This window comes from Sphingobacterium sp. UGAL515B_05 (assembly GCF_033097525.1).
In the GTDB taxonomy this organism is placed as follows: Bacteria; Bacteroidota; Bacteroidia; order Sphingobacteriales; family Sphingobacteriaceae; genus Sphingobacterium.
Map to the genome: position 1 here is coordinate 4670336 of NZ_CP109907.1, position 115343 is coordinate 4785678.

Below are 115343 nucleotides of genomic sequence, written 5' to 3' on the forward strand. Positions count from 1 at the left end.
GGAGACACAAATTGCAGGCGTCATCGCAACAAATACAACAATTTCAAGAGAAGGCTTAAAGAGTCAACAGGAACTGATTAATGAAGCGGGCGGGGTAAGTGGACGTCCTTTGACCAAGCGTTCAACAGAAGTTATTCGCTACTTAAGCGAAAAGTCCAACAAGGCATTTCCTATCATTGGTGTAGGGGGGATTCATTCGGCGAAAGATGCCATAGAGAAGTTAGATGCAGGAGCCAGTCTCATTCAAGTTTATACCGGTTTTATCTACGAAGGTCCAGGCTTGATTGCAAAGATTTGTAAAGGCATATTGCAGACAGGAAGATAAGGATTAGCATGGCAGTTGATTTTGATCTGAAAGATTTCTTGGATAAGAAAGTTGATGAATATAATCAACCTGGTTTTATTCCAAATGATCCCATATCGATTCCGCATCAATTTTCAACGAAGCAGGACATTGAAATCATGGGATTCTTGGCTTCGATTATGGCCTGGGGCCAACGGAAGACAATTATCAATAAATGCAAAGAGCTCATCGTTCGAATGGATGGCGAGCCATACGATTATATCATGAATCATCAAGAACAGGATCTAAAAAGTTTATTGGGATTTAAGCATCGTACGTTTAATGATACAGATATTCTTTATTTTGTTTCTTTTTTTAGGCATCACTATCAGCATTTCGAATCTTTGGAAGATGCTTTTCTCGTAGGGCAGGAGAGCAGGCAAGAGGTCGACTTAGAAATGGCGCTGAATGCCTTTAAAACCTATTTCTTTTCGTTGCCTGATTATCCTGTTCGCACACGGAAACACATTAGTAGTCCAGCACAGAAGTCAACCGTCAAGCGGATCAATATGTTTTTACGCTGGATGGTCAGAAAAGATACAAATGGGGTAGACTTTGGAATTTGGCACCGTCTGTCCCCAAAAGATCTAATCTGTCCGTGCGATGTCCATGTTGAGCGCGTTGCCCGTAAATTTGGTCTAATTACATTGGATAAAGTGAATTGGAAAACAGCCCAGGAATTAACGGCCAATCTACGCCTACTAGATCCGTTGGATCCGGTCAAATATGATTTTGCGTTGTTTGGCTTAGGCGTAGAAGGGGAAATGTAAAATTAAGACGTGAAGAAAAAAGCGTCCTTGTCAACTATAGCTGGCAAGGACGCTTTTTTTTATACCGGAACCAATGGTAAGATGCTGCAGGGGTAGCTAGATTATACAAGCTTGTCGATCTTGATCAGGAGGTCAACCAAACGATTAGAATAACCAAATTCATTGTCATACCAGCCCACAACCTTGACTAGACCACCCACTACCGAGGTTAACTGGGCATCAAATACACATGAATAGGGGTTATTGATGATATCTACCGAAACTATGGGGTCTTCTGTATAAAATAATACATTTTTTAAGTCGTTTTCTGCTGCAGCTTTGAACGCTTTATTAATTTCTTCTACCGTGGTTTCTTTCTCAAGTGTACAGGTAAAGTCCGTCAATGAGCCATTGAGTACAGGTACACGTATGCCTGCGCCCCCTAATTTATGCTGCAAATGTGGAAAGACATTGGTTATCGCCTTAGCAGCACCAGTGGTTGTTGGAATGATCGCCGACGATGCTGCTCGCGCTCTCCTTAAATCTTTATGTGGTGCGTCGTGAAGATTCTGGTCTCCAGTCATGGAGTGAACCGTGGTAATATAGCCATCTTTGATGCCCCAATTTTCATCCAATATTTTAACTAGGGGAGCAACATTGTTTGTTGTACAGGAGGCATTGGATAAAATCGAAGCAGATAGATCAATGACACAATCATTAATGCCCAATACCACTGTTGGAATGTCTTTATCTTGTGCCGGTGCGGAAATAATCACTTTTTTTGCACCAGCTTCCAAGTGCAGCGACGCTTTGTCACGACTGGTAAAGTAACCCGTAGATTCTATGACGACATCAATTTGAAGCGCCCTCCAAGGCAATGCCGCAGGATCTTTTTCATTGGTGACCAAGATGGAAAGATCATTGACAATAATATGTTTGTCATCGTGGGTCACAGTACCAGGAAAAGGACCATGTACAGAATCATATTTAAATAGATGGGCCAACGTCTTGGTGTCTGTCAGATCATTGATAGCGATGACATTCAATTCATCGAAAGCCCCTCTTAAAAAGATATTACGTAGTGTATTTCTACCGATACGTCCGAATCCATTGATTGCTATGTTTAGCATTTCAGATTATTTATGAAATTGGCTTATTGCATCGTTAATATTTTTTTCACCTTCCCAATGTGCTTTTAGCTTTCCATCCGCACCATACACATAATTTGCCGGAAATTGTGAAGGCACATGGATTGTTTGTATAAACGTTTGGTCTTTATCAATCAATACCTCTACGTTAGATGCTTTGGATAGTTTAGGAGCGAATGTGTCAAAAAAACCTAATACTAATGCCGGGTCATTCATTGAAATATAATAGATATTGACGTCTTTTAGACGATCAATATTCTTTTCTAGCTCCGTAGCTTCATGTTGACAATGACTACATCCTGGATCAAATAGAATAAAAACGGTATTCTTGTCTTTGGCAACGTTTTCCTGCGTAACTCTGATGCCCGAACGAAGCTGATAAAATGTGAAATTAGGGAGAATGGCTGCAGGGTCGGAAGATTGCGTTGGTGCAGCTTGACTATGGTCGTGGCCTGCATGATCGTGACCTGCATGATCGTGACCTGCATGATCATGGCTTTCAGCGCTGGCTTCCTGGGTCGTATTTGAAGTATGATCTGTTTTCGGTTTGTTGTTATTGTTACATGAGTAAAGGATGCTGGCTGTCAATACCGCTGTAACTCCTAAGATTATTTTTTTATTCATAAACTACCTGTGCTTTTAAATCAGTGTTAGTGATTTGTTATTTTTATTATTCATTCAAATAGATTACTTCATTTTTCAAAGAAATATGAAGTAATCGATTGCATTAATGGGTCAAAACTATGAAAAAAATGGGATTCTCTACCTTTCAATTTCATTTATGACAGTTTACTGGATATCGATGCTTTTTATAGTTCAGTAGTTTAAAAGCCATGAACTATATTTAATCAATGATATCTAGTTTATCACGAGATGATTCCGGGTCTATTAATGAGGTCGATTGGATGATTTCCGGTGTGCTTCTTCCGAATTCGATGCTATAAACTTTAAGTAGAACGCCAACGCAAGATAGAATTAGAGGTCCAAATATCAGTCCCAACATACCAAACAGATTTAGTCCCAGTAAAACGCCAAATACGGTGATTAAGGGGTGGACATCCCCCAATTTTTTCAATATGGTAAAACGAAGCACATTATCTATACTTCCAATAATAATGATCCCGTATAAAGCAAGACCTATGGCGTTTCCGGACTGACCATTTGCAAGAAGAAAGAGAGCCGCAGGTAAATAGACTACCATCGTTCCCAAAATAGGTATTATTGTGGAAACTGCCGTGAGGATACCAAGGAAAATAGGACTTTCTAACCCAAAAAACCAATAGCCGAGGCCCGCAACGATACCCTGACACATGGCCAAAATGGGAATACCAATTGCATTGGATTTGACCATCATGTCAAATTCTTTCCATAACTCCGCTTTACTTGCTTTGGTGAAAGGAATCGCTTGATAGATCGTTTCTTCTAGTTTTTTGCTGCTTACGAGCATAAAATAGAGGACAAATAATGCAACGAGTACATTGACACCTACCTCCGCAACGGAATTCAGAATATTGGGAATAAATTTAGCTGCTCGCTGGAGGGCTTGCATTAATGCTGTATCTGAAAGGTCTATATTACTTAAGTACGGACTATCTTTTAAATAGGTCTTAACAGAGTCAAACTTCTGCATTAGTTCATCTTTGTTACTAACAACTTCCGTTACCTGAGGTACCATATAGTTGATTAAAAGATAGAGTGGGCCAACTAAAAAAATAATTGTCAGTAAGATCAACAAGATACTGGCTAATGATTTATTCCATTTTTTTTCTTCGGTAAGTTTATGATTGATCTTTCTAAAGAGAATGTAAAGTGTTATCGCCCCCAAAAAACCAGGTAAATAATAAAATAGGCTTGTAAAGATCAATATGCATATCGCTACAATAATGAGGATAAGCATAATTTGATTAATGGAATTATTGTTGATTTGTTTATATTTCATATAGCTGACAAATGTACTGTCTTTTGATGTGTGTTTATCGTATGACAATATTTTTTTGGAAAAGTTTTATAAAGTTAAATTAAACTTCCTTTTTTATAATTTCAATGATTTTTTAAATTTCTTTTCTGATTTTGCCGCTGGGATCAAATCTGTACCATTAGACCTAATGTGGGTTTACTTTCAAAGAAGAATTATTCACCGAGCTGAGCATCGAACAACTGACCTTCTTTATTGCCTGGACCATGTTTTCCAAAACAATGCACCCCCATGTTGGCGATCGGTGATTTTTGTGGTTTATACCTGTATTGAAACCCAATTGTTCTGCCTTCGTCTTTTATTGCGGGAAAGAGGATTAAGCGCTGCTCGAAAATCTTAGTTTTGGTTCTGAGGCATAAGAATTTCTTTTAAAATAGTCAGGATATCATACTGCTTGATAAAGAGCATGGAATGTGTAGGCCGGGATACATCGGATCCGCTGTCAGATTGCGTATTCCTGCTATTGGTTTTAATTCCCTTATGAAAAAAAGGATGAGACCCTTTTCCTTTTTTATTGTTTGAAAATAAGCCCATAATCTTTTGTGTTTTGGTTATTGCGGCTATCCTGTGAAGAATGTGACCGCAATAACTAATATACAAAATAACTTTGGATCTTAATTAATAAATATTTGACTACCATGCTCCTCGTCTTTTTCAATTGAAAGAGATACAGGAATACGTTCTTTGAGCTCTTCAACATGAGAAATAATGCCTACGATCCGGTTTTCTTTATGCAGATCCAATAGTGTTTCAAAAACGATATTCACGGAAGTGATGTCTTGGGTTCCAAAACCTTCATCAATGAAGAAAAAGTTTTTAGCTGCTTTTGTATTTGATTGTACACTTTCTGCGAGTGCCAAGGCTAAGCTTAAGGACACTTGAAAAGCCTGTCCTCCCGATAGGGTTTTTACACTTCGGCTTTTCCCTTCATTTAAATAATCTATAATCTCAAATTCATTGTTTTCATTTATCTGCAAGCTAAGTTGATTCCGAGTCATGCGATGAAAACGTATATTGGCATGATCGCATAATTGGCGGAGATAAATTGAAGAAATGTATTGCACAAACCCCGCACCTTTAAATAGATTGACGAGCTGTTTTAAATTGTCATTGCGCAAATTTAACTTCACATGTTGTTGCAGAAGGGCCTCTTTTTTAGTATATGATACCATCAATTGATCAAGTTCTTGTCTAAGCTTGGCAACATTTTCAGTACTTTTTTTCAATTCTCGGGCACTTTCTTCCAAAGCCTTTGCCTGTTCGTTAAAAATCGATTCATCATACACTTGATCAACAAGCTTATTTTCCAGTTGGGCAATCTGCACCTTGACAGATTCAAACTGAATTTGAAATTGTTCAAGTTCGAGCCGGATCTGCTGCACAGGTAAGTTTTGGGATAGTATCTGTTTAATCTCTTCTATACTGCTAAAAGATGAAGTTACGACAAGTCTCTGTAGCGTTGTTTCAACGTCTAGATTTTCATGTTTGATTGTTTCAAGTCGCTCAATGATCGTGTCAACAAGGCTATTTTGTGCTGCGAATTGATTGTTTAACTCGTTTAGTTTCTCGTTTATCGCAAGATAGTCTCTCTCTATTCTTATATTTGAAATCTTTATGGTGTTATATTCCTGTTCGACAGTTTCGGGTTCTTTCGATTGGTAATCGAACCAGCTCAGCTGTTTTAAGTTTCCAATATTTTGATTGATCTGCGCTTGCTTACTTACCTCGTCGCGTTCAAATTGGCTCAGGGCTTTATGGTACTTATCCAGTTTTTCCTCGACCGATGCTAATGTTACCTGATCGTTTGTAAGCTGTTGTTCTAGGATCAGGATTTGGGCTTCAATTTGGGAAAGCTCGTTTTTTTTGGAGACATAGATAGACTCATCTGTGCTGCTGTAACCTGGCCATATAAATTCAGTTAAATGTGCCATTTTGTTGGACTTGTTCAACTGAATTTTTGTGTTCAACTCATGCTGCTGATCTGTCAATGATTGCAAACGAAGGACGAGTTTCTCCACTTGAAATTTCTGATCCTGCTTTTGTTTAAGGAGTTCATTTGTCTCTTTGATCAGTTTTTCATGCGCAAGGATCTCTAGTGAAATATCTTGCCCATGGTTGACCATCGGGTGTTCCAATGCGCCACATAGGGGGCACGGTGATCCTTCTCTCAGATTTTCCGCATATTGAGTTAATCGTTGCTGCAAGAGCAGATGGGACTTTTCATCCTGTAACGTGTGGAGCTTTTGCTCCATTTCCTGTAGTGCAATAGAATGACCTGAGTGAAACTCTTCCAGGTCACTATGGAAGTTGTGTAATTGTTGTCTGATTTGGCTCGCATTGTCTTCTAATTCAAGCGACTGTTTATTAAGGTCTTGCTCTTGTTGTTGTATCCCCTGTTGTTTGGTATACCATTGACCTAATTCCATTAATTCTTGAGCCGAAGGTTTAGATCGCTTTAAACCTGCAATTTCACGCTCAGTTTCATGGATTTTTGCTTTATAGTGTATTTGTTCCTCTTTTGCGTTCTCAACAAAATTACGTCCTTTCTGGGCACGGTCTTGTAGGCCTTTAATTTCATTGGAAAAAACGATCAATTGCCGTATCAGTTCAAGATCCAACTCCTGAATATGACGTTGCGGTAGTAGTTGATATTCAGGTTTAAGTACATTTAGACGAGCTTGATGCTCCTGTACGAGTTGTTGAATTTCGCGCTTCTTTACTTTTTCGTTTTCTAATTTCCTTTGTGTTGATTCATTCTCCAAATCTAATTTTTCTTTGGACTTGAGGCTCAGCATAAATGTTGATTGGGCTTCTTCGAATCGGTTTAACTGTAGCCTTAAAGCCTCTTTTTGCGGTTCCTGTGCAAGTAATTGCTTGTACTGCGAATTCATTTTGTTTAATTCAAGAAAATCTGCCTTGAGTTTTTGAAGGCTCAAGAATTTCTCATGCTGCAGCTTATGTGACGATTCTATCGCGGCGAAAGAGTGAATTTCTGTATGTAGATTTTCGCTGGTTGTTTTGATAAGTTCTGCAGTGATCTCCTCAAATCCTAGTAATTGGCCATTTAAGTGATCCAATTCCGACTGATTTCTCTTATATAGATTGGAAACTTTGTCCTGTAGGTCAAATCGATGTAACTGAAAGATCTCCTTCATCATATCCGTGCGTTCCTTGGCACCAAGTTCTATAAACTCCTTGAACTGTCCTTGTGGAATGATGATCGTTCTCTTGAAGTTCTCATAGCTTAACCCTATTATCTGCTGTGTATTACTGCTCTCTAATGGAACCCATGCTTCATTTATTTTCTCGTAGAGTACGACGGTAGGCGATTTGACATCATCGAAGTTTTTGGAGTTACGTTTAAATTCACGGGTGACTTTGAATGTACGGTCTTCAAAGTTGACGAAATCAAGTTCAATATACGATCGGTTTGACTTGAGATTCATCATGTTGTATGCCCGTTTGTCACGCGCATTTAGACGTTCTGTTTCTCCAAATAGGGCGTACGTAATGGCTTCCAATATGGACGATTTACCCGAGCCAACGGCACCAAAAATACCAAAAAGCCCCGCTTCAGAAAGCACGGTAAAATCAATAGTTTGACGATCCTGATAGGAATAGATACCTTCTAATATTAGCTTTAATGGAATCATGGAATTAAGAATTTAGTATTTCGCGAAAAAGAGTAATGATATCGTCGTTGGGTGCTTGATTGGCGTTTTTGGATTTGAAATAATCTTGAAATAATGCAGACATGTCTTGTGTGAGATTGATTTCTTTGGTGTCAAGAGATTCGCCATTGCTTTGTTTAATTACAGGAATTAGGTAGATAATTCCTGTATGGGCTTGGTAGATCCGCTTGCGATCTTCGGCTTTTAGGAATGTGTCTGATTTCAATGTAAGCTCTACCAAGGCATTGGGATTTTCTGACAACCAGGAAATGCAGCGTTCAATATCGTCGAAAGTTTTTCTGAGCAATGGTTTACCTTGCGTTAAAGGGATTCTATCCACAACGGCTTGATTACCTGCAGACACGTCGACTAGTGCTACGTATTTGGTCTGTCCGGCTTCCGAAAAGCTGTAGCATAGGGGAGATGAAGCATAAATAGCTGGTTTTTCAGAAGAACCGATGTTTTTATAGGCATGGAGATGCCCTAAGGCTGTATATTGTACCTGAGCCGGAATAGCCTGCGAATAGATCAAGTCTGCATTTCCGATTCTGACCGGCTTTTCGCCATCCGGTTCTTCTAAAAGCGGACTGCCGAATTTATTCATGTAAAGATGCGCGGTTAATATATTAACGCCATTTTCATCGCAGTATCTGTCGGCAAGCTTTTCCCAATTTGCGGCTAAAACCTCATTTAACTTACTTTCTTTTTCTTCGCCTAAATATTGTTTTAGACGGATCTCATTTGCGTACGCGGTGTGAAGAATACGAATCGGGTAATCATATTGAGGCAAGTTTAGTTCGATAAAGCCGTTGTCTGCCCGTAAAACAGAGAATCCCTCCGTAGCAAAGGGAGTCACAAGAGCATTGGGATGACCGATTAAGATAATGCCAGATGCCCTTGCCAATGGGTCAGGAGCATCAATCAAATGTGGTGAATCATGATTGCCCGCGATTGCTATTACTGGGCGTATGCCATTCTTGGTAAGACGCTTGATTGTTCGGTAGAATAGCTCGATGGCTTCCACACCGGGATTGAAGGCATCGAACAGATCTCCTGCGATGATTACGAGATCCACGTTTTCCCGGTCTGCGATATCAACGATTTCATCCATGACCAGTACTTGTTCATCTATCCGGGAGAAACTGTCCAATCGTTTTCCTAAATGCCAATCGGCGGTATGCAATATTTTCATGTGAGAGCTTGGATATTTTGCGCAATGTTACAAACTAAGATAAATTTGGCATGAAATGCAATTATAATTGGATGGAATCGCATAAATTATTGCTGCATAGATTTAACTGTGTAGGGTTAGCCCCAGCCTAATGCGGTTTTAATGAAATGTTAAAACATGTTAAATACACCTTCTAAAAGTCATTTAATTGTATTTTTAGTGCTCCAAAATTAAGCTAGATCATCATAGACGAGAAGTATGCGAAAAGTTTTTCTATATATGTTTTTTTTCTTTATGCTATTGATGCGTGTAAATGCGCAGGAGATACAAGCGATTAAAGGAGAAACTGCTTATCCTTTTTTATTGAAAGATGCCGCACCGGATTCGTTGGAATCTGAAAAACAGCCTGTATTTGTGTTTCTGCATGGAAGAAGTTTGTCGGGGACAAACTTAGATCGTGTAAAGCGTTACGGTGTTTTGTATGCAATTAACAAAGGTCAGGAGGTGCCTGGGATAATTGTTGCGCCACAGTCCCGGGGAGGATGGGATCCGGACAAAGTAATCGAAATTATTGACTATGTTATTGAACATTACAATGCTGACCCCGACCGTATTTACGTTTGCGGCATGAGTATGGGGGGCTATGGCACCATGGATGTGGCTGGTAAATATCCCGAAAGGGTGGCTGCTGCAGTAGCAATATGTGGCGGTGGGTCAAGTCAGTATGCCTCCAACCTGACGCAGGTGCCGATATGGCTTCATCATGGTACCGCTGATCGTGCAGTGCCAATTTCGGAGTCCAGAAAAATTATGAATGCGATCAAAAGAGAAGATCCGGATGCAAATGTGAGCTTAAATGTGATAAAAGGGGGGACCCATGGAAGTGTGGAGCGATTGTTCCATGATGATGCAATTTACAATTGGATGTTGAAGTTTAAGAAAAAGCATAAATCTTAGGGGCGTGTTGGTCCGGTAGCGGTGTATCGAAAGACAATTTATAAATAAAAAAGCCTGATGAAGTATTTCCATCAGGCTTTTTTTATTTATTAGCCTTCGTGATCAAATGCAGTCGGTCTTTTTTGAAATTGCGCCATCAATATATTAGGTTGATGAATCAAGTGTGTCTTTGCGAGATATTCGGAGTTGTCGGCATAAATAAACAACAAGGTTCCATCTTTGATGGTGTTAATAATCGGGCCTGCAAACTCCCTTGGTACTGCGGGGCAGCCGTAGCTTTTACCGAGTCTGCCTAAACTTGCTATTGTTCCTGTGCTACAGTAATCGGCGCCATGCATCACAACGTATCTTGCTTTTGCATTGTCATTTATACCTTCTTCAAGACCATTTAATACCAAGGAGTAGCCATTCTCGCCGTTGTACGTGTTTTCTGTTGTGAAGAACCCTAAAGAACTTTTAAGTGACTCCTGTTGATTTGAAAAATTGACGGCATAGTTTTCTCCGCTATTTTTTCCATGCGCAACCAGTGTGTTGAAAAGTACTTTTTTGTGCGCAAGGTCGAGTACAACAAGCCTTTTTTCCGTTGATGCCAATGAAAAGTCAATGACCGTCATGATGTCCTTGTTATGGATCGGAAGTTCTTTTCTGCCTTCCATTGCTTGGCGAAATGCTTCGTATTTTAATACTTTGCCTAGATTCATTTCATCATACAACGAGTCAACTTCGGTGCGTTGACGTTCGACATTGATACGATGAGTGCTGGTGGTTTGTTGATCTGTTGTTTTTAATTCTTCTTGTGAGGACAATGCTGTATTAAGTGCCATCAAAAGAAACATAAACGTATTTCCCATTCTTCTCCCTTTTCTGTGTAGATGTTTACAAAATTAATTATTAAAGTTAATACATATTTGATTTACAGAATGTTAAATATTGTTAATCAATAACAACGACCAGCGAAGCGAGGTCTTTTGACCGTTTATAGACAAATTGAGCGTGAGATGACGCATTTCTGACGCACATATGTGACTTGGGTGTTGTGCCTAGGCTCTCACTATATTCGATAATGCTGCCATTGGGATTGTTGACTGGAACTCCATGTATATAGGCTCCGGCGGTAAATCGGGTGGCATAAGGCGCGAATCCGGCGTAAGTTTTGGTGCCGTCTTCATAATAAAACATCTTGGATTTGTGTTCCTGGACAACAAAAAGGCCTGTTGGAGTTTCCTGGGCATGGGGAGGTTTGTGCCGACCACTCGTCACAGGATTCATGCTTCGGATAAGCCATTCGTTTCCGACTTTTTCCAAGGTGCAGATATTTTGGTTTCTCACATCGACGATATTGATGATCTTGAACTGCACGGTGTCGCTAATAATACGGAGATATCTTTTGGGAACCGTATATTTTCCTTCGAATGAAATACCTTCAATCGGGATTCGAGCGATGCTGTCGGGGCCTTGTATGCGGACGAGCCAGCCGTCCCGACCGTAACGAACAGCTTTAGTGCTGGTAAGATCGTAGAGTGGTGCCGCTTGATAGCGTTCGACGTTGAAACTGTCGGATACGCGTTTATAAGAGTCCCGTTTATAGTCCTGTATTGTTGGGGCTTCGCCTTTTTCATTTTGATAATTCTGTAGAACCCCATATAGCGATGGCGTCTGTTGAAAATTTTCGATAAAGGCCAGGCGTTCTTTGATCTTTTCCCATTGAAAACTGCGTGTGGTGTCTTTGTAAGGATAGCTGTCTTCCAGGGTGTATTTGTTGTAAAGCAGCTCTTTTTTTAAGATAATATCCTTAGCGGTAAATATTTTTTTCTGCTCAACCTGCTCTTTAGGTGGAGTAGGTTTTTGCTGCTCAGTTTGCTGATTGGTTTTTCCTGTGTTTTTCTTGTCCTGCTGGCATCCCGGCAATAGAAACAATATGCTTAGTATTAAACAGGTTAATCTTCGATTCATATATGGAAGTATAGATTATCGTTTTATACCTTAAACTTAGATAATTAGTTTATTATTTGCAATTTTATTGCAGTTGAAGGAAATAGATTTGCTGTTAAACCTTACTATTCGTTTTGTGAACTGTAACAGATTTTCAATGATGAGGTGTTTATTGGAGTAAAATTTTATTTTAAGGAGCTGTCTTGGACGCGGGGGAGATATTTCTTCGATGATGGATAAAAAGTTAGTTTTGTGATCTGAAATAAATGATATGGACAAAATTGTTATTTGCTCGGCGGTGATGCTTGCTCCGGAAGGAGATTTGCTAATGGTTCGTAAAAAAGGGTCTAGCTATTTTCAGCTACCTGGAGGGAAGGTGGGGCTGGAAGAAAGCCGTGAGCAGACCTTAATTCGTGAACTGAAAGAGGAGCTTCGGTATGATGTGAGCAGCATGGAAATAAGCTTTATCGGTAGTCACAGTACACAGGCTGTAAATGAGGTAAATACGGTGGTCGTGGGCTATATCTATTTAATTAAACTGGCAGAGCGTCATGCATTTGAGCCTTATGAAGAACTGGAAGAAGTGCTGTGGATCAGTAGAGCTGATTGGCAAAGTTACCAATGGGCACATCTGGCATCCGAGTTTGTTCTACCAAAATGGCTTTCGGGTGATTTTGATCGTTAAATCGTGTAGGGTAAACAAATTAAACCTTTGTTTGTTAGAGTTTTATATAAACTATAAATAAACAAAGATTATGGAAAATCAGCTTTTAAAAGGGGCGAAGGACTTTTTTGACGAAGAGGCGGTCGCTCAGATAGGGCAAGTTTTAAATCAGGATAAAGAGGGGGTAAAGCAAGGTTTGAATGTAACAATTCCCGCCTTGTTTTTAGGTTTAAGCCAACATTCCGATTCCGGTAGTGGGTTTTCGGCGCTACTTGAAAGGGCTAAGCAGCACTTTGCGAATTTTGATTTCCACGAGCTTCTCGGTAGTGTGACCAAAGCAGATGAGCCCGCGGGGGATCCTGCTGTGAAAGGCGAGAATGCTCAGGGTTTATTGGGATCAATATTTGGTGGGGGCTTGGATACTGTTTTGAGTACTGTTGCCGGTTATTTGGGGTATGATGGTAGGTCCATTGGGAAATTAATGAATTTTTCTTTGCCCGCGATATTCTCCAGTTTAACAAATAAGGGTCAAAATTGGGATTTTGATCGTATCGGTCATGTTTTGGAGGAAAATAAGACCGCTTTTGCTGCTGCTGTTCCCGCTGGGTTAGGCTTGGGCGCCTTTGGGAAGCTTTTTGATGGTGCACATTTTTCTGCACCGGCGGAATCCGCGACTGAACATGCAATTCCTGCTGATGTTGCTAAGGAGGTGGATAGTCATAAGTCAATATCCATTAATCCGGCAAATGAACTGGAAGCACATAAAGAGCCCTTGTCATTGCCAAGAGCGGAAGAGTCCAGGGCAGCAATCGCTGAAACCGGTTCTGGAAGCGGTTCCGGTGGCGGTTGGTGGAAGATTTTAATCGCCCTGGTCGTATTGGCTGCGCTTTGGTTTTTATTTGGAAAAGGCTGTAGTGGAAGCAAGCAAGACGGTGCTACCGACACCAGTGTAAATAAGACAACGGTAGAGTCAGATTCTATGAAGAAGGGTTCCAGTATGGTCGAGCGCGAGCAGACAGAGGTTATCCTACCTAACGGCGTCAAACTTGCTGCTTTTAAAGGCGGGATAGAGGATCACTTGGTCCAATTTTTAAAATCCGATTATAAATCGATTGGTGAAGATTCCCTGAAAAATACCTGGTTTGATTTCGATAACCTGAATTTCAAAACAGGTACAGCCGAGGTACTGCCTGAAAGTCAGGTGCAACTAAGTAATCTTGCAGCGATATTAAAGGCTTTTTCTGCAGCTAATATTAAGATCGGTGGCTATACAGACAAAACGGGCAATGAGGATTTCAATAAAAAGTTATCGCTTGAGCGGGCAACGGCTGTAAAGGATTACCTGAGTAAAGAGCAGCTTTCCAAACAGGTGATAGGTGCGGAAGGATACGGCTCACAGTTTGCCAAGTATAAGGCCGATGCGCCAGAATCTGATCGTATTATGGATCGGCATGTTTCGATAAGTGTTCGATAATTGTTTTGTGCAGCATAACTAGACCGCTGCGATAATAAAAAAGAGCAGATTCCACCGGAACCTGCTCTTTCCTTTTATGTGTAATGCAATGTTGTTTAGAAACTGTAGACACAGGCCAACAGAAATTGTCCTGCAGATTTGGTTGGGCTTAGATCGTTTTTGATGAATCGTTCGGTATTTCCTTTGTCAATTCTGATTTCGGGAATAAATTTGAATCCATGGTAATTATATTCTGCGGTCAAGGTGGTTGCGAGGATGTTGGAACTAGGGATTCCATTTTCTTCCTCTTTATGCGTTTGGAAAAACTCTTCGCGTAATCCTAGGCCGAAATGTTCTGAAAAATGAATTCTTGGGTAAAGTGCTACTCCAGAGTAACCCCCACCATCTCTCTTTTTATAATTTGTAGCATTTAAACCAAGGAAAAATTTGGAGGTGAAGTCATAATTAGCAACGAGATCGACCAAGGTTCCAGAGCTGTAATTGGTTTTACCGCCAGCAGAGGATCCTGTCAGGAAATTGAGATAAAAGCTGCTTTTATCATTGGGAGTATAGGCCAGTTGGGAGCCGACATGGGAAACTCCGTTCATATCTTGATAGACATTCCAGTCGTTAAATAGTCCGACCATTAAAGCCACTTTGTCTGAGAAACTATACGTAGCTTTTAAACCAGCGTCTTGAAATGGGCCCGCGCCGAATAAATAAGAAGTTGAATAATGGAAGTTGTAGGTTGGTGATATCACTTCAAAACCCACAAATGTTCCCATGAATCCTGCGGTAAGATTGAGTTTCTCGGTTAGATCATAGCCTACATATAGATTTTGGATATGGAAACTGTTTTTGTCGTCGCCAGCCTGGCCATCGCCATTCATAATGGATCGATATTGCCCTCTGGGGCCAAAAGATAATTCTCCGACAAATGATGCTTTTTTAAACTTCTTTTTTACAGCCAAATCCACCATCCCAATAGAGACGGAGTTGTTGTCTTCGGTAAAATAGGTGTTGATATTAGGTTTGTTTTGAAAATCATATTTCCAATAAGTATCCACTGATCCGGATATTTCTATCCCTTTTTCTTTGGTTTCCTCTTGTGCTGTGGTTATTTTTATTAGAAATACTGATAAAATGATGGTTGTTAGAAGTTTTTTCATGTTTTTTTTGGTTTAAGTTTGATTTGTTTGATTTTTTAAGGCTTAATTTGTTTGTTCTGTCTGTTTTGTATTGGTTTTTGTTTAAAAATTTATTGGTAATTATGGTTTTTGTGTTTGTTTTTGTGAAATTATGTAAAAAAAATCATAAAAAATAAAATAACATAGTATTTTTTTAACAAAAAGACTTTATATTTGAAAAAATTATAAGGGAAAGTAGGTTTTTGTTTTGTTCTTGTATTTTTTTAACAATTTTATTAATATATTGAAAACACTAATCAGTTTAAACAAATGAAAAAAATTATTCCACTCATTGTTCTAGTTCTTTTGGGAGTATTGGGACTTGTATTTCCGTCCATCGACTTGTCTGATTTAAACAAGGCAGAATTTGATACGGGAGATACGGCCTGGTTGTTAACTTCTTCTGCATTGGTGTTGATTATGACACCTGGACTTGCTTTTTTTTATGGCGGTATGGTTAGCAAGAAGAATGTAATTTCAACGATGATGCAAAGCTTTATATGTATGTGTTTAATGACAATCCTCTGGGTCATTGTTGGCTTCAGTCTGGCTTTCGGCGATGATATCGGTGGTATTGTCGGTGATCCGCGTACATTTTTTATGATGAAAGGTACATTAGGGAATGTTGCTTGGGGAGCGCTTCCCACTATACCTTTGGTTTTGTTTGCGATGTTTCAATTGAAGTTTGCGATTATCACACCAGCATTGATTACGGGGGCTTTTGCGGAACGTATTCGTTTTAATTCATTTATGCTATTCATTATTCTGTTCAGTATTTTTATTTATATGCCATTGGCACATGCTACTTGGCACCCTGAAGGTATATTAGCAAAATTTGGTGTTCTTGATTTTGCAGGTGGTACCGTTGTTCATATGTCGGCAGGCTGGGCAGCATTAGCGGCAGCAATCTACTTAAAAGGACGTAAAACCCAGATTCATAACCCTGCACGTATCAGTTATGTCATATTGGGTACTGCTTTATTGTGGTTTGGTTGGTTTGGATTCAATGCGGGTTCTGCCGGTGGGGCAAATTCATTGGCGGCTTATGCTTTTGCGACAACAACGACAGCATCGGCAATGGCTGCAATGGCATGGATATTTGTTGATATCATCCGTGGAAAAAAACCTTCTGCAATGGGGGCATGTATTGGGGCTGTTGTTGGTCTGGTGGCAATTACACCTGCCGCTGGTTTTGTAAGCATTCCACATGCGATGATTATCGGTTTGGTGGGAGCATTGGTCAGCAACCTTGTGGTTTATCTCCGAAGTAAAACGAGTATCGATGATACATTGGATGTATTCCCTTGTCACGGTGTCGGTGGTATGGTCGGTATGGTACTTACCGGTGTGTTTGCTCATCATAACATCAACCCTGTTGTAGCGGACAATGGTCTGTTTTTTGGCGAAACTAAATTGTTTTTTGTCCATATGGTCGCGCTGTTTGCGGTGTCATTTTTCGCCTTCGTAGGATCATTGGTTCTGTTAAAAATCACCGATCTAATTGCTCCATTACGCGTTGAAGAAACGGATGAAGAGCTTGGTCTGGATGTTTCTCAGCATGCCGAGGCATTGTAAACTGTCTATAGTATAGTTTCTATCTTATATTTTATCCCAAACAATCCTTTGCTTCGCAATTGTATTGTTTGGGATATTTTTTGCATTTTTGCCAAGGTTAGGAGCTTCGGTAAGCCATGCCTGGCAAAGATTTTTTACATGTGAATTTATGAATACTGCGATTAAAGATACATTGCGTTCTGATTTTGAAAAAATGATGCGTTATTGCCTGCAGAAAAACGGTGATTTTGGTTTTAATCTGTTTGGCGACTATGCCGTATCGGCCTTAAACTTCTACGTTGGGAGTTCGATTTTGCCACCTAATGAAAAGCGTGAGGCAGCTTTATTTTTGGCAGATCTTTACAATGCCGGTATCAGAAATGCAATAAGCCCGGAAGATCTTCAGGAGATCGCAGACGTACTCACACAGGACGCGACGTTAAACTATCAGTTGCTGGCTCCAATTTTCGATTAATGTTTTGTCCATACAAGCTCACCGGTTTCATAGCCGCATTGAAGGGCATACGTTAAAAATTCGTTTCTAATTCGATCTGGAATTTCTGTCTCACGGCCCAATATCCACATATAGTCGAGGTTGTCACCAAAGATAAGTGCATATTTATAATCCGGCGTTATTTTCACTATATTATATCCATTGTAAAATGGACCAAAGAAGGATACTTTAAGCGCGCCTTCCTTGGGGCTGTTGACAAATTTAGCTTTTCCGATAGATTGTTTCCACCGTTCTTTTTCCTCAGAATAACCTTGGTTATTTACGCTTATGCTACCATCTTTATTTTTACTGTACTCGGCGGATACCTGACTTAATCCTCTTTCCCAACGAAAGTCGAGCCGGGCTATTTCATACCATTTTCCAAGATATTTATCCAGATCAAAAGGGTCTACGACATCAGGACGCGAAATGACCGGTTTCAGCGCATTGTATGCGACTGTTCCTAAGGCTACTGTGGCTAAAAGAAGGAGTGATTTTTTCTTATCCATATTCATCTTTTGAAATTATTTGTTAGTAAAACAACAATTTTGATACCAATAAGGTTTAGACAAACCGGGCTATTTTATTAATTTTGTTGACTTAAAAATTGTATTGGTGTATTCAAGGGAAGAGATTAAACAATTAAAACAGTTGTTCTGGACAAAGTTCGGTCAGTTTATGGCATTACATTTATCTGCGGATGATGAAAAGACAAATTGGATTAACTATAAAACAGGTGTTAAACACCTGTACTTTAAAATGGATGCAGATAAAAAGGAAGCGAAAATTGCAATACAATGGTCGCAACCGGATGCTGGCGTCAGAGCCCTAATGGCCGAGCAATTTCTGGAATTTAGAGGTTTGTTGCACGATCTTCTTGGGGAAGAGTGGATTTGGGATATGGACGGAAGAGATGAATATGACAAGCCAATTTGTGAGATCTATACATCGTTGGTGGGGTATAGTGTTTATAGGGAAGCGGATTGGGCCGAACTTATTTCCTTTTTTAAGCCGCGGATGATTGCGCTGGATGAGTTTTGGTCTTCGGCAAAGTATGCATTCGATATGTTCAAATAATTTTATTCAACTATACAGAGATGGGTTTGGTACAGATTTAAATCAGCTTTTTAAAAACCGGCTAATTAAAGGCTGGCAGTTGATTTTGAGTTGGAAAAACAGCATCATTTAAAACAACTATTCAATGAAAAAAATGATTAAGGGTTTGCTCGCGGTAGCTTTGTGCTTTCAGCTTTCATCGGTATTTGCCTGGGGAACAATTGGACATCGCGTTGTTGCTGAAATTGCAGAACGTCATTTGACTAAAAAAGCAAAAAAGAATATTGGAAAAATCATTGGTCAGCAAAAGCTTGCGTATTGGGCCAACTGGGGTGATTTCATTAAATCAGACCCAAATCCCGAGTTTAAAAAATTAGGTAATTCACATTTTATCAATTTAAATTCAAATTTACCTTGGGCAGAGTTTCAGTTGGGGCTTGAAAATTCAGCGGATGAAAATTTGTATAAAACAGCTATCCGAATCGAAAAATCTTTTGCTGATAAGACTATCCCTATGGATCAGCAAAAACAAAATCTTTATTTTTTGATCCATATCTTAGGGGATGCGCATCAACCTATGCATGTAAGCCGTGCTGAGGACCAAGGGGGGAATAAGATCGAAGTAAGTTGGTTTGGGAAGAAATCCAATATTCACCGGGTTTGGGACAGCGATTTGGTGGATAACGAAAAATATAGCTACACCGAGTATGCGACTGTACTGGATGTGAATAGTAAGCAACAGAATGTGCAATTGGCAGCTGGAGAACTTTCAAATTGGCTTTATGAATCCAATCAATTGGCAGAGAAGATATATGCTGATGTAGCGAATAACGCCAATTTATCGTATTCATATGTCTATCAAAATAAGGACGTGATGGAGCAATGTATGTTGAAAGGTGGCTTGCGTTTGGCTAAAGTTTTAAATCGGATCTTTGGTTAAGATATCGGTTACAAGTTCTATAGAAAAGTAGTATCACAGGCCGTGATGCTACTTTTTTTATGAGTATATGTTATTCTTAGTTGCGATAACATGGTTTTTATACTTAGATTTAAACAATGCCCCCAGATCATTTGTTTTGTTCGTATTAAATCAAATTTCAATGACTATTCCCCAATTGTTTAAAAAAATTGTTCCATTTGCCAAACCCTATAAACGTCTGATAGTTTACACCTTGCTTTTGACTGTCGTGGGGTCTTTTGCGGCGCAGATTAATGCTTTTATCTTACGTTATACTGTCGATCAAATTAACGATTTGATGGTCGCTAAAGAACCTTTGTCCAAGGGGATGTATATCGTCGGAATGATCAGTATCATTTTGCTTGTTAAGGAGATTGTTTACGCGATTGTCCAGTTCGGCCAGAAATTTTATGGGGAGAAACTTCGGATTTATATTGCGCGGGATTTTTCCCAATCTATCGTCAATCGTATTTTGACCTATAAATTAGCATTCTATACCTCTTCTGACAACGAAAGTGGAAAATTAGCCACTCGGATAGATGCGGGAATTAGTTCGTTGACGCGATTGGTGCAGAATTTTTTCATTGATATTCTACCTTTATTTGCAAATGCGATTATTGCGTTGGTCTGTATGTTTTATGCGAATGTATATGTCGGTTTGGTTGGGGTGGCTGTCATTCCTTTATACCTTTACATTAGTCAGACCCAAGCGTCAAAATTGACGGGGTTTAGAAGGCAAATGCGCAAATATCGTGAATCCAAAAATAACCGAATTATCAGTTTGATTGATTCAATTTTAGTAATCAAATCATTCGTTCGCGAGCCAGAGGAAGCAAAACGCCATGAGAAGATTCAATATGAGATGACTGAAAATCAAATGGAAACCCGGAAAACCAGTTTCCTGTATGATAGCATTAAAAATTTTGTCGAACAGATAGCAGTAGTTATTATTATTGTTTTAACGGCTTACCTGGTGCTTTCCGGTCAGATTACCATAGGGGCGATCATGTTTCATATTATGTTGTTTAACAATGTTTCGGCACCCATACGCCAACTGCACCGTATTTATGATGAGGTCAATGATGCACTGATCTATTCGGAGTCTTTTTTTGAAATTCTGGAGTCCGATGAGCAGATTGAATCTAAAGGTGATTATAAGCCAGCCCACATCAAAGGACATTTGGAATTGAAGAATGTATTTTTTGAATATCCTAACGGTACACTTGCGTTGAAAGATGTAAATTTCGATATCAGACCGAATGAAATTACAGCTTTGGTTGGTCTAAGTGGGGCCGGCAAGAGTACGATAATCAATTTATTGGATAAATTTTACGAACCCACCCGAGGGCAAATTTTTTTGGATGGGGTCGACTTAGCGAATTATGATACCGCTTTCCTGCGTCAGCATATTGGAATGGTACTGCAGCGAAATCACATTTTTAAAGGAACAATATTGGAGAATATTGAATACGGAAAAATGGGGATTTCTAGGGATGAGATTATCGAAGCAGCCAAAAAGGCTTATATTCATCAGCAGATCATCGAGCTACCCAAAGGTTATGATTCAGATGCCCAATCTTTATCTGGTGGTCAACAGCAACGGATAGCTATTGCGCGCCTGTTCTTAAAAAATCCGCCGATTATCTTTTTGGACGAACCAACGGCTAATTTGGATGCAATTGCTACCGAACAGATTAAAAATAGCCTGGATGCTATAAAAAAGGATCGTACGGTAATTATTGTTTCACACAGTATCTCCCAGATTATTGACTCCAATGCGATTGTTGTGATGGAAAAGGGGCGTGTTGTCGAAAAGGGACGGCACGAAGATCTTTATGCACATAAAGGTACTTATTATGATATTTTTTCCGCAATGGCCAATAGTTTGAATCTGAGTAAAATAAGCAAGACATTGCAGGCCGATGAAAGATAAACGATGATGGTCAGGCCGATCGGCTGTGTAGTGCCATGCCGATAACGACCATGGCGATTCCAATACAGGAAAAGCTATTAGGAAGTGCCGCATGTAAGATAAGAATTTCGCCAATTAGCGTAAAAATAACTTCCATCGCCTGTGTTGCTTCCACGGCAGCAAGTGCCTTATGGTCCTGATGGACAAGATCGGTTGCTGTAAAAAACAAAAGTGTTGCTATCACCCCCGAACATAACGCAACCAGGAATGTTTGCAAAAGCTGACTATCTGTTGGCAATCCATTTTCTAAGTAACCAAATAGACTAAGAACGATCCAAAATGGCATGCTACAGATGGTCATGCCGAGCGTGCGCTGAAACGCATCCAGCCTATTGCCTGAGATTTTCATCATTTTGCGGTTGCCTAGAGGGTAGGCGATTGCACCGACCAACACTGGAATGGTTCCCAATAACATGCCCTTTAGCGAGGTTGATCGAGCCTCTGCAATCTGCATGAGAAGGATACCGATAAAAATAATAATAGAAAACAGGAGGGAGGCTTTTGATACTCCTTTTCTACGACCTTTTTTTTCGAGCAGTGGACCAATGAACATCCCAGCAATGATGGTAAATTCGAAGGTGCTTGCAACAAGCCAGGAAGGACCGTAATTGGCGCCATAAGTAAGAGTAGCATAAAACACGCCGAATCCGATTGTACTCCACAATAGCCATTGTAATAGATTGGATCTGATTTCTTTCAGTAAGCTTAGGAGGTTTCCTCGAATAGCGACAATAATAAGCAAGATTGGTAGCATCCAAATAAAACGTAGAGAAGCTGTCCATTGCCAGCTTCCGCCGGCGACTGCCATAATACGATTGAGAACAAAGGTACTTGCAAAGAATAGAGCTGCTAAAGTCCCTAGAAGAATTGCATTATTTTTACTCTTTTTTATTGTAAATTGGAATGGCATAAATAAAATGAATAGGATGTATGCTTAACAGTGTGAAAGTAAGCAAATGTCCGTTTAATTGAAAATGAAACAAAAACTAATTGATTTTTATCACGATTTTCTCATTTAAAATTCCTTATTTTGCCTAATCAATAAAACAAGTAGTAAGAAAATTAATCAAGATGATTATACAACCAAGAACTAGAGGTTTTATTTGTTTAACCTCGCATCCACAAGGGGCTGCGCAAAACATTAAAAATCAAATTGAATACGTGAAATCCAAAGGTGAGATCGCGAATGGTCCGAAGAAAGTATTGGTAATCGGTGCTTCTACTGGATTTGGTATTGCATCTCGGATTTCAGCAGCATTTGGTTCTGGAGCTGCTACAATCGGTGTATTTTTCGAAAAACCTGCCGCCGAAGGCAAACCAGGGACTGCTGGATGGTACAATTCTGCAGCTTTTGAGAAAGAGGCCCATGAAGCGGGATTATATGCCAAAAGTATTAATGGTGATGCTTTTTCTGATGAAGTGAAAAGACAAACCATTGAACTTATTAAAAAAGATTTAGGACAGGTTGATTTAGTGGTTTACAGTTTGGCTTCACCACGTCGCACACATCCAAAGACTGGCGTTGCACATGCTTCTGTTTTGAAACCAATACAAGAGCCTTTTACCAATAAAACGGTAGATTTTCATACAGGTATAATTTCTGATATTACCATTCAACCAGTTGAAAATGAAGAAGACATTGCTAATACAGTAGCAGTAATGGGAGGAGAGGACTGGAAATTCTGGATCGAAGATCTTAAAGCTGCTGGGGTATTGGCCGAGGGAGCAAAAACAGTCGCTTATTCTTATATAGGCCCTGAACTTACGTATCCGATCTACCGTAATGGTACCATTGGTCGTGCAAAAGATGATTTAGAAGGAACAGTGCCTGCAATAAACGCTATTTTGAGCGATATTCACGGTGTATCTTATGTATCGGTGAATAAGGCATTAGTTACGCAATCAAGTTCGGCTATCCCTGTTGTTCCGCTATACATTTCTCTTTTGTATAAAGTGATGAAAGAAAAAGGTATCCACGAAGGCACAATTGAGCAAATGCAACGTTTATTCGCGGAGCGTCTTTATACAGCTGACGGAAAGGTTTTACTTGATGAAAAAGGCCGTATCCGTGTTGACGACTTAGAAATGCGTGCAGATGTTCAAGCCGAAGTTGCAGCATTGTGGGAAAAAGCAACTACCGAAAACTTATCGGAAATTTCAGATATTGAAGGCTATCGGAACGAGTTTTTTAATTTGTTCGGTTTCAATTTTGATGGTATAGATTACAACGCAGATACAAATGAAGTTGTTGCAGTACCTAGTATTGAAGGTTAAATTATACGAACTAGCATACAAAATAGAGCGACTGATATACCATCAGTCGCTCTATTTATTTGTGAAATTTTTCCTAAACAAATTGTCTCTAAGAGATCATGCAGTTACTAAGCAAGCGCTTTTCTTTTATTGTAAATGAGGTTTCCAACAACTGCGAAACCGATAGAAACCATGATCGCACTAAAAGGATAAATGGCACCCATGCCCATATTGTTGGCAACAAAACCGATCAAAGGTCCGGTGATTCCTAAAGAAATATCTATAAATAGGCCGTAAGCAGCTAAAGCGGAGCCCTGTTGACTTTGGTCTACCCGTTTGATCGCTTCGACACCAAGTGCAGGGAAGACAAGTGAGAAGCCAAAACCGGTTAATGCTGCTCCTAGTAGGGTCCAAATGGGGTCGATGACCGTAGCAATAAGCAATAATCCTAAAGATTCAACAAAAAGGCTAAGTAGAGCAACTTTTAAACCACCGTATTGGTCAATAACTTTATTGAACACAAGTCTGGTTAAGATGAAGAAAATCCCAAATACCGTTAAACAAGATGCGCCGTTTTGCCAGTTGAAATGCTCATAATAAAGTGTCATGAAAGTTGATATACTTCCAAAACCAAGACCACCCAAAGCAAGGCAGATTCCAAAGGGTGCCACTAAGAGCAATACACGTTTGAAGCTGATTGTTTCGGTTTTTTTTCGGATAACCTGATAGGGTGTTTTGGAGCGGCAATATATATACCCAAGTACACCAACAATAGATGTGAGCATGCCTAAAGCTTCATAGCTGATATGGTCTACCATAAGCACACCTAAGGGAGCGCCAATAGCCAATGCCCCATAGCTCGCTATGCCATTGAACGAGATCGCTTTGGCTGCATGTTCATCGCCAAGTTCCATCAGCGCCCAATTTATGGGGCTGGCACCTACCAAACCCTCACCGATTCCGGTCAATAGTCTGGTGATCAACAGAAGTCCTAAACTGATAAAGGGCTGTGATTTAAATAGGAAAACAAGTAGGAGTAGGAGACCCGACAAGGCAAAAAATAGCATACTGCGTAAAACAGAAACTTTTGGTCCTTTCGTGTCAACAATTTTTCCGGCATAACCTCGAAGCAGAAAAGTAGCAATATATTGAATACTAATGACCAAACCCGCAACAATTGTGTTAAATCCTAAAGTTTGATGAATAAAAATGGGTAGGGTTGCAAGCGATAGGCCGATGGTGAAATAACCGAGGAAAGTTAAAGAGACATAGCCTAAAATCTTTTGATTGACCTCCCGAAGAGAAACTGTCATTTTAAAAAATTTTAGGCAAAAATACGTCTTTGGGCTTATTTTTAGAAATTAAATCAATAAACAACTGTCTCTTTAATATCACAATTCTTTTCGAGCCATTGCTGATCAAATTGTTTTGGAGAAACTCTTTTGCCCTGATAGATGTAATAAATTTTTTCTGCCTCACCTTTCACTGGCGGACCGGGTATTTTGTTTACGATTTTTTCTTCAGGGCAGTCTTGTATTAATGCCTGCTCCTTATTTTGGCGGGTTTTACATGAAGTGAACGCAGCTACAACGATAAAAAGATACAATAGTTTATTCATGAGTTTAGTTTTAATAAAATAATTAACGTATTACCTGCGTGGAATGCGACATTAATTTGTGAAATAACATACAACTTTTTGAACGACTATTTGTTCTATAAAGGATATCTGAAAGGCTAGAAGCCTGATAGGAAAAGTTGACATAAGAAAAGTTAAATTGAATAATTGATTGTAGAAAACATGAGAAGAAAAGCAACAGCCCAATGGAATGGCAATCTTAAAGAAGGAAAAGGTAGTCTGACTACAGACAGTACAGCATTGGATCATACACAGTATTCGTTTTCAACCCGGTTTGAAAATGGAGTTGGAACAAATCCTGAGGAATTATTGGCAGCTGCACATGCCGGATGTTTTACGATGCAATTGAGTGCTTATCTTTCTGAAGCTGGTTTTGTTCCCGAAGAATTAACAACTGTATCGACAATCGTTTTCGAAAATGGTTCAATTGTGCGGTCCGAACTTGAGTTAACAGGGAATGTTCCGACTATAAGCGAATCTGAGTTTCAGACAATAGCGCAAAAGGCTAAAGAAAACTGTCCCGTGAGTAAGGCATTCAGTTTCGAAAAAACCTTAAATGCAAAACTACTGTGAAAAATGGGCTATAATGAATAAAAACTTGGTCTTTTTTCGTAAAAAGGAGAAAAAGCTGTTATTTTGAATATATAACAAATAATTAGCAATATTGAGTTTTATTCAATTTAGTTTTGGTTCAGAAAAAGAAAAACAAGTTAAATTCAACTGCCCTTGCAGAAAAAAATCTGGAGGCTGGAAAGATATTTTTGGAAAAGTATGCAGATCAACAAGGTGTCGTTATATGTGCATCAGGTTTACATTATAAGGTATTAACAAGAGGGGCAGGGCAAATACCGAAAAAATCTGCGAAGGTCATCTGTCATTATAAGGGTGAGCTCTTAGACGGAACGGTGTTCGATAGTTCCTATAAACGGAAACGTCCCGAAACGTTCTACATCAATGAGCTTATCGTGGGTTGGCAGGAAGCGATTTCCATGATGTCTGTTGGATCAATCTGGGAGGTTTGTCTTCCACCCAATTTGGCTTATGGAAAAGAAGAGTTGACGCCCAGAAAAGGAGGGCAATGCACCTTGATATTTCAAATTGAATTAATTGCAATTTTGGCTTAATTCCAGTAAAGTACATAAAATAAAGCCCGCATCACGTGATGCGGGCTTTTTATTTTATTGAAGTATTTTTATTCTACTTCTTTTATTTTCGCATTGATTTCAGTTGTTTTAGCTTCGTCTTGCATAAAAATATAGTAGTTCTTTAAATTTGTTAAAGCATCTACATTCTTTGGTTGCAAAGAAACTGCTTTCTCCAAGTAAGGAAGTACTGGCTTTAATTCTGCTTTAATCTTATTTAATTCGGCATCATATTGGGCTTGCGTCAATTTTCTGTTGTTATTAACAACATTTAATTTTTCGCGTGTTTTGTTCATCAAAGTGATAGCTAAATTGGTATTTGCTTCAAAAAAGTTTGGATCGATTTCTAATGCTTTTTTGTACGCCGCAACCGCTGCTTCATCATTTTTTGCTGAAGATTGAGCGATGCCTAAGTAATAATTTAGGCTTTTATTGTTCGGGTCTTTTGCTAGTTGTGCCGTAATTGCATCAATAGTTTCTTTCTCGTGGCCTGTAATCAGATTTAGCTCGATATTTTGAGTCATTGCTGCATTGTCATCCGGATAGGCTTCAGCCGCTTTTTTTGCATATTCAAGCGCAGAGGTCGTATCTTGCATAGATAGGTACAATTTAGGTAGGTCTACCATGATTGTTTTATGCGAAGAGAAATCTTTTCTTGGAATTAATTCTTTGTACCTTTCGATGGCATTTTTATAATCTTTATTAGATAATGCTGCAACACCACTGTAATAAGTTACTAATGTATCTCCAGGAAGGTAAGTCAGTGCTTTTGTAAAAGAACTATAGGAATCAGCATATTTTTGAGCCTGATATTCTTCTGCTCCCAAATTGAAGTTATATTGTCCTAATATTTGTTCTGCAACATTAATATTTGCTTTATTAGCACCATCTGCATCCAATTGTTTTGCTTTTGCAATGCCATCCTCAGCCAATTTTGCCAATTCAGAAGATTTATCTATTGTTGATAGATTTGCGTTTACTAACGCATATACTGTCCATGCTTCAGCATTGTCTTTTGTTTTGTCATTGACAACAGCTGCGTCAATAGCTTCTTTTGCAGATTTCAGATTGGGGATACCCAATTGAACCGTGCCAGCATCTTTCAATTCCTGAAATTTTGCCAGGCCAGTTTTTGCCTTTTTAATATTACCGGTTTGCGCAAAAGAAACTGAGGTCGATACAGTACCTATTGCTGCTAATAATAATAGAGATTTTAAATTCATATCTATTTAACTGTTAATTGATTCAATAATAAATTCACTCTGTCCAGTTGAGATGCGTCATCAATAAGCTTATAATATTTAGCCAAAGCTTTAAGTGCATTGATATCATATGGCTTTATCTCATTTGCTTTCAACAGATATTCGATAGTCAGTTCTTGTATATCTTGGTTCGAAGGTTCCTTTAACAAAGTCTCCAGATTGATTAAACCCAATGCAAGGTTAGATTCGTAATTATTGGGATCCAATCGCAATACATTGTTATAATATTCTTTCGCTCGTTTAATATCATTGGCATTTTCATAGGAATAGCCAGCGATATAGTTCAGCTCAACATTTTCGGGCTCCAAACGGATTGCATCGGCAATGACATTAAGGATAGCATCATAGGAATGATTAGCTGAATAAACATCAATTAATCTAAAAAGTATCTGTTTATTTTCAGGAAATATTGCATGTCCTTTTTCAAGAACGTTTAAGACATCCTGTTTAGTACCTCCAAGCGAATAAATATGTGCTAATTCAAGAAAGTAATTTGGCTTGGGATGCTCACCCTTGATCAGTTCCTCATAATATTTGATCGAGTTCATGTAATCTTTATTCTTGCCTGAAAGTACAGCAAGATTATATTTCAGATCACTATTTTTGAACCCAAGTGAATCAATGCGAAGATAAGCTTTATAAGCTTTGTCAAATTTGCCATCTTTTAAAGCCAAAGCTCCCTGATAGGAGATGGCTCCAGCAAGATTTTGACGAATATAGTCCATCTCTGCAGGAAAGTTTCGACGTGCTTTTTTTTGATCCAGAAGCTTAAGTGATTTGATGGATACGTCGATAGGATCCATTTTATAGGGCTGCTTCCTTGTTGAATCTGCAACTGCCAAGGAGCTATATACCAATGCTCTTAAAAGGTTATTGTTGACGGAAGCCGAATCTTTCTTCGATTGGAAGGCAGCGTCTGCAAACTTTCGCGCATTTTCAAGATTTTTAAATTCGCCAGTTTTGGTATATAAAGCAAAACTGTTGCTGCCCTCTTTCAGATTGGATTGGGCAACAACAGTTAAACTACTTGCAGATATTAACAATGATATCAGTAAGTTTTTCATTAGACTATTTATTCTTCGTTTGAGTCCGTGTTTTCTTCAGAAGTCGAATCGCCATTTTCCGTTGACTCTTCGGTCAGTTCAGACTCTTCTTCAGATTCTTCTTCACGATCGACTTTCGTAATAGAAGCGATCTCGTCGTTATCTTTTAAATTAATGAGTCTTACACCTTGCGTTGCACGTCCCATTACTCTTAATTCTTCAACAGCAATACGGATAACGATACCAGATTTATTGATGATCATTAAATCTTCGTTGTCTGTAACGCCTTTTATTGCAACGAGTTCGCCTGTCTTATCTGTGACGTTGATTGTTTTCACACCTTTACCACCACGATTCGTTACGCGATAATCTTCGATATCTGTCCGTTTTCCGTATCCTTTTTCAGAAACGACCAACACGGTAGTTTCCGAATCATTCACACTAATCATGCCAATCACTTCATCACTTTCAGTCGCCAATGTGATCCCGCGTACGCCCGTTGCTGTTCTTCCCATTGGACGTACAGTAGATTCATTGAATCGAATTGCTCGACCAGAACGGAGTGCCATGACAATTTCACTGCTTCCAGTAGTCAAACAAGCCTCAATTAATTGATCGCCTTCATTAATATTGATGGCATTGATACCGTTTGCTCTTGGACGAGAATAGGCTTCCAAAGACGTCTTCTTAATGGTACCTTTTTTGGTACACATAATGATGAAGTTGTTTTCGAGATACTCCTGATCTTTTAGGTTCTTCACAAGGATAAAGGCCTTTATTTTTTCTTCTTTTGGAACGTTGATGATATTTTGAAGAGCACGACCTCTCGAGGTACGACTTCCTTCAGGAATCTCAAATGCACGTAACCAGAAACAACGGCCCGCTTCCGTAAATAGCAGCATATAGTTGTGTGCTGAAGCAGTAATGATATGCTCTGTGAAATCCTCTTCACGTGTATTTGTGCCAATTGATCCTCGACCACCGCGGCCCTGGCGTTTGTATTCGGATAATGGTGTACGTTTTACGTAACTATTGTGGGAGATTGTGATCACGATTTCTTCATCATCAATAAAATCTTCCATGCGCATATCTTCAGCAGAGTGTACAATCTGAGATCTACGTTCATCACCATATTTTTCCTTGATCTCAATTAACTCATCTTTGATGATTTTCATACGAAGTTCTTCGTCTTCCAATACAGATTTCAAGTAGTCAATTGTTTTCATCAATTCGGCATATTCCTCTTTAATCTTATCGCGTTCCAGTCCTGTTAAACGACGTAATGTCATGTCAAGGATAGCGCGAGCCTGAAGGTCGGACAGTCCAAATTTTTCCATTAATCCAACGCGTGCATCTTCTGGTGTATCCGAGTTACGGATCAATTTGATGACTTCATCCAAATGATCTAAGGCAATTAAATACCCTTCTAGAATATGAGCACGTTTTTCAGCTTCTGCCAGTTCATAGCGTGTACGTCTAACGATGACATCATGTCTATGCTCCACAAACTCATGAATCATATCTTTCAGATTCAACAGCATTGGCCTTCCTTTAACTAAAGCAATGTTGTTTACTGAAAATGAAGTTTGTAGCGCTGTGTATTTAAACAAATTGTTTAAAACTACATTTGCATTTGCATCACGTTTGATGTCATATACAATACGCATACCCGTACGGTCAGATTCATCACGGATGGCAGAGATACCTTCCAATTTCTTTTCGTTGACCAGTTCGGCTGTACGCTCGATCATATTGGCCTTGTTCACCTGATAGGGAATTTCGGTTACGATAATCTGCTCTCTTCCAGATTTAGTTGCTTCAATCTCCGCTTTTGCACGCATGACAATACGGCCACGTCCTGTATTACAAGCATCTTGAACCCCGGCATAGCCGTAGATCAATGCACCTGTAGGGAAGTCTGGGCCTTTGATGTGCTGCATCAATTCGGGTACCTCAATATCACGATTATCAATAAAAGCAATTGTACCATCGATAACCTCAGAAAGGTTATGTGGAGCCATATTTGTAGCCATACCCACAGCAATACCCGAAGCCCCATTTACCAAAAGGTTTGGAATACGCGTAGGAAGGACTGTTGGTTCTTGTAGGGAATCGTCAAAGTTATTTTGGAAATCAACAGTATCTTTGTTGATATCGGATAGCATTTCCTCGGCAATTTTCTTTAATCTCGCCTCAGTATAACGCATCGCCGCAGGTGGATCGCCGTCAATGGAACCGTAGTTACCTTGACCATCTACCAAAGGGTAGCGTAAACTCCAATCTTGAGCCATACGAACCATGGTGTCATAAACGGATGAATCACCATGTGGGTGATACTTTCCTAATACATCACCAACGATACGGGCAGACTTTTTGTAAGGCTTGCCACTGGTAACCCCTAAGTCCAGCATGCCATAAAGAACACGTCTGTGTACTGGTTTCATGCCATCACGGGCATCAGGAAGTGCTCTTGATACAATGACAGACATGGAATAGTCAATGTAGGCAGACTTCATCTGATCCTCGATGTTGATTGGGATAATCCGGTCGTTTGCCGGAACAAGATTGTTGTCGTTTTCTGTTTCTTCAGCCATATGAATTTGGTTTCAATAAAACTAGTAAGCAAGCCCTGTAAACTGGCTTGCTACGCATGCGAAGTTACAAAAATTTAACCTCAAAAGCGAATGATTTAAGCCCTAATATACACAAAAAAGACAATCTTTTATGGATTGTCTTGGTACTTATGGGGTATCGTTTTTATTTGATTTTTTTAAAGCGGAGTCGAATCGAATTGCCTATGACAATTAAGTCTGAAAAGGCCATGCTTAAGGCTGCAAGCATAGGTCCGAGAAAGCCCACAGCGGCAAGCGGTATGGCCACAATATTGTACGCGAAGGCCCAAAATAGATTTTGTTTTATTGTCAATAGGGTATGGTGACCAATCTTTAGCAGCTTTTCAATGGATTTAAGATCATTGTTTAATAAAACCACCTTGGCCGATTGAATAGCAATATGTGTCGAATCACCGAGCGATATGCCAACATCGGCAGCAGCTAATGCCGGTGCGTCATTGATGCCGTCGCCGACCATTGCTGTAGGACCATTCTTTTTGAGTTTGGACAAGATTGCTAACTTTTCTTCGGGAGATTTATCCCAGTATACGTCTGCAATACCGAGCTTCTGTGCAGTACGTTCACATTTGCTTTGACGGTCACCACTTAACAGAACAGGACGTATTCCTCTATCCTTGAGGTATTGTATAAGTTCTTTTGCATAAGGTTTTATTTGATCCTCAAGAATGATACCTGCAATAACGACCTCATTGATAGTTAATGTCAGGTCGTAACGGTTTGAGTAATCTTTTTGCCCAAGTTTGGCATTGCAAATGGAATAGTTGTTTCCATTGGTATCTGTCGCAAATATGCCTTTTCCCCGTATTTCATTGACCTCCTTGAAGATAATACGGTAGGATTTAATTTCCTTCAGTTGTTTTCGGATCGATTTGGCAATAGGGTGGCTGGAATAGCTTTCGAGCTGGGCTATGATCGATTCAACTTGTGATTGTTCAATGCCAAATGTCTGTATTGCTTTGATATTAAAATCACCAGTCGTTAAGGTACCGGTTTTGTCAAACACCATCTGTTTGAGTTCGGACATTTCCTCAATCGTACTTCCGCCTTTAATCAGTATTCCTTTTTTTGCGGCCCTTCCTAAGCCCACCATAACAGCGGTAGGCGTCGCTAAGCCCATTGCGCAGGGACACGATACAACAAGTGTGGCTATAGCATTCATTAAGGACTGCTGCAGCGGTAATTGCGCGATAAAATAGGTGATAAAAAAAGTAAAAAAAGAGATACTCACAACAATCGGCACAAAATAAGCAGCTACCTTATCACCGAACTTTTGAATAGGCGGTTTTTTACTTTGTGCATCTTTAATTAACTGAATAATCTGATAGAGTACACTTTTGGACCCGACTTTGGTCGCTACGATGCTGATATTACCTTCGGTCAGTAACGTACCACCAATGACAGTATCATACTTTAGCTTCTCAACGGGCATACTTTCTCCTGTCAACATGGATTCGTCTACCCAGCCTTGTCCTTCCAAAATATCGCCGTCGACAGGTATCTGATTTCCCGTATTCACTTTCAGAATATCACCGGATTTAACTTCTTTGGCCAGTATTTCTATTTCTTGATCGCCTTCGACCTTGATGGCATGCACGTCCTGATATTTAATCAGATCTTTGATTGCGGATGTCGTTTTGGTTACCGCCCGTTTTTCGAGCACGTTTCCTAAGAAAACTAATGTAATGATCGTAGCGCATGTTTCGTAGAATTGGTAATCATGTCCAAGATGATAATACGTACCTATAAGGCTATAAATAAAAGCTGCAGTAGAGCCCACAAAAATAAGGACATCCATGTTAGGCATTTTATTCCAAAGGGATCGGAACGCGCTGATTCCGAAGTAGGAAAAGCCAATAAGATATACAGGGGTGCACAGGCCTAACTGAATATAGGGATCATGAAGTAAGGGATAATCCGTAAACATATGACTCCACAAAGGTAGCGTAAAGGTCAAACAAATGAGGAACTTAAATTCAATTGAACGCCAGAAGCTAGGCTTCTTATCCTTACCTGCAATAACTTTGTAGCCCAAAGACTCGATACCTTTGACCAGCACAGGTATTTTTTCCACGGGGATCTCCGAAAATTTCACTTCATCTGAAGCAAAATCGACATATATGTCTTTTGCTCCGTTGTTTTCCAGGTATTTGTGGATTGAAATAGCACAATTTGCACAATGCATTCCGGTTACATTAAGTTCAGTCTGCACGTTGGATTCCTTCATTTAATAGCATGTAATGTCTTTAGACAAAGATAGGTATTTCCTGATAATGCTTTTTACGTAAAGTAAAATTGTTTAGCTTAGCAAGCCTGTTTATAGCCTCTTGACAAAGATGAACTTCAGTATTGGGTGGGGAGCATTAAAATTGGATACACAAAAGCAACTTTAAATTTAGGGTGAAAAATGACAAAATCAATTTCAATTTCTTTTGTTATAAGGATCATTTTATGGATCGCTCTGACGGCCTCATTCGTGCCTTTGGCAGATATTTACGAACAAAAGAAGACCATTAGAGATATCGCCTATGGGCTAAACACTTTTTTAACGGCGAGTGTCCTGATCTCGATTGGGCATTTTATACTTGTTAAACTATACAATAGCCGAAATGAACAACAGGTTGTCCGTGGTAATTTTGTGCTCGGAATTACGCGGGTTGCAACGGTAGGCAATGTTTTTTTTATCCTGGTGAGTTTAATGATCGCAGTCGGGATCAATCCGAAGGATTTTATCACCAGTATGACTATCGTTGCGATGGCAATCGCCGTTATTTTTAGAGAGTATATCACCAATATGATATCCGGTCTGATCATTATGTTTTCCGATCAGTTTTCTGTGGGAGACCGGATAAAAATAGGCGAGTACCAAGGGAAAATTGTCGATATTACCTTGGCCAATCTAGTTGTACGGGATGAAGATGACGATGCTGTTATGATTCCAAATAATTTGGTATTTACGGCCACTCTGGTCAATAAAACCTCTCAAAAGTCCAATAAGATCGTTGTCAAATTTGAACTACCGATTGATCGAGCTGTTGCTGTGGCGGAACTGGAACGATATTTAAGTCCTTTATTTCAAAAGAATCCAAATTTAGATCACTCCCAGGGCTTTACGATCAAAGTTGCCGACCTTGCTAAAGATTATATCAAGTATAAAGTTGAGGTGAGTACAATTTCGTCAAGCAACAAGATACATCAACAGGTACAAAGTCGGATATTGAATGAAATTTTGCAATTTCAGCGTATACAAGGTTAAATTTTTCTCACCTTCACATTTTTAACAAAATGGTGACTTCCTTTCTCCAGAATGAGATCTGCACGATATCGCGTAGGTAAGATATTCTTGATTAGATTGGGTTTATTAATCTCATTCCAGATATTTACAGCCATGGACTGGCTTTCGTCAGCTGTCATATTCGCATATTTATGGAAAAATGATGCTGGATTTTGGAACGCTGTTGCCCGAAGCGACTCAAAACGGTTGGTGTACCATTCAATCAAGTTTTTTTCACTGGCGTGTACATAAATTGAATAATCAAAAAAATCGGAAACGAACACGCTGTGTCCCTTTCGCGGGCGCTGGGAGTTCACTTGTAAAACATTGATTCCTTCCACAATTAGAATATCGGGTTGTTCGATGATTTGTTGCTGCTCGTCGGGCAATACATCATAGACCAAGTGGCTGTAGACGGGAACGGCAATTTTTGGGGCACCTGACTTCACCGCAGAAAGAAAATGGATCAACCTTTTGGCATCATAGCTTTCCGGAAAGCCTTTTCGATTTAGAATGCCGCGGTCGATAAGTTGTTTATTTGGATAAAGAAAGCCATCTGTAGTCACCAGATCTACTTTTGGTTTTGAGGGTAGTAAACTGAGCACACGTTGTAAAACCCTAGCTGTAGTACTTTTTCCAACTGCAACCGAACCCGCGATACCAATGATGTAAGGTAGTTTGCTTTCTTCCTTGCCAAAGAAACGGTTTGTCCGTTGATGGAGACTTTGGAAACGATCGATATGAATCTCAAGCAGATGACTCAAGGGAAAGTAGACTTCTTCTATTTCCTGGTTTGTCAAAGGTTCATTCAGCGCATGTAGATTTTCCAGGTCTTCGACACTGAAGTTGTGCAATACTTTTCCATTTAAATTTTTCCAGTCTTCACGTTTGATCGATCTAAAAGGTGAGTCTATTGCTATTTGTGGATCCAATTGCATTGTTGCTTTATTTTTATTCCAAGTATCTCTAGTCAGAAGCAAATTCACCTTTTTCCGCTAACACGCGTTTTTAAAGATCATTTTTGCGCGGACAAATATAAATAGTGTTCCCCGTTATCCCAAGAAACATTACAAATGATTTGAAGTTATGACAATGGGATTTGATAATATTTTGTGGACAGGACACTTTTCAGCAATTTTAAACAACCGCTGTTTTTGAACCTCATCTAAATCTCCTTTAAAGCTGATATAGCATTGTATATAGGTAGTTTGCTGCTGCTCACTTGTTTGTACTTCATAGGATAAGCGCACCAAGACTTCTTCCAGAAGCCAGTTCTTGCGATCAGCATACATTTTGACCGTAATCGCTTTGCAGCTACCCAAAGAGGATAGCAAGAGCGGAGTTGGGTTTATACCCTGATCTTCACCGCCTACGTCTGTCGGTTCATCAACCGTTAGTTGATGTTTTCCATATTGTACTGTCGTTGTATAGGGGATTTTCCCTATTGAAACGATTACTTCATTGTCCATAAGCGATTAAAATTATGATTCAACGTCTTCTAGTAGCCCTTCAATAATGAGGCTTCCTGTTGCAGGGTTTGTTGCCAACGGGACATTATAAAGATCACATACACGCATGAGCATTTGAATATCTGGTTCATGGGCGTGTTTTCCTAGTGGATCGCGAAAGAAAATAATACCATCAACTTTTCTTTCGGCCGCTAAAGCTGCGATTTGTGCATCACCACCCATGGGGCCACTCAATTTCAATTCCACAGGCAAGCCTGTCTGTCTAACATAAGAACCCGTAGTACCTGTGGCAATGATATTGGCGCGTTCCAATAATTCCTGGTGGTCTTTGACAAATGCGACCATTTCAGGTTTTTTGCCGTCGTGGGCTATTAATGCAATTGTTTTTTTCATCAGTATATAATTAAATGTAAAAGAATCGGCTCAAATCTAAAAACAGAACCTTTCTCGATCGGTTTTGTATGTTATTTAAAGAATATATAGGATATAATAATAGCGGCTATCACACCGGCCAATTCAGCTAGTAGAGCGCAGGGTAGTGCATGTCGCGTACGTTTAATACCTACTGCTCCAAAATAAACAGCGAGGACATAAAAAGTGGTTTCTGTTGATCCCTGAATAACACAGGCAACCCGAGCTGCAAAATCCATTGGTCCTTTGGCGTTCATCAGATCGACCATAAGTCCACGCGCGCCGGAGCCGCTCAAAGGTTTCATAAAGGCGACCGGTAGGGCGTCAACAAATGATGTGTCCAAACCGCACAGGGCGATCCCCTTGGAAATTCCTGCTACCATATAATCCATTGTTCCGGATGCTCTAAAAACAGCAATCCCAACCAGCATAGCAACGAGGTAGGGGATTATTTTAACAGAAACCTCAAAGCCTTCTTTGGCTCCTTCAATAAAGGAATCGTAAACATTTACCTTACGGAAAAGTGCCAAGCCAATGAAAGAAGTGAATAAGCTAAATAAGATAACGTTCCCAAACACCTTGCTAAATATCTCTATTTCTGCTTGTTGTAATCCCGAAAAGTAATAAAGTAAGCCGCCGATAAACAATCCCATTGCGCCCAGGTAGCCAAGTACAACACGGTTGAATAAATTAATTTTTTGGTAAATGGAAACGAGAATCAATGCAACTAGCGTGGAAAAGAAGGTCGCAATCAGAATCGGCAGAAATACATCCGAAGGATCTGGCGCTCCGGCTTCCTTCCGATAGGCCATAATTGAAATCGGCAAAAGCGTTAAGCTCGAAGCATTGAGCACAATAAACATGATCTGAGCATTGGTCGCTGTTTCCTTATTTGGATTGAGCTCCTGGAGTTCTTTCATGGCTTTAAGCCCCAATGGCGTCGCCGCGTTGTCTAGACCGAGTGCATTGGCCGAAAAATTCATAAGAATCGAACCCAGTGCAGGGTGATTTTTTGGTATTTCAGGAAATAGTTTGTGGAAAAAAGGGCCTACGATTTTTGCAAAAATATTGATCATACCACCTTTTTCCCCAATTTTCATAATCCCAAGTGCAAAGCTCATCATACCAATCAATCCCAAGGATATTTCTGCACCTGTTTTTGCACTGTCAAAGATGGAGTTTACAATTTGTTGGAAGATTTCTGTATCTCCGAAAAAGATGAGTTTTACAAGGGCTACGGCAAATGTGATTAAGAAAAATGCAACCCAAACGTAGTTTAATGCCATATAGATTTAAAATATGCGTAAAAGTAATCTTTTAGAACTTATCCATCAACTTGCTCCATGGATTTTTCTTCTTATTTTGACTCTTTTCTTTAATGAGATGCGCAACGATATAATCCAATGTGTCTTCATGTTCGCTGATCATTTTATCGGATAAGGAGATCAATTTCTGTATATTATTGGGCGAAGCTGCATCTAATGATGGATTGATACTCGATAGATTGGCCGGTTCTATCCGGAGATAATTTTGTTGCTTACCGTTACTCTGAAAGAGTTGCCGGATAAAAAATTCGGTACTCTCTGAAGATGCACTCGTCATAATGTCAACTAAAGCGGGACCGATTTGTATAGCAAGTTTCTTCTTAAAATGTTCGTAATTATAAGCTGTTTTTGACATTCCAGTTCCTAAGGATACCATAAACATGTCGTTTATCTGTGTGCTGTTAAAAGCCTTTAAAACTTCAAGTAAGCCACATATGGAGGGATTTTGAGCAAACACACCGCCATCAATCAAAGGATATCTTGTTTTTGAAAGGGAATAGATCTCTGCAACAGGGAAAAATGTGGGCGCAGCGGATGTAGCCTTGCAGACATCTTTGAGGTAGAAATCCCGTGCTTCGCCGTGCGTAATTGCCTTTTGTTGTCTGAAAAAATGATTCTTCCGTAATTCAATGTTATAGGCCGTGATGATACAAGGCTTGATAAGATGGCTCAACCTTGCATTTTGAAAATACTCATCCAAAACGTCTGATAATGTGTTGGACGAGTAGAGTTCGCTGACAAGGCCAAATCCACCGAGAAAACGCCGCCATTTGGAAGCGTTGAAAATTTCAGTGCCATGATTAACAAATAAGTTTAAGGCATCCCGCGCAGAAAATTTCGGATGGGTGGGATTGCCTTCTTCCGGATACAAAAGAATACTTGTCAGAATTCCGCCGCTACTTGTACCTGCAATAAAGTCAAAGTAGGAGGCAATCCGTGCATTGGGATCCATGGTCTGTTTTTGTAACTTCTCTTCCAGAGCCACGAGAACCATTGCAGGAATAATACCCCGGATACCACCACCATCAAGCGCGAGAATATTCTTCATATGCTAAGAACTGATTTAGTTAACGATATGTAAATATAATAAATGTCTACAATTGGCAGGAGTCATATATTGGTGACAATTGTATCCTACATCCTGTGTTTAAATGCATAGCGAATCTTTTTAGTCATATCACCTTCGACAGCGTCGTGCTACCCGCTTAACAGTTTCTTGGTTAACAGGGATTTACTAGGAAGTTTATAGGGATATAACAGGGGGTTAACAAGGGTTTACCCCTGTTATACCCCTGTTAACCTCCTGTTAACCCCCTGTAAAACCCCTGATAATATAGAAGATAATGAGAAGATTATACAGATCTGATAAGATTGGAGATACGACAGAGAGGAATCTCGTGGTTTGTGGGTGTATTGGACCGTTGTAAACGCTTTTATAAGTTCGACCTAAACAAAAAAAAGCTGCCTCAAATTTTATTGAGGCAGCTTTTTTAGCGAGTATAGATACCGATTTAATTGAACCAAGCAAATACTTCGTCTTTCGTTGGCATATTGATATCTAGTTTCAGTTTTTTACGCATACCACCAAGATCATTAAAAACCTTGTTCGGATTCGCTTCTTTTAAAGCTTCAATGGTTGTAAAGCCCATTTTTTGTAAGGCGGGAACCCAGGCTGCAGGAATGCCTTGTTCCTCATAATCTTTCACTTCTGCTACTTTGGCTACTTTTTCAGGTCGCATTTGTGGGAAGAAAAGAACTTCTTGGATTGACGCATTATCGGTCAAGAACATGATTAAGCGGTCCATACCGATTCCAAGTCCAGAGGTCGGCGGCATTCCATATTCCAATGAACGAAGGAAATCCTGATCAATAAACATGGCTTCATCATCACCTTTCTCAGAAAGGCGTAATTGATCTTCAAATCGTTCACGTTGATCAATGGGATCATTGAGCTCTGAATAGGCATTGGCAATCTCTTTTCCGCAAACCATCAACTCAAAACGCTCTGTCAGATCAGGATTATCTCTGTGCTTCTTCGTTAAAGGAGACATTTCTTTTGGATAATCTGTGATGAATGTTGGCTGTATGTAGTTTCCTTCACATTTTGCGCCGAAAATTTCATCGATCAGTTTGCCTTTACCCATGGTTTCGTTTACATCGATGCCCATTCCTTTAGCAGCAATACGAATTTCGTCTTCAGATTTTCCAGTAATATCAAATCCAGTGAATTCCTTAATGGAATCTGTCATCGATATCCGTTTATACGGTGCTTTGAAGTCAATTTTATGTTCTCCGAAGGTGGCTTCAGTCGTTCCGTTTACAGCCAACGCACAATGTTCTAACAGACGTTCTGTAAAGTCCATCATCCAGTTGTAGTCTTTATAGGCTACATAAATTTCCATTGCGGTGAACTCTGGATTGTGGGTACGATCCATTCCTTCATTACGGAAGTTTTTAGAAAATTCGTATACACCATCAAATCCACCAACGATTAGTCTTTTTAAATAAAGCTCGTTGGCGATACGAAGATATAATGGAATATCTAAAGCATTATGGTGTGTAATAAACGGACGTGCTGCAGCACCGCCTGGAATGGACTGTAGGACAGGTGTTTCTACTTCCATATACCCCGCGTCGTTAAAGAACTGACGCATCGCATTGAAAAGCTTCGTACGTTTGATAAATATGTCTTTGTTACCTGGATTTACGATCAAATCCACGTAACGCATTCTATAGCGTTGCTCTGGGTCTGTAAAGGCATCAAAAGTTTTACCTTCTGCAGATTTAACGACAGGTAGGGGACGTAGCGATTTGGATAAAACGGTAAGTTCTTCTACGTGTACTGCAATAGCCTCGGTTTGTGTTGTAAAGACATAGCCTTTGATACCAACGATATCTCCGATATCCAATAGCTTTTTGAAAACGACATTGTATAGGTCTTTATTCTCATCAGGACAGACATCGTCACGCTTAATATAAGCTTGAATACGTCCGGTAGAGTCTTGAATTTCAAAAAATGAAGCACTACCCATCACACGACGACTCATGATACGTCCAGCAATGGTAATGTTCTTGTAATTCAATTTATCTCTATCGTAATTTTCTAAAATATCAGCAGCATGTGCATTGACGACAAATTCGTTTGCTGGAAAAGGATCAATTCCCATATCCAACAACGATTGCATCGCTTGTCTTCTAAGTTGTTCCTGTTCGGATAATACAGTACTCATTCGGTATGAATAATATTTAAAATGTGAAAATCACGCAAAAATAGCCATTTTTTTCAATTCTTTTTATGGATTTTTTTTGAAAACGCTGTAGCGAAAGGAAATTGCTTTCCGTTATATGGGATAAAAATAGTTAAATAGTGATATTATTACAGGGGACATTCGACTATTTGATTTTGAGTTTTATAATTTTAATTTCGCTATCTCCTCGAAAAAAACGTTCATAATGAAGGGGAGTATTCGATAAATTGTTTACATAGTATGTGCTATTGATTGCATATGAAAGGCAATTTGTCTAAGTTTGAAACTTAATAATTAAATGGTTTAAGTGGGTATAATTCAATCATATTTTTATAACAAGAAGCTATCATCTTTACATGATGCCTTAGAACGTTGCTTGCGCGATCGTGAGGACGGAAAGGCCTTCGTTTATAAAAAGTATTATGGTTACCTCATGGCTATTATTATTCGTTATGTAAAACAGGATGTAGATGCGGAAGAGCTTGTTAATGAAAGCTTTGTTCGGATATTTCGAAAATTGGAATCATTTAATAGGGATATTGATGATGAAAATCTTGAAAAATCATTTAGAGCTTGGATAGGGAGAATTGCTGCCAATATTTCGATTGATTTTTTACGAGGTAAGAAGCAGTTTTATTCGGTTGAAGATCTCGGAGAAGGGGATATGCACACGCCAGCAGTTCAATTGGACAGCCGTTTGGAAGTCAATGAGATTATGCGTCTATTGGATCAGCTTCCCGAAATTCAAAAAACTATTTTTAATCTCTATGAAATTGAGGGGTATTCACATGATGAAATAGCGCAAATGCTCAATATACCAGACAGTACTTCACGTACTTATCTGACACGAGCGAAACAAAAACTTAGAAAATTATACTTGGATTATACAGGCGTAGTTCAAGAAATAAGATAAATATTGTTGTTACGATGAAAGACAATAAGAAAAAGGAATTGATAGAAGAGATCGTTGGACAATTAAAAGACCATGAACTACCTTATAAAGAAGGTTCCTGGGAAAAATTTGCCTCAAACTATGGCGTTGCACCACGTAGTCACTCGAATTGGAAATATTGGAGTGCAGCTGCGGCTGTATTATTGTGTTTTGGTGTGGGGTACTGGGGCTTAAAGAATAATACACCTACGGATTCGCCTGCTGTGGCTTCGGTAAGCCATCAGGATAATGAAGATGTGGTAGGAAATAATAAGGATTTGAAAGAATCCATTCAACGCTCACTATCTTCCATTACACAAGATAAAGGCTTATCGTCACAGCAATTATCACAAAATAGGCCCTTTACCTATTCAATAGTAAAAGATCATTCGGATCAACAGATCGCTAACCACTTTTCGGGACTGAATTCAGGACAGGGGATGCAAGGGACTGAATTAACTGTTTCCAATGACATTGCAAATTTGCAGTCGATGCAATTGAAAAATAATAAGCTCTCTGCAAATATAATTTTGGATGAAAACGAGGTCGATCATAACGCCACTCAGTCCAATAGTTCAGCGATAGCTCATGCTAATTCCGCTGTGAGTTCTGGTAATCAAACACAACGCGATGCGGCAAAACTGTCGCAACTCTATGCTATGCAGCAGGGGAGCACAAGAAATAGTGTTATCCTAAATAAAGCCAGTCAAGAGAAAAAATGGGAGATGGGAGCTTTTGTTTCTCCGGCCTCTACCTCAGAGAGTATAACACTTGGTGGTGGGCTTGCACTTGCCTATAATATTTCAAGCAAAGTAAGTCTACGTTCGGGAGCATCTATTCAACACTATGGTGCTGTTTCTGGAAATACACCTATTACCCCAGCGATGGGATCAAATTCCTTTAATGCAGATGCGCCGAATTATATTTCTCAATCAAGTGTCAACAATTTGTTTGTTATGCGGACTGCAGATGCAAAAGATGCGAAAAGTAATGAACGGGTTTCAGGTAAAATCCTAACGGTTGATATTCCTGTAGATGTGAGATATGCGATTAATAAGAATTTTTATACGTCTGTCGGTGTGTCTTATGTCGGTGTATTAGATCAGGAACGTGCAACGATCTATGAAACAAATAATACGGAGTACAGACAAAAATCCCAAGACAAAAATGTTGATGATAAAGGTGTGAACGGCTTTATTAATTTTTCAGTTGGCCGGAAACAGAAAGTTGGAAAATTATCCATTTCTGTAGAGCCTTATTATAAAGCTCCAATCGGAAATTTGAAATCATCCGATTTGAACTATAGCAACGGGGGAGTGAAAATAATTACTAGTTTTTAAATAGCATAATGCTATAAAAAAAGCCGCAGTAAGCTTGAAGTTTACTGCGGCTTTTTTTATAGTCTGCAAATCGGGATTTATTAAAGTTCATCAACGCGAACCCAACCCATTCCTGCGGCTTTCGCACCTTCAACTCCTGGAATCCCGTCTTCGTAGACCAGACATCTTTCCGGAGCAATATTCAATTGAGCCGCTGCCAAAAGAAAGGGTTGTGGTGAAGGTTTTCCCTCAGCCGTATCTCCAGCACAAACCAGTGTTTCCAAATCATCCCATACACCGATGGTGGTTAATGTCATGGATAAGGTTGTTCTGGTTCCTCCTGAAACGGCAGCGATGTGTTTTTTACCTTTCTGATACTTTAGATGTTCAACAACGTAATCTACAGGCTTAGTCTTGAAAACATACTCGTCTCGAAAAATGGTAGACTTTAGTGTGGAAAATTCTTGATAATCGAAATCTACCTCATAGCGTTTGCTGATTTCCTCAGCAACAGCCACAGTGGGCCATCCGGCAGTTTCATCAATCAAATTGACGTCCAACTCGACTCCGTATTGTTTGGCTGCAGCTTTATAGGCTTGTTTATGTGCGTCCATATTATCTGCCAGGGTACCATCGACGTCAAATAATAGTGCGTCGTAGGATTCGGCAAGAAGGTTTAGTAATTCAAATTTTCGTTGTGATTCAGGTGACATATATTTAATAGTGAGCGGTAAAAATAAAAAAATATAATTGGACGAGCAAAAAAGAAGCCTTTCCCTTGTTACAAGGAAAGGCTTCTTGCTGTTAGCTCCGTGTTGAATATTCACAGAGGCAGCGTATAATTAGTGTGAACTTAAATTTTTCGCTTTCTCTTCATCGAAATTAGCTTCTAATTCAGCCAATTTTTTCTTACCGTATGCCATACGCGTGATCACGACGAATAGCACCGGAACGATAAAGATTGCCAGGAGTGTCGCAGCTGTCATACCACCAAATACCGTCCAACCGATTGTTTGGCGAGAAATAGCTCCAGCTCCATGGGATAGCATCAATGGAATAATCCCCAGGATGAAGGCAAAGGACGTCATGATAATTGGGCGTAAACGCAATTTTACAGCATCTAATGTCGCTTCATAAAGGTTCATCCCAATATCAACCCGCTCCTTAGCAAACTCTACGATTAGAATCGCATTCTTAGCAGCAAGTCCAATAATGGTGACCAGACCAATCTGTGCATAGATGTTATTATCCAATGTAGGGATTAATGTTAGGGTTAATATAGCCCCAAATACACCCAATGGTACAGATAACAAAATGGAGAAAGGTACAGACCAACTTTCGTATAAGGCAGCTAACAACAAGAACACAAACAGGATACATAAGGCAAAAATTTGAACGGTCTTTGATCCGGATTGCATCTCTTGAAGAGATAGGCCAGAGAACTGATAATCAAAACCTTCTGGTAATGTTTGTGCAGCCACTTCTTGTAATGCTTTTAAAGCATCCCCTGATGAGTAGCCAGGAGCCGAACTACCATTGATCTCTACACTTCTAAAAATATTGTAGTGATTGATGATTGACGGCATTGTCATCAATTCATACTTGACCAGCGTACCCATCGGTACCGGGTTTCCTGAAACATTGTTGACATACAGTTTGTTGATGTCTTCAATATTCATGCGGTACGGAATGTCAGCTTGAGTCACGACACGGTAACTACGGCCATACTTCGTAAAATCATTGACATAGCTACTACCCAAATAGGATGATATTGTCGAATAAATACTTGAGATAGGCACGCCCATGCGTTTTGCCTGTTCACGGTTTACTTCCAATTTGTAGTTTGGAGAGTTGGTGTTAAATAGGGTATAAGCCATTCCAATTTCCGGACGTTGGTTGGCTGCCATCAAGAATTTACCGACCGTTGCTTCGAAATCTTTGATATTTACAGTCTGTAAATCCTGTACTTGCAAAGAGAAACCTCCAGATGTACCTAAACCTGGAATTGCCGGCGGTGTAACAGCCAATACCCGAGCTTTGGTATAGCCCTGATATTTTCCCATAATCATACCGGCGATATCGTTTGCTGTGCGCGTACGGGTTTCCCAAGGTTTTAGAGAAACGAACACTGTTGCACCATTGGATTTAAACGCGCGGTTTAGAATATTGATACCTGAGATCGCAGTAACATACTTAATTTCAGGGAAAGTCTTATGTAGATCGGCTTCAATCTCTTTAAGAACTTCATTTGTACGCGCAGAAGAAGAACCTTCCGGCAAAGTAATACCTGCAAAAAATGCACCGCCATCTTCAGAAGGAATAAACCCTGTCGGTTTGGTTGTAAACATCCAGCCGGTTCCGATAAAAATACACAACAGAATAATCAACACCAGTGGTGCTTTTTTGATTGCTTGTTTTACACCATTCGAATATCTGATGGTGACTTTTTCGAACCAGATATTAAACTTATAGAAAAACTTGTTCAGTCCTTTTGCACCTTCATGTACGGCTGTAGGCTTTAATAAAATTGAACATAATGCGGGTGTTAACGAAAGTGCAATAAATGCAGATAACATAACGGACACAGCGATCGTGATGGCAAATTGTTGGTACAATTTACCGACCATTCCAGGGATGAAACCTACAGGAACGAATACGGCTGCCAAAATTAACGCAATTGCAATAACCGGCGCGGTGATGTCGCCCATGGCGCGACGTGTCGCTTCTTTTGCATCCAGCTTATAATGGTCGATATAGTGCTGGACAGCTTCCACCACAACAATGGCATCATCCACCACAATACCGATGGCCAATACAAAGGCGAGCATGGTCAGGTTGTTGACCGAAAAGCCAAACATCAGGAAGAAGATGAATGTACCGATGATGGATACCGGAATTGCCAATACGGGGATTAATGTTGCCCTCCAGCTTTGAAGGAAGAAAAACACCACCACTGTTACCAGGATCAATGCTTCAACTAGGGTATGGATAACCGAAGAAATTGAGGCATTTACTACCGAAACGGTCTCGTAACTGATGGTATAATCTACGTCCGTTGGAAAAGATTTCTTTAATTTTTCCAATGCTGTCACAATGCCTTCTGCAGATTCTACGGCATTTCCTCCCGGGGTTTGGTTAATCATCGTCGCAGATGAGGTCATACCATTTACGGTAGATGATGTACCATAATTAAATTGACCCAGTTCAACACGTGCGACATCCTTTAAAAGTACGATAGATCCATCTTTGTTGGTTTTTACAACGATGTTTTCAAAGTCTTCCGGATTTGAAAGGTCACTATCGGTAATGACTGGGTATTCAAATACTGTCGAAGACTCTTGTGGACGTCCGCCAACACTACCACCAGGTATGCGGGAGTTTTGTTCCGCAATTGCTGTTGATACATCGGCCGGAGTCATGCTTAGATTAGCCAATTTATTTGCATCTAGCCATACACGCATCGAAAATGGTTGCCCAAAAGCGGTTACATCACCGACCCCTTTCACACGTAATAGTGCATCTTTAACATATAAGTTGTTGTAGTTGGCTAAGAAATTTTCGGATCTTGTTCCTTTTGGTGAAGTTAAAGCAACCAACATCAGGATATCGTTATTGGCTTTACGGGTTGTAATTCCCAGACGTCTCACAGCTTCGGGAAGGGCTGGTTCGGCGATTCCCACACGGTTTTGTACGTCTAAGGTCGCAATATCGATATCCGTACCTACTTCAAATGTCACCGTAATTGTTGCTTGACCATTTGACGTACTATTGGACGACATATAAATCATGCCAGGTGTACCATTGATCTGACTCTCGATAAGAGTTGTCACGGTTTGTTCAACCGTCTGTGCATCAGCTCCGGTGTAATTGGCCGTAACCGTTACTGTTGGAGGTGCAATAGAAGGATACTGGCTAATTGGCAACGTGGATACTGCAATGATCCCGATAATTGAAATCAATATCGAAATAACGATTGCGGTAACTGGCCTCTTAATAAATACTTCTGAAATCATTCTATATCTTTTAGATTCTCTTTAAAAATTAATGGTGTTATTTTCCTTGATGTGCTCCTTTGGCAGCCTGTTGGGCAGCGACGGCAGCATCAACTACTTTAACGCCATTTTGGACATTCATGGTACCGTCGACGATAATCTTTTCACCGTTTTTGACACCTTCTTTAATCACAATTTTATCACCAGCTTTAATACCTAATTTTACTTGACGTATTTCGGCTTTGCTGCTATCATTCACAGCATAAAGGTTAAATACCCCGAGCTGTTCAAAGACAGCTTTGTAAGGTACAACAACTTCTTCTGTAGCCGAGGTTGTTGATACATTCATCGTAATATTCATACCAGCCCGCAATTCGTTGGCATTGTTCGGGAAAGTAGCCCGCACTTTGATTGTTCCGGTAGCAGGGTCAACTGCGCGGTCAATGGTTGTGATCGTTCCTTTGCCTTCATAAGTGCTTCCATTTGGCAATAAAAGAGAAAGGTCCGAAGAGGAATGGCTGCTTTGCAATTGGGTAAATTTGGCAATATCCTTTTCGTTTACCTGAAACTCAACAGCAATTGGACTGGTTGAAGACAAGGTATTCAATAGGGTTGTGCCTGGGTTAACCAAGGCTCCCAAACGCACCTGTGATATCCCTACAGTACCACTGAAAGGAGCGCGGATCGTCGACCGTGATAAGTTTGTATTTGCAGTGACCAATGCCGCACGAGCCGACTCTACCTGTGCCTGAGAAGCCGCTACATTTGATACTGCATTGTCAAAAACCTGCTTCGCAATCGCGTCTTTATCGGCCAATGTCTGGTAACGTGCTAAATCTCTTTTTTGTCGGTCCAAATCAGTCTGTGCGACCTGTAAGCTTGCTTTAGCTTGTTGGACAGCTGCGTTGTAGCGTGTTCCATCAATTTCATAAAGAGCTTGTCCCGCGGAAACTACTGCACCGTCAGAAACATATATTTTTGTGATATAGCCGCTTACTTCCGCATATAGATCTGCTTCGTTCAACGGTTTGACTGTTGCTGGATAGCTGATTGTACCTGTAACAGTCTCATGTGATGCGACACCAAAGCTGACAGGGACAACTTTTTCGGCCTGAGCCTGTGCTGCACCTTGCTTTTTTGCATCTTTATTTCCACAAGAGGTCCATACTAATGCCGTCCCAAGGAAGAAAGCGAATAATAATTGTCTTTTATTCATGATTTGTATTAGTTTCCGTTTATTGATTAATTTGTGTGGATTGCCCCAACTGCTTTCTGAACATCCAATTTACTTGACAATAGCGCATAAAGGGAATTCAAATAATTGAGCTGTGTTGTTTTGAGATCAGTCTCTGCTGTCATTAAATCGAGGTAAGTTTTGATACCTTCGTCATATTGAAGTTTGATTGTCTCGTATACTTCTTTGGAGAGATCCACATTTTCTTTAGCTGTTTTCCAGTCATTTAAATTCGCATTATAGGTTGCCTTTGCCAACGAATATTCTGTGTTAATGCTGTTTTCTAAATTTTTGATATCCCAGTCAATTCTTTCTTCCTGCAATCTGGATTTATTGATTTGTTTTTTACGTTTAAATCCGTCGAAAATTGAAAAAGAAACATTTAGGCCAACTACTGAACCCGGGAAATTGTCGGAATAAAGCTTACTGAATTTATCATTTCTATAGTTGAATGCGTAATTATAAAAAGCACTTACACTTGGTAAATATGTCCATTTATAATACTGTGTGCTCAACTGTTGAATCTTTTTCGATGTTTCCAATTGTTGGAATTCAATTCGATTAGAGACACTTATTCCTGCAGTTGTATCAAGTAGAATCTCTGATTCCATACTGCTATTATCAAATGAAAGTGTCAAATTTTTGCTTTTATCCAAAGCTAGTAATTGTTTAAGATATTCGTATTTATATTTACGAAGCTCAACTGTTCTTTTCTCGTCAGCATTCGAATTTGCCAAAGCAATTTGCGCTCTCTTATAGTCAGTTTTATCAACTAAACCCACATCATATTGTGACTTTGCATCTTTCAATTGTTTTTGAAGGCGAGCAATATTTTCGCGAACAATCTTGATCTGCTCTTCAGACGTCAGGATGTCATAATAGGCCTTACTGACCTCCACAACAGCTGTTATTTTTTTGTTCTCCGTATTTTGTTTATTACCGAGACGTACCAGCTCAGCGGCTTTTTTCGCCTGCATTAGCTCTGGATTAAGGATCTGTTGGTCTGCTTGAAGCGTTAAGGCACTCGCATTGTTCTGCCCCATTTTGATATTATTTCCGCCAATATTTGCTAATGGAACAATGACATTATAATTATAACTTCCTTTTAGACCCAATTGTGGGTACCAACCTGAAAGGGAGATGTCAATATCTTTTTCACCGATGGCCTCGTCCAATTGTGCTTGTTTTACAGAGATTTGATTACGTAAGGCGTAATCAATCAGCTGCTGAAGTGTTGCATTTGCCGGCAAGTTTTCAGATTGCTGTTGTGCAAATCCTGTATTACTCAAAAGCGACAGGGCCGCCAAGGAATAAACGATTTTATTAAACTTCATATATGTAATTAATTATTTTTTTCTCTATTAATAGCCCCATCCCAAATAATCCCAATTAAATCTTCTACATTCTGTTCAGAGAATTTGAGATCTTTAAATTTGATACTGTGAACAGTCGATAAGGCTACACCAATATAACTGGCCACCAAAAGATGGACGTCTACCTGTTTCAATATTTTTCGGTCAATGCCTTCTTGTAAAAAATCAACAACTTTATTTTGTCCACCTACAGGTTCTTGTATCTCAGCTTTGTTTTTCTCATAATAAGGAGACGAAAAAAACTGTTCAAAAAAACTGAAGATATGCCCATTTTCTAAATAGAACTTGACAAAGTTGCGCCAGATATGAACAAAGGAATCTTTATAATCGAAATCATCTTTTATACCATCAAAAATGTAATCATTCAGTAATGTTCTACAATGTTTGAACAGTGCAAAGATTAGGTCATCTTTCGATGGAAAATAATGGTAGATAGTTCCTATTGCTACATCAGAATCTTGTGCGATTTTGCTCATCGGCGTTCCATGGAAGCCGTTTGTTTGTATAAGTTTTAGTGTGCTGGCAAGTACTGCCGCAATTTTTTCATTGGAATTCATCAATCGAACGTTCATTCGGTTGCAAAATTAGCGATTAATTTGGATCCAAAATGTCAGAATATTGTTATAAATCAATAAATATAAAACGATTTGAACCAATAATACAATAAGGAAAAAAAGGTGAAATTGTTTTCAACTTTTTATTTTTTTTGATGCATAGAGGGGAGGTACCATCAATGAGATCAAGGTTGTAGCATGAGTTTCGCTTGTAAATTGGCCTGAAGATCTTGTATTAAAGGAGGTGAAGCGGTTGCAAATAGAAAAAAGCGGTGGTTTTATAAAACCACCGCTTTTTTCTATTTGCAATTTTTTAAACTTTTCTCCACTTCTTCCAAAGGATAAAGATTCTTTCCTTTGTTGATCTTGGTGTTGATATATGTTAATACATAAGCGATATCAATTGCAGAAAGATTTGAAGCGGGCATGGTATTATTAAACTTTTTGCCTGCTACTTCAAGTTCTCCGGAAGTTCCGTGCTTGATGATACAAGCAAGCTCCTGACGGTGCGTTTGCAGAAAGGTGGTATCGGTTAGGGGAGGATAGAGATTTCCCAATCCTTCGCCTTTCTCTCCATGACAATTTTGACAATGTGTCCGGTATACCTTTTGACCATTAACCGCATATTGTGCCGTTTTGATATCAACTTCCTGCTGACAGCCAATTAAGATCGATAAAATAACCCCGATCGTTATACCTGTTGTTAAGAGAATGCGCATGTTATTTTTTAGCTCCACTCAAGAGTAAAGGTAAATCGTTCATCAATTTTTTTACCTGCTCATCGTTTGTGCCGTCGTAGGCACCCCGAATTCTTTTATCCTTATCTATTAAGACAAGGTATCCTTGATGATCGTAACCTCCGGGTGCATTTTTATCTTCAGCGGTATAAACCAGGTATTGATTGGCTAGACCATATATTTCGGCTTTAGTCCCCGAAACAAACTGCCAGTGATTATTGGTTACGCCCAATTTATTGGCATAATCTTTCAGTACATAGGGTTGATCGTATTTAAAGTCTATACTATGGGACAGGAAACGAACTTCTTCATTATCCTTGTATTGCTGGTATATCTTTAATAGGTTGCGATTCATCGTCGGACAGATACTTGGACAATGGGTAAAGAAGAAGTTGGCGATATATACTTTACCCTCAAAATCTTTATCTGAAATCATTGTACTATCCTGATTGAGCAGTTTAAAAGGCGGAATAGTATGATAGACTGTATCTACGATTTGTTTTCCATCAACTGTTTTTTCTACAGCTTCTCTTTCGCCATAGATGGGTAAGCTTGTCTGGCTATTGTTTTTACAGGAAAATAAACCGAGTATAAGGCCAGCTGCGCAGTAAAATTTAGTTATGGATCTCATGTGTTCAATAGTTTTGTTTGTTAAAGCTTGATTCCATCTTTACACGAACAATTTAATGTTAATCTAAAGCTGGGCGGACTGCGTTATTTGAATTTTTGGATTTAAAAATTCTTTAATTTGTCTTGGCTTTCTTTAGAAACACTATCAAATATCTTTTTCATATCACTTACTTTTTGAAGCTCTGTTTCAAAATATTTAACATCTGTTGAATCCGGGTTATATCCTTTCATCCAGTCCATCATATGGTCTGTAGCGCTTTCTAAATTAGCTTTCAATGTGCTTAGCTCTTTTCTTGTTAAATTGGTGTCTAAATCAGACTTAGTTGTTTTTAGGTTTTTTAAATTTGCCAAAATAGAATCTATCTTAACAGCATCGCGGTCGAAATGAGCGATTTGAGGCATAATTTCATCATGTATCTTAATAGTTGAATCTTGCAGGGCTTTTACACCTGTTGCACCATTTCCCTGAGTTCCACATGCTGCTATTGCCAAGGATGCGATAGCTACAAACGCGATTTTATTCATGTTTTTTTGTTTTTTGGTAATTGGACAAATATATTAATTTCTTATGGCTCAATATTTCGATTTCTGGAAGGGAATGTAAAATTCAAGTCACGAATATAGGTTTCACAACGTACCGTGGCACAGAGATCGCCAGACTTATCTTTAATTTCCAGCGTAAAATCCTTTACTACTTTGCCTTTTGTGCGGATAATATGGGCACATTCTTCAAGGATTTCCTCGGAGAGTTGCACAGAATATTCCACGCTGGTTTTGCCGGGTTTCTTAAAGGTGATCTGTGATGATTTTAACCAGGCCACCGTTTTCTTAAAACCAATCTTTTGAAGATACTGATCAATGAGGATGGGGAATATTGGATCTGCCGCAGAAAAGATCGTTCCGCCAAATAATGTTTTGTTGGTATTTATATTGAATGGTGTCTTATAAATTTTTACTTTGGCGCCTTGGAAGCCGGGGCTAATTTTTTTTACCCAGATTCCCTGAAATAGAAATGGTGGGTAAATACGTAATAGCCATGTTAAGGCAAGTGGACTATATCTCATGATGCAAAAATAAAACAATGTGTCGGATTATTTTTCGAAATCTTGGTTTTATAGCTTCACTATGGTATTTTTACAGATCAAAAAACCTAAAATGTCAACAATAAAAGAAAAACAATCCAGCAGAAAAGTATGGTTACTGGTTATGATTGCGTCACTGGGCTATTTCGTCGATATCTACGATTTGATTATTTTCTCCATAGTTCGTATTCAGTCCTTCACTGATATTGGCGTCCCTGCGGAAGAAATGCGGGTAAAAGGTGAATTTGTGCTCAATATGCAAATGGGCGGCTTACTGTTAGGTGGAATTCTTTGGGGGATTATAGGGGATAAATTTGGACGTTTAAAAGTCCTTTTTGGATCGATTCTTTTATACTCTGTAGCGAATATTGCAAATGGTTTTGTACATGATGTGCTTATGTATGGTATTATTCGTTTTATAGCGGGCGTTGGTTTGGCCGGAGAACTGGGGGCGGGAATTACATTGGTTTCTGAAAGTATGCATAAATCAAAACGCGGTTATGGGACCATGTTGGTTGCCGGTGTCGGTGTTTTAGGCGCTATATTGGCGTATTTTGTCTCGGAAGAATTTGACTGGCGGACGGCCTACTTTGTCGGTGGTGGAATGGGCTTACTGTTGCTGCTGTTGCGTATTGGCTCTTTTGAATCAGGACTATTTAAGGATCAGGATAAATCGGGTGTTGTGAAAGGGGATATCCGCATGCTTTTTACAAATAAAAGCCGGTTAAAACGGTATGTTAACTGTCTCTGCATTGGTCTTCCAATCTGGTTTGTTGTTGGTGTTTTGGTCACACAGGCTCCGGAAATCGGCAAGGCCTTAGGGGCTACGGGCACATTGAGTGCTGGTCAAGGGGTGATGTTTACCTATATCGGTATTTCTATCGGGGATGTACTGGCAGGAATATTCGCCCAGATTTTAAAATCTCGCAAAAAAGTGGTGTTTATATGTCAATTAATTATCATTGGAAGTTCACTATGGTATTTATTGAGTGATGGTATTACAGCGACAAAGTTTTTAAGCCTTGCCTTTATAATGGGCTTAGGGGTAGGGTATTGGGCTACTTTTGTGACTATCTCAGCGGAACAATTTGGTACAAATCTCAGAGCAACTGTTGCAACGACGGCCCCCAATTTTGTACGGGGCGCACTCATTCCGTCAACAATGCTCTATGGACTTCTCGTAAATGCATTTGGAATTGTGCCAGCAGCAATTACCATGGTTGTCGTTCTTTCGGGTATAGCAATTTATTCGTTGACCCAGTTAGAAGAAAGCTTTGATAAAGATTTAGATTACCTCGAGGAGTAGTCAATAAATAGCTATTTTTTTCGTCCCGGACATTTTTTACAGCGTTTGCCTTCTTTATATTTTTTACAACACTTTTTAAAGCAGGCACAAGAAAAGTCAGAAAAAGGGTTCATAGCCGTATTCCGAAACTGAAACAAGCCGGCCTTATTTTCTGACTCATCGATCTCCAACACAGATTCAATAACTTCGTTCATAATACAAAGTTACAATTTGTTTAAAACAATTCTAAATAATAGAATTGTTTTTACATTTTTTTGATAAGATTTTCAATTATTTTAGGGAAGTACTGATGTTCGAGTTGCTGCCCTTTAAATTTAATAATGTCTAAAGTATCGTTGGGATCCACTTTGAATCGTGCTTGGTATATAATTTCCCCCTCGTCAAAATGTTCATTTGCGAAGTGAATCGTAATGCCATGTTCCTCTTCCTTATTGGCCAAAACGGCTTTGTGGACATGGTCACCATACATACCTTTGCCACCATATTTTGGTAGGAGAGCAGGATGTATATTTATAATTTGATTAGGAAATGCTTTCAGAAGGTTATTTGGAACGAGCCAAAGAAAACCTGCCAAAACAATCAGATCAATATTTAAGTTTTTAAGAATATTGACAACGTTGTCGGTTTTGTAAAATTCATCACGATCAAATATATGTGCAGGTATTTCAAAATTGTCGGCTCGCTGAATAACGTAAGCATCAGGGTTATTGGATAAAATCAAGGCAACCTCAGCTTCATCTGAATACTTGAAATGTTCCATTATTTTTTGAGCATTGGATCCTGAACCTGAAGCAAAAATAGCAATTCGTTTTTTCACGATTAATAAGTATTAATAGATTTGATCGATTTAAAAATTAGCCCAAACTTACGGATTTTTTGTAAAAAAACTAAAATAATAGTTGACTGAAGCGCATTTTTAAGTATTATTGATTAAAATTAATTGAATAGTCACTGTTGGTTTAAATTTCTTTAACATGAGGTTCCTTTATTCCCTATTTTTTGTAAGTGTATTTTTCTTATTTCAACCTGTTTTTGCGCAGGCACCCAAAACGCTTCCATCGTTTACTTTTGATGAGGTCTATCAGGCTAACAAGTTTAATTCGGACAAGCTTCCAAAATCGGGCTATATTGTGCTGGATTTTTACGACCCGGGTTGTGGCCATTGCCAGAAAATGGGGGCTGGTATCGCACAGCACTTGTCCAAATTCAAGAATGTATCCTTCTATTTTATCTCCATGAATGACAAGCCTTATGTCGATGGATTTATTAATATGCATGCGAAGGCATTGAAAAGTGCCCCAAATGTCAAATTCTTGTTTGATGCTGGAACTCAATTTATTGAAAAATTTAAGCCAAGCAATTACCCTTCGCTCTATATCTATGATGCAAAAACCAAAGTATTGGTACAGCATTTGGACGGCGAAGACGATGTAAACAAGTTGTTAAAAGCTTTAGGCATTACAGGTTAAATGTTTAAAAATTAGCAATAAAAAAAAGAAGGTCCGATACTATCGGACCTTCTTTTTTTTATTGCTCTTGTTTATTGATGAACACAAATTTACCGTCGAATACATCCAGACGAATAATCGAATCGCGATTTACTTTTCCGGATAAAATTTCCTTCGAAAGTTCATTTAGAATTCGTTTTTGAATGACACGTTTTAAGGGTCTCGCTCCATAAATAGGATCGTAACCAAGTTGTGCCAACCAATCCATTGCTTCATCAGAAGCCGTAATGAATATATTTTGTTCGGCCAGCTGTTTCTGAACATGTGCAAATTGTAAACGAACAATATCTCCAATTTCATCTCGACTTAATGGCGTAAACATAATCACTTCATCGATACGGTTCAAAAATTCGGGACGAATCGATTGTTTTAAAAGATCGAATACCTCATTGCGTGTTTTGGCGATAATTTCATCCCGATTATCATCGGTCAGATGACTGAAATTCTCCTGTATAATGGTCGACCCCGTATTGGAGGTCATAATAATAATAGTGTTTTTGAAGTTTACCACACGACCTTTGTTGTCTGTAAGATGGCCATCATCCAATACCTGCAATAGGATATTGAATACATCGGGATGAGCTTTTTCAATTTCATCTAACAAAACAACAGAATAGGGTCTTCTTCGAACGGCTTCAGTCAATTGCCCGCCTTCATCATAGCCGACATATCCTGGAGGCGCTCCGATTAAACGAGACACTGCGTGTCGTTCTTGATATTCCGACATATCAATACGAACCATGGATTGTTCGTCGTCAAATAAGAACTCGGCGAGTGCTTTTGCAAGTTCGGTTTTTCCGACTCCGGTAGTCCCTAGAAATATGAACGATCCTATTGGCCGTTTCGCATCATTTAATCCAGCACGTGATCGACGAATCGCATCGGAAATAGCTTCTATTGCTTCATCCTGACCGGCGACACGTTTATGAAGCTCTTCCTCAAGATTCAATAATTTTTCGCGTTCTGATTGAATCATTTTGCTCACAGGTATTCCCGTCCATTTTGCAACAACATCGGCAATGTCTTCTGAAGTAACTTCTTCTTTGAGCATACGCTTGCTTTCTTGTTTTTCTGCGAGTTCAGCCTTTAGTTTGTCAACTTTTTCTTGCGCTTCTTTAATCCGTCCATAACGAAGCTCTGCTACCTTTCCATAGTCTCCGGAACGTTCGGCCTGCTCCGCTTCGAGTTTGTAGTTTTCAATATTCTCAATCTCTTGATTGACATTGTCAACAAGACTCTTTTCTTCTTGCCACGATGCTCTCAACGTATCTCTCTCTGCCGATAGATTGGCGATACTTTCCGATAATTCGGCGACTTTTTTGTCATCATTTTCACGTTTCAAGGCTTCACGCTCGATTTCCAATTGCATGATACGACGTTCAAGCTCATCGACAGCTTCCGGTACAGAGTCCATCTCAAGGCGTAATTTGGATGCTGCCTCATCAATTAAATCAATCGCTTTATCTGGTAGAAAACGATCGGAAATATAGCGCTGTGACAATTCCACGGCGGCAATGATAGACTCATCCAAAATGCGTACTTTATGGTGTGTTTCGTAGCGTTCTTTTAGGCCACGGAGAATAGAAATAGCATCTTGTGTGTCGGGTTCTTCAACCATGACTTTCTGGAACCTACGCTCCAATGCTTTATCTTTCTCAAAGTATTTTTGATATTCGTTTAAGGTTGTCGCTCCAATTGCGCGTAGTTCACCTCTAGCTAAAGCTGGTTTGAGGATATTAGCCGCATCCATGGCGCCTTCACCACCTCCAGCACCCACCAATGTATGGATTTCGTCGATAAAGAGTATAATGTCTCCATTGGAATCGGTAACTTCTTTTACAACCGCTTTTAGACGTTCTTCAAATTCACCTTTATATTTAGCTCCGGCAACCAAAGCGCCCATATCTAAGGAAAATACGATCTTAGATTTTAAGTTTTCAGGTGCGTCGCCTTTTATAATTCTGTAAGCAATACCTTCCGCAATAGCCGTTTTACCAACCCCAGGTTCACCGACGAGTATGGGGTTGTTTTTGGTACGACGGGAGAGTATCTGCATCACACGTCGAATTTCTTCATCACGGCCAATCACAGGATCCAATTTGCCGGATTCGGCATATTCATTTAAATTTCGGGCATATTTCCCCAAAGCATTGTAGGTGGCCTCCGCATTTTGATCGGTTACCCGACTGTTTCCGCGCAATTCTTTTATGGCGGTCTTTAAGTCTTTTTCTGTAACGCCCTGCGACTTAAGTAATGTTGAGGTCTTATCAGAAGTTGCCAGGATACCTAATAGTAAATGCTCTACCGAGACAAATTCATCATTGAATTCTTTGAGATAGCCCTGTGCTTTCTGAAGTGCATTGTTGGCATCACTACTTAAATAAATATTGCTGCCACTAACCTTCGGAAAACCTTCAATTTGTTTGTCAAGTTCAGTACCGAGATAGCTGAGGTTGACATTTAACTTTTTTAATAAGTGGCTGACAACATTTTCATCCACGGTGAGTAAAGCTTTTAAAATATGCGCTGTCTCAATGGCCTGTTGTTGATGGCCTGCCGCAATTTCGGAAGCTTTTTGTATAGCCTCTTGGGCTTTAATTGTATAGTTGTTAAAATTCATTTTTATTGTCTTATTTAAAGTTTCGTTGATACATATTGGTTATAACAATTGAAGTGCCATTCAGGTTTTAAGCCATACTTCGGAAAAAATGGCAATATTTTTTATTGAATCATGACAAATTTTCAGTTATTAAAAATAATGCGCTTGATTTTTAAATAATTGCCTTATCAGGGTAGAAAATTCTTGAAATCGACTTGCATTTTTGGTTTAAGCTTTCGATATTTGCAGCATCTTAAAACGGTCAGACGTTATAAGATTGAAAAGAAGTAACGCCTCTTTAGCTCAGCTGGTAGAGCAACTGACTTGTAATCAGTAGGTCATTGGTTCGATTCCGATAAGAGGCTCTTTTAAGCAACATGCATTAAACTTCTTTAAAAAGCCTCTTTAGCTCAGCTGGTAGAGCAACTGACTTGTAATCAGTAGGTCATTGGTTCGATTCCGATAAGAGGCTCTTTGAGCGACACTCATTAAAATTCATTTGAAAGCCTCTTTAGCTCAGCTGGTAGAGCAACTGACTTGTAATCAGTAGGTCATTGGTTCGATTCCGATAAGAGGCTCATAAAAAAGATCCCCAAGATTTCTTGGGGATCTTTTTTTGTTTAGTCTAAACTAAGTTTTGCAGCTGTAGCGATTTTCTTTGGTATATCTGTGTTATCCATTTTCTGATTGAATTGTTCGGAACCAACACCGATGGCATAAACCGGTGCATAGGCTGCCGAATGGTTGTTAGAGGCCCAGCTTATTGATCCCATCCGATTTAAGATTGAAATACTCAATGCGGCAATCTTGTCGTCGCTTGCGTAAAGGCTTTTTGCGGTTTCATTTTGATGATCGACAAAGCTTTTTTGATAGGCAGCTTCTAAAGCACTACGATCAGTTTCATGGATTGTAATTTTGGAAAATAAACCTGTTTGAGCAGCAATGAGATTCTTGAGATCGCCCCATGTTGCATTTGGATTATTCTTACGAAGGTTGCCAATTGCGTTCGAAAGTTCTGCATGCGAGATTTTTTGGTGGGACAAGAATTTTGTTTTCAGCGAAGAACTTCCATTACCGACACCTAATCCGCCCGTTTCATGGTCCGCTGTAACGACTATAAGTGTTTCATTTGGAAATTTTTTATAAAAATCATAGGCGAGTTGTACGGAGTTATTGAAATCCAACACTTCCTGAATCGTTGTAGCCGCATCATTTGCATGGCATGCCCAATCAATTTTTCCACCTTCAATCATTAAAAAGAAACCATTTGTATTATTTTTATGCAGTGAAGTGATAGCTGCAGATGTGATATCTGCCAGTTTTAAATCACTTGGCTTTTGGTCTATGGCATATTTAAGGGCATCTATGGGGCTGCCATCTGAATTCATCAATATGATCTTATCTGATTTATTTGGTAGTTGTGCATAAGCATCTTTTCCTTTAAGCACTTTATAGCCGGCTTTTTCTAATATGGGGAAAAGCGATGGCGCCTTTTTATGATCAAATGTTGTTTCGGGTTTGAGAAAATTGGATCCGCCAAAAAAATCAAAATTCGAAGTGACAATTTCTTTACCGATTTCATAATACATGTCGCGGTCTGCTTGGTGTGCATAAAATGAAGCCGGGGTAGCGTGGTCTATGCTGACGCTTGTAATAATACCGACTTTCTTTCCTTTTTCCTTTGCGGCATAAGCTATACTCTTATAGGGGACTGTTCCCGTACTGTCCATACCGATAACGCCATTTTTGGTTTTTTTTCCAACGGCTAATGCGGTACCTCCAGCGCCTGAGTCCGTTACGCCATTCGAGAGTGAATGTGTGGAGGCAAATCCAACATGAGGAAATTGAGTGAACACAAGTGGGATTGGGTTATCTTTATGCTGTACTTCAGCTTGATGAATTTCGGTGAGATTAACCTGGTTGAGGCCCATGCCATCACCAATTAAGTAAAAAATGTATTTTGCTTCTTGGCCAAAAGAGGGGAAAACTTGTACAAAAACGAGGAGGAACAGAAATAAAACGTGTTTTTTCATTTGAATGGTTGTTATTTTAAAAAAACACAAATTACAGCCTTAGGATTAGCTTACTGTTAATTCAATATTATGAATTGTTTTTTTACTTGTTTCAACTGGTTTCTGCTGCTAATTTCTGGATATCTTTCACGGTTACAGTATGGATACCTGTTGTGTAATGATTGATCGCCTGTAACATTGCCATAGCAACTTGTCCTACTGAAAGAGGTTCGTATGTTTTGAATAATCCTATTGTATTAAAGATACGAAGGGCAGCTATGGCTGTTTTTTCACCCAAGCGATCTGTATTTGGTCGGATTAGTCCTCCAGGTTGGAAAATAATAAGCCGATTGAAATCAAGAGCTTTAACATCCTGTTCAAGGCTTCCTTTCATGCGGTTATAAAAAATTTTTGATGCAGGATCCGCAAGAACAGCCGATAATAAGAGAAAGGTAGGAAAACCATTTTTTTTAGCCAATGCCGCAAATTGCAAATTAAGATCATGATCTATTTTCCATTGTGCATCTTTACTGCCTGCGTCTTTTAATGTGGTGCCAAGGCAGGAAATTGCGACATCGCCCTGTATCACTTGCTCAAAATCCGTTAGATTTTCAAAATCTACGATAACCTGTTTCAATTTAATGTGCTCCTCAAACGAGACACGTCTTAAAAGCACAACGATTTCCGTAATTTCCTTAGATTTTAACATCAATTGAACGAGCGCTCTTCCTGTAGCGCCAGAACCACCTATTAAAACTACCTTCATTATTTTCTTACTTCTTTTTTTTATTCATTATCTTGCATTAATTGCTTTACTGAGCGTTATTTGCCCAGGTGATTGAGCATGCAATTAATCTTTATAATTGGGCTTGCCAGGAGTAAAGCGAACAATAGATTGATCCAATCGGAGGGTGTCAGCGACGGTAATCAAGTCTTCTTCGACGATAAAATTTTGATCAATAGCGGTTTTTATTGTCGTAAAATCCTCTTGATCGGCGTCCTGAAAATAGAGGAGGGATTGAATCGTAGATACAGCCACCAGTTCGAGTAATTCGTCTTCACCTTCGTATCCAACGTAGAAAAAATCTGCCATAACAATGATATTTGATGTTATACGAATATACTTTTTTTATTTTTAAAATTTGTCAATTAGCACGAGAACTTCTTGAAGAGTGATAGACACGATGTCAAAAAGTTGTTGAAATTTTTGTTTCTTTGAAACAGTTTTGGGTAGCCATCGTAAAATATATTATATTTGATATAGTCATTTTAAAGATAATTAACAATAAGTTTTAATAACGATGGATAAAGAGCAGATACAAAATTGGTTAGATAATGGGTATGATATACTTCATCATGGAAGACCAGTGAAGGTTGAAGGTGATTTGTGGGACTACATCGATGGATTGGGAAGCTATGAAAATGTATATGTTTTGCGCGAATTGATCTACTGGACAGAAGAAGAATTGGCAAATATAGGTAAGTAGTGTGGAGACCCTGAAATAGAGGTTCAGGATCCCATGAATGTTTTATTGTACTAGAATATAATATTACGTTTAAAGGCACAGCCTAATTCAATAAGGGAATCTGTTTTTGCAATTCCCGGAATGCTATCGATTTTTTCATAAAGCAATTGTCGCATATGTTCGTGGTTCTTAGCAATAATTTTTACATATAGCGTGTAATTACCCGTAATATAATAGCATTCTGTAACTTCTGGTATTTTCTTAAGTTCTTCAATAATTCGGCTCGAGTCATGATCTTTCTCTAAACTTAGCCCTGTAAAAGCACCCCAATCATAGCCTAGCTTTTTTTCGTTTAATACAGGCTTTATACCGGCCAGTATTCCTTGTTCCGTCAATCGGTTGATTCGTTGATGAATCATCGTATTGGATACGCCCATAGCTGTTGCTATTGCAGAATAGGCCATCCGTCCATCTTCGTCTAAATATTTTAAAATCTGTAGATCAAAATCATCGATACTATTCATTGTAGAAAGCGGTTTAAAAGTTAATTTTAATATTTTTATGCTAATTTAGTGTTAAATTTTATTTTTCAGTCAATAAAAAAGTAAATATTGTATATTTGTTATTATTAGAAAAAATCTGAATTATGAGTACAGTAGCTAAACATGGTAAGGGCGAGATGTTCATTGCCAAAGAAGAAAAATATGGAGCGCACAATTATCATCCTCTTCCAGTCGTATTGGAACGAGCTGAAGGAGTGATGGTGTGGGATGTTGATGGAAAGTCTTATTTCGATTTCTTGTCTGCATATTCTGCTGTCAATCAAGGACACTGCCATCCGCGAATTATAGATGCTTTAAAAGAGCAAGCTGGGAAATTGACACTTACATCGCGGGCATTTTATAATAATAAATTGGGCGATTTTGAAGAAATGCTTTGTCAGTTATTTGGATTTGATAAGGCTTTGGTGATGAATTCGGGAGTTGAAGCGGTAGAAACGGCAATGAAGCTTTGTCGTAAATGGGCCTATCAGGTGAAAGGTGTAGCAGCCAATCAAGCGAAAATTGTCTTTGCCAAGGACAATTTCCATGGTAGGACAATCTCTGTTATATCGGCATCCAATGATAACACAGCAACACATGAATTTGGTCCCTTTTTAGATGGTATAGTACTCGTTCCCTATAATGACGTTGACGCACTAGAACAGTTATTCAAAGCAGATAAAAATATCGCCGGTTTTATCGTTGAGCCAATTCAGGGCGAAGCCGGTATTGTCGTTCCGGATGAGGATTATCTGATGCGCGTGAGACAATTATGTACAAAATACAATGTATTGTTTATTGCAGACGAAATCCAAACCGGTATTGCTCGGACGGGAAGTATGTTGGCATCCTATGATATTGATGATACGCAAAGTCAAAGCAAACCAGATGTTCTGATTTTAGGGAAAGCTTTATCGGGTGGTGTATTGCCGGTATCGGCAGTGTTGGCAAATGACTCTATTATGTTGTGTATTAAACCGGGCGAACATGGTTCTACCTATGGTGGGAATCCCTTAGCCTGTGCAGTAGCTATGGAAGCGCTAAATGTTGTGCGGGATGAAAATTTGACGCAACGGGCGTTTCAGATGGGGGCATTGTTTTTGGATGGATTGCGTCAGATTGCTGCTAAGTGCACGTTAATTACAGAAGTGCGCGGAAAGGGGCTCTTGACTGCCATTGTAATTGATGCGGATGAAGAAAGTGATTTGGCCTGGAATATCTGTCTCAAATTTAAAGAAAATGGACTTTTAGCGAAGCCTACACATGGTAACAAAATTCGATTGGCTCCGCCGCTGGTTATTACCAAGGAGCAAGTCGAGACTTGCTTAGGGATTATTGAGCGATCGTTGACTAATTTGAAATAGTGTATGGAGAAAATGATTGAATTGATCAAAAACAGATCGGACATCGGAGCAGGGACCAGGGGTTCAGATCTGGGCATCGACGCCATCGAAATAGCTGCAATTAATAAAGGAAGTCAATATTTCATTAACTATCCATTTGTTGATGTGCCGACTCGAAATAGCTCCATTTATCAGAATGATAATCATCCTTTTGCGAAACATATTCAGCAGATTTATGAACAATGCAAACAAGTAGCTTCCACTGTTGAAGATAGCTTATCTTCCGGCAATTTTCCATTGGTGTTTTCAGGGGATCATTCCTCCGCAATGGGGACGATCAGTGGTATAAAGTCCGCTTATCCCGATAAGCAACTCGGTGTAATCTGGGTAGATGCGCATGCCGATATTCATTCTCCGCACACAACACCCTCAGGCAATATGCATGGAATGCCTTTAGCGGCGATGTTGAATGAAGATAATGTGCCATGCAAAATCAATGAAATAGACGAATCGACACAAGAATTTTGGAATAAACTAAAACGAATAGCTGGCCCAGTAGGTAAAATACAATCCAGTCATTTGATTTATTTTGGTGTAAGGGATACGGAAGAACCGGAAGATCTGGTCATTGAACGACTTGGCATTAAGAACTATCGTGTGGAAGATACGAGACAGCGGGGAATAACCGATTGTGTGGCTGAAGCATTGAAAATCCTAGAAGCATGTGATATGGTTTATATCTCTTTTGATGTAGATAGCATGGATAGTGAATTGATCTCGGATGGCACGGGAACACCAGTGCCTAAGGGGTTTTTGCCAAGGGAGATTGTGTTGATTTTAGAAGAGATCATCCGATCTGGAAAGGTAATTTGTTTTGAAATTGTTGAAGTTAATCCGTTATTGGACAATAAAGGTAATAAAATGGCAGAGGTTGCATTTGATATATTAGAACGGATCACTCCGCTCATTGAATTGAAATCGGGTAATTAACCGGTTATGGGATTGTCTATTTTCAAGCCCTTTTATTGATGTTTGTCGTCAATAAAAGGGCTTTTTTAATAGTATATCGTTGAGCTTGGCGGACAAAAATAAGTCAGCCTTGCTTATGTTAAAACGTGTGTTGCTTTATGTGATTTAATATTGTGTTAACATGTTTCATGTACATTTGCATTTCGATTATTTACGTTAAATATGAGGATTTCTGATAAAATTACTTTGTTTCTACTTTTTTTTATACAGCTTTTTTTGTGGCACCCGGGTACTGCACAGGTTGAATCCTTTAAGGATATTAGAGGATTAAGTCAAAACCATCCTGATTCTGCAATTATGCTTGTCAAAAAACGTTATGCAAAAGCTGTTACGGATAAAGACTTATTATTACAAGCCAATTGTTTACAGGCGATTGGATGGTTATGTGTCAATCAGGGACACTATGGACAGGCGCAGGACTACTATTTTCAAGCCGATCGAATTTATTCGCAATTAAATTCAAAACAGCATCTTGCTTCGAATTGGAGTGATATCGGGGAGCTCAATATTTTCAACAAACAACATGATGTAGCGAAAGTTTATTTTAACAAGGCGCTACATTCTTTCCGAACAGAAGGGGATAAAAATGGAGCGGCAGGTACATTAGGGAATATAGGGCATTTATTTGAAAAGGAAGCGAACTACGACTCCGCCTTTGTCTACCAGAATCTTGCTTTGTCCATTTATAGCAGTGTTGGTAATAAAAATGGAGAAGCCAAGATCCATGAAAATCTGGGCAGTATTTATGAAGATCTTGCAAGGTACGACAGCGCTTTTTTTCATTTTGAAAAAGCAAGTACTCTCTATACGGAAACAAAAGACAATTATGGAAAAATTGTGGTCATAAATAATATGGGCGATATTTTTAGAAAGACCAATAAATATCCAGAAAGTATCAAACTGACACAATTGGCTTATCAGATGGCGGAAAATTTGGGTGATGTGTATCAAATGGCTGCTACGACAAAAGATTTGAGTAGGACCTACGCCTTGCGTGAGCAGATGGATAGCGCATATTTTTATGCAGAAAAGAGCCGTAAGTTAGTGCTTGAACTGTATAGCGTAGATGGTGCTCGACATACAGCTTTTTTTCAGGCGCTCTACGATATGAATCAAAAAGCTGAGGAAATTGAAAAATTGCAGGTAACAAAAAGAATCAACTTAATCATGCTGTGGGGAACAATCGTGGTTTTAATTTTGTTAATTGTATTGTCCTATGTATTGCATAGTCGTCAGAAAATTAAGATCAAAAATCAGATTACTGAATCGCGAAAACAGGAGGCCGAACGTGAGTTGACCGAAGTAGCTCTTAAAAACCAGTTGCTTGAAGATAAGCAGCTCAAACAAGAACTGTCACTCAAGCAAAAGGAATTGACATCCCATACCTTAAATCTAATCCGTAACAATCAATTTTTGGAAGAACTTCGTGATGAATTAAAAGGAATGGTTAAGGACGAACGCCGGGATCAAAAACGACAAATGCAGAAGTTGGTGTTGCAAATCAATGAAAATATTACGCAGGGCATCCATTGGAAAGAGTTTATGGGAACTTTCGAAAAGGTACATCACAGCTTTTTTGAAAAACTTATTCGACGATTTCCAGATTTGACGGCCGCGGATATGCGGTTAATAGCCTTGCTTAAAATAAATTTGAATAATATCGATATTGCCGTCTTATTGGGCATATCACAAGATAGTCTTCGTGTTGCCAGACATCGATTGCGAAAAAAATTAAGATTGGAACAAGGAGAGGATCTGACAGGTTATCTCGTTGGTATTTCTTAATTTTTTAACACAGGAGTAATAGAATGTTAATGGCGTGTAATTTGTTTTTAAATTACTGTTTACTAGTGTTTTATATCTTCTTGTTTCCTTGCTGTATAGAGCTCTTTTTACCTTGTTTCCTTGTTGTAACGCCAGATATTTTGTGCGATTAAAATTGGCTGCCATCTTTGCGACAACAATCAAAGATTCATAATAATCTAAGCAAAATGAAAAACTTTTTAACGGTATTACTTGCCTCCAGTATTTCGGTCAGCGCTGCTTATGCGACCAAAATCAAAGGTAAGGTATTGGATGGTCAGACTGGTGAAGCCATTGCTGGTGCAACAGTGTTCTTGGAACAGCGTGGGCTATCGACCAAAACACAATTGGATGGTTCGTTTGAATTCAAAGGATTATCTGCAGGTGTGGATAAGATTCATATCAAGCATATGGCCTATGCCGAATTAATTAAAGAAATCGAAATTCAAAAAGAAAATACACCTCATTTTATTTTTCAGCTGACATCTACCGAACAGACATTAATGGAAGTAACCATAAAGGGACGTCGGAATGGAGGGGATGATGATCCTAGTGCAAGGCGTTTGGAAAAGAATGCGTCACAAATTATGAATGTTGTTTCGGCGCGTGCAATAGAGATTTCTCCGGATATCACCGTTGCTAATGTTGTACAGCGTGTTTCGGGTGTATCTATAGAAAGAAATTCGAATGGCGAGGGGCAATATGCTATTCTGAGAGGGATGGATAAACGTTACAATACCACTTTAGTGAATGGTGTAAAGGTTCCAAGTCCGGATAATAAATACCGTTATGTCCCTTTGGATTTATTTCCTTCAGATATGTTGGAACGCTTAGAAGTCTACAAGTCGCTAACACCAAATATGGAAGCCGATGCGGTGGGTGGAGTTGTCAATATGGTTATGAAATCGGCGCCGACTAAATTATTGCTTCAAGCAAATTTGGCAACAGGTTACAGCCAGCGTTATTTTAATCGTGATTTTGGAAGCTTTTCAACAGGCGGAACCTCGGCTAAATCTCCCTACGAACAGCATGGGAAGAATTACAATGCAACCGCTGCTGATTTTAATAAGGGGGCATTAGATTATACCTATAAAAAGCCCCTTCCAGATCTTGTAGGCAATTTGACAATGGGCAATCGGTATTTGGATGATAAATTGGGCGTTATTTTGGGTGCGAGTTATCAAAATTTACATCGAGGTAGTCGTTCTATTTTTTACAAATCGGCTGTCGTTGGGGTAAATCCCAATGCGGTAATTACTGAGCAGAGTGATCGTCAATATGATGAACAGCAACAACGCTTAGGTTTACATAACAAGATCGACTATCGATTTAATCCAAATCATCGGGTTAGCTTTTATCAAATGTATGTGAATTTAAATAACATGCAATTGCGTGATGCGGTAAATACAATATATAATGGTCAGTATGACCCCAGTATTGGTAAAGCCGAACTGACCTATGTGACAAGAAGCCGGAAAACACAGCAACAGATCTACAATGGTACCCTACAGGGGGATCATCATTTTTTAGATAATCGTCTGAATGTCCGTTGGTCAGGTGTGCTTTCTTCAGCGCGCAATCAATTGCCACAAAATACGATGATCAGTTTGGATGGAGTAGAAGAAAATTTTGAACGTAAAAGGACTTCTCTCGTCAATAAATCTCCTGTAACCTATCGTTGGGAGCGGAATACCGATAATGATCATGCAGGCTATTGGGATGTAGCTTATAAAGTTCCAATGGAAAACAGTAAGCTGGAGCTATCGACCGGAGGTTTGTATCGTGATAAACAGCGTAGTAGTTTTTACAATAACTATAACTTATCACCAGCTTCGGCAGAAGAGGCAAAGTATAAATACGGCGTGGATTTTCAGCGCTATACCGATCTCAATTTGACCGTCACCAATCCTACCGGAGCTGTCGCAAATCCATTAACTTATGATGCTGGCGAGAAGACCACAGCATTGTACGGTATGTTCAATTATGAGAATGACAAATGGCAGATGATCGGTGGGATCCGGATGGAGCATACCAATCAGAATTATAAATTATTGTTTCCTGCAGGAGAAAAAAGACCAAAAGGATCCCAAATTTATACAGAGTGGTTGCCAAGTTTGACCATGAAATATCATTTGGACGAAAAACAACAGCTTCATGCGGCCTATTATCGTGCGTTAAACCGACCTGGATTTTATGAAATTGTACCCTCAAGTGTGGTTAACGAAGAATTTTTAGAAAAAGGAAACCCAGATTTAAAACATGCCTTAGCAGATAACTTCGATTTAAGGTATGAATTATTCCCTGAAGCTTCCTCTCAATTTCTTGTAGGTATGTTTTACAAGAAAATCAAAAATCCAATTGAATATACCTTTCAACCGGATGAGGTTCGTAAACAGGATGTATACTACACCCCCGGTAATTTTGGTAACGCCAACAACTTTGGTCTTGAGGTTGATTATATCAAGTATATCCAGAAATTTGGTGTTAAGGCCAATTATACCTATACCCATTCACGTATAACGACCGCCAAGATGTCGCGTCGAATCAATGAAACCACACAGGACCCTGAAGCGATTATCGTGGATCAAACGAGACCGCTATATGGGCAAGCTGCACATGTGGCCAATCTATCGCTACTTTACAAAGATGCTAATAATGGCTGGGAAGGACAAGTAGCTGGATCTTATACCGGCTCACGAATCAATACAGTGTCGCAATTTTTGAACGATGATTTATGGCAAAAAGGATTTGTTCAGTTAGATGCTTCTATTGAGAAGAAATTAAAAGCTGGTTGGGCCATTTTTGCCAAAGCCAACAACATCTTGAATACACCAATGGAATTGTATGTGAAAGGAACAAATCCCGAAAATGAGAAGATCGCTGAAAAGCTTATTGAAGGCGGAAATACTTTGATTAGGAAGGATTTATATGGACAGAACTATATCCTTGGTTTACGTTATTCATTTAGTAAATAATAGACCCGCGTAAAACAGGGCATGTTTTAATCTGAACATGTGCAACGTGAAATAACAACAGTTTGTTTCGGTGAAGCTTTCACTTTTTTGGAAAGCCAATGTTTTGGATAAGTGAAATCTGCTTCATCATTAAAAATTAAATATATACAGATGAAAAATAAATGTATTTTATCGTTTCTAGCGTTTTTTGTTGTGGTGCTAAGTGCCTGTGAAAAAGCAAATATTGATGTTGATACTTCTGATGCTGATGGAAGTGCTATAGGTGAGGTCTCCGGTGTGTGGAGCAAAGGGAGTGTGCAGCATATCAAGGGAGATATTATTATTCCCGAAGGCAAGAGCCTGACGATTGAGGAAGGTGTAACCGTATTGATGGATTCTGTCAATAAGCCTGAAATTGTTATTTTGGGTAATTTGTATGCACTCGGTACAGCTGAAAATCCTGTAAAGTTTACGGTTGAAGATGGGTATAAGACGAAGACGAATGAATTTGGCAAGTTATGGGGAGGAATTTTAGCCGCTCCAAGTTGCCAGGAGCTTGTTTTGGACAATACCGTCATTGAATATGGCGGTGCAATTACATCGGATGCGTCGACTTCTGTAAAAATGGGCTTGTATAAAAAAGTGTCTGGTGAAGCTTTGCCAGCTTTGTGGTTCTCAAATCCAGACGGAAAGCTAGTTGTTCAAAATAGTACTGTAAGTCATTTTCACGAAGACTGTACGTATATTGAAGGCGGAAAAATCATTTTCGCTAACAATCGTTTCTTTTCTAATGGGGTGACAGGGGGAGAAGCGATGAATTTCAAATCCGGATGTCTTGCCGATGTTGCTTATAACCTCGTGTATAGTGTAAATACCAATGCATTAAAACTATCCAACTCGGGAGACCGTACACCTCAGGCTTATATTATTGTTTATAATAATACCATGCTCAATACAGGGTGGCGCAGACCTACAGCCAAAGGAGGCTCCATATGGTTAGAAGCGTCTGTCAGAGCAGAAATTTATAATAATCTTTTTGCCAATACACGGTTTGGAGTCAAGCGTGATCCTAAAAAACCAGAAGATAACCGTTCTCTGTCAGGTAATAATTGGTATTATGGCTACGGTCAATTGACTGTAGATCAATTTCAGGTCGGTAAAAATGATATTGTAGGCGGTAGTAACGATGTAAGAGGTAAAGTGGCAGGGGAGAATAATCCTAAATTTGTTTCTTATCCTTTAGAAACATCGGTTGACAATTACGTATTTGATTCAACCTGGGATTTTCATCTTCAAGGGAATTCACCTGCATTAAAGGCTGGTACTTTGGATTTTAAACCCCATTTTACGAGTGGCCTGGTGATGTCAAACGGCCTAACATATAATTCTCCTCAGCCTGCAGCTTATGTTGGGGCATTTGGTTCCAAATTCTAATTTACTTCATATAATGACAAATTTAAAAACAATACTAACACTAACTTTGGGAGCATCAACCCTGCTTCAAATGGCATGCAAAAATGCGCAAACAAATAACGTAGAATCAATTAAACCCGTTGTTGTGACCGATGCTGTCCGTTATGATTCGGATGATCCTGCAATTTGGATCAATAAGAGCGATCCGAGCAAGAGTCTGATTTTAGCAACGGATAAAGATGCCGATGGAGCTTTATTCGTGTACGATTTACAGGGTAAAACGGTCAAAGAAAAAGTGGTTTCCAATTTAAAACGGCCAAACAATGTCGATGTCGCTTACGGTTTGGTATTGGGGGGGAAACCTGTCGATATCGCTGTCACAACAGAGCGTATGACCCATAAATTGCGTATTTTTTCACTACCTGACATGAAGCCGATCGATCAAGGGGGATTAGATATGTTTGTTGGTGAAACTGAGCCTGAATTCAGAGATCTGATGGGGATTGCCCTATATACTTCTCCAAAAGGAGAGATCTATGCTATTGTTGGACGAAAAAATGGACCAAAAGAAGGCTATTTGGGACAATATTTATTGGAGGATAATGGCTCTGGTTCAGTAAAAGCTACACTGGTTCGCAAATTCGGTTCATTTAGTGGAAAGAAAGAGATTGAGGCAATAGCGGTGGACAATGAGCTTGGGTATATTTACTATTCGGATGAACAGGTTGGCGTAAAACAATACTATGCGGATCCAGTAAAGGGAAACCAACAGTTGGCATTGTTTGCTACAGCAGGTTTTAAAGAAGATCATGAAGGTATTTCGATTTATAAAGTGACCGACAGTACTGGATATATCTTGGTGTCGGACCAGGGTGCAAATCGTTTTCAGGTTTTTAGTCGGGAAGGAACCAAAAGCAATCCTTTCGAACATAAATATCTGAAGACTGTGCCGGTTATGGCAACACAAAGTGATGGTTCGGAAACTACCTCTTTTAATTTAAATGAAACCTTCAAACATGGCTTGTTTGTTGTTATGAGTGACGATAAAACATTCCATTATTATCGATGGGAAGATATTGCCGGAGCCGATTTGAAAAAGAAATAGGTGACGAATTAATATTTCAGCAACAGTTGTGATTTGATTCGCAACTGTTGCTTTTTTTGCTATCGGAAATTTTATTGGTGGTAATTAGCGCTGTTATTTATACACTGACCGGAATTTTAAACCAAAAGGTTGACCCTTGGCCGATCTGGCTGTCGACACCAATTTCTCCTTGATGTTTTTGAATAATTTCTTTGCAAATAAACAGTCCTATGCCAAATCCCGATGCATAATGGTCCCCATCGTCATTTACACGATAAAATTTATTGAATATTTGTTTCTGGTCCTTATGATTGATGCCTTTTCCTTGGTCTTTGATCTCGACTTCAAAATAACCGGAATGTATGGCCACATGCATGGTAATTGTCGAATTGTTGGGTGAATATTTAATGGCGTTATCCATAAAGTTGATTAACACTTGTTCGATTTTATCACGATCGGCGATAATCTCCAAATTCGAATCTATTGCTCCTGAATAATGAATGAAGTGCTTTACAGATTTTAAAGCATAGATATTTTGAATATAATCGAGTAAAGAACAAACGTTAAATGTCTTTTTGCGAAGTACTAACTTACCCTCATTTAGTTGAGTAACATTTAAAAAGCCGTCGATTAAGCCGCATACGCGTTGCTTGCTCATTCGTTTGGTGGAGATATTGCATGCGCTTTTCGCTGCTCAGTGTACCTTCTTTGGCTTGTAGTAATTGGATATAGGCAATTAATGAGGTTAAAGGTGTTTTGAGTTCATGACTTGCGATACTAATAAAGTCTAGTTTTTTCCTTTCTTCTTCCTTGTCATTGGTGTTATCTATTATGGCGCCATAGATCATGTGTCTTGTCGTATCCGATTCCAATTGACTTCCGCCTATTGATCTTAACCATTTTACCTTACCCGTTTTTTTATCTTTTATTTCACATTGACAATCAAAAGGGGATTGTTTGAGCGTTACTTCCTGAAAAACATGATGAATGATGTTTCTATACTGCGGGAGAATTTGGTCGAAAAAGTCGGATTCTTTTATGTTGTCACGCTGATCGAAGCCAAATAATTCACGACAACGATCATTGAGCTCCATTTTCTTGGTTTCCATGTCAATAGAAAAGATACCGATGCCGGCAGCTTCTACGATCATTCTAAACTGTTGATCTCTTTTGGCGATAAGTTGATTAATTGCTTCAAGTTTTTCATGCTCTTGATGCTGGGTGGTAATATCTATAGCAGTGCCTGCAAACCATTCGGGCTGTTGGTTTTGGTCAAAGTATACTCTTCCTTTACAGTGCAACCACCGTAATTGAAGATCTTGCGCTCCAATGGTTCTAAATTGTACATCATAAACACCTTTGTTTTGGTAAGTCAGTGATTTTTTGACTTCCTGATCGATTCTATTTCTATCTTCTGGATGAATATATTTGAGTACCTCATTGTATGGGACATATTCACCTCTCGCAAAACCAAAGAGCTCCCGGGTCCGTTCATCCCAATTGACCATATAATTTTTACAATTTAAATTCCATGTACCCATCTCAGCCGACTGTAAGGCAAAATGGTAATGTTCTTCACTTTCTATGATTTTCTTGAGTGCATCCTTAAGCTTTTCATTGAGATCTTCGGTATGTTTAGGTGATAAGGTGTAATTATTCGTGGGGATTTTGTAGGGGGTTCCTGCTACTGTATACTTTTGAGTTAATAAATCTTGTAGCAGTTTTCGTTCAATGGTATTTTTTTCTTGCGTTTGTGGGGTGTCGTCTTCATTTTCAGGTATCAGTCTAATTTGATTAAATATGGCATAAATTTCACCCTTTTCATTGATGAGCGGGTGATATTCAAACGTGTGCGTATATCGAAGTGAAGATTGTTGTTCGGTTTTGAGTTTGATCTTTATCTTGTCGATCGGCTGCGTATTTCCATTTTCCCAAACGTTTTTCAAGAGGGGGATATAAGACGTTAATTCTTCTTGTTGAAGACAATTCTCAAGATATTGCCCAATCGCGCTGTGATCACAATTCCACAATTTTAACATGTCAGTGCTTGCATAAGAAATACGGAGATCTGCGCTATCATAAATTGCGCATGCATCCAATGAAGAAGAGAGAACGGCTAAAATATCTTTATCTGAACAAATCATAACATGTCAAAAATTAAGTGTTGATTAAAGCGATATCATGTATAGCTAGATTTAATAGCGTACAAATATTGTTCCTTTTCTCATGAGTTTTCTCCTTGTCGATATGGAGCAGCAATTATTGGTCCCTAGAAATCCCTACTTTTTGATCTGTTAGTCATCTCGGAGGCTGTTTAATATGGATTCATCCCATCAATAGTACAGTAAATAGAAATTCGTATCTTTATTTTGTTTATGCAGTCTGTTTCTATTTTATTTCAAATCGGAAAATTACAATACACCACTATTGTTTTCAATGTTTGGAAGAAGATGGAATTGAAAGTTTTTATTTAAATGCCATAGAAGATGAATACGGTTAAAATACTATTGGTTGAAGATCACATGGTGGTACGGAATGGTATTAAACTACTTTTAGAATCCGAAGGAGAATTTACAGTGATAGGAGAGGCTTCTGATGGTACGGAAGCCCTGTCTAAATTGGCGAATGGTCTAGCTCCCGATATTGTCTTAACTGATATCAGCATGGAACATATGGACGGAATGGCGCTCTTAAAAGTCATCAGTCAAAAATATCCGCAGGTCAAAGTTGTGATATTGTCTATGCTTAGTCAAATTCATTATGTGGTTGAAGGTTTTGAGCATGGTCTTTCAGGCTACCTGTTGAAAAATGTAGGTTATAATGAATTACTTTTTGGATTAAAACATGTTGCTGAAGGTGGACGCTATATGAGCGAAGAAATTAGCTTAGCCTTACTTGAACAAGTTTCTTCTGGTCAGGTTTATACGGATGTGGGCTCGAATATGATCCTCGATCTGGAAATAAATGATCGCGAGCTAGAAGTATTGGAGTTGATCGCCGACGGTTTTACAAATCTAGAAATTGCAGATAAAATCTTTTTGAGTAAGCGAACAGTTGAAGGATATCGACAGAGCTTGATTGATAAAACAAGGGTGAAGAATACCGCGGAATTAGTAAAATATGCTTTTCAACATGGCTTATTAAAAAAAAATGAGAACTATTTACGTTACTGGTGACCATGCCACAGCGGGCGATCTTTGAAAATACTACACATCCCCTTACTTTAATTTTGGTATTCTTTCTCGAAAACGGTTGAAAATAAATAGACCAGCTCCAATAATAATAAATGGTATACTAAGCAGCTGTCCCATATTGATGAATAAGGAGTCTTCAAAATGCTCTTGATTGATTTTCAAAAACTCATCCAAAAACCGGAACGAAAACAGCAAAACCAACAGCAAGGCGAAATAGTTTCCATTGTTACGTCGAAGCTTTTTGTCTTTCCACAAACGATATAATAATACGAATAATAGGAGACAAAATAATGCTTCATAAAGCTGTGCCGGATGGCGAGGTATTGTATCGATACGGCTAAACACAAAAGCCCAAGGTAAATTACTTGCTGTACCAATCATTTCAGAGTTCATTAAGTTGCCCAGGCGAATGCAAGCCCCTGCTAAAGGAACGACTAAAGCAATCCGATCCGCAACCCAAAGAAAAGGAAGCCCCTGTTTTTTTGCAAATAAATAGATCGCAATCAGGATACCTATACCTCCACCATGGCTTGCCAGCCCACCTTCCCAAATGGCCATTATTTTTAAGGGATGATCTAGGTAATAACCGGGGTCGTAAAATAATACGTGCCCCAATCTAGCACCAATAACAGTACCTAAAACGATATAAATGGTTAGCTGATCTAAGAACTCGCTTGACCGACCTTCTTTCTTAAATAATGAACCTAATACCTTATAGCATAATACAATGCCCAATAACCAAAATAGTCCGTACCAGCGAATAGGGTGTTCAATAATTGGAATAACAAAGATGTCACTATCTATATTCCAGTTTATGTAAGTTAAGATTAGATTATTTACCATATGACTTTTTAGCGTGATGCTCCATCGTATAGGTATGTGGTAAGGGTATTTCGTTACACACTTTGATGAAAAAACACGAAATTCTCTTTATTGATGCAAATATTGAGTCATATACTGCGATTATTAAATATGAAATTTTCGTTGTTTGACCAATTTGTATGTTTGTGGGGAGTAAAAGGAAATTAACTATCGCCGAGTTCCATAATTGCGACCGGTGTTTTTATTGGAGAAGAATATTAGCATAAGTATCAGCCGGGTTAAATACTTTTGAAAGTATATCTTGTTTTTTTGATAATATTCCGATATTCGACAATTGATAACATGATATAGACAGCATCTTGCATATTTCTTTAATAGCTGTTTACATCCTGTGAAAGCTTATCCTAGTTAATGAACGAGGTTATGGAAAAATATAGGCACCTTCATGTAAATTTAAACAGATAGTTATTTTCTGATGATACGAAATTTGACAAGATTTACTTTTTGTTTTTTATCTCTCGTGCTCATGGCACAGTTACACTCTTGTCATCAAAGTGACCAACAGGCGTCTAAAAATAATACGCATAGCGAAGATAACTCACTTGATTTAACCTATCAGGATACGTTATTTAAATTTCTCGCATTACAAGATTTTAGGGATCAATCTATTATAGCAAAGAAGATAGCGGAGTTTGCTCAGGATAAGTATTTTAATAATTCTGGTTATAACTGGATTTTTTTAGCCTACAACTATTTGTTGGACGATAAAATAGATTCAATAGAAATTGCGCTGAAAAACCTTGATGGAAGAAAGCTGTCTCCAGATTTGCTTGTTCTGAAGGATTACTTTAAAATAAGGGCTAATTTTAGTTTTAATGATGTAACTACTATTGGCATCATGGAACAAATTATCGATGCTAAAGAATATGCGTTAGAAAATAAGAGTAGGTTTAGCTTTCTTTTTTTCAATCTATTGGCTAATGCAAATTATCGTCGAGCTGACTATAACCAGGCGCTCAAAGATAACGAGTCATGGTATCATTATCATCCCAATAGATCCGATGCCCGTGTTGCGCAAGCGTATCAGGAGATCAAATTTATGCAGTATATTGAATTGCATGATTTTGAGAAGCTAAAAGCAACACTGGATAGCTGCAAATATTACGCAAATAAAACGGCCGATTCTGCTATCATTATGCGCATGTATAATTTACAGGCGCAGTATTTCTTTAGCATAGGGAATAGTCGAAAAGCGGTAGAGGCATCCCAAAAATATTTTAATTATTTATCTTCAAGCAAGGCACTCAATGCCTATGCGTATGCGAATTTGGCAAAAAATTTTTTGAATAATCATCAAGTTGACTCGGCGATCTATTATTTTAATGCTGGATTGCAGTTTATCAAAACCCATAAAGGCAAGCAAAATAAATTATTCTATTATCAGAATCTACAAGTAGCATACGCATTAAAAGGAGATTATGAACGGGCTTATTTTACCTTGGATTCGGCTTATCAGGATTATAAAAATAGCACAAAAAGTATTGAAAATGAACGTATCAATGAGATCAATACACGGTATGAAACTGAAAAAAAGGATCAGGCTATTAAGCTTTTAAAAACAACAAATGCATTCAACCATAAGATTATGGTCCAACAGCGCTGGATTTTTGTTATTTTATTTGCGCTGATCTTTAGCATTGCATTCTTCCTTTATTACCGGAATAAACAAAAGCTATTGAAAAATATTAATCAGCGTATAGTTGCCGAAAATAGACAATTAATTTTAGAGCAGAAGACGCGACAAAACCAGCTTAATCCCCATTTTATTTATAATGCTATCGCTAATTTGCAAGGTTTGATCAGTAGTGAGCAAAAAGCAAAGGCAAATCAGTACCTCATCTTATTGTCCCGTCAAATTCGTGACATACTCGAATTAAATAGGGAAGAGTATATTTCTTTGGATCAAGAAATTAAATCATTAAAGAATTATATACTTTTACAGCAGATGCGCTATCAAGATGTATTTGATTTTGAAATTGAGAGCGGTAACTTGGATGTTGATGATGTCATGATTCCCCCTATGTTGATTCAGCCTTTTGTTGAAAACGCTATTGAACATGCTTTCAAAAATTTGAATTATCGTGGACAATTGCAAATTCTTTTTAATCAGGAAGCAGATCAATTGCATATTGTTATCAGTGACAATGGCTGGGGAATGCAATCTTATCAGAAAAATAATGCACACAAGACCTCTCTTTCACAAGTTATCACGAAAGAGCGCCTTGAGCTTTTGTTTAACGATCCTCAGCAAAAAGCAAGGATTGAAATAAAGCCCAATTATAGAGAAGATAAAAGTGGATATCGCGTAGAACTCTATATCCCACTCGTTTTATATTTTAATTAAATACGTGAAATTATGAAAGTTTATATTCTTGAAGATGAGTATAATATCTATTTGTACATTAAGTCTTTATTGGATGCTATTCCTTATGTCCAGATCGTTGGTTATAGTCCATCAATCGCCCAGGCAGAACGTGAGTTACTTGTATCTAATCCGGATCTTATTTTAGCTGATATTCAATTGAAAGATGGATCAAGCTTATCCTTCCTCTCAGAGCTGAAATTGGACATAAATACAATCTTTATAACCGCATTTAACCAATATGCGATAGAAGCCCTTAATATAGGCGCTATTGCCTATTTATTAAAGCCTTTGGTTCCGGAACAATTTATAGAGGCTATTGAAAAATGCTATAAGAAAAATACAGAGTTTAGATTCAATAGCATGCAATTAAGTATGGCCGAAAGCTATCTGAAGTCACCAGTTAGACCAAAGAAAATAGCACTACGTACATTTGAATACACTCAGATTGTGAATATCGATGATATTCTTTATTGCCATGGAGATAAGGGGTATACCACATTTTATATTAAAGAAAATAAACCGATGATGGTTTCGAAAGTCCTCAAGCACTTTGAAACTATGCTTCCTGAATCCGAATTTATTCGTTGTCATCAATCTTATTTAATCAATGCAAACTATATAAAAAAATATTTCAAGGATGGCCAGATAGAAATGTCCGATGGTTAAATGATTCCTGTTGCGACAAGAAAAAAAGATGTTATCCAGCAATTCTTGAATGATATATAAGGCTTGAAGTAACAAGGGCTCTACGATTCTAAGTTCTGTTGTTTGTACTAAAAAATGTAGCATTCTCTTTTATTGCTAAAATAATTAGTATTATATTTGTGTGTAATATTAAATACGAGGGGCTATGATGTTAGAAGATAAACAGGCTTTGATCAGCAAACTTAAAAAGGACTTGCTTGCCTGGCAAGGGATACCTCAAAGGTCAAATGATGCAAGCACGATGGGTTTGGGACCATTGGAGAAAGCTTTTCCGAATGGCGTTTTTCCTAAAGGGGTAATACACGAGTTTGTGAGCTTTAACCGCATGGATAGTGCTGCATCCTGTGGGTTTATTGGTGGTCTCCTTGGAAAACTTATGCAAGCTGATGGGAATTGTATTTGGATAGGCTCCATTCAAACGGTATTTCCAGCGGCAATCAGATCATTTGGGGTTGATCCAGCATCGATTGTTTTTGTTTCTATGAAACGGGAGAAGGATGTGTTATGGGCGATGGAAGAAGCGTTGAAATGTCAGGGCATAACAGCCGTGCTGGCCGAAATACATCAGCTGGATTTTGTTCAATCGAGGCGCCTTCAACTTGCCGTAGAAAAAAGTCGGGTTACAGGGTTTATACTTCAACATAACCCAAAAATCTTGTTGGCGACGAGTTGTGCGGCACGTTGGAAAGTCACTTCTTTACCTAGTCAATCGGATGATGGATTACCTGGTATTGGCTATCCCTGTTGGGATGTAGAGCTCCTCAAGGTAAGGAATGGAAGTCCAGCCAAAGAGCAAATAACCTGGTCTCCACAGGGGTTTAAAACATTTTCTAAAAAGGAGATACAGGTAAAAGACTGGAATTATAACTACCAAAATCTTGGCTAGTCATGAAAAAAAGATTTGCCTCACTTTGGTTTCCTCATCTGAAAACAGATTGGCTCACTGTTTGTAAACCACATTTGCAAAATATTCCCTTTGTATTGTCCATCGCCGCTCAAGGAAGATTAATCGTCAGTGGGAGTAACTTATTAGCGGAGCAAGCGGGGGTGCATTCAGGAATGGCCATAGCGGATGCACGGGCATTTATTCCATCACTTAAAATAATCAATGAGCAAGCTGGATTGGCTGAAAAGTTACTCCATTCGATAGCAGAGTGGTGCATCAGGTACACACCACAGGTTGCATTAGATACGCCCGACGGTATCATCCTGGATATTAGTGGTTGTGCTCATCTTTGGGGCGGGGAGGCGGCCTACTTAACAAGTATTGTCTCGAAATTTAGACAACATGGTTATGATGTACGTATGGGGATTGCTGATACCATTGGGGCCGCATGGGCGGTAGCGCATTTTGGACACGAAGATATCATTATAAATGAACAGGCGCAGTCGGAAACGCTTTTTCCATTAAGTCCTGCCGCATTACGATTGGAAGATGTTCAATTGAAGCGGTTACAATCGCTTGGATTACGGTCAATCGGAAGTTTTGCAAAAATGCCACGTTCAGTGTTGCGTAGAAGATTTGGCGATAGTTTACTGCTCCGACTGGACCAGGCCATGGGATTGGAAGATGAATTTGTTATTTCTATAAAACCCATCTTACCCTATGAAGAACGTTTACCTTGTTTGGAGCCTATCTGTACAGCAAATGGTATTGAATTGGCTTTGGAAGATTTATTAAACAAGTTGTGTAAGCGTTTGTCGGGGGAGGGTAAAGGATTACGTGCAGCCGAATTGAATTGTCATCGCGTGGATGGAAAAATAGAGACCATTACTATTGAGACTAATCGTGCTACTGCTCAGGTTAAACATATCCTTCAATTATTTGTCCTAAAGATTCCTCAAATTGAACCGGCATTGGGTATTGAATTATTTACCTTGGGCGTATCCAAAGTTGAGACGGCAGATCCTGTTCAGGAAAATCTTTGGAACAATAGAATTGGTCTCAAAAACCCGACGGTTACCGAACTTTTAGATCGTTTGAAAAGTAGGGACGCCAATTGTGAGATTTCACGCTATGTTCCATCTGCGCACTACTGGCCCGAACGATCCATGAAAATAGCGGCTAAAATGGATGAGGTTGCAGCCGTTGACTGGCAAACTGCAAGGCCACGTCCAACACGACTATTGAAGATCCCTGAACGTATTATAGTCACAGCACCCATACCCGACTATCCCCCCATACTGTTCCGTTATAAGGGAGATACCTATACTATAAGGAAAGCAGATGGCCCCGAACGTATTGAACGCGAATGGTGGATTGATCCTGGTGAACATCGGGATTATTATGCGGTGGAAGATCTGCAAGGTCGGCGCTTTTGGTTATATCGCGCCGGGCATTATGACGGACAGGCAGATCAATGGTTTATACATGGTTTTTTTGCATAAGGTTAGTGTATGGTATATTGTGAATTACAGATAACAAGTAATTTTAGTTTTCTCGAAGGTGCTTCTCATCCGGAAGAACTGATCGAGCAAGCGGCGCGATTGGGGTATAATTCTGTTGCAGTAACTGACCGCAATAGCCTTGCTGGAATCGTCCGTGCACATATGGCTGCAAAAAAAGCCGGTATACGACTGATTCCTGCTTGTCGTCTAGATTTAAAGGATGGGCCAAGCTTATTGGCATACCCGACAGATAAAGAGGCTTACGGACGGCTTTCAACATTGTTAACTGTTGGAAATCTAAGGACGGAAAAAGGAAAATGCGAATTGTACAAGAATGATGTGTTTCAATATGCTGAGGGGATTATATTCATTATTTGCCCACCTGAAAAACTAGTGGTCGGTTTTGAGCTTGAGCAGTCATTTATAGCGTTTGTACAGGAATGTCAACAGCGTCTACAGGGTTGTCTTAATCTAGGAATAAAAAAACTCTATCGTGGTGATGATGCTAAATTATTGTTTAGAATAAATCAGTTGGGCGAACACCTGGCTATCCCGCTTGTTGTACTTGGAGATGTATATTATCATGTACCTGAAAGGCGTGAATTGCAGGATATTTTAACCTGTATTCGTGAAAAATGCACAATACATACGGCTGGATTTAATTTATATCCCAATGCAGAGCGCTATATGAAATCAATAACTGAAGTTGAACGCTTGTTTAGGTTGTACCCTGAAGCTGTAGAACAGAGTGTAAAAATTGCCAATGCCTGTCGTTTTTCCTTAGATGATTTGAAATACATCTATCCAGATGAATTATCAGCTCATGGTCGGACTACACAGGAAGAGTTAAGTTATTTAACTTGGGAAGGTGCCCGTAAACGATTTAACGGAGATATCCCGGATGCAATTCGCGAAACGATTCAAATGGAACTTGATTTTATCGAACGCAAAAATTATGCTTCTTATTTTTTGACGGTGTATGATTATGTTCGATTTGCGAAGGAAAAGGGAATTTTATGTCAAGGGCGTGGATCTGCAGCAAATTCAACCGTATGTTACTGCTTAGGTATTACTTCTGTTGACCCGTCAAAATACAGGCTTTTATTTGCGCGATTTATGTCCGATGCACGCGATGAACCACCAGATATAGACGTCGACTTTGAGCATGAGCGCCGTGAGGAAGTCATCCAGTATATTTATGAGAAATATGGCCGCAATCGTGCTGCTATTGTAGCAACTGTCACACAGGTACGCTCCAAAGGGGCTATACGTGATGTTGGCAAGGCGATGGGGCTTTCCATGGATGCTGTAGGGCGTTTAGCAGGGGGCGTGAGTAGCCATTGGGACGATTATATCAATTTGGAACGTTTGGTTGAACAGGGCTTTAATCCTGAAGACCAACATTTGCGAAAAGTTCTCGAATTGACACATCAGTATATTGGCTTTCCACGTCAATTGGGGCAGCATACAGGCGGATTTGTTATTACGCAAGGTAATTTGCATGAGCTTTGTCCCTTAATAAATGCCCGCATGGATAATCGGACAAATCTCGAATGGAATAAAGATGATCTTGAAGCACTCGGCTTTCTAAAGGTTGATGTACTTGCTTTGGGGATGTTGACCTGTATTCGCAAAGCTTTTGATCTCGCTAAAAAGCATTATGGAAAAGAGCTTACTCTGGCTGATATTGGGGCAGAGGATGATCCAAAGGTTTACGATATGATCTGTCATGCAGATACTCTAGGTGAATTCCAGATCGAAAGCCGGGCCCAGATGTCGATGTTGCCGCGATTAAAACCACGGGAGTTTTATGACCTGGTCATTGAGGTAGCTATTGTGCGGCCTGGACCGATACAAGGGGATATGGTGCATCCCTATTTGCGCCGTCGAAATAAAGAGGAAGCTGTTGATTATCCCAGTACAGAGATCCAAACCATTCTTGAAAAAACCTTGGGGGTTCCTCTTTTTCAGGAGCAGGCCATGGAAATTGCCATAGTCGCTGCCGGATTTACTCCTGCGGAAGCCGACGAATTGCGGCGTAGCATGGCTACATTCAAAGCAAAAGGACAGGTATCTGCTTTTCACAAAAAAATGATCGATGGTATGGTAAAAAAAAACTATACGGAAGAATTTGCCAATAGAGTTTTTAAGCAATTGGAAGGTTTTGGGAGTTACGGTTTTCCAGAGAGTCACGCAGCGTCTTTTGCCTTATTGGTGTATGTGTCCTCGTGGCTTAAATATTATTATCCTGATATTTTTGCGGCATCCTTACTCAATAGTCAGCCCATGGGCTTTTATCAACCTGCTCAAATTGTTATTGATGCGCAGAAACATGGCGTAAAAGTACGTCCTATTGATATCAATCATTCTTCATGGGACAATACCTTAGAAGGAGAAATTGGAAAACCGCATGCTCTTCGATTGGGGTTACGTCAGATCAAAGGATTCTCAATGGATGAGGCCGTTGTGTTGACTCAAGGTCGGCAGTCTGCCTATTCATCCATTACTGGTATGATGGATGTTGGACTATCTCTTATTGCGTTGGAGAAATTAGCTGATGCAGATGCCTTTACCTCATTAGGTATTGATCGTCGGCAAGCGCTTTGGGAAATTACAGCCTTGGGTGATCGGCCGATTGCATTATTTGAAGGTCAAGCGTCTGAAAGTGTCATGGAGGGGCAAATCGAATTACCTTTGTTAACCAAAAGCCAACATGTTGTGGCTGATTACGCAAGGACCTCGCTATCCATTAAAGCACATCCAGTGAGTTTCTTGCGCGGAAAGTTCGACCTTCTCCATGTTGTGCCAACAGCGAAATTAGCATTCTTAAAAAATGATATGCCCGTGAAAGTATGTGGGTTGATTACTGTTAGGCAACGTCCAGGAACCTCTAAGGGTGTTTTATTTATCACTATTGAAGATGATACTGGTTTTTCAAATATTGTCGTTTGGAGTAATGTGTTTGAAAAATATCGAAAAGAAATCCTTCGGGCAAAACTCCTTATGGTTGCGGGCAAAATCCAAGTTGAAGGTGAAGTTATTCATGTAATAGCGCAACGATGCTTTGATATGTCAGGTTTGTTAAAAGATCTGACAACAGATGGCGACAATGCTGCAGGTATTTTTCATAAGGGAAGAAATTTTCATTGATCTCTCATTTATTAATCTCATTTTTGAAAAAATAAACATTTATCCTCCAGTAGGTAGGCACGTTATAGGATTTAAAAGGTATGACCAAGAATATTATCGTTAATACGATCGAAATTGATAAAGCAACTATTCGTGAATTCATTAAACAGGGTGATGTAAATGCTGCTATTGATCTGATTGCCACCCAGGCAAATGTAAAGTATAAAACTGCCCGGGATATTGTGGAGATGTTTAAAGAAGACCATATTGATCTTTTTGATGGTAAAGACCTGTTTTTGTTTGATTATGAATTGGTTGAGCATCGCGGCGATTCGCAGGAAGCAGATCACAAAGGATTTACTTTTTTGGAAGTAGAAACAAATGAACGTGGCCGAACGAGTATTTGGAAGGCACTTTTTATCTTTTCTGTCCTTGCCCTGTTGGCTTTCGTTATCTTAAATTATGTTGTGGGTTTTAATCAAATAGGGCATCATATCTCAGAACTTACGCAGCTATTCGATAAAAATGAAGGCTCAGCTGCCGCTGATACTGATACATCCAAACAAAGTATTATATTAAGTGCTGGTATCACCCGGGTGGGTGATGTTGAAGACCTCCATCCCGTAGATACAAATCTCTTACCATTGGATGTGAGGCAGGCCGAAATAGCGCGAATACATCGGGCTCAGTTCGATCAATTGAAAGCAGCAAAACATTCACCAACGGATGAAGATGCACAGATCGCTCTAATTCACCTTACAAATGGTCGGTTGACTGATGTTATTATTCAGCAAAAATTAACTTTAAAAATAGGGAAGTGCTATGAAAATTCGACCATAAAAGATAAGGGTACTTGCGTGAGTTGTATGATATTACTTTACAATAGGGAGAAGAAAAGCTGGCAAGAAGCTCCCAATGGGGAGAATTTCCTGCGTAATGCCTATGATTTCTATTTGCCCAGCGGTTCAGACTTATGGGAAGCCGGCCCGCTGAGTATGTCCATTCCTTATGATTATGCTTTAGTAAACAAATATAAGGAAGCAGATTAGCTGCCTTAATTCATCCGGCTGTTATAAAGCCCCATTGCAATGCTGAACCAATTTAAGTGCTATTTTACCTTTTTTGAAGGTAAATAAGCTATTGAATATACGACAAATAAGAGTAATATGACCGATAGTGCGATCGAATAGCCATAGGCCGATGAGATATTCTGCCAAATAAGAAATTTAGTCCCTTTCCCGTGAAGGAATACCCCGACAATAAATGCGATTCCTAAGCATATAGATAGTTGTTGTACTGTGAGATAGATGGCAGATCCTACAGAGATTAGTTTTTCGTTAAGGTCTTTTAATGCTAGTGTCATTAATGCCGGCAATACACTACCGCAGCCAATACCATAAAAAAAGAAGAGCGCATGTATTTGATTGCTATCTATGATCATCGTATTGAAAACGAAAAGATGAGACAGCAAACCCAAAATCATTATTCCTAATCCATATAGGACAATGGTCTTTCCGTGGCGCTGTATTAACTTGCTCACAATAACACTTGCCAATACGTAACCAATACCCTGAAAAACAAAGGCAATTCCTGTCATTGTTGCCGTATAATTCTTTTGATTTTGAAGGTAATTGGAGTTGATAATAAAATATGCATCTTGGACCATATAATAGGCTAAAGCGGCTAGAAGGCCTAAATTGAAAACCCGATTATTAAATAAGGAGAAATTGAGTAGACTAGAACGGCCCGTTTGTTCTAATTTACGTTGTTTTTTTAGAAACAACAAGACAAGAACAATTGCTGTTCCCAATAGCAGTAATGACCAGCGTGGCCATTTCAACTCAGGTCCCATGATTAAAGGGAAAATTATTCCCATTAAAAGCATAAACAATGTTATCATAGGGATAAAAGATATCTTAGATTTTCCAGTAACCTGATCATTGAATGTATAGCGATAGACAGCAAAGTAGGCAAGTACCCCAATGGGAACATTGATTAAAAAAATAAGACGCCAACTTTCATGTATCCACGTCTGATCCGGAAGAATTCCGCCTAACAATTGACCTATTACTGAGGCAATACCTGCTATACTTCCATAGATGCCCAAAGCCATCGACCGCTTCTCGGGATTTTCAAAAAGTAAGGTGATCAATGCGATGCCCTGTGGAACCATAAGGCCAGAGCTAATCCCCTGGATCAATCTTCCAGCCAATAAAATGTAAAGATTATTTGCTAGGCCACATAAAAGGGAGGCTACAGTAAAAAATGCCATCCCAATTAAATATAATTTCTTCTTTCCATAATGATTTCCGGCATTCCCAGCATTGATTAGAAGACTTGCATACCCAATAATATAAAGTATGATAATCCATTGCGTATCACTGTCTCGTAGATGTAGTCCATGTTGAATTGTGGGAAGGGAAACATTAATAATAAAGAGATCTATGACAAATAGAAATATACCAGTTGAAAGGAGGAAAATATGAAGTAAATCTTTAATTTGAAAGCGCATATAGAAAGTTTTTAATAATTTTATGGTTAAAAATAGCGTGGATATTTTCTACAATCAAGTAGTTATAAATTATGTACTTGGTATGTTTTTATGAACTAATGGTCAGTATGAGGTGATTATGAATGAAAAAAAAAGTGAAAATTTTGGCGCCTGCTGTGATGTCAATGGAATTTTTAAGATAATAGGTGGAAAATGGAAAGTTTTGCTCATTAAGGCTGTTGCGAAACAATGCCCCAAAAGATTTGGTGAGCTACGACGGGAAATGGAAGATCTGGCGCAGACGACATTGACTGTTCAGCTCCGTGAGCTCGAACGCGATGGTATTTTATGTAGACAGATTTACGCTGAATCGCCACCACGCGTGGAATATAAACTTAGCGAATTAGGTAAAACTTTACTGCCGGTCATTGAAAGACTTGATGAGTGGTGGTCAGATTACAAACGCGAAAGGGGGTAGGCGTTTAGCTTATCCCTTCTCGCTCCTCATTTTTGCTGATGCCCAATAAGACAATTGTACCGATGATAAAAAAAGTTCCTATCCAGTCTGTTTCTCTAAATGGCGTATTTAACCACAAGACAGCTAATAGGGCTGCCGATAGAGGCTCGGCAGAAGCCAGAAGACTTGTCTTTTGTCCACCAATAAGCTTAACAGCTGTTAGATAAGCATAAAAAGGGATTAGTGTGCCGAAGACTACAATAAAAGCAGTGTAGCTATAGGTATATATATCCCAGATTCCATCAACCTCCCAAGGAGGTTTGACAAAGCAAAAAACGAAACCTCCCAATAGCATACCCCAACCGATAACGATTGCCGCATTATACTTGTTTAACAAGTGTATAGGTTGTAGTGTATAAAAAGCAAGCGTAACAGCCGACATTAAACCAAAAAATAATGCGAGCGGAGAAATCGAGAGAGAACCAAAATTCCCATGTGTGACTAAAAGAAATGTGCCCAGTATAGCTAAAAGTATGGCCAGGCAGGCAACTTTCGAAGGGAATTTTCTCTTGTTCAACGCCATGTAGATTGCGATCAGGACCGGACCAGTATATTGTAGTACTGTTGCGGTAGCAGCGTTGGAATAATTTATGGCGGCAAAATAAGTATATTGGACGGCTAATACACCGAAAATACTGAATAGAAAAAGTGCTAAACTATCTTTACGATGACGCCAAATCTGCCAAATCTCATTTTTCTTGTGTATTCCGGCCAAAAGCAATAATACAATACCTGTTACAAGCATTCGTACCGTAATAAGCCATTCTACGTTAACTGCCCTTTTCTGAAAAAGAAATTGGCCAAAAGTACCCGATACCCCCAAAGAATAGCCGCCCCGATTGCCAAGAGGAATCCTTTCAAAACATGGTTTTTCATTGTTTTATCCGAACTAAATTTGATACGAAGTCTTGCTATAGCAAAACCTCTGCGTCAGTGATCCCTTTAGTTGATAGGTCGGAGATGCTCCGAAGCGTTCTTTGAGAAATTTCTGTTAATGCTTCTGTTGTAAAAAAAGCTTGGTGCGCCGTAACCAAAACATTCGGATAGCTCATCAATAATTGTATTGTTTCATCTTCAATTATTGTGGTCGATAAGTCTTTAAAAAACAACTTTTCTTCTTGTTCATAAACGTCAATACCTAATAAGCCAATTTTCCGTTCTTTAAGCGCTTTAATAGCATCACTGGTATGGATTAGATTGCCTCTGCTTGTATTAATAATTGTTACCCCATTTTTCATCTTATCCAATGACTCCTTATTAATAAGATAATGGTTCTCGGGAGTAAGTGGGCAATGAAGAGAAATGATATCTGATTCTTCAAAGACTTCATCCAACGATCTGTAATTGACACCTTGTGCTGCAAGCTGCTGGTCTGGGTATAAATCATAGGCAATTACATTTGCCCCAAATCCCAATGCGATTTTGATAAAGGCTTTACCTATTTTTCCTGTTCCGATAACACCAATTGTTTTCTGATGCAGGTTAAATCCCAAAAGTCCATTCAATGCAAAATTTTGCTCCCGTACGCGATTATAGGCTTTATGTGTTTTACGATTCAATGTCAATAACATGGCCATGGTGTGTTCAGCTACCGCTTCAGGGGAATAGGCGGGCACTCGACAAACTTTTATACCAAATTCCCTGGCCGCTTCCAGATCAACGTTATTAAATCCAGCGCAACGCAAGGCGATCAGCTCAACTCCTTTTTGAGCAAGTACTTCGATCACTTGCCGGTTGAGTTTATCATTGACAAATGCACAGACTACCTTCTCATCTTCAATCGCATTGACAATGTGCGGGCCTAAGTGCGTTTCATAAAAATTAAACTGAAAGCCATAGGTGCTATTTTCTTGCTCAAAAAATAATTTGTCGTATGGTTTTGTCGAAAAGAAAGCGATTTTCATAAAATTGTTTGTTACGTAATAGTATCGCATAAATATACGGTATAAATTGCTTATTTGGAACCGCAATGCGGGATGATTTTCTATTATTATAGTATAATTTGCTTTAAAATAGCTTAAATTAGAACAATCACATGAAAACTAGTATAGTTGAATCTTAAGCATATTAATTACTTCCGATATGAAATGGTCAAATCAAATTACACAATTAATAGGTATTGATTATCCGATTATCCAGGCACCCATGTTTGGTGTTACCACACCAGAAATGGTCATTGCAGCATCACGTGCAGGGGCGCTCGGGTCCTTATCGTTGGGTGATCTACCAGCAGAACGCTGTAGTGAGCTTATTCGTTCAACCGCTGCACATGTAAAGAAGCCTTTTGCAGTCAATATTTTTGTAAATCATGTTCCTGAAGTTTCGGTGAATTTGAGGATAGCATATAATGAAACAAAGGTTTTTGTGGAACAGTTAGCCCTGCAACATGGCTTAGAAGTAGCTTTACCAGAGCTCGACAGCATCCATATTACAGATTATAGGGAACAAATTGACGCGATCATAACCCAACAGTGTAAAGTTGTGAGTTTTACTTTTGGAAATCTGGATCCACATAGTATAAAACGGTTGAAAGACAATGATGTGATAATTATTGGTACATGCACTTCAGTGGCAGAAGCAATTGCTCTGGAAGAAGCTGGTATTGATGTGATCTGTGTACAGGGATTAGAGGCTGGGGGACATCGTGGAAGTTTTGAGGAGGCGCCTGTTCCTGAGATTGGCGGATTTTCTCTGCTACCACAGGTGAAAGAGCATGTAAACGCTCCGCTTATTTATGCCGGTGGATTATATAATGCAAGCACGATCCATTCTGCAAAGCTATTAGGTGCCAATGGTTTTCAGATTGGTAGTTTATTGCTCAAATCTAAAGAAAGCGCACTGCTGGACTTTGAGAAAGCGCGTCTTTCTCATGTTCAGGAATCAGATATTGTCTTGACAAGGAGTTTTTCAGGGCGCTATGCCAGAGGTATAAAGAATACATTTATTGAAGCTTTGGACAAGTCGCAATACATCTTACCATATCCCTATCAAAATAAACTCACCGGGGAATTACGAAGAATAGCCAAGGCCAATAAAAATGTCGATTTTGTAAATATTTGGGCAGGGCAATCGATCCATTCATACAGTGAACTTTCGACAGCAGATATAATTCAAATGTTAATCCGAGAATTTGAAAATTTGCATACTAGTTTAGTTGTTTAATAATAATATGAACTTGTCGCCTGTCAACATACTGTCATTTTAATTAGAACTAATAACTAAAATCTGTGTTTAAATAATTTAAATGACGTTGTAGTGGTTAATCTACAACGAATTCTCTTTTTTTTTTGAAACTTTGTTTCACCGTGAAAAACTAAAATTTTATCGCTATGGGGAACGAAAAAAAGAGAATTCTTGTTATCGAAGATAATGAGATTCTATTAAGCACAATGCAATTTGTTCTTGTAAGGGAGGGCTATGACCTATTGCTTGCCAAATCTGGCAAAGAAGCGCTCTCGTTGGTTTCTGACGAAACTATTGATTTGGTCATAACAGATATCGCATTACCTTTTGCCAATGGTTACGAAATAATCAATTGCATTCGAAAAAGCAATACGAATAATCAGGTGCCTGTTATTATTATTTCTGGTTACCGTGACGATAATAGTATTGTGGAAGGCTTTGAAGTCGGAGCCAATGATTATATTAAAAAGCCTATTTCTCCGTCAGAACTGATATCTCGTGTACGATTAAGAATAGGTCATGCTTAGTAAATTTGGACATGTAATCCATGTCATTTGATCATTTTTCGAGGGTGGGGGCTGGTCTATCTTGATGGCAACATCGTATAGACAACTGGGGGTTTACACTGATGGGCGGTTGGAGCTATTACAAAGTTGCTGAAAATAGATTTATGAATCAGTATGACCTAAATCTATCATTAAGGAAATATTTTTAAAATGATGTGGAAGTTTATGTTATGTCTATTGTCAATGGTAACGATAGTTCAGGGTAAAGAAAGGATTACATTGGTTGATCAAGGGAAAACGGACTATGTCATTCAAGCGGATGCAAATGATCCTGTTTTACAAAAAGCGGCTGCAGTGATAAACACTTTTACAAAAGAAAGTACAGGCGTAGATTTTGCAATACAAGCTAAAGGTGAAGTCACACATGCCATTATTTTGGAAAAAAGCTCCATAACTAATACGTTTCCCGAAGACAGTTACTCTATACAAGCTGTAGGAAAGAATATTTATATCAAGGGAAGTGGTAAAGGTGTACTATTTGCGGCATATCGTTATGTCAGGGATATTATTGGTGGACGAAAGTGGTATGTAGGTAAAGAAAATACACATGTTCCAAAATTGACATTCCTGGCAGTGGATTCAGATCTGAAGATTTATTCCAAACCAAATTTTCAGTTTAGAGAGGTTTATTTCCCTGTTGAATTAGATCAGGAGTATATGGATTGGTATGGTTTACATAATTTGGAAGAACGCTGGGGAGATTGGGGGCACACTTTCAGTAAAATATTGCCACCATCAGTTTATTTTAAAGAACATCCGGAGTATTACTCCCTGTATGATGGTAAACGCCAACCTATTCAACTTTGTCTATCTAATGAGGACGTTTTTAAGCTTACCGTAGCTTATTTCAAGCGTAGGATAAGCGAAAATCCCACAGCTACTTATTGGTCTATCGCGGCCAATGACGATATCGGAAGCTGTACTTGCGATCGTTGTCAGGCTATTGATAAGCGGGAAGGTGGAGCGCAAGGTTCACTGATTCACTTTGTGAATAGAGTGGCCGCACAATTTCCCGACAAAAAATTTACAACACTGGCGTATTTAGAATCAGCAAATGCCCCAACACACCTCAGGGTTGCCGATAATGTTTCTGTTATATTAAGTAATATTGATGCTTTTAGAAAAAATGACATTGGAAGTGAACCATCAGCAGCAACTTTTCGTAGACAATTAGGCGCTTGGAAAGCTAAAACCAAGCATGTATTTGTATGGGATTATCTGACACAGTTCACCAATTATCTTGCGCCATTTCCAATCCAAGGAACCATGCAGGAAAGTCTACAATATCTGAAAACGCAAGGTGTCGAAGGGGTCTTTTTGCAAGGTGGAGGAGCGACTTATAGTGATATGGCCGAGCTAAATGCCTATATATTGGCTAACCTCGCCTGGGATACGACGCTTTCAGAAGAACAGCTAACCAACGAATTTATCGAGGGCTATTATGGCAAGGCTGCACCCTTTATTAAAGCATACCTTGCTGAAAGAAGAAATCACTTGCCTGGGCCTTCATCAGCTTTATCTATTTACGGAAACCCGATTGATAACAGGCATGACTTTTTAAGTCCAGAGGCCATGGATAAGTATAGTACATTATTAGAAAAAGCGGAAATAGCCAGTGAAGGTAATCCTTTATTGGAATCCCGTGTCAGGCGTATTGGACTTGGGTTGGATTATACCTATTTGCAACAAGCAAGATTCTATGGACCGCATCAACATGGTATATTTGAACAAGAGGGGGAGCGTTGGGTTGTGAGACCAAAGGTAAGTCGTAAAGTAACACAATTTGTTGAAGATGCAAAAAAATTGGGCGTTATAGAGCTTGCCGAAGCTGGTGCATCACCCGATAGTTATGCAAAGGAGTGGTCCGAAATATTTAAAGCCGGCGTTAGAGCAAATAAGGCCTCTGAAGCAAATATTAAGTTGAGATATGCATTTGATCCTTCTTTCCCTGCCAATGGACTAAAAACACTTACAGATAGTGTGCCGGGCTATATGGATTATAGCTATAATTGGTTGCTATGGAACGGGGAGCCGATGGATATTACTTTTGATTTTGAACAGGAAAGGCGAATAGATACCATAACACTTAATTTTCTAAAGGATGCCCGACATTGGATATTTCCACCAAAAGAAATTCGAATTTCGGTATCTAAGAATGGAAAAGATTTCCAAGATGTATTTCTCAGTAAGCTTAAATCCGTTGAGGAGGATTACACCTTGGACAAGATACCTTATCAAGTATTATTAAATGACAGTGTTAAAGTGATCCGAGTTTATGCTTCACCTCTGGTAAAACTACCCGAATGGCGGTATCATCCTAAGCGAAAGCCTCTTATAGCCTGTGATGAAATCTGGTTAAATTAACATAGAAAAGCTTATTAACGTTGGTTTTAAAGCGGTGTGGATATTGTTCTACAATAATTTATTTAGCAGTATAATTTTATATGGAAAATGATTAAATTAGAGTTAACTAATTTATAAACAGATTCATATGGAAATTAAAACATCTTCAAAATTTATCGCCGAACTAATTGGAACATTTGGTTTGGTACTTTTTGGTTGCGGTGCGGCCGCTATTGCAGGAGCCAATACCACAGCTGGGCTTTCTGGTCTTGGTCTTTTGGGTATTGCTGTCGCCTTCGGACTTTCAGTGGTGGTATTTGCATACGCGATCGGTGGAATTTCAGGCTGTCATATCAATCCTGCGGTGACTGTTGGTGTGTTATTGGCAGGTAGAATGTCTGCCAAGGATGCGGTTGTCTACATTGTTGCTCAATTTATTGGTGCACTTTTGGGGGCATTTGTCCTTCAGCAGATTTTAAGTGGGCAATTGGCCGGATTTACGGCAGGAGAGTGGGCGTATGGCTCAAACGGTTGGGGTAAAGGATATCAAAACGAGTATGGTACTGCTTCCGCCTTTTTGATTGAAGCCGTGTTAACCTTCATTTTTCTGTTTGTGATACTGGCAACAACTTCGAAGGTAGGAAACAGCACAATGGCTGGGCTTGCAATCGGCTTTACGCTTCTTTTGATCCATTTGGTTGCTATTCCCGTAACAGGTACATCGGTTAATCCTGCTCGTTCATTTGGGCCAGCGATTCTGGCCGGCGGTCAGGCTTTATCGCAGCTTTGGCTCTTTATTGTAGCTCCATTAGTAGGGGCAGCTGTAGCAGCAGGGGTATGGAAAGCCCTTGAACCTAAAGACTAGTTTTTCAATTTTATAAGATCCGCCCAATACGTAAAATATTACCTATTGGGCGCTTTTGTTTATATAAGATTTATTGGCTAGGGCGGAACAATCCCTAGGAATTCAGTATATCATTTATAAAGTTAGTAACCTGTTTCTCGTCCGTAGCCCAGGACGTGATCAAACGAACCGCTGCATAATCTGAATCGATATCCTTCCATATATAAAATTGATAATTTATAAGCAATGCTTCGATGAGCGATTTAGGTAAAATGGGAAAAATCTGATTGGTGGTTGATTCCGTTAGAAAGGAATATCCTTTGTCTTTGATGGCCTTCGCCATACGCATCGCAAGCGAATTAGCTCTTAATGCCAGCTCAAGATACAAATCATCCTGAAATAGCATTAGAAATTGAATTGAAAGTACTCTGCCTTTGGCGAGCAAGGCGCCTTTCTGCTTAATCGCATAGTCAAAATCTACGGCTAATTCGGGACGGTTAAACACAACTGCCTCACCCAGAAGAGCTCCATTTTTTGTTCCGCCAATGTAGAAAACGTCAGTATACCTAGCAATAGCTGCAAAGGTTAAATCGTTGTTTTCCGCGGTCAAAGCATGGCCCAAGCGTGCGCCATCCAAATAAAGTAACAGTTGTTGCTGCTGACAGCACACATATAGCGCTTCCAACTCTGCCAAAGAATATATTGTGCCGATTTCAGTGGAATTAGAAATATAAACTATTCTTGGTTTTACCACATGTGGCGCCAAAGCATGTTCCCTGAGTATCGTACTAATATCGTTAGGTGTCAATTTCCCATCAGACGTTTCAACGGTAATGACTTTATGTCCAGTTGCTTCTATAGCACCAGTTTCATTTGCAGATATATGCCCTGTTTTTGCACTGATCACTGCTTCATGGATACGTAAAAGAAAAGATATGACAAGAAGATTTGTTTGTGTGCCCCCAGATAAAAAGTGGATAACGGCTTGCTGATTCGCTATCTTTTTCTTCAAAATCGATTTGGCTTCTTTGGAATAGTCATCCTCTCCATAGCCTAATTGCTGTATCAGATTCGTTTCAATAAGCTTATCTAAAATGCGGGGATGTGCCCCTTCTGAATAGTCATTTTTAAAGTTGTACATAAATTTATCTATTTAATGCGGATGCTTTATTAAAATCTTTTCCTAGGGTAGGACGTTCGAGTCTTGTGTAGGTCAAATGTATACATACAGTCTCATTTTTTAACAATCTTAATCTAGAAAAATTTAGGACAAAAGCTATGCGTTTTAAGTACTGCTGTTGTAGGATAAGAATGTTTTCTGAAGCGCCGTAAATGTTTTGTCAAAACTAATGATTAAATTCGGGAGAGAAGGCAGAATAACTGATTTGTCCTTATTAAATTATGAAAAGAGTCGTATTTGTTGCAAGTATTTTGCTGGCATTTGGAATGGGGTAAGCTTTTAATAACTTGAGCCATTCATATCAATCCACCGAGTTGAAAAGAGTAACCGGTATAGGTGGAATTTTCTTCAAATGTAAAGATCCTAAAAAAGTTAGAGCTTGGTATGCCGATCATTTGGGACTGGCTACAAATTCTTACGGCGCTGTATTTGAGTGGTATCAGGGAGCTGACAGTACGAAAAAGGGTTTTACGCAATGGAGCCCTTTTAAAGAGAGCACTTCCTATTTTGGCCCTTCGGAAAAAGATTTTATGATCAATTATCGGGTAGCCAATATTGAGCTTTTAATAGAAGAATTGAAGAAGGAGGGCGTTACCGTACTTGATACGATCGAATCCTTTGACTACGGCAAATTTGCTCATATCATGGATATTGAAGGAAACAAAATAGAGCTTTGGCAGCCCAATGATCTTGCTTATGAAAAGATGGGCATCGATTTGGGGGCCAAAACCACGAAGTAGGTCTATTTAGTTGGTAACGTAGGGTCTGTCTTTAACATTTGATAATTAAGATAATCAATGCATGCAGCTCCGACGGTTCCCAGGCAGTAAGCCACAAGATCCGACCATAAAAAGCCCTGTCCAAACACGAGCCGCAAAAGCGGATTGTTTCTTATCCATATAAGTAAAGGATGTTGTACAAGCTGTAAAAATTCGATGGCAAAACAAAATATAAGTGTCGTCGTAAAAGAAAATAATAACGATTTCCTCGTAAATAAAAAACGTGACAACCAATAAATCATAACCGCATAAAGTACATCGCCGGTAATGGTAGGAATGGCGGATATTTTCCGTGACAACAAACCCATGAAGATGGTTAAAGCAACGCGAAGTAGATAGTGTATTTTTGGTTTCATCGAAACGAATGCGCTACAGTGTTATTGCCTAAAATAGGAGATCGTTTCAACGGGATTACCAAAGATCTTTTTGGTCCCTTTTTTCTGTGTAAATCCACCATGTTGCGCGATTATATTTGCAATGGAGAAAATAACATTCATATCGTTTTGAGGGTGAATAGTGGTAAGTAGTTTTCTATTCTGGTCGAATAGTTGAAGTTGGTTGACCAAGGAACGATTTATTTCCATGGAATGAATTACTTCTAACGGAATAATTTTGTTCTCCTTTCTCGGTTGTTTAATGGATAAGTTATTTTTATCAACTTGTATTTCTATCTTGGGATTGATGAATTGCAATAATATGACTAGGGGACCAATTACGACGACAGCAACCAATATCCCAAGACCTTTTGCCGAACCAAAATTGTTTACGGCATCAGCTAATCCATTTATGCCGCCAAAAATTAAACAGCATAGGATAAAAATAACAATTAGGTAACCACATCCAAAGATCAAGCCCTTTTTAACATTATGTGATTTAAATTGAAAGGTATCCATAGTGGTGACTTCTATTTTACACGTTTTTATTTTAGTAAAGATATTTATATTTATGCAATCAGCGCTATCTTAGCAAAAGAGATTTTGTTATTTTATTAGAGGATCCATTGGAAAAAAAGAACACATCGGAAAATATCATTGAAATTAAAAGAACTAATTTTCAGCGGAAGTCAGCATATTTTCAACTGTTGAATTATGGGCTATTTTCAATACTCGGAATTGTAAGTATATTTTGGGATTGGAAAGCCAGCATTGCGCCAATAATCTGCGTCATTGCTTTCTATTTAATCGAGCGGAAAATTGATTTTTGGTCAAATGTCCTCTGGTTTATCATCGCTTTTTTAATCCTTTCATTTTCTTTGTCGTGGATATTCAGCTTGTCTTTTGGTATATTTATTTTTCAATGTCTATTGCTTGCAGCCATTAAGCCTGCTATCGTTATATGGAAAGAAACCCAACAGCAGCATACCGATGTGATCTTCGCAATGGGTTCGGAGTATTTTGTATGTTTAAGTCCAGATAACAGTGACTACAAAGGCTATGCAATGAACCCTATGGGGTATAAAAAGCGCTTTCCAATGTCAGCAATTATTTCAGCTCAGCGAGATGGAAATACTTTACTTATTGCCTTGCAGCAGCAGATCGTACGTCCTCGTGAATTGCGTTCAGACGAAATCGAAATTATTCTCGAATATTTTAGAAAGAATAGACCGGACGTTTTAGCCGCAGTTGAAACAAAAATTATCCGTAGGGAAGAAGACCGAATATATTGGGTCAAGCTTATTGTTATTGGTATTCCATGTATATTGGCTGGACTATCCATCTATTTTTTTGCAGACAATGGAAGGAATACATTAGTCACAATACTTTGTATTGTTGCTGCATTGTTTCTTGGTTTAATTTTATTGAGAATTACAAATTTGATATATCGTTCATAAGGATGGAGAAGCCATCCATTTATTTTAAAAAGTCTCCGTACCAATGTCCAGAGGACTTGACGATGCGCTGTTGATTGTTAAAATCAACATACACTAGCCCAAATCTTGGACGGTATCCTTCAGCCCATTCGAAGTTGTCCATGAATGTCCATACAAAATACCCTTTGACATTTATTCCTTCTTGTTTTGCGCGATAAACCTGCTGTAAAGCTTCCTGTAAATAGCGCAATCTTTTGGGGTCATGTACTAAACCATTTTCAATTTGATCAGGAAATGCTGCACCATTTTCGGTAACAATTAAAGTGGGTATATTAGGGTAGGCACTAAATTTCTTGAGCATATAATAAATGGAGGCTGGGTAAACTTCCCAGTTCATTTCGGTCATTTCAACTTTGCGGTCTTTCGCCGACACTATCTTCGCTTGAAGATAAGGAACGAACATGGCGTATCGTATAATTTCCCGTGTATAATTTTGCACGCCAATAAAGTCCATATCAAATTTTAGATCTCGCTCATCATTCGCGTGCATATACTTTTCAATTCTACCCAGTATTTTAATCTCTTGCGTTGGATAGCCCATTCCTAGTAGTGGTTCTATGAATAGGCGGTTGAGCAATACATCTGCTTTCTTCGCCGCAATAATGTCTCTGTCTTTCGACGTAAATGGTTCAACATGGGAGCAAGAAAAAGTCGTTCCTACTTCGCTATTAGGCTTTAAAGACTTAATAATTCGGCCACCTTGAGCTTGTGCTAATGCAGCATGATGGGCCGCAGCTAAAAAATTGCCCAAACCTTTTCGCTCTGGTGCATGTACACCGAAGAAATAACCTGCAGCAGTAAATACTGTAGGTTCGTTGAGAACCATCCAATGCTTGACACGGTCCCCGTAGGTTTGCACACATTTGGAAACAAATTCTCCAAACCAATCTTTCACATCACGGTTTACCCAGCCACCTTTCTTTTCCAACGCATGTGGAAGATCCCAATGATATAAGGTAGGCCAAGGCGTTATCCCTAACTCAAGGGATAAATCGATCAAACGATCATAAAAATCCAATCCAGATTGATTTACCGCACCAATGCCAGCAGGAAATATACGACTCCATGATAAAGAGAATCTGTAATTAGGAATATGCATTCCCTGCATCAAATGCAGGTCCTGAACATAGCGATTGTAAAAATCACAGGCCTCATTACCATGTTGATTTTGAAATATACGGTTTCTTTTTTTGACGAATATATCCCAGATAGAAGGGCCTTTTCCATGCAAATCATGTGCTCCTTCAATCTGGTAGGCAGCTGTAGAAACTCCCCAAATAAAATCTTTGCCAAAGGCATCTTTGGTTAATAGCATTTACAAAAATAAAATTATCGGACCTCAATGCCGTTTTTAAAAACAATTAAGTTTTGTGGAATCTTAATGGAGAATAGAATGAATTGAATCGACCCAAAAAGATTCTAAATATAATCCGCTGGAAAAAATAGTTTATCGTTTTCATAATAGATACATTAACTCCGTTGACTACATTAATTATCGCATTATAAAGTAACAGAACTTATATGAACTGGATATAAACTATATGTTAAATATACGAAAAAATAATTTCCATAAATATCGGTAACTAATTCGTCCGCGTAACGGCTAACACACTATCCCTCGAGCGTTATTTTTTCATTCAACCATTGTATCAAAGACGCTGGTTGAATGGAGACAGAATCGGTTGGCACTTATTTGATTTCAAATTCTGTAAATATTGTTCTTTTAAATTCTAAAACTTCGGGAGCAATTTTAAAACCTTCACCGCCATAGCCCTTATTGAATGTTTCTAAAGCCATTCCTGTTCTGTACTGCGTTGATTCGTTGGATGCGCTTCCATCATTGGACAGAAATAGCAGTTTCCCGATTTTAACATCAGCCCTAGATGCAAGTTTTTTTGCCGATTTTAAAGCATCATCATATGCAATAAGATCTGCTTCTCTTAAAATACTGTCTGCTTTGGAGTGGTCAAATGAGATAGAGCCGATTCCACTAATTTTTGTTTCTAACAATTTTCCCGTTAATTCTGTGAATTTCGATAAATCATGTAAAACAAAATCGATTGTTTGCTGTGCTTGATAACCTATAAATTTATTGGTATTACCAATGTATTGATAGTCCTTATTTGCAGACACGCTACTCGTTTTGATATCTTCTTTTTGATGTCCATATTTTTGAAGCAACGCTATTACGGTGTCGACTGTTGCTTGTGTTTCTCGTACCGCGTCTACCATTCTGGGTTTTGTGAAAGCCGTATTGATGGTCAGGGTGACCTGGTCGGGCATGATCCTAATCTTTCCTTCGCCACTTACACGAATTCTGTTTTCACTTTCCTTTGATACCGGACCACAAGACGTTATTAAAATTATGCTGCTCAAGCATATAAAAAACATAGCGATTGTTTGCTTTTTCATATTACATGATGTTCAAAGTGATATTGTAATTAGTAAGTTTCACCCTAAATATAATAAATATATCCCGAGGTAGGGTCAGCGACTAAAACAATATTAGCCAAAATAACGGGGTGTAAATTCAAAAAGCAGGCTATAACCTGCTTTTTGTTCTTGAAATAGGACTATTTTTTTAATTAATACTTTTTGAGTAAATTTTAAGCTGTTTTTGCAAGGATTTTCTTGCCATGTGTATACGTGTTTTCACAGTTCCTTCCGGTATTTGTAAGTGCTCTGCAATTTCATAATATTTAAATCCTTCCAAAAACATGGCAAAGGCGTCATAATAGTCTTTCGATAAATTATTGAGCGCATGCTGAATGTCAGAAGCAACAAAATTATCTTCTCCGCGATTGGTTGTTATTTCATTGCGATAACCAGTGCTGATGTATTCGCTTCTGTAATTTTCTAACCTTTTGTTACGTGTATATTGATTGATATACGTGTTTTTCATAATGATATAGAGCCAAGACATCAATTTCGGATGTTTCAGGAATTTTTCGATAGATGCTAGCGACCTCACCATGGTCTCTTGAACCAAATCTTCCCGTTCATCCGGATCGTTTGTAAATTGCGCTGCCAAATATTTTAATGTAGGTCTTTTTTCCTTAAACAGTTGATCGATTGTTGTATTTTCCATATTATCAAATTTTAAGTGTCTATCTTTTCTACATGCACTGCAATTAAGATGCTAGAAAAAACAATTTGGAAGGATGGATTGAGGCAAGTGTTATCAAGCGAGTAGATTTATTTATTATTTTAAATAGTTGTTATACAGGGTTTTGTAAAGATTAATCGCTTAGTGTATTGGTGCTTTATTTGAACTTTTTTACTTTAACAACAAGTGTTTTCCTGTTTAAATTCCCCCATTTATCTTTTTTATGCACGTATTTATACGTAGTACTTTAAAAGATACATCTTTTATCTAGATAGATGTTAATTTTTAAAACTGTTCGTACCTTAAATTGGTTATTAGTTACAACATGAAATGAAAAACAATATGGGGGACGTGAACAAAAAAACATATTTTGACTTATCAGATGGTCCGAAAGGGCAATCTGAAGGTCTTAAAGATCAGTCGGAATTAAAGGAGGTGTGGTACGGTAGTCAAGAAGACTTTTATAAATCGATTATTAGAAATCAACAGGAAGATCTCGGAAAAATAGGACGGTATTTTCGTGATGAATTGGCACAGGAGCTCTATGGAATGCGTATATCGCTTCAGAATTTTACAAATCGCTATGGTGATTTTGAAGAATTACGTTGCCTAAGTGATTCATTGACTTCCCTAGTTGTAGAAATCCGCAATAAAGCTGGATTGCTATATAATCCCATATTAAATGATCTGGGAATTTTCCATGCCGTTGATGAAGTCGTGGCCACTTACAAAAAACGTTCTGGTTTTACAATTGATACGCTACTTGATCCGCATCTGAGAGAACTGCATCAACAGTCACAAGTTCATTTATTTAAACTCTTGACAGCTATTTTTCAGTACTTAAATGATGAGATACCCGCACAGGCAATCTCAATTTCAGTGCAGGTGATCGAATTTGACATCCTTATTAAAGTATCGCCGTTTTTTCAGCAAGGAGGAGCCTTGTCGGTATCAAAACTCGAAAACAGCCCAATGCGTTTGATGAAGATTGCCGAGCTCTACAATGCGCGGATTATGAATGATACGCTTGCGGCAGGTATTTTACTAAAATTGACTATTTAAAAAGATAATAATGATAAAAATCCTATTGGTTGAAGACCACATGGTTGTACGTAACGGAATAAAATTACTATTAGAATCTCAAGAAGGATTTGAAGTCGTTGGCGAAGCGTCGAATGGCAAAGAGGCGCTCGACTTCCTGAGGACAAATCCTGTTCCTGATATCGTCTTAACGGATATCAGTATGGATGAAATGGACGGCATGGAATTGCTTCAGATCCTAAACACACAGTATTCCTCTATTAAAGTGGTTATACTCTCCATGCTCAATCAGATTAATTATGTCATTGAAGCGTTTGAATCTGGTCTTGCTGGCTATTTGGTTAAAAATGTTGGCTATAACGAATTGCTTTTTGGATTAAATCATATTGCAAACGGTGGTCGGTATATGAGTGAAGAAATAGCCATGATACTTTTAGATCAGGTTAGGTCTGGGCAAAGCTATGCACAGATCCCAGGAGAGATGCAAACGGATTTTGATATCTCAGAGCGGGAATTGGAAGTGTTAAAATTGATTGCGGAAGGCTATACGAATGTCGAAATTGCAGATAAGATTTTTTTAAGTAAGCGTACTGTTGAGGGCCATCGTCAGAATCTCATAGACAAAGCGGGTGTAAGAAATACGGCACATCTGGTTAAGTTTGCTTTTGAAAGAGGGATTTTGAATTAGCGAAAATTTTCCTGACAAATGAATAGGAAAATTTTGATACGTATAGGTGGTGTAAGTAATCCTGGAGTTTATATCGAAATGTTTTCGGATAGAATAAGGCTCGACAATACTATGGGCTTGTGGACTTAGAAGAGGAATGGATTGTGATAATTTTATGAGGAGATTGTTAATTTGATACAAAATGATATTCGATTGATACAATTTACCTCCAGTTTTAGCAAATATTTATTCAATTTTAGGCTTTCACCTCTATGATGTATTATAATCAATGAACAAAATATATTTGCTGCCTATTGCTCTCTTGCTGTTTTTTGTCCAAAGGACTTCTGCGCAAACGATAAACAACCAAATTGAAAATGTGCACACACCGATAAACGGCATTTTTCAAGCGGATCCGACCATATTCTATCACAAAGGATATTATTACCTCTACGGTACGAATGGTGATCAACATGAACAGCAGGGGTTTAAAGTATATCGGTCCAAGGATTTAGATTCCTGGGTAAGTCTGGAGGGAGTTAATTCAGGTTTTGCGGCTGTAAAGGGCGATATCTTTGGATCAAAGGGGTTTTGGGCTCCGCAAGTATGGTTTGAGAATGGTAAGTTTTATATGGCTTACACAGCCGATGAGCATATTGCAATCGCAGTCGGTGATGCTCCAACGGGTCCTTTTAAGCAAACTGACAAAGTGCCAATTGCTATCGGGCAAAAGCAAATTGATCCGTTTGTATTCCGCGATAAAGATGGGAAAAAATACCTATTTCATGTAAGGTTAAAGGAAGGGAATAGAATTTTTGTGGCGGAGCTGAAGTCAGATTATTCCGGAATAAAGGAAGAAACGTTGAAAGAATGTCTCCATGCAGAACTTCCTTGGGAAAATACGGCAAATGCCGACTGGACAGTAAGTGAAGGTCCCACCGTCATTCGAGAGGGAAAATATTATTATATGTTCTATTCGGCGAATGATTTTCGGAATAAGGACTACGCTGTGGGCGTTGCTATCGCTGAAAATATTTATGGACCCTGGAAAAAATTGGAAGATCAGCCTGCATTAAGCCGTAAGAATAGCGGATTTGCCGGAACTGGACATGGCGACATTTTCAAAAAAGGAAAACAATGGTATTACGTCTGTCACACACATTTTTCAGATGAAAAAGTTGCACCTCGGCGGACAGCCTTAGTGCCTATTCATTTTGTGGCAGATAGCAGTGGTGTCTTGGTTCCCCAATTCGAAACTGCAAAGTTTCGCTTTTTAAGCACAGATCAACGATCGAGGCAACCTAGAAAATCCTATCAAACAGATGTAGCCTTTGGTGATCCTTTTATTGTATTCGATCCACCTTCGGATCAATACTATTTATATGGAACCGGCGGGACTGAAAATGGATTTATAGCCTATAGTTCCAAAGATCTAAAGACATGGAAAAAGGAAGGAAAAGTATACGATGCCAAACAGCCGAATGGTTGGGGGGAAAAGGATTTCTGGGCTCCTGAAGTTTATCGTGTAAATAACAAATATTACATGTATTATAGTGCTCATTGGAAAGAAAATCCCAAAAAACACCTAGAAAACTATCGTATAGGAATTGCAGTGGCCGATAGTCCATTGGGGCCATTTAAAGATCTGACCGGGAAACCTATTTTTGATCCTGGATATCCCATCATTGACGCGAATGTTTTTAGAGATACAGACCATAAAAATTATCTGTTCTATTCACGTTGCTGCTACGAACATCCTGTGGAATCGGAAATTGCAACTTGGGCGGAGAAGAAATTTGGCTATAAAAATATTGAAGAAAGCTGGGTATACGGAGTCGAATTGGATAGCAGTATGACGAAGGTGATCGGTAGTCCCGTTCTTTTAATGCGTCCCCCAGTTACGATGAACGATGCACAATCAGAATGGGAAAGTAGATCAGTTACTTCAGGTGAGGTCAATAGACGATGGACAGAAGGTTCTTTTTTGGTCAAAGAAAACGGATTATACTATATGATGTATTCGGCCAATTATTTTGCAGGAGCCAATTATGCTGTTGGTTATGCGACAGCAACAACTCCTTTAGGAAGCTATCAAAAATCGGCATCTAATCCAATCATTGAAAAGAATACCAATAGGGGTGGGGTGGTTTCGGGTACTGGACACAATAGTTTATTTCAGGACAAGGAAGGAAAAATCCGCTGTGTATATCATGGCCGCACCTTAAAGACGGGAGATCAGCGTATCGTTTTTATCAGCGATGTTTTTTTTGATGAAAAAGGACAGTTGAACATCTTTACAGATTGACCAATCGGTCAATCTGTCTTTTTGGATATGGCCCGATTTTCGACATTTTCGGTCTGGGTAGCGGGAGATTTCTTTCCAGGTCTTGTGCTGTTTCCTGTCCTCAGATCTTTATATTTATAGTTGATATTTTCCTCTTCTTCCGGATCTGTCTCATCTATATCTGGTTCAGGATGTTCGATGGGATCAGTGTCATTTGGATCGGGAACAGTACGTTCCCCGAACAATCCTTTACGATACCAGATGTTACTAAAATAATAGGCAATAATTAAACCTCGTTTTACTACTTTATGTTGCAATATCTCTTCCATTTTCGATTTCATTTTAAGTGGTACAATCCTTTTTATTGGATGGTATACTTTCCTTAAATGAACAACATTAGATGGAAAATAGTTTGAAAGATTTCAGGATTTGAAACAAAGATCAATCGAGTAGCATTTGCTCAGGAAATGGTTTGACAATCGGGAAGTAAAGGTGGACAATGGTGCCCAAACCGACCTCTGATTCAATTTCTATACTTCCTCCCAATCGTTCCATTATCCGTTTCACCAGCGAAAGCCCAATGCCCGTACCAGGTATTGATCCCACATTGTCGGCTCTGGTAAACATTTCGTAAATATGGGGCAGGTGGTCACTTGGTATGCCAATACCATTATCCTTGATCTGATAATGGGTATAGTCATCTTCATGAGAACTATCTATTGTCACTAAAGGTCTTTCGGATTGTGCCGAATATTTTATTGCGTTAATAATTAGATTGGAAAAAATTTGATACGCGGCACTTTTTTCGCCCCAAATTGGTAATAGGGTACCAAAAGTGGGCTGGCAATTATTGACGTTATATAAAATGCTGTTTTCTTGAAATATGCGCTGAATTGTATAGGCCATAGGAAGTGGTTCCTTGTCTAAAACGCTAGAACGGTGCTGGCTCAACTGGACCATATTGTTGATAATATCTTCAATGTTTGTAACGCTTCTGCTGAAATTCTGGTACCACTTATTGATTTTTGTAAAATCAATATTGTCGGAGTGCTGCTGTAGAAACTGTATGCCCATTTTTAAGATGGACAAGGGATTTTTTAAATCATGAGAAAGGGTATGTGTAAACATTTCCAACTCATTGTTCAAGCTCAGAAGCTCTTCATTCAGCAACTGACGTTCCTTTAGTTTTGCAAAAATGGATTCCTTGATAATCTGATTCAGACGAAGGACAAAATTGATTTCAGCATCATTCCAGGGTTTGGCAACGTCATAGCGCATATCTTCCCAGATTTTGAGCTGTTTGCTTTCATGTGGCTCATTTTTCAGCTCCATCTGCATCACCTGATTGCGGTTTTCCTTTCTAAACCAAACCAGGTAATAATCGTTTTCCAAGCCAACCTTTAGATACATGAGGCCCGCAAAATCAAGTTTATCGTTAAAGTTATCCTGATGATTCAGCCGAAAGTTATAATCTTTGAAGAGGGCTTTATCGGTATGTTTTTGTAGGAATTGAATAATTTCATAAAATTGTGCTTTCTGCGGAGAATGACCATAGTTAAAGACATCGCCCTGATTAAATATGGCCAATCCATCTGCATTGACCAGCTGGGTAAGAATATCCATATGCTGTATCAAAGCACAATTCACCATTTTATTTTCAGAAAGACTCCTTTTTAACTCTTCTTCGGCAAGTTTAAGAAGCTCCGTTCTTTCCAACAGATTCTGTTTGACATGGCTCTCATACTTGCTGGTGGCTGCCTGGATGGCAAACGTACATAGTTTTCGCTGCTGCAGATCGACTAGCCGCTCTTCATCGTTCTGTGCGACCACAAGACCCCAAAAGTCATCATCGATACAGATTCTAAAAAACAAGGCGCTTTGTACATTTATCTTTTTTAAAAAAAGCCGATGAAGTTCAGGTAGAGGTGATAATAAACTCGAGACCGGATCAATTCCTTCGTCAGTATAGTAGAATTCCTGTCCCTCGATATTAATATTGGGAGCATATCGATATGAATAGCTCCGATAGTACGACAAGACTTCTTCAGGCATGAAGTCTTTCGAGAACTCCATTCCTCTGAAATGGGCTTGTCCATCTGCTGTATGTTCAGCAATCACGGAACTATATCCCGTTTCCTGAACCTGCAAAACGAAAACCCGATCGTAATTCAGTAATTTGTTGATGGCCGAACAAACACGGTCCCAATTATTCGGTTGAATAGTATCCAGCAAAAAATTAAGCTCATTTATTTTTTTTGCGGCAATGTATTTTTTGTGTTGTTGTTCCCACTCGATATAGAAGTATTCATCGTGTCTTCGTAATTTTACGTAGACACGTTCTTTTCTCATTTTAATGGGTAAAATATGGCGCGACTGCCTGTTTTCAAGTAGATCAGTTACTGCATTTTTGATTTTGGATAACGCTTTACCAAATGTATTGCTAAAGCTATCAAAGAAATGAGTTCCTAATAGGTTCTCTTTGGCGTCGTGATCATTTACGACAGATTCGGTTAACCCAACGACATTAAAATGTCGATCTAAGATGACCAGACTGCCAAAAGATTGAAGCGTAATGATGGTTTGATTGTTCGGTTGAAATGTATGATTCATAATACCCCAAAACTTCTTATGATACACCTAAATATACAAAAAAAAATCGACAACATCGATCGAATCTTTGCTAACAGAACGTTATAAAGTTATATAAAATTGTCTTATTGGTTTTTTTTTAACTTTTAAAATAAAGCTGCCGCCAATTTCCGTTCGGCAGAAGGAACTAATGCTGAACATTAAACTCTTTGGCGATTGCATGAGCCATCCCTTTAAGAAGTGATTTCCATTGTGGGTAAGATGCCCCCATTTTAGCTGCTAGACCAATGACATAATTCCTGACATTATCACTTATATTTTCATTGTCGACATTGATGATCTCGTTTCTTCCGGCGTACTGGAACAAAATACTATTCCTCCGTTGTTCGATCAAAAAGGTTGAAGATGAAATCCCTTCAAAAAAATGAGCTGTATTTTTATCCCCAGGATGGCTAGGATCGGGGCAAGGTTTTAATGTTATGGCAAAAACACTATAATCGTCCGTTTTGTCTGATATGAGACTGACTACATTCACCCAATCATAACCATTACTACTGGGAAGTCCCGGTCCTGGAATATCGAGTCTGATATAATCGTGTAATTCGAGTAAACGATCTATTGGAGTACCATAACCCGTCGTTAATTGAAATACAGTGGAAGGAATCTGAGCGAGTTCATACCAATGATTGACCTTTCTAAGATTGTTTATAGCCGAAGTATAGGCTAAATCGGCAATAGCCTCACTTGCAAATTCGAGGGATTCAAAGCAATCCAGGTGCTTGCCTTCTTTCTGTTCCGGTATGATATTCTTCATCTTATTTCACTTCTTATGCTTAAAATATTGAATTTCTTGCTCGTGTTTTTTTGCCTCCGCAAGGGTATCAAAAGTACCCAGGTTCCGACGTCTGTTCGTCTCTTTATCTGGATGCCTGGCATATATTCGATATTGTCCCGACTTTAGTTTACGTATCATGGCACAGGGTATTTTGTTTAACCAAGGCTTGCTTTAAGTTTTGCAAGCAAATCGTCCGCTTTTGTATGCTCTACCTTCATCTTTCGAATGGTAGGACGTTTACCCTTGTCTTTTTGTTTGATTATTTTGAGCAGGTCGTCCATATATTCGTTTTTATAGCTGCTGATATCGAAAGATGTACTGTGTTGCTTGATCAGCTGTGTAGCCATATCCATTTCTGCTTTTTGAATTTTAATTGTGTTAGGTAATTTAAGCTCATCAAGTGCCCTGATTTCCTGTTGATAACGTATTTTATTCAAAACCAATGCATTTTGATAAGGCTTTATAAGGGCTAGATGTTCTACATTTCGCATCACAAAAGACCCTAAGCCCGCCATTTTAGTTTTTTCCAATGCTTTGAGCAACAACTGATAGGCTTTTTCTCCACCTTTTTGCGGCTCCAGGTAGTAGGGCGTTTCAAAATATATACTGTCCACATCCGTCAGTTCGACAAAAGCATGAAGATTGATAAGTTTGGTCTTTTCCGGACTTGCGTCTTCAAAATCCGCATCTTCCAATACGACATAATGATCTTTCATGAAATATCCCTTAACGATATTGTCCCATTTTACTTCTTTGCCGGTTTGTTCGTTTACCCGCTTAAATTTAATATTGGATAGATCTTTTCGATCAAGCATATCCAGATCTAAAGCAGCACTCTCCGTTGCACTATATATTTTAATTGGGATATTGACCAAACCAAAACCAATAGCCCCGGTCCAAATTGCTCGCATAAGTAATCTATTAATTGCTAATAGGATAACCTTGGTAATGATCAAATGGTTTGAATTTTTATAAAATGTCCGCCAAACTATTCTGGAAAGAAACAGTTATACAAACATTCAATATGCTTTTACTACAATGGATTTAAAGTCAAATGAACCTTTCTGGTTAATAAAAAACGGTCTTCTTAATAGTTACCCTTCCTTGCAAGATGATAATAGCTGTGATGTTCTTGTCGTTGGGGGCGGCATTACAGGGGCCCTGATCGCACATCAATGCATAAACGATGGAAAGAAATGTATTCTTATTGACAAGCGTGAAATTGTAAATGGGAGTTCGGCGGCAACAACCTCTATGTTGCAATATGAAATTGATGTGCCTTTGTATAGATTAAAGGAATTAATTGGTGAAGAGGGCGCAATAGCGAGCTACAGCGCCTGCGGTGAAGCAATTGTCAAATTGGGGAAAATCGCAAAGAAAATCCGGTCCAAAGCTGGTTTCCGAACAAAAAAATCACTCTACTACGCGGCAAGGAAAAAAGATATCTCCTGGTTGAAGCAAGAGTTTGAAGCCCGACAAGCGGCGGGTTTTGACGTTAAATGGTTGACGGAACAAGATATCAAGGATCGTTATGCTATATATGGCGCTTATGCTGGAATTCTCTCTGCTCTAGGGGCAAGCATAGATGCCTTTTGCTTTACACATGAACTGCTGGCATACAACGTTAGAAAGGGATTATTGATTTTCGACAAAACAGCCTTAGACACTGTATTATATAAGTCGGGGCATAATCTTGTAACCACTTCAACAGGCGCTAAAATCAAAGCGAAGAAAATTATTTATTGTACAGGATACGAAACGACAAACCTTATTCCTGAAAAATTTGTCGATCTATTGAGTACCTTCGCAATCGTGTCAGAAGTCGATAAAGACAATTATGATCGGTATCGCGATCTGCTTATTTGGAATACCGCTGAACCTTATCTGTATATGCGCACCACAGACGATCATAGGTTTCTGATTGGGGGCGAAGATGAAGAATTCAAAGACCCTGTTAAGCGAGATAGTCTCATTTCAGCAAAATCACTTAAATTGGAAAAGTCATTTAACAAAATTATTGCCAATAGGGTCTTTCACGCAGATTTTGCCTGGGCTGGTACATTTGGAACAACCAAAGATGGATTGCCGTATATCGGAAAACATGAAAAGTTTAAAAACTCATATTTTGTATGTGGTTTCGGTGGAAATGGTATCACATTTTCGGTGGCTGCCATGGATATGGCAGCATGCTGGATGAACAACCTACGCCATCCACTGGACAAATGGTTTAGGTTTGGGCGTTAAACAATTGCCTTAGCGGTGTGTTTAAGCAGAAAACGGTATAATTTATCCTCTAATTTCGCGAGCGGTAATTTACTTTTTATGCTGGGGAATCTTCCCTCCATAAATAAACGTTGTATGTCGGGATGGATATAATATGTCTGTGAAACAGTCTTTGTATTACCGAGTTGCTCAGCAACATGTTTAATGACCTTGTTTAACTGTCTTTTTCGCGCATTAAGTGTATCTGCCTGTTTTGTTTGGGCGAGCTGGTAAAAAGCTTCTCGACTGGCTCCCCAAATGCGGATGCTTTTACAGCTGATCTGGCCCGTAGAATTCTCCCGGAGATACTGATTAAAGGCCGCACCACAGAACGAGCTTTCGCAGGTAGCACTATCAATCTGAAATATCCTTTTTCCTTTCATTTTTAAAAGTTCTTCCAAAAGCTTAGCTTGTTGCTTATTGGACCATGTCTTTTGCTGAAAAACGCCCTTTTTTCCCTTGTAGGCCAAAGAAATCTTGTTGTTATCGATGGTGACATGCCTTTTTTCCAGTGTACTTAGGCCATATGACTTATTGGTCAGTGTATAGCGCTTATTGCCGATACGGATTAATGTACTGTCCATAATTTTAAAAGCAATTGCACACAATTTATCCATATCCCAGACCTGACGTTTGAGATGTTTAGTGCTGATCTTTCTTAATTCTTGCAAATATTTACCCATAAAAAGAATATTGCTGAACTTTGCTGCTTGCCGTTGGTCAACGAATTTCGTATGGTAGATATATTGTTTACGCTCTTTTTGATCAAATCCAAAAGCTTGCAGATCACTGGTTGCACTTTTGGCAATCCATACATTCTTCCAGTTAGGTGGAATAACCAGTTTCATTATTCTTTCTAAGATCTTTTTATCAGATACTTCTGTTCCTGATGTATCGAAATATTTAAAAGACTTGCCTATTTTCTTCCTTGTATAACCAGCTTTTACTTTCATATGAATTTTAATCTTTCTTGTAAGAACTGAAGAGGGGCATCCCTGGTTTTCAAAAAAGATAAGATACGTAGTATTCACATAAATCAAAGGTTTTATACAGAAAAGTGGGGGGCGGACTATCAGATAAATAAAATGAAAATATATTAAAAAAGGTTGCTTTCTTTACAAAAGCAACCCTTTCTATGGGTAAATTTCCACCTATTTTGTTTTATCTACAGAAGAAGCTTTTTTACCTTTCTCTGTATCAGCTTTAATTGGCTTTTTGTCTAATACCTCCGGAACTTCCGCTTGTATAATTGTTTTACCATTTCCTTTTCCAATGGGACCGCCACAGATAATCAGCGTAATGACCATATTGTGCTGATTTTTTATTTTAACTTCAGATTTCATATGTTTGTTATTTAGCGAATTGTCAGCTATCTGGTTTAATTACCTTAGGTAGATAACTTCAAAAAATACATTTTGTTTTTATTTTAGTTTATAAATTTTAAGCTGTTTTTGAAGCTTTTTCCGCGTCATGTGTATTCTGGTTTTAATTGTACCTTCTGGCATCCCAAAGTAGCTGGCGATCTCATGGTATTTGTATCCCTCAAGGAATAATTGAAACACTTGGTAATTTTCTTCCGACAAACTACACATCGCTTTTTGAATATCGTCAGCGATGAACTTGTTGTCACTTTTATTGGATTCTACAGTGTTCGTGCTTTCCAGACCGATGTATGTTTCATGGATGTCGTTCGTACGTTTGGCTTTGCGATATTGGTTAATGTAAACATTTTTCATAATAACGTAGAGCCACGACATTAATTTTGGATGACGGATAAAATCATCGATCGATTTCAATGCACGAATAAGCGTCTCTTGAATTAAATCCTCTTTTTCATCGGGATCATTGGTGAATTTTCCAGCAAAATGTTTCAAAAGACTTCTTTTTTCCTCGACTAAAATATTCAAATTGGAATTGCTCATAGTACCGTTTGTTAAATTGATTGATGTTTATTTGATACATGGAGGTGCAATTAAAGTGCTACATTTACGTTTTCAGATTCATCTAAAACTTGTTTAAACAGGCATAGGGGAAAAATACGTACACCTGCGTATTGATCGTTTTGTAGCCTAAACGCTACAAGAATACACAATTGAAAACGTCCCGATAAAAATAGGCGGCCGATTAGGGGCCGGTCAATTGGGTATTTGTTCCATTAAAAAATGTCTTTATTACGGGTATCCTTCTGTATACAGTGGAGTATTGGAACTGTCTATTTTTTTAAGCAGAAGTTTAAATGATTGTTTTTTATCAGTTTTTATTAAACTAATAAGTTCTGAATGTGGTTCTTAAGAAAAAAAGGTTGATCACAAAAACAAATAGAATATGAAAAAGAGCAAGAAATTCACGGTAGTTTTGGGAACGTTATTATTTTGTAGCACACTATTCTTTGCGTGCCAAAATCCAAACAAAAATCCAGCAGAGGGAAGTGGTCAGGCAGACAATATCGCGCCGAGCGCTGCCGATGAGACAAGATACAATTTAAGCGAGCAACAAAAAATGAGCATGCAGAAGGATACCAGTTTAGCAGACACGCTTAGGAAGGATAGTATCAATGCTATACAATCTAAACCTTAAAGGAGCACTTAGCAAAGGTCACCCGTACCGCTTCGTTATATCCAAAAAAACTCCCTTAGTTGTGGGAGTTTTTTTTGTCCTTTTCTTTTTGATCTGAATCAGCATCATAAATATCTTCTTCTGAATGATCTGGTTTCTCTTTATGTTGATCCTCTTCTGTATTAATCTTTTCTTTAGTAGTGCGGTCGCGTTGTTCTTCTTCACTTGGATCGGGGCCAGCCATACTTTTTGGAGCGTATAGTTTGAGATTGACCGCATCTCGATCCGAAACTTTGGATGGACTAAATAAAGCCCTAAGACTGTAGCTGTCCGGTTCGTTTTCCATTGGGGCTATTTCGTGCAAGAATAGGGAGCTTTCTCGGGAATAATCTGAAATAGTATCGCCAAATTGAATTGCTGTATTCATAGTCTTTTTAATAGGAACATGAGCCAAATCTGATTGGTTCTCTTTTTTATAATGACAAAACGATATATTTTAAGAATAAATTAAAACTTTTCATTTGTCGACCTTGTTATTAAACTAAAGTAATTTAGATAATAGAGATACTATGAGAAAATTGACACTTCTTTTATTAATAACAGCAGGAATTGGGTATCAGGCCCATGCTCAGAAAATTGAAACCACGCCACAGATGTCATCGGATGTCGGAATTGAACCTATTCGACAAGGAAATTGGATGGTCGGCGGATCGATCGGTAATCTTGGCTATAGTTTTGAAGGAAAATCATTTAATGTAGCACTTCAACCACGAGCTGGTTATTTCGTGTCCGATGGATTGGCTATTGGTGCACAGGCAAATCTTGGTCTGGCAACTCAAAAAGATGCTGATAACGAATGGACCTATGGTGTAGCGCCATTTGTGCGTTATTACTTTCCAAATGCGGGATCAAGTACAGGTCGGTTTTTTGGACAGGGAGATATTGGTATTTCAGGAAGCTCTAGGGGCAAAGATGTCGCGCTGGCGGTAGGAGCCAATGTTGGATATGCACATTTTATCACACGAACTGTTGCTTTGGAAGCTACCTTTGGCTACAATTATAGCAAGGCTAATATTAATACAGGCAGCGGTGCGAGTGGTTTAGGCGTTGGCGTAGGTTTTCAAATCTATTTACCAGGTAAACGCTAGCAAAAAATAGCAATCTTTAACAGCATGTTTCCAATTGATCAATTGGAAACATTTTTTTTGGACGCCACCGTATAATTACTTGCTTATATGTATGAAAGACCTATTCTTCTCAAAATGACAAAAATTAGAAAACATTTGAAGCAACGTAGCTGTTTTGCTAATAAAAGGAGCTGAAATGATGACAGGGACAAAAAATATTGGTTTGGTACTCAAAGATAGAATGGGGAAATGGTCTTCTTATAACATTCCATTACTCAAAGAGTGCCACCTGAACAACAAGCTTGTGAAGAGCAATGAGCTGGAAGGTATTTTTGTCATAGGAAGTTTAGCAACGGGACTATACATATTTTCATTGTATAAAAACCGTTTTATAGACTTGATGGGCAAGCGAATCGGGATGGAGGAGATCTGTGAACATTTTGATAGCTATAAACAGACATTAATATAGATATATAAGTACAAACAATTCATTTTTTTTAAACAAGGAGCATTTATGAGTAATTTAACATGGAAAGGCCGTTGGAACGAGCTG

104 protein-coding genes, 3 tRNA genes and 1 pseudogene (2 of these 108 running past the window's edge) are annotated in these 115343 nt (G+C 38.9%); 50 read left to right on the forward strand and 58 right to left on the reverse strand.

Features of this window, described 5'->3' with window-relative positions; translation table 11 throughout:
- Both OK025_RS19170 and OK025_RS19175 read left to right on the forward strand, forming a co-directional pair.
- Positions 1-325, forward strand: the final stretch of a protein-coding gene (locus tag OK025_RS19170; RefSeq protein WP_088163570.1) for a quinone-dependent dihydroorotate dehydrogenase. It extends 710 nt beyond the left edge of the window; only the last 325 of its 1035 coding nucleotides appear in the window; the start codon falls outside the window, past its left edge; the stop codon is at positions 323-325.
- An 8-nt stretch (positions 326-333) separates the two neighbouring features.
- Positions 334-1113 (forward strand): TIGR02757 family protein, encoded by a 780-nt coding sequence (locus OK025_RS19175; protein WP_317666225.1) that lies wholly within the window; start codon positions 334-336, stop codon positions 1111-1113.
- A gap of 101 nt (positions 1114-1214) precedes the next feature.
- Here the strand turns inward: OK025_RS19175 and gap are convergent, their stop codons facing one another.
- The 5 genes from gap to OK025_RS19200 form a co-directional block, all read right to left on the reverse strand.
- Positions 1215-2222 (reverse strand): type I glyceraldehyde-3-phosphate dehydrogenase, encoded by a 1008-nt coding sequence (gene gap, locus OK025_RS19180; protein WP_317666226.1) that lies wholly within the window; start codon positions 2220-2222, stop codon positions 1215-1217.
- A 6-nt stretch (positions 2223-2228) separates the two neighbouring features.
- Positions 2229-2864 carry a TlpA family protein disulfide reductase gene (locus OK025_RS19185; RefSeq protein WP_317666227.1) on the reverse strand — a complete coding sequence of 212 codons (636 nt, stop codon included), beginning with the start codon at positions 2862-2864 and terminating at the stop codon, positions 2229-2231.
- A 220-nt stretch (positions 2865-3084) separates the two neighbouring features.
- Positions 3085-4179 carry an AI-2E family transporter gene (locus OK025_RS19190; protein WP_317666228.1) on the reverse strand — a complete coding sequence of 365 codons (1095 nt, stop codon included), beginning with the start codon at positions 4177-4179 and terminating at the stop codon, positions 3085-3087.
- Positions 4180-4829: 650 nt separating this feature from the next.
- Positions 4830-7868 carry an SMC family ATPase gene (locus OK025_RS19195; RefSeq protein WP_317666229.1) on the reverse strand — a complete coding sequence of 1013 codons (3039 nt, stop codon included), beginning with the start codon at positions 7866-7868 and terminating at the stop codon, positions 4830-4832.
- A gap of 4 nt (positions 7869-7872) precedes the next feature.
- On the reverse strand, positions 7873-9078 hold the full coding sequence (locus OK025_RS19200; protein ID WP_317666230.1) for an exonuclease SbcCD subunit D: 1206 nt from the start codon (positions 9076-9078) through the stop codon (positions 7873-7875).
- Positions 9079-9315: 237 nt separating this feature from the next.
- On the opposite strand from OK025_RS19200, the gene OK025_RS19205 reads away from it, so the two are divergent.
- Positions 9316-10014: a prolyl oligopeptidase family serine peptidase gene (locus tag OK025_RS19205; RefSeq protein ID WP_317666232.1), complete on the forward strand. Its 699-nt coding sequence runs from the start codon at positions 9316-9318 to the stop codon at positions 10012-10014.
- 89 nt (positions 10015-10103) lie between these two features.
- Here the strand turns inward: OK025_RS19205 and OK025_RS19210 are convergent, their stop codons facing one another.
- Together OK025_RS19210 and OK025_RS19215 are read right to left on the reverse strand one after the other, a co-directional pair.
- Entirely contained in the window at positions 10104-10865 is a 762-nt protein-coding gene (locus tag OK025_RS19210) for a murein L,D-transpeptidase catalytic domain family protein (RefSeq protein ID WP_317666233.1), read from the reverse strand.
- Positions 10866-10947: 82 nt separating this feature from the next.
- Complete coding sequence (locus OK025_RS19215) at positions 10948-11967, reverse strand: L,D-transpeptidase (protein ID WP_317666235.1); 1020 nt, start codon at positions 11965-11967, stop codon at positions 10948-10950.
- A 250-nt stretch (positions 11968-12217) separates the two neighbouring features.
- Between OK025_RS19215 and OK025_RS19220 the strand changes: the two genes are divergently transcribed.
- Entirely contained in the window at positions 12218-12631 is a 414-nt protein-coding gene (locus OK025_RS19220) for an NUDIX hydrolase (RefSeq protein ID WP_317666236.1), read from the forward strand.
- 70 nt (positions 12632-12701) lie between these two features.
- On the forward strand, positions 12702-14084 hold the full coding sequence (locus tag OK025_RS19225) for an OmpA family protein (protein WP_317666238.1): 1383 nt from the start codon (positions 12702-12704) through the stop codon (positions 14082-14084).
- Between the two features lie 95 nt (positions 14085-14179).
- Here OK025_RS19225 and OK025_RS19230 read toward each other — a convergent pair whose 3' ends face one another.
- The gene (locus OK025_RS19230) at positions 14180-15232 is read right to left on the reverse strand and encodes an outer membrane beta-barrel protein (protein WP_317666240.1); all 1053 of its coding nucleotides are present in this window, start codon (positions 15230-15232) and stop codon (positions 14180-14182) included.
- A gap of 288 nt (positions 15233-15520) precedes the next feature.
- Between OK025_RS19230 and OK025_RS19235 the strand changes: the two genes are divergently transcribed.
- Together OK025_RS19235 and OK025_RS19240 are read left to right on the forward strand one after the other, a co-directional pair.
- Positions 15521-16825 carry an ammonium transporter gene (locus OK025_RS19235; protein WP_309366187.1) on the forward strand — a complete coding sequence of 435 codons (1305 nt, stop codon included), beginning with the start codon at positions 15521-15523 and terminating at the stop codon, positions 16823-16825.
- A 148-nt stretch (positions 16826-16973) separates the two neighbouring features.
- Positions 16974-17279, forward strand: a complete 306-nt coding sequence (locus tag OK025_RS19240; RefSeq protein ID WP_317666243.1) for a hypothetical protein — start codon at positions 16974-16976, stop codon at positions 17277-17279.
- Here OK025_RS19240 and OK025_RS19245 read toward each other — a convergent pair.
- A complete protein-coding gene (locus OK025_RS19245; RefSeq protein WP_317666245.1) occupies positions 17276-17806 on the reverse strand; it encodes a lipocalin family protein in 531 nt (176 codons plus the stop codon). The two genes, OK025_RS19240 and OK025_RS19245, sit on opposite strands and share 4 nt — an antisense overlap.
- A 106-nt stretch (positions 17807-17912) precedes the next feature.
- Here OK025_RS19245 and OK025_RS19250 point away from each other — a divergent pair, with 106 nt between their 5' ends.
- The 3 genes from OK025_RS19250 (at position 17913) to OK025_RS19260 (ending at position 21244) form a co-directional block, all read left to right on the forward strand.
- Entirely contained in the window at positions 17913-18374 is a 462-nt protein-coding gene (locus OK025_RS19250) for a DUF4268 domain-containing protein (protein ID WP_317666246.1), read from the forward strand.
- A gap of 124 nt (positions 18375-18498) precedes the next feature.
- A complete protein-coding gene (locus tag OK025_RS19255) occupies positions 18499-19293 on the forward strand; it encodes a S1/P1 nuclease (protein ID WP_317666248.1) in 795 nt (264 codons plus the stop codon).
- A 160-nt stretch (positions 19294-19453) separates the two neighbouring features.
- A complete protein-coding gene (locus OK025_RS19260; RefSeq protein WP_317666250.1) occupies positions 19454-21244 on the forward strand; it encodes an ABC transporter ATP-binding protein in 1791 nt (596 codons plus the stop codon).
- A gap of 10 nt (positions 21245-21254) precedes the next feature.
- Here OK025_RS19260 and OK025_RS19265 read toward each other — a convergent pair whose 3' ends face one another.
- Positions 21255-22193 carry a multidrug resistance efflux transporter family protein gene (locus tag OK025_RS19265; protein WP_317666252.1) on the reverse strand — a complete coding sequence of 313 codons (939 nt, stop codon included), beginning with the start codon at positions 22191-22193 and terminating at the stop codon, positions 21255-21257.
- A gap of 161 nt (positions 22194-22354) precedes the next feature.
- Between OK025_RS19265 and fabV the strand changes: the two genes are divergently transcribed.
- Positions 22355-23557 carry an enoyl-ACP reductase FabV gene (fabV, locus tag OK025_RS19270; protein ID WP_317666254.1) on the forward strand — a complete coding sequence of 401 codons (1203 nt, stop codon included), beginning with the start codon at positions 22355-22357 and terminating at the stop codon, positions 23555-23557.
- 107 nt (positions 23558-23664) lie between these two features.
- Here fabV and OK025_RS19275 read toward each other — a convergent pair whose 3' ends face one another.
- Together OK025_RS19275 and OK025_RS19280 are read right to left on the reverse strand one after the other, a co-directional pair.
- Complete coding sequence (locus tag OK025_RS19275) at positions 23665-24849, reverse strand: MFS transporter (protein WP_317666255.1); 1185 nt, start codon at positions 24847-24849, stop codon at positions 23665-23667.
- A 53-nt stretch (positions 24850-24902) separates the two neighbouring features.
- Positions 24903-25154: a hypothetical protein gene (locus tag OK025_RS19280; RefSeq protein ID WP_317666257.1), complete on the reverse strand. Its 252-nt coding sequence runs from the start codon at positions 25152-25154 to the stop codon at positions 24903-24905.
- A 180-nt stretch (positions 25155-25334) separates the two neighbouring features.
- Between OK025_RS19280 and OK025_RS19285 the strand changes: the two genes are divergently transcribed.
- Together OK025_RS19285 and OK025_RS19290 are read left to right on the forward strand one after the other, a co-directional pair.
- On the forward strand, positions 25335-25745 hold the full coding sequence (locus OK025_RS19285) for an OsmC family protein (protein ID WP_317666259.1): 411 nt from the start codon (positions 25335-25337) through the stop codon (positions 25743-25745).
- Positions 25746-25858: 113 nt separating this feature from the next.
- Positions 25859-26296 carry an FKBP-type peptidyl-prolyl cis-trans isomerase gene (locus tag OK025_RS19290; RefSeq protein ID WP_317666260.1) on the forward strand — a complete coding sequence of 146 codons (438 nt, stop codon included), beginning with the start codon at positions 25859-25861 and terminating at the stop codon, positions 26294-26296.
- Positions 26297-26364: 68 nt separating this feature from the next.
- Here OK025_RS19290 and OK025_RS19295 read toward each other — a convergent pair whose 3' ends face one another.
- The 4 genes from OK025_RS19295 to OK025_RS19310 all read right to left on the reverse strand — a co-directional run bounded on the left by OK025_RS19295 (position 26365) and on the right by OK025_RS19310 (position 33476).
- A complete protein-coding gene (locus OK025_RS19295; protein ID WP_317666261.1) occupies positions 26365-27537 on the reverse strand; it encodes a tetratricopeptide repeat protein in 1173 nt (390 codons plus the stop codon).
- Positions 27538-27539: 2 nt separating this feature from the next.
- Positions 27540-28640 carry a hypothetical protein gene (locus OK025_RS19300; protein WP_317666262.1) on the reverse strand — a complete coding sequence of 367 codons (1101 nt, stop codon included), beginning with the start codon at positions 28638-28640 and terminating at the stop codon, positions 27540-27542.
- 8 nt (positions 28641-28648) lie between these two features.
- The gene (gene gyrA / locus OK025_RS19305) at positions 28649-31213 is read right to left on the reverse strand and encodes a DNA gyrase subunit A (RefSeq protein WP_317666263.1); all 2565 of its coding nucleotides are present in this window, start codon (positions 31211-31213) and stop codon (positions 28649-28651) included.
- Between the two features lie 163 nt (positions 31214-31376).
- Positions 31377-33476, reverse strand: a complete 2100-nt coding sequence (locus tag OK025_RS19310) for a cation-translocating P-type ATPase (RefSeq protein WP_317666264.1) — start codon at positions 33474-33476, stop codon at positions 31377-31379.
- Between the two features lie 180 nt (positions 33477-33656).
- On the opposite strand from OK025_RS19310, the gene OK025_RS19315 reads away from it, so the two are divergent.
- Positions 33657-34505 carry a mechanosensitive ion channel family protein gene (locus OK025_RS19315; RefSeq protein ID WP_317666265.1) on the forward strand — a complete coding sequence of 283 codons (849 nt, stop codon included), beginning with the start codon at positions 33657-33659 and terminating at the stop codon, positions 34503-34505.
- On the opposite strand, the gene coaA is transcribed toward OK025_RS19315, so the two are convergent.
- The 6 genes from coaA to lysS form a co-directional block, all read right to left on the reverse strand.
- Complete coding sequence (gene coaA / locus OK025_RS19320) at positions 34502-35461, reverse strand: type I pantothenate kinase (RefSeq protein WP_317666266.1); 960 nt, start codon at positions 35459-35461, stop codon at positions 34502-34504. The two genes, OK025_RS19315 and coaA, sit on opposite strands and share 4 nt — an antisense overlap.
- A gap of 129 nt (positions 35462-35590) precedes the next feature.
- On the reverse strand, positions 35591-35992 hold the full coding sequence (locus OK025_RS19325) for an OsmC family protein (RefSeq protein ID WP_317666267.1): 402 nt from the start codon (positions 35990-35992) through the stop codon (positions 35591-35593).
- A 12-nt stretch (positions 35993-36004) separates the two neighbouring features.
- Positions 36005-36385 (reverse strand): methylglyoxal synthase, encoded by a 381-nt coding sequence (locus OK025_RS19330; RefSeq protein ID WP_046673562.1) that lies wholly within the window; start codon positions 36383-36385, stop codon positions 36005-36007.
- A gap of 71 nt (positions 36386-36456) precedes the next feature.
- Positions 36457-37689: a nucleoside recognition domain-containing protein gene (locus OK025_RS19335; protein ID WP_317666270.1), complete on the reverse strand. Its 1233-nt coding sequence runs from the start codon at positions 37687-37689 to the stop codon at positions 36457-36459.
- A gap of 31 nt (positions 37690-37720) precedes the next feature.
- Positions 37721-38776, reverse strand: a complete 1056-nt coding sequence (locus OK025_RS19340) for a patatin-like phospholipase family protein (protein ID WP_317666272.1) — start codon at positions 38774-38776, stop codon at positions 37721-37723.
- 463 nt (positions 38777-39239) lie between these two features.
- Positions 39240-40958 (reverse strand): lysine--tRNA ligase, encoded by a 1719-nt coding sequence (lysS, locus tag OK025_RS19345; RefSeq protein WP_317666274.1) that lies wholly within the window; start codon positions 40956-40958, stop codon positions 39240-39242.
- Between the two features lie 325 nt (positions 40959-41283).
- Here lysS and OK025_RS19350 point away from each other — a divergent pair, with 325 nt between their 5' ends.
- The gene (locus tag OK025_RS19350; protein ID WP_317666276.1) at positions 41284-41889 is read left to right on the forward strand and encodes an RNA polymerase sigma factor; all 606 of its coding nucleotides are present in this window, start codon (positions 41284-41286) and stop codon (positions 41887-41889) included.
- A 14-nt stretch (positions 41890-41903) separates the two neighbouring features.
- Complete coding sequence (locus tag OK025_RS19355) at positions 41904-43247, forward strand: hypothetical protein (protein ID WP_317666278.1); 1344 nt, start codon at positions 41904-41906, stop codon at positions 43245-43247.
- Between the two features lie 80 nt (positions 43248-43327).
- On the opposite strand, the gene OK025_RS19360 is transcribed toward OK025_RS19355, so the two are convergent.
- The 9 genes from OK025_RS19360 to OK025_RS19400 all read right to left on the reverse strand — a co-directional run bounded on the left by OK025_RS19360 (position 43328) and on the right by OK025_RS19400 (position 52810).
- Positions 43328-43939, reverse strand: a complete 612-nt coding sequence (locus OK025_RS19360; RefSeq protein WP_317666279.1) for an HAD-IA family hydrolase — start codon at positions 43937-43939, stop codon at positions 43328-43330.
- A gap of 129 nt (positions 43940-44068) precedes the next feature.
- Complete coding sequence (locus tag OK025_RS19365; protein ID WP_317666281.1) at positions 44069-47239, reverse strand: multidrug efflux RND transporter permease subunit; 3171 nt, start codon at positions 47237-47239, stop codon at positions 44069-44071.
- A gap of 37 nt (positions 47240-47276) precedes the next feature.
- On the reverse strand, positions 47277-48434 hold the full coding sequence (locus OK025_RS19370; RefSeq protein ID WP_317666283.1) for an efflux RND transporter periplasmic adaptor subunit: 1158 nt from the start codon (positions 48432-48434) through the stop codon (positions 47277-47279).
- A 26-nt stretch (positions 48435-48460) separates the two neighbouring features.
- On the reverse strand, positions 48461-49786 hold the full coding sequence (locus OK025_RS19375) for a TolC family protein (protein WP_317666285.1): 1326 nt from the start codon (positions 49784-49786) through the stop codon (positions 48461-48463).
- Between the two features lie 8 nt (positions 49787-49794).
- Complete coding sequence (locus OK025_RS19380) at positions 49795-50382, reverse strand: TetR/AcrR family transcriptional regulator (protein ID WP_286735110.1); 588 nt, start codon at positions 50380-50382, stop codon at positions 49795-49797.
- A 296-nt stretch (positions 50383-50678) separates the two neighbouring features.
- Positions 50679-51098: a c-type cytochrome gene (locus OK025_RS19385; RefSeq protein WP_088161682.1), complete on the reverse strand. Its 420-nt coding sequence runs from the start codon at positions 51096-51098 to the stop codon at positions 50679-50681.
- Position 51099: 1 nt separating this feature from the next.
- The gene (locus tag OK025_RS19390; protein ID WP_317666287.1) at positions 51100-51747 is read right to left on the reverse strand and encodes an SCO family protein; all 648 of its coding nucleotides are present in this window, start codon (positions 51745-51747) and stop codon (positions 51100-51102) included.
- A 101-nt stretch (positions 51748-51848) separates the two neighbouring features.
- Positions 51849-52271, reverse strand: a complete 423-nt coding sequence (locus OK025_RS19395) for a transposase (RefSeq protein WP_317666289.1) — start codon at positions 52269-52271, stop codon at positions 51849-51851.
- A gap of 41 nt (positions 52272-52312) precedes the next feature.
- A complete protein-coding gene (locus tag OK025_RS19400) occupies positions 52313-52810 on the reverse strand; it encodes a PaaI family thioesterase (RefSeq protein WP_070563819.1) in 498 nt (165 codons plus the stop codon).
- A 91-nt stretch (positions 52811-52901) separates the two neighbouring features.
- Here OK025_RS19400 and OK025_RS19405 point away from each other — a divergent pair, with 91 nt between their 5' ends.
- Positions 52902-54134: an MFS transporter gene (locus tag OK025_RS19405; protein WP_120334433.1), complete on the forward strand. Its 1233-nt coding sequence runs from the start codon at positions 52902-52904 to the stop codon at positions 54132-54134.
- Between the two features lie 244 nt (positions 54135-54378).
- Here OK025_RS19405 and purN read toward each other — a convergent pair whose 3' ends face one another.
- A complete protein-coding gene (gene purN / locus OK025_RS19410) occupies positions 54379-54951 on the reverse strand; it encodes a phosphoribosylglycinamide formyltransferase (protein WP_070563826.1) in 573 nt (190 codons plus the stop codon).
- Between the two features lie 157 nt (positions 54952-55108).
- Here purN and OK025_RS19415 point away from each other — a divergent pair, with 157 nt between their 5' ends.
- On the forward strand, positions 55109-55603 hold the full coding sequence (locus OK025_RS19415; protein WP_182981680.1) for a TlpA family protein disulfide reductase: 495 nt from the start codon (positions 55109-55111) through the stop codon (positions 55601-55603).
- A gap of 58 nt (positions 55604-55661) precedes the next feature.
- Here OK025_RS19415 and clpB read toward each other — a convergent pair whose 3' ends face one another.
- A complete protein-coding gene (clpB, locus tag OK025_RS19420; RefSeq protein WP_317666297.1) occupies positions 55662-58262 on the reverse strand; it encodes an ATP-dependent chaperone ClpB in 2601 nt (866 codons plus the stop codon).
- 271 nt (positions 58263-58533) lie between these two features.
- Between clpB and OK025_RS19425 the strand changes: the two genes are divergently transcribed.
- From OK025_RS19425 to OK025_RS19435, 3 genes are all read left to right on the forward strand, one after another.
- Positions 58534-58606: transfer RNA gene (locus OK025_RS19425), tRNA-Thr, on the forward strand.
- Between the two features lie 34 nt (positions 58607-58640).
- Positions 58641-58713 (forward strand) — tRNA-Thr (locus OK025_RS19430).
- A 33-nt stretch (positions 58714-58746) separates the two neighbouring features.
- Positions 58747-58819 (forward strand) — tRNA-Thr (locus OK025_RS19435).
- A gap of 42 nt (positions 58820-58861) precedes the next feature.
- Here the strand turns inward: OK025_RS19435 and OK025_RS19440 are convergent.
- The 3 genes from OK025_RS19440 to OK025_RS19450 form a co-directional block, all read right to left on the reverse strand.
- Positions 58862-60274, reverse strand: coding sequence for an alkaline phosphatase (locus tag OK025_RS19440; protein ID WP_317666299.1), 1413 nt, complete (start codon positions 60272-60274; stop codon positions 58862-58864).
- Between the two features lie 91 nt (positions 60275-60365).
- Positions 60366-61019, reverse strand: coding sequence for an NAD(P)H-binding protein (locus tag OK025_RS19445; RefSeq protein ID WP_088161678.1), 654 nt, complete (start codon positions 61017-61019; stop codon positions 60366-60368).
- Between the two features lie 84 nt (positions 61020-61103).
- Positions 61104-61346, reverse strand: coding sequence for a hypothetical protein (locus OK025_RS19450; protein WP_046673541.1), 243 nt, complete (start codon positions 61344-61346; stop codon positions 61104-61106).
- Between the two features lie 208 nt (positions 61347-61554).
- Here OK025_RS19450 and OK025_RS19455 point away from each other — a divergent pair, with 208 nt between their 5' ends.
- On the forward strand, positions 61555-61740 hold the full coding sequence (locus OK025_RS19455) for a hypothetical protein (RefSeq protein WP_046673540.1): 186 nt from the start codon (positions 61555-61557) through the stop codon (positions 61738-61740).
- 50 nt (positions 61741-61790) lie between these two features.
- Here the strand turns inward: OK025_RS19455 and OK025_RS19460 are convergent, their stop codons facing one another.
- Complete coding sequence (locus tag OK025_RS19460; RefSeq protein WP_088161676.1) at positions 61791-62243, reverse strand: Lrp/AsnC family transcriptional regulator; 453 nt, start codon at positions 62241-62243, stop codon at positions 61791-61793.
- Positions 62244-62365: 122 nt separating this feature from the next.
- On the opposite strand from OK025_RS19460, the gene rocD reads away from it, so the two are divergent.
- The 6 genes from rocD to OK025_RS19490 all read left to right on the forward strand — a co-directional run bounded on the left by rocD (position 62366) and on the right by OK025_RS19490 (position 71908).
- On the forward strand, positions 62366-63625 hold the full coding sequence (gene rocD / locus OK025_RS19465; protein ID WP_317666302.1) for an ornithine--oxo-acid transaminase: 1260 nt from the start codon (positions 62366-62368) through the stop codon (positions 63623-63625).
- Between the two features lie 3 nt (positions 63626-63628).
- A complete protein-coding gene (locus OK025_RS19470) occupies positions 63629-64594 on the forward strand; it encodes an arginase (RefSeq protein WP_317666304.1) in 966 nt (321 codons plus the stop codon).
- 201 nt (positions 64595-64795) lie between these two features.
- The gene (locus OK025_RS19475) at positions 64796-66418 is read left to right on the forward strand and encodes a tetratricopeptide repeat protein (protein ID WP_317666306.1); all 1623 of its coding nucleotides are present in this window, start codon (positions 64796-64798) and stop codon (positions 66416-66418) included.
- Between the two features lie 206 nt (positions 66419-66624).
- Positions 66625-69411, forward strand: coding sequence for a TonB-dependent receptor (locus OK025_RS19480; protein WP_317666308.1), 2787 nt, complete (start codon positions 66625-66627; stop codon positions 69409-69411).
- 150 nt (positions 69412-69561) lie between these two features.
- A complete protein-coding gene (locus tag OK025_RS19485) occupies positions 69562-70824 on the forward strand; it encodes a right-handed parallel beta-helix repeat-containing protein (protein WP_317666310.1) in 1263 nt (420 codons plus the stop codon).
- A gap of 13 nt (positions 70825-70837) precedes the next feature.
- Entirely contained in the window at positions 70838-71908 is a 1071-nt protein-coding gene (locus OK025_RS19490) for a phytase (RefSeq protein WP_317666311.1), read from the forward strand.
- A 97-nt stretch (positions 71909-72005) separates the two neighbouring features.
- Here the strand turns inward: OK025_RS19490 and OK025_RS19495 are convergent, their stop codons facing one another.
- Both OK025_RS19495 and OK025_RS19500 read right to left on the reverse strand, forming a co-directional pair.
- A complete protein-coding gene (locus tag OK025_RS19495) occupies positions 72006-72545 on the reverse strand; it encodes a HAMP domain-containing sensor histidine kinase (protein WP_317666312.1) in 540 nt (179 codons plus the stop codon).
- Positions 72484-74031 carry a PAS domain-containing protein gene (locus OK025_RS19500; RefSeq protein WP_317666314.1) on the reverse strand — a complete coding sequence of 516 codons (1548 nt, stop codon included), beginning with the start codon at positions 74029-74031 and terminating at the stop codon, positions 72484-72486. The genes OK025_RS19495 and OK025_RS19500 overlap by 62 nt, the downstream gene beginning before the upstream one ends.
- A gap of 342 nt (positions 74032-74373) precedes the next feature.
- Between OK025_RS19500 and OK025_RS19505 the strand changes: the two genes are divergently transcribed.
- Positions 74374-75063, forward strand: a complete 690-nt coding sequence (locus tag OK025_RS19505) for a response regulator transcription factor (RefSeq protein WP_317666315.1) — start codon at positions 74374-74376, stop codon at positions 75061-75063.
- Between the two features lie 42 nt (positions 75064-75105).
- Here the strand turns inward: OK025_RS19505 and lgt are convergent, their stop codons facing one another.
- On the reverse strand, positions 75106-75924 hold the full coding sequence (gene lgt, locus OK025_RS19510) for a prolipoprotein diacylglyceryl transferase (protein ID WP_317666316.1): 819 nt from the start codon (positions 75922-75924) through the stop codon (positions 75106-75108).
- Positions 75925-76429: 505 nt separating this feature from the next.
- Here lgt and OK025_RS19515 point away from each other — a divergent pair.
- The 6 genes from OK025_RS19515 to OK025_RS19540 all read left to right on the forward strand — a co-directional run bounded on the left by OK025_RS19515 (position 76430) and on the right by OK025_RS19540 (position 85599).
- Positions 76430-78307 (forward strand): histidine kinase, encoded by a 1878-nt coding sequence (locus OK025_RS19515; protein ID WP_317666317.1) that lies wholly within the window; start codon positions 76430-76432, stop codon positions 78305-78307.
- A 12-nt stretch (positions 78308-78319) separates the two neighbouring features.
- Positions 78320-78994, forward strand: a complete 675-nt coding sequence (locus tag OK025_RS19520; RefSeq protein WP_317666318.1) for a LytTR family DNA-binding domain-containing protein — start codon at positions 78320-78322, stop codon at positions 78992-78994.
- A gap of 184 nt (positions 78995-79178) precedes the next feature.
- Positions 79179-79919, forward strand: a complete 741-nt coding sequence (locus tag OK025_RS19525; RefSeq protein ID WP_317666320.1) for an Error-prone repair protein ImuA — start codon at positions 79179-79181, stop codon at positions 79917-79919.
- Between the two features lie 2 nt (positions 79920-79921).
- The gene (locus OK025_RS19530; protein WP_317666322.1) at positions 79922-81421 is read left to right on the forward strand and encodes a DNA polymerase Y family protein; all 1500 of its coding nucleotides are present in this window, start codon (positions 79922-79924) and stop codon (positions 81419-81421) included.
- A gap of 9 nt (positions 81422-81430) precedes the next feature.
- The gene (locus tag OK025_RS19535) at positions 81431-84571 is read left to right on the forward strand and encodes an error-prone DNA polymerase (RefSeq protein ID WP_317666323.1); all 3141 of its coding nucleotides are present in this window, start codon (positions 81431-81433) and stop codon (positions 84569-84571) included.
- Between the two features lie 80 nt (positions 84572-84651).
- On the forward strand, positions 84652-85599 hold the full coding sequence (locus OK025_RS19540) for a hypothetical protein (RefSeq protein ID WP_317666325.1): 948 nt from the start codon (positions 84652-84654) through the stop codon (positions 85597-85599).
- A 59-nt stretch (positions 85600-85658) separates the two neighbouring features.
- Here OK025_RS19540 and OK025_RS19545 read toward each other — a convergent pair whose 3' ends face one another.
- Positions 85659-87062 carry an MFS transporter gene (locus OK025_RS19545; protein WP_317666327.1) on the reverse strand — a complete coding sequence of 468 codons (1404 nt, stop codon included), beginning with the start codon at positions 87060-87062 and terminating at the stop codon, positions 85659-85661.
- 118 nt (positions 87063-87180) lie between these two features.
- Between OK025_RS19545 and OK025_RS19550 the strand changes: the two genes are divergently transcribed.
- Positions 87181-87519, forward strand: coding sequence for a winged helix-turn-helix transcriptional regulator (locus OK025_RS19550; protein ID WP_083663640.1), 339 nt, complete (start codon positions 87181-87183; stop codon positions 87517-87519).
- Between the two features lie 4 nt (positions 87520-87523).
- On the opposite strand, the gene OK025_RS19555 is transcribed toward OK025_RS19550, so the two are convergent.
- The 3 genes and pseudogenes from OK025_RS19555 to OK025_RS19565 form a co-directional block, all read right to left on the reverse strand.
- Positions 87524-88081: a DMT family transporter gene (locus OK025_RS19555; RefSeq protein WP_317669778.1), complete on the reverse strand. Its 558-nt coding sequence runs from the start codon at positions 88079-88081 to the stop codon at positions 87524-87526.
- Positions 88058-88318: pseudogene (locus OK025_RS19560) on the reverse strand (EamA family transporter); the annotation flags it as partial. The gene OK025_RS19555 and the pseudogene OK025_RS19560, both read right to left, overlap by 24 nt.
- Before the next feature lie 151 nt (positions 88319-88469).
- Positions 88470-89462, reverse strand: a complete 993-nt coding sequence (locus OK025_RS19565; protein ID WP_317666329.1) for a 2-hydroxyacid dehydrogenase — start codon at positions 89460-89462, stop codon at positions 88470-88472.
- A 178-nt stretch (positions 89463-89640) separates the two neighbouring features.
- Between OK025_RS19565 and OK025_RS19570 the strand changes: the two genes are divergently transcribed.
- The 4 genes from OK025_RS19570 to OK025_RS19585 all read left to right on the forward strand — a co-directional run bounded on the left by OK025_RS19570 (position 89641) and on the right by OK025_RS19585 (position 94515).
- The gene (locus OK025_RS19570; protein ID WP_317666331.1) at positions 89641-90720 is read left to right on the forward strand and encodes a nitronate monooxygenase; all 1080 of its coding nucleotides are present in this window, start codon (positions 89641-89643) and stop codon (positions 90718-90720) included.
- Positions 90721-90887: 167 nt separating this feature from the next.
- Positions 90888-91268: a response regulator transcription factor gene (locus OK025_RS19575; protein WP_317666332.1), complete on the forward strand. Its 381-nt coding sequence runs from the start codon at positions 90888-90890 to the stop codon at positions 91266-91268.
- A gap of 222 nt (positions 91269-91490) precedes the next feature.
- Positions 91491-93671: a DUF4838 domain-containing protein gene (locus OK025_RS19580; protein ID WP_317666333.1), complete on the forward strand. Its 2181-nt coding sequence runs from the start codon at positions 91491-91493 to the stop codon at positions 93669-93671.
- 127 nt (positions 93672-93798) lie between these two features.
- Positions 93799-94515, forward strand: a complete 717-nt coding sequence (locus OK025_RS19585) for an MIP family channel protein (RefSeq protein ID WP_201668290.1) — start codon at positions 93799-93801, stop codon at positions 94513-94515.
- Positions 94516-94609: 94 nt separating this feature from the next.
- Here the strand turns inward: OK025_RS19585 and OK025_RS19590 are convergent, their stop codons facing one another.
- Positions 94610-95635, reverse strand: coding sequence for a threonine aldolase family protein (locus OK025_RS19590; RefSeq protein ID WP_317666336.1), 1026 nt, complete (start codon positions 95633-95635; stop codon positions 94610-94612).
- 353 nt (positions 95636-95988) lie between these two features.
- On the opposite strand from OK025_RS19590, the gene OK025_RS19595 reads away from it, so the two are divergent.
- Entirely contained in the window at positions 95989-96414 is a 426-nt protein-coding gene (locus tag OK025_RS19595) for a VOC family protein (protein ID WP_317666337.1), read from the forward strand.
- Positions 96415-96416: 2 nt separating this feature from the next.
- On the opposite strand, the gene OK025_RS26830 is transcribed toward OK025_RS19595, so the two are convergent.
- Positions 96417-96809: a DUF2809 domain-containing protein gene (locus OK025_RS26830; protein ID WP_411567677.1), complete on the reverse strand. Its 393-nt coding sequence runs from the start codon at positions 96807-96809 to the stop codon at positions 96417-96419.
- Positions 96810-96830: 21 nt separating this feature from the next.
- The gene (locus OK025_RS19600; RefSeq protein ID WP_317666338.1) at positions 96831-97346 is read right to left on the reverse strand and encodes a hypothetical protein; all 516 of its coding nucleotides are present in this window, start codon (positions 97344-97346) and stop codon (positions 96831-96833) included.
- Between the two features lie 107 nt (positions 97347-97453).
- Between OK025_RS19600 and OK025_RS19605 the strand changes: the two genes are divergently transcribed.
- Positions 97454-98284: a hypothetical protein gene (locus OK025_RS19605; protein WP_317666339.1), complete on the forward strand. Its 831-nt coding sequence runs from the start codon at positions 97454-97456 to the stop codon at positions 98282-98284.
- Positions 98285-98303: 19 nt separating this feature from the next.
- Here the strand turns inward: OK025_RS19605 and OK025_RS19610 are convergent, their stop codons facing one another.
- The 3 genes from OK025_RS19610 to OK025_RS19620 form a co-directional block, all read right to left on the reverse strand.
- Positions 98304-99638 carry a GH1 family beta-glucosidase gene (locus OK025_RS19610; RefSeq protein ID WP_317666340.1) on the reverse strand — a complete coding sequence of 445 codons (1335 nt, stop codon included), beginning with the start codon at positions 99636-99638 and terminating at the stop codon, positions 98304-98306.
- A gap of 374 nt (positions 99639-100012) precedes the next feature.
- Entirely contained in the window at positions 100013-100735 is a 723-nt protein-coding gene (locus OK025_RS19615; RefSeq protein WP_317666341.1) for an SIMPL domain-containing protein, read from the reverse strand.
- 169 nt (positions 100736-100904) lie between these two features.
- The gene (locus OK025_RS19620; RefSeq protein ID WP_075992714.1) at positions 100905-101411 is read right to left on the reverse strand and encodes an RNA polymerase sigma factor; all 507 of its coding nucleotides are present in this window, start codon (positions 101409-101411) and stop codon (positions 100905-100907) included.
- 369 nt (positions 101412-101780) lie between these two features.
- Between OK025_RS19620 and OK025_RS19625 the strand changes: the two genes are divergently transcribed.
- The 3 genes from OK025_RS19625 to OK025_RS19635 all read left to right on the forward strand — a co-directional run bounded on the left by OK025_RS19625 (position 101781) and on the right by OK025_RS19635 (position 105442).
- A complete protein-coding gene (locus tag OK025_RS19625; protein ID WP_317666342.1) occupies positions 101781-102491 on the forward strand; it encodes a hypothetical protein in 711 nt (236 codons plus the stop codon).
- A gap of 10 nt (positions 102492-102501) precedes the next feature.
- The gene (locus OK025_RS19630) at positions 102502-103158 is read left to right on the forward strand and encodes a response regulator transcription factor (RefSeq protein ID WP_317666343.1); all 657 of its coding nucleotides are present in this window, start codon (positions 102502-102504) and stop codon (positions 103156-103158) included.
- A 268-nt stretch (positions 103159-103426) separates the two neighbouring features.
- The gene (locus OK025_RS19635) at positions 103427-105442 is read left to right on the forward strand and encodes a glycoside hydrolase family 43 protein (protein WP_317666344.1); all 2016 of its coding nucleotides are present in this window, start codon (positions 103427-103429) and stop codon (positions 105440-105442) included.
- An 8-nt stretch (positions 105443-105450) separates the two neighbouring features.
- Here the strand turns inward: OK025_RS19635 and OK025_RS19640 are convergent, their stop codons facing one another.
- From OK025_RS19640 to OK025_RS19655, 4 genes are all read right to left on the reverse strand, one after another.
- Positions 105451-105750: a hypothetical protein gene (locus OK025_RS19640; RefSeq protein WP_317666345.1), complete on the reverse strand. Its 300-nt coding sequence runs from the start codon at positions 105748-105750 to the stop codon at positions 105451-105453.
- A gap of 112 nt (positions 105751-105862) precedes the next feature.
- Positions 105863-108031 carry an ATP-binding protein gene (locus OK025_RS19645; protein WP_317666346.1) on the reverse strand — a complete coding sequence of 723 codons (2169 nt, stop codon included), beginning with the start codon at positions 108029-108031 and terminating at the stop codon, positions 105863-105865.
- 166 nt (positions 108032-108197) lie between these two features.
- A complete protein-coding gene (locus OK025_RS19650; RefSeq protein WP_088161643.1) occupies positions 108198-108824 on the reverse strand; it encodes a hypothetical protein in 627 nt (208 codons plus the stop codon).
- A gap of 176 nt (positions 108825-109000) precedes the next feature.
- A complete protein-coding gene (locus tag OK025_RS19655) occupies positions 109001-109756 on the reverse strand; it encodes a Ku protein (protein WP_088161641.1) in 756 nt (251 codons plus the stop codon).
- Between the two features lie 127 nt (positions 109757-109883).
- On the opposite strand from OK025_RS19655, the gene OK025_RS19660 reads away from it, so the two are divergent.
- The gene (locus OK025_RS19660; protein ID WP_088161640.1) at positions 109884-111089 is read left to right on the forward strand and encodes an NAD(P)/FAD-dependent oxidoreductase; all 1206 of its coding nucleotides are present in this window, start codon (positions 109884-109886) and stop codon (positions 111087-111089) included.
- Here OK025_RS19660 and OK025_RS19665 read toward each other — a convergent pair.
- From OK025_RS19665 to OK025_RS19675, 3 genes are all read right to left on the reverse strand, one after another.
- Entirely contained in the window at positions 111086-112060 is a 975-nt protein-coding gene (locus tag OK025_RS19665) for a hypothetical protein (RefSeq protein WP_317666348.1), read from the reverse strand. The two genes, OK025_RS19660 and OK025_RS19665, sit on opposite strands and share 4 nt — an antisense overlap.
- A 198-nt stretch (positions 112061-112258) precedes the next feature.
- Positions 112259-112450, reverse strand: coding sequence for a hypothetical protein (locus tag OK025_RS19670; RefSeq protein ID WP_317666350.1), 192 nt, complete (start codon positions 112448-112450; stop codon positions 112259-112261).
- Positions 112451-112528: 78 nt separating this feature from the next.
- Positions 112529-113029, reverse strand: coding sequence for an RNA polymerase sigma factor (locus OK025_RS19675; protein ID WP_317666352.1), 501 nt, complete (start codon positions 113027-113029; stop codon positions 112529-112531).
- Between the two features lie 403 nt (positions 113030-113432).
- Between OK025_RS19675 and OK025_RS19680 the strand changes: the two genes are divergently transcribed.
- Positions 113433-113684: a hypothetical protein gene (locus OK025_RS19680; RefSeq protein WP_153848526.1), complete on the forward strand. Its 252-nt coding sequence runs from the start codon at positions 113433-113435 to the stop codon at positions 113682-113684.
- 55 nt (positions 113685-113739) lie between these two features.
- Here the strand turns inward: OK025_RS19680 and OK025_RS19685 are convergent, their stop codons facing one another.
- On the reverse strand, positions 113740-114090 hold the full coding sequence (locus OK025_RS19685) for a hypothetical protein (protein ID WP_317666354.1): 351 nt from the start codon (positions 114088-114090) through the stop codon (positions 113740-113742).
- A 142-nt stretch (positions 114091-114232) separates the two neighbouring features.
- Between OK025_RS19685 and OK025_RS19690 the strand changes: the two genes are divergently transcribed.
- The 3 genes from OK025_RS19690 to OK025_RS19700 form a co-directional block, all read left to right on the forward strand.
- On the forward strand, positions 114233-114811 hold the full coding sequence (locus OK025_RS19690) for a hypothetical protein (protein WP_075992701.1): 579 nt from the start codon (positions 114233-114235) through the stop codon (positions 114809-114811).
- A gap of 175 nt (positions 114812-114986) precedes the next feature.
- Positions 114987-115259 (forward strand): hypothetical protein, encoded by a 273-nt coding sequence (locus OK025_RS19695; RefSeq protein ID WP_182981648.1) that lies wholly within the window; start codon positions 114987-114989, stop codon positions 115257-115259.
- Positions 115260-115304: 45 nt separating this feature from the next.
- Positions 115305-115343: the start of a CsbD family protein gene (locus OK025_RS19700; protein WP_075992699.1), read on the forward strand. The gene runs 147 nt beyond the window's last position; only the first 39 of its 186 coding nucleotides appear in the window; the start codon lies at positions 115305-115307; its stop codon lies off the right edge, out of view.

Coding starts and splice junctions, on each gene's coding strand:
- OK025_RS19265 (WP_317666252.1), bottom strand. CDS start 22,193: ATGCCATTCCAATTTACAATAAAAAAGAGTAAAAATAATGCAATTCTT.
- OK025_RS19285 (WP_317666259.1), top strand. CDS start 25,335: ATGAGAAGAAAAGCAACAGCCCAATGGAATGGCAATCTTAAAGAAGGA.
- OK025_RS19525 (WP_317666320.1), top strand. CDS start 79,179: ATGATGTTAGAAGATAAACAGGCTTTGATCAGCAAACTTAAAAAGGAC.
- OK025_RS19445 (WP_088161678.1), bottom strand. CDS start 61,019: ATGAAGGTAGTTTTAATAGGTGGTTCTGGCGCTACAGGAAGAGCGCTC.
- OK025_RS19655 (WP_088161641.1), bottom strand. CDS start 109,756: ATGCGAGCAATTTGGACCGGGGCTATTGGTTTTGGTTTGGTCAATATC.
- lysS (WP_317666274.1), bottom strand. CDS start 40,958: ATGAGTACTGTATTATCCGAACAGGAACAACTTAGAAGACAAGCGATG.
- OK025_RS19585 (WP_201668290.1), top strand. CDS start 93,799: ATGGAAATTAAAACATCTTCAAAATTTATCGCCGAACTAATTGGAACA.
- gap (WP_317666226.1), bottom strand. CDS start 2,222: ATGCTAAACATAGCAATCAATGGATTCGGACGTATCGGTAGAAATACA.
- OK025_RS19500 (WP_317666314.1), bottom strand. CDS start 74,031: ATGATTTGTTCAGATAAAGATATTTTAGCCGTTCTCTCTTCTTCATTG.
- OK025_RS19275 (WP_317666255.1), bottom strand. CDS start 24,849: ATGACAGTTTCTCTTCGGGAGGTCAATCAAAAGATTTTAGGCTATGTC.
- gyrA (WP_317666263.1), bottom strand. CDS start 31,213: ATGGCTGAAGAAACAGAAAACGACAACAATCTTGTTCCGGCAAACGAC.
- OK025_RS26830 (WP_411567677.1), bottom strand. CDS start 96,809: ATGAAACCAAAAATACACTATCTACTTCGCGTTGCTTTAACCATCTTC.
- OK025_RS19330 (WP_046673562.1), bottom strand. CDS start 36,385: ATGAAAAAAACAATTGCATTAATAGCCCACGACGGCAAAAAACCTGAA.
- OK025_RS19515 (WP_317666317.1), top strand. CDS start 76,430: ATGGCACAGTTACACTCTTGTCATCAAAGTGACCAACAGGCGTCTAAA.
- OK025_RS19615 (WP_317666341.1), bottom strand. CDS start 100,735: ATGAAAAAGCAAACAATCGCTATGTTTTTTATATGCTTGAGCAGCATA.
- OK025_RS19580 (WP_317666333.1), top strand. CDS start 91,491: ATGGTAACGATAGTTCAGGGTAAAGAAAGGATTACATTGGTTGATCAA.
- OK025_RS19450 (WP_046673541.1), bottom strand. CDS start 61,346: ATGGCAGATTTTTTCTACGTTGGATACGAAGGTGAAGACGAATTACTC.
- rocD (WP_317666302.1), top strand. CDS start 62,366: ATGAGTACAGTAGCTAAACATGGTAAGGGCGAGATGTTCATTGCCAAA.
- OK025_RS19565 (WP_317666329.1), bottom strand. CDS start 89,462: ATGAAAATCGCTTTCTTTTCGACAAAACCATACGACAAATTATTTTTT.
- OK025_RS19660 (WP_088161640.1), top strand. CDS start 109,884: ATGGATTTAAAGTCAAATGAACCTTTCTGGTTAATAAAAAACGGTCTT.
- OK025_RS19300 (WP_317666262.1), bottom strand. CDS start 28,640: ATGAAAAACTTACTGATATCATTGTTAATATCTGCAAGTAGTTTAACT.
- OK025_RS19600 (WP_317666338.1), bottom strand. CDS start 97,346: ATGGATACCTTTCAATTTAAATCACATAATGTTAAAAAGGGCTTGATC.
- OK025_RS19390 (WP_317666287.1), bottom strand. CDS start 51,747: ATGAGATCCATAACTAAATTTTACTGCGCAGCTGGCCTTATACTCGGT.
- OK025_RS19195 (WP_317666229.1), bottom strand. CDS start 7,868: ATGATTCCATTAAAGCTAATATTAGAAGGTATCTATTCCTATCAGGAT.
- OK025_RS19490 (WP_317666311.1), top strand. CDS start 70,838: ATGACAAATTTAAAAACAATACTAACACTAACTTTGGGAGCATCAACC.
- OK025_RS19205 (WP_317666232.1), top strand. CDS start 9,316: ATGCGAAAAGTTTTTCTATATATGTTTTTTTTCTTTATGCTATTGATG.
- OK025_RS19470 (WP_317666304.1), top strand. CDS start 63,629: ATGGAGAAAATGATTGAATTGATCAAAAACAGATCGGACATCGGAGCA.
- OK025_RS19645 (WP_317666346.1), bottom strand. CDS start 108,031: ATGAATCATACATTTCAACCGAACAATCAAACCATCATTACGCTTCAA.
- OK025_RS19385 (WP_088161682.1), bottom strand. CDS start 51,098: ATGCGCATTCTCTTAACAACAGGTATAACGATCGGGGTTATTTTATCG.
- OK025_RS19225 (WP_317666238.1), top strand. CDS start 12,702: ATGGAAAATCAGCTTTTAAAAGGGGCGAAGGACTTTTTTGACGAAGAG.
- OK025_RS19295 (WP_317666261.1), bottom strand. CDS start 27,537: ATGAATTTAAAATCTCTATTATTATTAGCAGCAATAGGTACTGTATCG.
- OK025_RS19620 (WP_075992714.1), bottom strand. CDS start 101,411: ATGGAAAATACAACAATCGATCAACTGTTTAAGGAAAAAAGACCTACA.
- OK025_RS19475 (WP_317666306.1), top strand. CDS start 64,796: ATGAGGATTTCTGATAAAATTACTTTGTTTCTACTTTTTTTTATACAG.
- OK025_RS19245 (WP_317666245.1), bottom strand. CDS start 17,806: ATGGATAAGAAAAAATCACTCCTTCTTTTAGCCACAGTAGCCTTAGGA.
- OK025_RS19230 (WP_317666240.1), bottom strand. CDS start 15,232: ATGAAAAAACTTCTAACAACCATCATTTTATCAGTATTTCTAATAAAA.
- OK025_RS19190 (WP_317666228.1), bottom strand. CDS start 4,179: ATGAAATATAAACAAATCAACAATAATTCCATTAATCAAATTATGCTT.
- OK025_RS19185 (WP_317666227.1), bottom strand. CDS start 2,864: ATGAATAAAAAAATAATCTTAGGAGTTACAGCGGTATTGACAGCCAGC.
- OK025_RS19670 (WP_317666350.1), bottom strand. CDS start 112,450: ATGAAATCTGAAGTTAAAATAAAAAATCAGCACAATATGGTCATTACG.
- OK025_RS19685 (WP_317666354.1), bottom strand. CDS start 114,090: ATGAATACAGCAATTCAATTTGGCGATACTATTTCAGATTATTCCCGA.
- OK025_RS19520 (WP_317666318.1), top strand. CDS start 78,320: ATGAAAGTTTATATTCTTGAAGATGAGTATAATATCTATTTGTACATT.
- OK025_RS19540 (WP_317666325.1), top strand. CDS start 84,652: ATGACCAAGAATATTATCGTTAATACGATCGAAATTGATAAAGCAACT.
- OK025_RS19575 (WP_317666332.1), top strand. CDS start 90,888: ATGGGGAACGAAAAAAAGAGAATTCTTGTTATCGAAGATAATGAGATT.
- OK025_RS19240 (WP_317666243.1), top strand. CDS start 16,974: ATGAATACTGCGATTAAAGATACATTGCGTTCTGATTTTGAAAAAATG.
- OK025_RS19440 (WP_317666299.1), bottom strand. CDS start 60,274: ATGAAAAAACACGTTTTATTTCTGTTCCTCCTCGTTTTTGTACAAGTT.
- OK025_RS19485 (WP_317666310.1), top strand. CDS start 69,562: ATGAAAAATAAATGTATTTTATCGTTTCTAGCGTTTTTTGTTGTGGTG.
- OK025_RS19395 (WP_317666289.1), bottom strand. CDS start 52,271: ATGAATAAAATCGCGTTTGTAGCTATCGCATCCTTGGCAATAGCAGCA.
- OK025_RS19650 (WP_088161643.1), bottom strand. CDS start 108,824: ATGAAGAATATCATACCGGAACAGAAAGAAGGCAAGCACCTGGATTGC.
- OK025_RS19555 (WP_317669778.1), bottom strand. CDS start 88,081: ATGGCGTTGAACAAGAGAAAATTCCCTTCGAAAGTTGCCTGCCTGGCC.
- OK025_RS19695 (WP_182981648.1), top strand. CDS start 114,987: ATGATGACAGGGACAAAAAATATTGGTTTGGTACTCAAAGATAGAATG.
- OK025_RS19200 (WP_317666230.1), bottom strand. CDS start 9,078: ATGAAAATATTGCATACCGCCGATTGGCATTTAGGAAAACGATTGGAC.
- OK025_RS19590 (WP_317666336.1), bottom strand. CDS start 95,635: ATGTACAACTTTAAAAATGACTATTCAGAAGGGGCACATCCCCGCATT.
- OK025_RS19400 (WP_070563819.1), bottom strand. CDS start 52,810: ATGAGATATAGTCCACTTGCCTTAACATGGCTATTACGTATTTACCCA.
- OK025_RS19220 (WP_317666236.1), top strand. CDS start 12,218: ATGGACAAAATTGTTATTTGCTCGGCGGTGATGCTTGCTCCGGAAGGA.
- OK025_RS19315 (WP_317666265.1), top strand. CDS start 33,657: ATGACAAAATCAATTTCAATTTCTTTTGTTATAAGGATCATTTTATGG.
- OK025_RS19675 (WP_317666352.1), bottom strand. CDS start 113,029: ATGAGCAATTCCAATTTGAATATTTTAGTCGAGGAAAAAAGAAGTCTT.
- coaA (WP_317666266.1), bottom strand. CDS start 35,461: ATGCAATTGGATCCACAAATAGCAATAGACTCACCTTTTAGATCGATC.
- OK025_RS19215 (WP_317666235.1), bottom strand. CDS start 11,967: ATGAATCGAAGATTAACCTGTTTAATACTAAGCATATTGTTTCTATTG.
- OK025_RS19340 (WP_317666272.1), bottom strand. CDS start 38,776: ATGAAGAATATTCTCGCGCTTGATGGTGGTGGTATCCGGGGTATTATT.
- OK025_RS19505 (WP_317666315.1), top strand. CDS start 74,374: ATGAATACGGTTAAAATACTATTGGTTGAAGATCACATGGTGGTACGG.
- OK025_RS19325 (WP_317666267.1), bottom strand. CDS start 35,992: ATGGACAATGAAGTAATCGTTTCAATAGGGAAAATCCCCTATACAACG.
- OK025_RS19455 (WP_046673540.1), top strand. CDS start 61,555: ATGGATAAAGAGCAGATACAAAATTGGTTAGATAATGGGTATGATATA.
- OK025_RS19665 (WP_317666348.1), bottom strand. CDS start 112,060: ATGAAAGTAAAAGCTGGTTATACAAGGAAGAAAATAGGCAAGTCTTTT.
- OK025_RS19630 (WP_317666343.1), top strand. CDS start 102,502: ATGATAAAAATCCTATTGGTTGAAGACCACATGGTTGTACGTAACGGA.
- OK025_RS19460 (WP_088161676.1), bottom strand. CDS start 62,243: ATGAATAGTATCGATGATTTTGATCTACAGATTTTAAAATATTTAGAC.
- OK025_RS19480 (WP_317666308.1), top strand. CDS start 66,625: ATGAAAAACTTTTTAACGGTATTACTTGCCTCCAGTATTTCGGTCAGC.
- OK025_RS19535 (WP_317666323.1), top strand. CDS start 81,431: ATGGTATATTGTGAATTACAGATAACAAGTAATTTTAGTTTTCTCGAA.
- OK025_RS19680 (WP_153848526.1), top strand. CDS start 113,433: ATGAAAAAGAGCAAGAAATTCACGGTAGTTTTGGGAACGTTATTATTT.
- OK025_RS19610 (WP_317666340.1), bottom strand. CDS start 99,638: ATGCTATTAACCAAAGATGCCTTTGGCAAAGATTTTATTTGGGGAGTT.
- OK025_RS19175 (WP_317666225.1), top strand. CDS start 334: ATGGCAGTTGATTTTGATCTGAAAGATTTCTTGGATAAGAAAGTTGAT.
- OK025_RS19635 (WP_317666344.1), top strand. CDS start 103,427: ATGAACAAAATATATTTGCTGCCTATTGCTCTCTTGCTGTTTTTTGTC.
- fabV (WP_317666254.1), top strand. CDS start 22,355: ATGATTATACAACCAAGAACTAGAGGTTTTATTTGTTTAACCTCGCAT.
- OK025_RS19235 (WP_309366187.1), top strand. CDS start 15,521: ATGAAAAAAATTATTCCACTCATTGTTCTAGTTCTTTTGGGAGTATTG.
- OK025_RS19335 (WP_317666270.1), bottom strand. CDS start 37,689: ATGGCATTAAACTACGTTTGGGTTGCATTTTTCTTAATCACATTTGCC.
- OK025_RS19365 (WP_317666281.1), bottom strand. CDS start 47,239: ATGATTTCAGAAGTATTTATTAAGAGGCCAGTTACCGCAATCGTTATT.
- OK025_RS19690 (WP_075992701.1), top strand. CDS start 114,233: ATGAGAAAATTGACACTTCTTTTATTAATAACAGCAGGAATTGGGTAT.
- lgt (WP_317666316.1), bottom strand. CDS start 75,924: ATGGTAAATAATCTAATCTTAACTTACATAAACTGGAATATAGATAGT.
- OK025_RS19375 (WP_317666285.1), bottom strand. CDS start 49,786: ATGAAGTTTAATAAAATCGTTTATTCCTTGGCGGCCCTGTCGCTTTTG.
- OK025_RS19280 (WP_317666257.1), bottom strand. CDS start 25,154: ATGAATAAACTATTGTATCTTTTTATCGTTGTAGCTGCGTTCACTTCA.
- OK025_RS19260 (WP_317666250.1), top strand. CDS start 19,454: ATGACTATTCCCCAATTGTTTAAAAAAATTGTTCCATTTGCCAAACCC.
- OK025_RS19360 (WP_317666279.1), bottom strand. CDS start 43,939: ATGTCACCTGAATCACAACGAAAATTTGAATTACTAAACCTTCTTGCC.
- clpB (WP_317666297.1), bottom strand. CDS start 58,262: ATGAATTTTAACAACTATACAATTAAAGCCCAAGAGGCTATACAAAAA.
- OK025_RS19210 (WP_317666233.1), bottom strand. CDS start 10,865: ATGGGAAATACGTTTATGTTTCTTTTGATGGCACTTAATACAGCATTG.
- OK025_RS19550 (WP_083663640.1), top strand. CDS start 87,181: ATGAATGAAAAAAAAAGTGAAAATTTTGGCGCCTGCTGTGATGTCAAT.
- OK025_RS19545 (WP_317666327.1), bottom strand. CDS start 87,062: ATGCGCTTTCAAATTAAAGATTTACTTCATATTTTCCTCCTTTCAACT.
- OK025_RS19415 (WP_182981680.1), top strand. CDS start 55,109: ATGAGGTTCCTTTATTCCCTATTTTTTGTAAGTGTATTTTTCTTATTT.
- OK025_RS19370 (WP_317666283.1), bottom strand. CDS start 48,434: ATGAATAAAAGACAATTATTATTCGCTTTCTTCCTTGGGACGGCATTA.
- OK025_RS19405 (WP_120334433.1), top strand. CDS start 52,902: ATGTCAACAATAAAAGAAAAACAATCCAGCAGAAAAGTATGGTTACTG.
- OK025_RS19355 (WP_317666278.1), top strand. CDS start 41,904: ATGAAAGACAATAAGAAAAAGGAATTGATAGAAGAGATCGTTGGACAA.
- OK025_RS19570 (WP_317666331.1), top strand. CDS start 89,641: ATGAAATGGTCAAATCAAATTACACAATTAATAGGTATTGATTATCCG.
- OK025_RS19255 (WP_317666248.1), top strand. CDS start 18,499: ATGAAAAAAATGATTAAGGGTTTGCTCGCGGTAGCTTTGTGCTTTCAG.
- OK025_RS19380 (WP_286735110.1), bottom strand. CDS start 50,382: ATGAATTCCAATGAAAAAATTGCGGCAGTACTTGCCAGCACACTAAAA.
- OK025_RS19495 (WP_317666312.1), bottom strand. CDS start 72,545: ATGAGCAAGCAACGCGTATGCGGCTTAATCGACGGCTTTTTAAATGTT.
- OK025_RS19640 (WP_317666345.1), bottom strand. CDS start 105,750: ATGGAAGAGATATTGCAACATAAAGTAGTAAAACGAGGTTTAATTATT.
- OK025_RS19310 (WP_317666264.1), bottom strand. CDS start 33,476: ATGAAGGAATCCAACGTGCAGACTGAACTTAATGTAACCGGAATGCAT.
- OK025_RS19530 (WP_317666322.1), top strand. CDS start 79,922: ATGAAAAAAAGATTTGCCTCACTTTGGTTTCCTCATCTGAAAACAGAT.